The 92725-nt window shown below is 73.0% G+C and carries 81 protein-coding genes and 1 pseudogene; 54 read left to right on the top strand and 28 right to left on the bottom strand.

Annotation, left to right across the window (positions count from 1 at the left end; translation table 11 throughout):
• Positions 1–189 precede the first annotated feature (189 nt).
• Genes SCA03_RS24740 through SCA03_RS24720 form a run of 5 tightly spaced genes read right to left on the bottom strand, consistent with a single transcriptional unit; the run spans position 190 to position 5917 of the window.
• Positions 190–1323 (bottom strand): alpha/beta fold hydrolase, encoded by a 1134-nt coding sequence (locus SCA03_RS24740; RefSeq protein WP_268932856.1) that lies wholly within the window; start codon positions 1321–1323, stop codon positions 190–192.
• Positions 1320–1832 carry an SRPBCC family protein gene (locus SCA03_RS24735; RefSeq protein ID WP_086815962.1) on the bottom strand — a complete coding sequence of 171 codons (513 nt, stop codon included), beginning with the start codon at positions 1830–1832 and terminating at the stop codon, positions 1320–1322. The genes SCA03_RS24740 and SCA03_RS24735 overlap by 4 nt, the downstream gene beginning before the upstream one ends.
• Before the next feature lie 24 nt (positions 1833–1856).
• The gene (locus tag SCA03_RS24730) at positions 1857–3344 is read right to left on the bottom strand and encodes an FAD-binding protein (RefSeq protein ID WP_086815964.1); all 1488 of its coding nucleotides are present in this window, start codon (positions 3342–3344) and stop codon (positions 1857–1859) included.
• Positions 3345–3363: 19 nt separating this feature from the next.
• The gene (locus SCA03_RS24725; protein WP_230988891.1) at positions 3364–5028 is read right to left on the bottom strand and encodes a flavin-containing monooxygenase; all 1665 of its coding nucleotides are present in this window, start codon (positions 5026–5028) and stop codon (positions 3364–3366) included.
• A gap of 10 nt (positions 5029–5038) precedes the next feature.
• Entirely contained in the window at positions 5039–5917 is an 879-nt protein-coding gene (locus tag SCA03_RS24720) for a class I SAM-dependent methyltransferase (RefSeq protein ID WP_030874385.1), read from the bottom strand.
• Positions 5918–6220: 303 nt separating this feature from the next.
• Here SCA03_RS24720 and SCA03_RS24715 point away from each other — a divergent pair, with 303 nt between their 5' ends.
• The 3 genes from SCA03_RS24715 to SCA03_RS24705 all read left to right on the top strand — a co-directional run bounded on the left by SCA03_RS24715 (position 6221) and on the right by SCA03_RS24705 (position 8396).
• Entirely contained in the window at positions 6221–6475 is a 255-nt protein-coding gene (locus SCA03_RS24715) for a hypothetical protein (protein ID WP_030874382.1), read from the top strand.
• Between the two features lie 107 nt (positions 6476–6582).
• Complete coding sequence (locus tag SCA03_RS24710) at positions 6583–7590, top strand: 3-oxoacyl-ACP synthase III family protein (RefSeq protein ID WP_086815966.1); 1008 nt, start codon at positions 6583–6585, stop codon at positions 7588–7590.
• Positions 7587–8396 carry an SDR family NAD(P)-dependent oxidoreductase gene (locus tag SCA03_RS24705; RefSeq protein ID WP_051847089.1) on the top strand — a complete coding sequence of 270 codons (810 nt, stop codon included), beginning with the start codon at positions 7587–7589 and terminating at the stop codon, positions 8394–8396. Before SCA03_RS24710 ends, SCA03_RS24705 begins: the two co-directional genes overlap by 4 nt.
• 202 nt (positions 8397–8598) lie before the next feature.
• On the opposite strand, the gene SCA03_RS24700 is transcribed toward SCA03_RS24705, so the two are convergent.
• A complete protein-coding gene (locus tag SCA03_RS24700) occupies positions 8599–9267 on the bottom strand; it encodes a YdcF family protein (protein WP_030874374.1) in 669 nt (222 codons plus the stop codon).
• Positions 9268–9283: 16 nt separating this feature from the next.
• Positions 9284–10210, bottom strand: coding sequence for a tetratricopeptide repeat protein (locus tag SCA03_RS24695; protein WP_230988890.1), 927 nt, complete (start codon positions 10208–10210; stop codon positions 9284–9286).
• Between the two features lie 136 nt (positions 10211–10346).
• On the opposite strand from SCA03_RS24695, the gene SCA03_RS24690 reads away from it, so the two are divergent.
• The gene (locus SCA03_RS24690) at positions 10347–10742 is read left to right on the top strand and encodes an ATP-binding protein (RefSeq protein ID WP_086815118.1); all 396 of its coding nucleotides are present in this window, start codon (positions 10347–10349) and stop codon (positions 10740–10742) included.
• Positions 10743–10768: 26 nt separating this feature from the next.
• On the opposite strand, the gene SCA03_RS24685 is transcribed toward SCA03_RS24690, so the two are convergent.
• The 4 genes from SCA03_RS24685 to SCA03_RS24670 form a co-directional block, all read right to left on the bottom strand.
• Positions 10769–11293, bottom strand: a complete 525-nt coding sequence (locus SCA03_RS24685) for a DUF3291 domain-containing protein (protein ID WP_030895193.1) — start codon at positions 11291–11293, stop codon at positions 10769–10771.
• 244 nt (positions 11294–11537) lie between these two features.
• Complete coding sequence (locus tag SCA03_RS24680) at positions 11538–12101, bottom strand: hypothetical protein (protein WP_086815117.1); 564 nt, start codon at positions 12099–12101, stop codon at positions 11538–11540.
• Between the two features lie 222 nt (positions 12102–12323).
• Positions 12324–13055, bottom strand: coding sequence for an FG-GAP repeat domain-containing protein (locus tag SCA03_RS24675; protein ID WP_086815116.1), 732 nt, complete (start codon positions 13053–13055; stop codon positions 12324–12326).
• A 237-nt stretch (positions 13056–13292) separates the two neighbouring features.
• Positions 13293–14105 carry an AfsR/SARP family transcriptional regulator gene (locus tag SCA03_RS24670; protein WP_086815115.1) on the bottom strand — a complete coding sequence of 271 codons (813 nt, stop codon included), beginning with the start codon at positions 14103–14105 and terminating at the stop codon, positions 13293–13295.
• A 545-nt stretch (positions 14106–14650) separates the two neighbouring features.
• On the opposite strand from SCA03_RS24670, the gene SCA03_RS24665 reads away from it, so the two are divergent.
• The 15 genes from SCA03_RS24665 to SCA03_RS24595 all read left to right on the top strand — a co-directional run bounded on the left by SCA03_RS24665 (position 14651) and on the right by SCA03_RS24595 (position 29590).
• Entirely contained in the window at positions 14651–15868 is a 1218-nt protein-coding gene (locus SCA03_RS24665; RefSeq protein ID WP_086815114.1) for an aminotransferase class I/II-fold pyridoxal phosphate-dependent enzyme, read from the top strand.
• A 21-nt stretch (positions 15869–15889) separates the two neighbouring features.
• Entirely contained in the window at positions 15890–17155 is a 1266-nt protein-coding gene (locus tag SCA03_RS24660; RefSeq protein WP_141275659.1) for a beta-ketoacyl-[acyl-carrier-protein] synthase family protein, read from the top strand.
• Positions 17152–18186 (top strand): MaoC/PaaZ C-terminal domain-containing protein, encoded by a 1035-nt coding sequence (locus tag SCA03_RS24655; protein WP_176602534.1) that lies wholly within the window; start codon positions 17152–17154, stop codon positions 18184–18186. The genes SCA03_RS24660 and SCA03_RS24655 overlap by 4 nt, the downstream gene beginning before the upstream one ends.
• Positions 18179–19789, top strand: coding sequence for an AMP-binding protein (locus tag SCA03_RS24650; RefSeq protein WP_141275658.1), 1611 nt, complete (start codon positions 18179–18181; stop codon positions 19787–19789). Before SCA03_RS24655 ends, SCA03_RS24650 begins: the two co-directional genes overlap by 8 nt.
• Complete coding sequence (locus tag SCA03_RS24645; RefSeq protein WP_086816020.1) at positions 19786–20058, top strand: acyl carrier protein; 273 nt, start codon at positions 19786–19788, stop codon at positions 20056–20058. The genes SCA03_RS24650 and SCA03_RS24645 overlap by 4 nt, the downstream gene beginning before the upstream one ends.
• Positions 20046–21191, top strand: coding sequence for a hypothetical protein (locus tag SCA03_RS24640; protein ID WP_086816022.1), 1146 nt, complete (start codon positions 20046–20048; stop codon positions 21189–21191). The genes SCA03_RS24645 and SCA03_RS24640 overlap by 13 nt, the downstream gene beginning before the upstream one ends.
• A complete protein-coding gene (gene trpA / locus SCA03_RS24635; RefSeq protein ID WP_086816024.1) occupies positions 21184–22005 on the top strand; it encodes a tryptophan synthase subunit alpha in 822 nt (273 codons plus the stop codon). Before SCA03_RS24640 ends, trpA begins: the two co-directional genes overlap by 8 nt.
• A gap of 3 nt (positions 22006–22008) precedes the next feature.
• A complete protein-coding gene (locus SCA03_RS24630; RefSeq protein ID WP_030874341.1) occupies positions 22009–22383 on the top strand; it encodes an ectoine synthase in 375 nt (124 codons plus the stop codon).
• 242 nt (positions 22384–22625) lie between these two features.
• The gene (locus SCA03_RS24625; protein WP_030874339.1) at positions 22626–23777 is read left to right on the top strand and encodes an acyl-CoA dehydrogenase family protein; all 1152 of its coding nucleotides are present in this window, start codon (positions 22626–22628) and stop codon (positions 23775–23777) included.
• Positions 23774–24508, top strand: coding sequence for a phosphoribosylanthranilate isomerase (locus SCA03_RS24620; RefSeq protein ID WP_030895168.1), 735 nt, complete (start codon positions 23774–23776; stop codon positions 24506–24508). Before SCA03_RS24625 ends, SCA03_RS24620 begins: the two co-directional genes overlap by 4 nt.
• A gap of 213 nt (positions 24509–24721) precedes the next feature.
• On the top strand, positions 24722–25447 hold the full coding sequence (locus SCA03_RS24615) for a beta/alpha barrel domain-containing protein (protein ID WP_030874334.1): 726 nt from the start codon (positions 24722–24724) through the stop codon (positions 25445–25447).
• 151 nt (positions 25448–25598) lie between these two features.
• A complete protein-coding gene (locus SCA03_RS24610) occupies positions 25599–26189 on the top strand; it encodes an anthrone oxygenase family protein (RefSeq protein ID WP_086816026.1) in 591 nt (196 codons plus the stop codon).
• A gap of 132 nt (positions 26190–26321) precedes the next feature.
• Positions 26322–26795 (top strand): hypothetical protein, encoded by a 474-nt coding sequence (locus SCA03_RS24605; RefSeq protein ID WP_371863982.1) that lies wholly within the window; start codon positions 26322–26324, stop codon positions 26793–26795.
• Positions 26796–26866: 71 nt separating this feature from the next.
• Entirely contained in the window at positions 26867–28999 is a 2133-nt protein-coding gene (locus SCA03_RS24600; RefSeq protein ID WP_230988889.1) for a DUF6571 family protein, read from the top strand.
• A 129-nt stretch (positions 29000–29128) separates the two neighbouring features.
• On the top strand, positions 29129–29590 hold the full coding sequence (locus tag SCA03_RS24595; RefSeq protein WP_141275657.1) for a hypothetical protein: 462 nt from the start codon (positions 29129–29131) through the stop codon (positions 29588–29590).
• A gap of 97 nt (positions 29591–29687) precedes the next feature.
• Here SCA03_RS24595 and SCA03_RS24590 read toward each other — a convergent pair whose 3' ends face one another.
• Entirely contained in the window at positions 29688–30320 is a 633-nt protein-coding gene (locus tag SCA03_RS24590; RefSeq protein ID WP_030874319.1) for a TetR/AcrR family transcriptional regulator, read from the bottom strand.
• A gap of 220 nt (positions 30321–30540) precedes the next feature.
• Here SCA03_RS24590 and SCA03_RS24585 point away from each other — a divergent pair, with 220 nt between their 5' ends.
• A complete protein-coding gene (locus SCA03_RS24585; protein ID WP_170223852.1) occupies positions 30541–31683 on the top strand; it encodes an MFS transporter in 1143 nt (380 codons plus the stop codon).
• Between the two features lie 45 nt (positions 31684–31728).
• Here SCA03_RS24585 and SCA03_RS24580 read toward each other — a convergent pair whose 3' ends face one another.
• Entirely contained in the window at positions 31729–31962 is a 234-nt protein-coding gene (locus tag SCA03_RS24580; protein ID WP_170223851.1) for a hypothetical protein, read from the bottom strand.
• A 334-nt stretch (positions 31963–32296) separates the two neighbouring features.
• On the opposite strand from SCA03_RS24580, the gene SCA03_RS24575 reads away from it, so the two are divergent.
• The 3 genes from SCA03_RS24575 (at position 32297) to SCA03_RS24565 (ending at position 34436) form a co-directional block, all read left to right on the top strand.
• Positions 32297–33100, top strand: a complete 804-nt coding sequence (locus SCA03_RS24575) for a helix-turn-helix domain-containing protein (RefSeq protein ID WP_037865373.1) — start codon at positions 32297–32299, stop codon at positions 33098–33100.
• Positions 33097–33306, top strand: a complete 210-nt coding sequence (locus tag SCA03_RS24570) for a DUF397 domain-containing protein (protein ID WP_086815970.1) — start codon at positions 33097–33099, stop codon at positions 33304–33306. The genes SCA03_RS24575 and SCA03_RS24570 overlap by 4 nt, the downstream gene beginning before the upstream one ends.
• Positions 33307–33473: 167 nt before the next feature.
• Positions 33474–34436, top strand: a complete 963-nt coding sequence (locus SCA03_RS24565) for a class I SAM-dependent methyltransferase (protein WP_086815972.1) — start codon at positions 33474–33476, stop codon at positions 34434–34436.
• A gap of 73 nt (positions 34437–34509) precedes the next feature.
• Here SCA03_RS24565 and SCA03_RS24560 read toward each other — a convergent pair whose 3' ends face one another.
• Positions 34510–35004, bottom strand: a complete 495-nt coding sequence (locus tag SCA03_RS24560; protein WP_230988888.1) for an anthrone oxygenase family protein — start codon at positions 35002–35004, stop codon at positions 34510–34512.
• A gap of 163 nt (positions 35005–35167) precedes the next feature.
• Here SCA03_RS24560 and SCA03_RS24555 point away from each other — a divergent pair, with 163 nt between their 5' ends.
• Complete coding sequence (locus SCA03_RS24555; protein ID WP_086818479.1) at positions 35168–35782, top strand: GNAT family N-acetyltransferase; 615 nt, start codon at positions 35168–35170, stop codon at positions 35780–35782.
• 61 nt (positions 35783–35843) lie between these two features.
• On the opposite strand, the gene rocD is transcribed toward SCA03_RS24555, so the two are convergent.
• Positions 35844–37094 (bottom strand): ornithine--oxo-acid transaminase, encoded by a 1251-nt coding sequence (gene rocD, locus SCA03_RS24550; protein WP_141275654.1) that lies wholly within the window; start codon positions 37092–37094, stop codon positions 35844–35846.
• Positions 37095–37382: 288 nt separating this feature from the next.
• On the opposite strand from rocD, the gene trpS reads away from it, so the two are divergent.
• The 3 genes from trpS (at position 37383) to SCA03_RS24535 (ending at position 40344) form a co-directional block, all read left to right on the top strand.
• Positions 37383–38396: a tryptophan--tRNA ligase gene (gene trpS, locus SCA03_RS24545; RefSeq protein ID WP_030874296.1), complete on the top strand. Its 1014-nt coding sequence runs from the start codon at positions 37383–37385 to the stop codon at positions 38394–38396.
• A 232-nt stretch (positions 38397–38628) separates the two neighbouring features.
• Positions 38629–39306, top strand: a complete 678-nt coding sequence (locus tag SCA03_RS24540; RefSeq protein ID WP_086817182.1) for a 2'-5' RNA ligase family protein — start codon at positions 38629–38631, stop codon at positions 39304–39306.
• A gap of 60 nt (positions 39307–39366) precedes the next feature.
• Positions 39367–40344, top strand: coding sequence for a YihY/virulence factor BrkB family protein (locus SCA03_RS24535; RefSeq protein WP_030874292.1), 978 nt, complete (start codon positions 39367–39369; stop codon positions 40342–40344).
• On the opposite strand, the gene SCA03_RS24530 is transcribed toward SCA03_RS24535, so the two are convergent.
• Positions 40250–41671: a D-alanyl-D-alanine carboxypeptidase family protein gene (locus SCA03_RS24530; protein WP_249400620.1), complete on the bottom strand. Its 1422-nt coding sequence runs from the start codon at positions 41669–41671 to the stop codon at positions 40250–40252. The genes SCA03_RS24535 and SCA03_RS24530 overlap by 95 nt on opposite strands.
• Before the next feature lie 277 nt (positions 41672–41948).
• Here SCA03_RS24530 and SCA03_RS24525 point away from each other — a divergent pair, with 277 nt between their 5' ends.
• The 3 genes from SCA03_RS24525 (at position 41949) to SCA03_RS24515 (ending at position 45921) form a co-directional block, all read left to right on the top strand.
• Entirely contained in the window at positions 41949–42188 is a 240-nt protein-coding gene (locus SCA03_RS24525) for an SCO4848 family membrane protein (RefSeq protein WP_030874288.1), read from the top strand.
• Positions 42189–42236: 48 nt separating this feature from the next.
• On the top strand, positions 42237–43625 hold the full coding sequence (locus SCA03_RS24520) for a metallophosphoesterase (RefSeq protein ID WP_086817186.1): 1389 nt from the start codon (positions 42237–42239) through the stop codon (positions 43623–43625).
• A gap of 184 nt (positions 43626–43809) precedes the next feature.
• Positions 43810–45921 carry a GTP-binding protein gene (locus SCA03_RS24515; protein ID WP_086817188.1) on the top strand — a complete coding sequence of 704 codons (2112 nt, stop codon included), beginning with the start codon at positions 43810–43812 and terminating at the stop codon, positions 45919–45921.
• Positions 45922–46004: 83 nt separating this feature from the next.
• On the opposite strand, the gene SCA03_RS24510 is transcribed toward SCA03_RS24515, so the two are convergent.
• Positions 46005–47372: an acyl-CoA thioesterase/BAAT N-terminal domain-containing protein gene (locus SCA03_RS24510; RefSeq protein WP_086814929.1), complete on the bottom strand. Its 1368-nt coding sequence runs from the start codon at positions 47370–47372 to the stop codon at positions 46005–46007.
• A 182-nt stretch (positions 47373–47554) separates the two neighbouring features.
• Here SCA03_RS24510 and SCA03_RS24505 point away from each other — a divergent pair, with 182 nt between their 5' ends.
• Complete coding sequence (locus SCA03_RS24505) at positions 47555–48316, top strand: FadR/GntR family transcriptional regulator (RefSeq protein ID WP_030874276.1); 762 nt, start codon at positions 47555–47557, stop codon at positions 48314–48316.
• A gap of 498 nt (positions 48317–48814) precedes the next feature.
• Positions 48815–50278, top strand: a complete 1464-nt coding sequence (locus SCA03_RS24500; RefSeq protein ID WP_051847081.1) for an exo-alpha-sialidase — start codon at positions 48815–48817, stop codon at positions 50276–50278.
• A gap of 147 nt (positions 50279–50425) precedes the next feature.
• Here SCA03_RS24500 and SCA03_RS24495 read toward each other — a convergent pair whose 3' ends face one another.
• The 5 genes from SCA03_RS24495 to SCA03_RS24475 all read right to left on the bottom strand — a co-directional run bounded on the left by SCA03_RS24495 (position 50426) and on the right by SCA03_RS24475 (position 54828).
• On the bottom strand, positions 50426–51205 hold the full coding sequence (locus tag SCA03_RS24495) for a succinate dehydrogenase iron-sulfur subunit (RefSeq protein ID WP_030874271.1): 780 nt from the start codon (positions 51203–51205) through the stop codon (positions 50426–50428).
• A 115-nt stretch (positions 51206–51320) separates the two neighbouring features.
• Positions 51321–53084 carry a succinate dehydrogenase flavoprotein subunit gene (sdhA, locus tag SCA03_RS24490; RefSeq protein WP_030895132.1) on the bottom strand — a complete coding sequence of 588 codons (1764 nt, stop codon included), beginning with the start codon at positions 53082–53084 and terminating at the stop codon, positions 51321–51323.
• Between the two features lie 31 nt (positions 53085–53115).
• Complete coding sequence (locus SCA03_RS24485) at positions 53116–53595, bottom strand: succinate dehydrogenase hydrophobic membrane anchor subunit (protein WP_030874267.1); 480 nt, start codon at positions 53593–53595, stop codon at positions 53116–53118.
• A gap of 6 nt (positions 53596–53601) precedes the next feature.
• Entirely contained in the window at positions 53602–53982 is a 381-nt protein-coding gene (gene sdhC / locus SCA03_RS24480; protein WP_037852904.1) for a succinate dehydrogenase, cytochrome b556 subunit, read from the bottom strand.
• Between the two features lie 153 nt (positions 53983–54135).
• Complete coding sequence (locus tag SCA03_RS24475; protein ID WP_086814928.1) at positions 54136–54828, bottom strand: 2-oxo-4-hydroxy-4-carboxy-5-ureidoimidazoline decarboxylase; 693 nt, start codon at positions 54826–54828, stop codon at positions 54136–54138.
• 211 nt (positions 54829–55039) lie between these two features.
• Between SCA03_RS24475 and SCA03_RS24470 the strand changes: the two genes are divergently transcribed.
• The 3 genes from SCA03_RS24470 (at position 55040) to SCA03_RS24460 (ending at position 60101) form a co-directional block, all read left to right on the top strand.
• Positions 55040–56779, top strand: coding sequence for a beta-N-acetylhexosaminidase (locus tag SCA03_RS24470; RefSeq protein ID WP_086814927.1), 1740 nt, complete (start codon positions 55040–55042; stop codon positions 56777–56779).
• Between the two features lie 962 nt (positions 56780–57741).
• A complete protein-coding gene (locus SCA03_RS24465) occupies positions 57742–58653 on the top strand; it encodes an RNA polymerase sigma factor (RefSeq protein WP_086814926.1) in 912 nt (303 codons plus the stop codon).
• Positions 58653–60101 carry a hypothetical protein gene (locus tag SCA03_RS24460; protein WP_086814925.1) on the top strand — a complete coding sequence of 483 codons (1449 nt, stop codon included), beginning with the start codon at positions 58653–58655 and terminating at the stop codon, positions 60099–60101. The genes SCA03_RS24465 and SCA03_RS24460 overlap by 1 nt, the downstream gene beginning before the upstream one ends.
• 454 nt (positions 60102–60555) lie before the next feature.
• On the opposite strand, the gene SCA03_RS24455 is transcribed toward SCA03_RS24460, so the two are convergent.
• Positions 60556–61416 (bottom strand): L,D-transpeptidase family protein, encoded by an 861-nt coding sequence (locus SCA03_RS24455; RefSeq protein ID WP_030874243.1) that lies wholly within the window; start codon positions 61414–61416, stop codon positions 60556–60558.
• Between the two features lie 570 nt (positions 61417–61986).
• On the opposite strand from SCA03_RS24455, the gene SCA03_RS24450 reads away from it, so the two are divergent.
• Together SCA03_RS24450 and SCA03_RS24445 are read left to right on the top strand one after the other, a co-directional pair.
• Positions 61987–63525, top strand: a complete 1539-nt coding sequence (locus SCA03_RS24450; protein WP_086814507.1) for an amidase — start codon at positions 61987–61989, stop codon at positions 63523–63525.
• A 186-nt stretch (positions 63526–63711) separates the two neighbouring features.
• Positions 63712–64191: a VOC family protein gene (locus SCA03_RS24445; RefSeq protein ID WP_169729607.1), complete on the top strand. Its 480-nt coding sequence runs from the start codon at positions 63712–63714 to the stop codon at positions 64189–64191.
• A gap of 30 nt (positions 64192–64221) precedes the next feature.
• Here SCA03_RS24445 and SCA03_RS24440 read toward each other — a convergent pair whose 3' ends face one another.
• A complete protein-coding gene (locus SCA03_RS24440) occupies positions 64222–65781 on the bottom strand; it encodes an FAD-dependent monooxygenase (RefSeq protein ID WP_086814508.1) in 1560 nt (519 codons plus the stop codon).
• 70 nt (positions 65782–65851) lie between these two features.
• On the opposite strand from SCA03_RS24440, the gene SCA03_RS24435 reads away from it, so the two are divergent.
• Both SCA03_RS24435 and SCA03_RS24430 read left to right on the top strand, forming a co-directional pair.
• Complete coding sequence (locus SCA03_RS24435; RefSeq protein ID WP_230988886.1) at positions 65852–66556, top strand: TetR/AcrR family transcriptional regulator C-terminal domain-containing protein; 705 nt, start codon at positions 65852–65854, stop codon at positions 66554–66556.
• Positions 66478–67488: an NAD(P)-dependent oxidoreductase gene (locus SCA03_RS24430; protein ID WP_308698226.1), complete on the top strand. Its 1011-nt coding sequence runs from the start codon at positions 66478–66480 to the stop codon at positions 67486–67488. The genes SCA03_RS24435 and SCA03_RS24430 overlap by 79 nt, the downstream gene beginning before the upstream one ends.
• Before the next feature lie 99 nt (positions 67489–67587).
• Here SCA03_RS24430 and SCA03_RS24425 read toward each other — a convergent pair whose 3' ends face one another.
• Together SCA03_RS24425 and SCA03_RS24420 are read right to left on the bottom strand one after the other, a co-directional pair.
• Positions 67588–68997, bottom strand: a complete 1410-nt coding sequence (locus SCA03_RS24425) for a polysialyltransferase family glycosyltransferase (RefSeq protein ID WP_086814511.1) — start codon at positions 68995–68997, stop codon at positions 67588–67590.
• Between the two features lie 173 nt (positions 68998–69170).
• Positions 69171–70139: pseudogene (locus tag SCA03_RS24420) on the bottom strand (glycosyltransferase family 2 protein); the annotation flags it as partial.
• Between the two features lie 292 nt (positions 70140–70431).
• On the opposite strand from SCA03_RS24420, the gene SCA03_RS24415 reads away from it, so the two are divergent.
• The 11 genes from SCA03_RS24415 (at position 70432) to SCA03_RS24365 (ending at position 86493) form a co-directional block, all read left to right on the top strand.
• On the top strand, positions 70432–72036 hold the full coding sequence (locus SCA03_RS24415) for a DUF6716 putative glycosyltransferase (protein ID WP_230988893.1): 1605 nt from the start codon (positions 70432–70434) through the stop codon (positions 72034–72036).
• A 305-nt stretch (positions 72037–72341) separates the two neighbouring features.
• A complete protein-coding gene (locus SCA03_RS24410) occupies positions 72342–73676 on the top strand; it encodes an acylneuraminate cytidylyltransferase (RefSeq protein ID WP_078872685.1) in 1335 nt (444 codons plus the stop codon).
• A 182-nt stretch (positions 73677–73858) separates the two neighbouring features.
• Positions 73859–74764, top strand: coding sequence for an N-acetylneuraminate synthase family protein (locus SCA03_RS24405; protein ID WP_030874211.1), 906 nt, complete (start codon positions 73859–73861; stop codon positions 74762–74764).
• Between the two features lie 194 nt (positions 74765–74958).
• Positions 74959–76359 (top strand): hypothetical protein, encoded by a 1401-nt coding sequence (locus SCA03_RS24400; RefSeq protein ID WP_308698203.1) that lies wholly within the window; start codon positions 74959–74961, stop codon positions 76357–76359.
• 118 nt (positions 76360–76477) lie between these two features.
• Positions 76478–77761, top strand: coding sequence for an amidohydrolase (locus SCA03_RS24395; protein ID WP_030895100.1), 1284 nt, complete (start codon positions 76478–76480; stop codon positions 77759–77761).
• Between the two features lie 392 nt (positions 77762–78153).
• Positions 78154–79188, top strand: a complete 1035-nt coding sequence (locus SCA03_RS24390; RefSeq protein ID WP_030874204.1) for a BMP family lipoprotein — start codon at positions 78154–78156, stop codon at positions 79186–79188.
• A 159-nt stretch (positions 79189–79347) separates the two neighbouring features.
• Complete coding sequence (locus SCA03_RS24385) at positions 79348–81327, top strand: ABC transporter ATP-binding protein (RefSeq protein ID WP_169729609.1); 1980 nt, start codon at positions 79348–79350, stop codon at positions 81325–81327.
• Positions 81324–82442, top strand: coding sequence for an ABC transporter permease (locus SCA03_RS24380; protein ID WP_086814621.1), 1119 nt, complete (start codon positions 81324–81326; stop codon positions 82440–82442). Before SCA03_RS24385 ends, SCA03_RS24380 begins: the two co-directional genes overlap by 4 nt.
• A complete protein-coding gene (locus tag SCA03_RS24375) occupies positions 82439–83731 on the top strand; it encodes an ABC transporter permease (RefSeq protein WP_086814622.1) in 1293 nt (430 codons plus the stop codon). The genes SCA03_RS24380 and SCA03_RS24375 overlap by 4 nt, the downstream gene beginning before the upstream one ends.
• A gap of 399 nt (positions 83732–84130) precedes the next feature.
• Positions 84131–84598: a cytidine deaminase gene (locus tag SCA03_RS24370; RefSeq protein ID WP_107428943.1), complete on the top strand. Its 468-nt coding sequence runs from the start codon at positions 84131–84133 to the stop codon at positions 84596–84598.
• 617 nt (positions 84599–85215) lie between these two features.
• Positions 85216–86493, top strand: coding sequence for a thymidine phosphorylase (locus SCA03_RS24365; RefSeq protein WP_086817555.1), 1278 nt, complete (start codon positions 85216–85218; stop codon positions 86491–86493).
• A 55-nt stretch (positions 86494–86548) separates the two neighbouring features.
• On the opposite strand, the gene SCA03_RS24360 is transcribed toward SCA03_RS24365, so the two are convergent.
• Positions 86549–87826, bottom strand: coding sequence for an MFS transporter (locus SCA03_RS24360; protein ID WP_030888774.1), 1278 nt, complete (start codon positions 87824–87826; stop codon positions 86549–86551).
• 197 nt (positions 87827–88023) lie between these two features.
• Between SCA03_RS24360 and SCA03_RS24355 the strand changes: the two genes are divergently transcribed.
• The gene (locus SCA03_RS24355) at positions 88024–88947 is read left to right on the top strand and encodes a LysR family transcriptional regulator (protein WP_030896320.1); all 924 of its coding nucleotides are present in this window, start codon (positions 88024–88026) and stop codon (positions 88945–88947) included.
• Positions 88944–89954 carry a class I SAM-dependent methyltransferase gene (locus SCA03_RS24350; RefSeq protein ID WP_141275653.1) on the top strand — a complete coding sequence of 337 codons (1011 nt, stop codon included), beginning with the start codon at positions 88944–88946 and terminating at the stop codon, positions 89952–89954. Before SCA03_RS24355 ends, SCA03_RS24350 begins: the two co-directional genes overlap by 4 nt.
• A 42-nt stretch (positions 89955–89996) precedes the next feature.
• On the opposite strand, the gene SCA03_RS24345 is transcribed toward SCA03_RS24350, so the two are convergent.
• A complete protein-coding gene (locus tag SCA03_RS24345; protein ID WP_141275652.1) occupies positions 89997–90761 on the bottom strand; it encodes an alpha/beta hydrolase in 765 nt (254 codons plus the stop codon).
• 218 nt (positions 90762–90979) lie between these two features.
• On the opposite strand from SCA03_RS24345, the gene SCA03_RS24340 reads away from it, so the two are divergent.
• Together SCA03_RS24340 and SCA03_RS24335 are read left to right on the top strand one after the other, a co-directional pair.
• Positions 90980–92110, top strand: a complete 1131-nt coding sequence (locus SCA03_RS24340) for an adenosine deaminase (RefSeq protein WP_030888764.1) — start codon at positions 90980–90982, stop codon at positions 92108–92110.
• A 180-nt stretch (positions 92111–92290) separates the two neighbouring features.
• The gene (locus SCA03_RS24335; protein WP_037853392.1) at positions 92291–92632 is read left to right on the top strand and encodes a hypothetical protein; all 342 of its coding nucleotides are present in this window, start codon (positions 92291–92293) and stop codon (positions 92630–92632) included.
• The last annotated feature ends 93 nt before the right edge of the window (positions 92633–92725 follow it).

Below are 92725 nucleotides of genomic sequence, written 5' to 3'. Positions count from 1 at the left end.
ACAGCCGGTCCGTGCAACGGGCACCAGCCTCGGACGGCCGGTTCGTGCAACGGGCATCGGTCCCGGACGGCCGGACCGTACAACGGCAGCACCGGCGCCGGGGCAGCCGGTCCGCATACGGAGGCCGGCCCCGGACGGGCGTCCGGGGCCGGGTGAGCGGGGCTGTGCAGCCGGGTGAGTCGGGGGCGGTCAGCCGGAGGCCGAGGAGGTCGAGGAGGCCACGGTGGTGACGGTCGCTGGGTGCGCATCGGACACCGCGGACGCAGCGGGCGCTGTGGACCCCGCGGGCCGGGCGTCCTCGTCGGCGGCGACGGTCCCGTCGCCGAGGACGCTCTCGACGGCGGAGACGATCTCGTCCGGGCGTTCCAGGGGCAGCATGTGTCCGGCCCCGGGCAGCCGGGTGAAGCGTGCCCGGGGCAGCGCCTCGGCCACGGCGTGCCCCAGGTGCGGGGCGATGACGCGGTCGCCGTCGCCGGCCAGGACGACGGCGGGGGTGTGCACGGCGGCCAGGGCCGCGCGCAGGTCCATGCCGCGCGAGGAGCGGAACGCGTCGGCCCGTACCCGTGGCGAAGTGGCGGCGAACATCTGCCGGTTGACCTCCAGGGCGCGCCGGTCGACGCCCTTGCCCATCGTCTGCGCCAGCAGCCTGCGGCCCAGCGCGGGGCGGGCCAGCGCCCGGGAGAACAGGGCGCTGCCCATCATGCGGACCTCGCTGTCCGGGGTGTCCTGGTCGTGCGCCGCCGTGCCGAGCAGCACCAGGCCGCGCAGCGCGCGGGCGGCCGGGGCGCTCGCCTCGTCCGTCGCGTACGAGAGTGCGGCGAAGCCGCCGCCGGAGTGACCGACGAGGACGGCGTCCCGGGCCCCGGTGTGTTCCAGTACGGCGGCCAGGTCGGCGCCCAGCCGCGGCACGCTGAACGGCGCGCCGCCCGGGGTGGAGGCGCCGTGGCCGCGCAGGTCGGCGGCCACGACACGGTGGCCGCGGCGGATCAGCCGGTCGGCGACGCCGCCCCACACCCGGCGGGCCGCGGCCCAGCCGTGTGCGAGGACGACCGTCGTGCCGGACGCGGGGGCCAGCGGGGCGAGCACGGAGACGGCCAGCCGTGCGCCGTCGTCCGTGCACACCGTCGTCTCCGCCGCCCGGGGCGCGGACCCCCCGGGCGTCCCGGCACCGGCCACCGCGGAGGGGTCCGGCACCGCGCCCGCGGGGTGCCCGGGGCGGGCGGAGTGTGCGGAGTGTGCGGTGTCGGCGTCGGCTCCGGTGGCGCCGGGGGCTTCGGTGAAGTCCCGGGCGCCCGCGGAGTGTTCGGTGAGCATGCCGGTCATGACCGCCCCCCGGTGCCCGCGGCGGCGCTGCCGGCCGGCCGGTCCTGCGCGAGCAGGTCGCCCAGGGCGACGAAGGCCGCGCTGGTGGCCTTCGAGTGCTCCAGGCCCACGTCGGTCACCTTGGCGAGCGCTTTCAGCCAGCCGTGCGGCCGGCCCTGGAAGCGCATACCGATCCGGGTCCTGCTGCCGTCGCCGACCGGGTCGAGCCGGAAGCTGCTCGGCCCGCGGAAGACGCCGTCGACGTACTCGACGTCCAGCCGCCGGCCGGGCTCGACACCGGTCGTCCGCGCGGTGAACCGCAGCTTGGGGCCGCCGCCCTCGACGCCCTTGGTGTGCACCGTCACCCGCACCTCGCCGCCGACCCGGTCGGGCGAACCCGAGGCCGGGGCGAAGGTGTTGGACGGTACCCACCAGCGGGCCGCGCCGCGGAACTCCGCCAGCAGCGCCTCCCAGACGGCGTCGCAGGGCGCGTCGACGACTGCCTCGTCGACGAGGTCGTAACCGTTCATGCCGCTACTCCTGTGTCGGTCGGGTCAGGAGAAGAACCCCTGACCGGGGGTGAGGACGCCATCGGGGTCCCAGCGGCGCTTCGCGGCCTCGAACGCCTTCCACTGGTCCCCGAAGTGCTTGCGCCAGTCGTCCCGCGTCATCCCCGGCACGGCGCCGACCAGGTAGCGCTTGGCGCCGAGCGCCACGGCCTCGTCGTACAGCTTCCGGTTGTTCGCGAGCATCTTGTCGATGTCGGGGTTGCCGGGCGCGGGGAAGTTCAGCAGGTCGAAGAGGTAGGTGACCGGCTCGCCGGGCTGCACCGTCAGCGGCCGGGTCACCTTCGCCGTGGGGTACGGGTAGAAGAGCAGGAAGCCGCCGCCGAGCGTCTCGGGAGTGAGCTGGGAGGCCACCAGCTCCATGAACTCCCCGGCCTTCGACGCGGGCAGGAACAGGCTCAGCCACGGCTTGGGCTGATCCCAGAAGCCCTCCTCCTTCAGATACGCCTCGAACAGGTCGAGCCGGAACATGTAGTCGAGGTAGGTGCCGTCCTCGATGCCGGCGGCCGGCCGGTCGTCGCGCAGCCCGGCCAGCAGCTTCTCCCGGTCGGGCGCCGTGCCGCCCGACCAGTACGCGGCGGCCTCCAGCTTGTAGTGCCAGCCGGAGTCGTCCGGCTTGCGCAGGAGTTCACCGGCCTGCGCGTGGAAGCGGCCGTCGGCCATCACCTTCTCGGCGTCGGCGAGATAGGTGTCGAGGTCGTCGTAGTAGAGGCTGAAGACCAGGGCGCGCTCCGGCGCCTTGATCAGTTTCAGGACGGCGCGCACGATGATGCCGCACTGGCCCCCGCCGCCCAGTACCGCGTCGAACAGTGCCCGGTTCTGCGTCCGGGAGGCGGTCACCAGCCGGCCGGTGCCGGTCACGACATCGACCGAGAGGACGTTGTCCGTCTGGAGTCCGTACTTCTGGACGGTGCCGCCGACGCCGCCCAGGCTGAGCGTGCCGCCCACCGACAGGTGCAGATAGTCGGTGAGCGCGGGCGGCGTCAGCCCCTTCTCCGCTGCCGCGCGGGTCAGTTGGGCCCAGCTGGCTCCGGCCTCGACCACGGCGCGGTCGGAGCCGATGCGCACGATCTTCGACAGGCCGCGCGCGTCGACGGATATCCCGCCGGGCGCCTCGGCCTGGCCGTAGCAGGAGTGCGACTCGATGTCGTCGCCGGTGCCGCTGCGGCCGTTCATCGCGAGCGTCAGCTTGTTCTTCCGCGCGAAGGTGACCATCGTGCAGATGTCCCGCACGGAGCCGGGCCGCAGCACCGCCCACGGCGCCCCGCTCACCAGCTTGCCGAAGTCCTCCCCGAACGGACGGACCGCGTCCGGGGAGGTCTCCAGGGTGCCGTCCAGGTCCGGGACGGACACCGTGTCGGCGGGTGCGTGCCCCTGGGCGGCGGCCGTCCAGCCCTGGGTGGCGCTCCAGCCGGTCACCGTCACGGCGGCCAGCCCGCCCAGGACGCCACGGCGGGACAGTCTCTTGCTCGTCATCGTCGTCGTCTCCCGTTCGTCATGGCAGACGCACGGCCGGTCTCCCCGCTCCGACGCTCGTGGCGAGCTGGTATTCGTGCGGATCGAATCGCCGGGTCTGCCGGCGGAAACGCCACGTGTAGGTAGGCCAGATGGAGGGGTTGCGCCCGTGCTCGTCGAGATACCAGCTGCGGCAGTTTCCTGCGTTCCAGACGGTTCCGTCGAGCTTTGCGGACAATTTCTTGTTCCACTCCGACTGGGCTTTCGACCGGACCTCGACGCTGGCGAGATTCCGCTTGGACATCTCCTCCAGCGCGCCGAGCACATAGCGGATCTGCGCCTCGATCATCACCACCTGCGAGGAGTGCCCCAGCGTGGTGTTCGGGCCCAGCAGCATGAACAGATTGGGGAATCCGGAAATCGTCGTTCCGCGGTGTGCCGCCATGCCCTGCCGCTTCCACATGTCGCGCAGCAGGACGCCGTCCCGGCCCCGGATCCGGCCGGCGACGGGCCGGTCGGTGGCCTGGAACCCGGTGCCCAGGATGATCGTGTCGACCTCCCGCTCGGTGCCGTCCGCGGTGATCACCGAGCGCGGGCCGATCCGCTCGATGGAATCCGTGACGAGTTCGACATTGGGCTGCTGGACGGCCGGGTAGTACGCGTCGGAGAACAGCAGCCGCTTGCACGCCAGTACGTAGTCGGGCGTGAGCTTCGCCCGCAGCGCGGGATCCGGAACGCTCTTCTTCAGATGGTCGCTCGCCATCTTCTGCATCTTCGCCGCGACCTTCGGCCGGGACATCACGAAGGCCAGGATCTCCCGGCCCCACATGTTGAAGTTCCGCCGGAACCGCTGGTATCCGGGCACCTTGTGCAGCAGCCAGGACTGGAGAGCGGTGGTCGCCTTGTCGTTCTTCGGGCCGATCCACGGCGGGGTGCGCTGGTAGAGGTCCAGCCGGCCGACCTCCGGCTGGATCTTCGGCACGAACTGGATCGCGGAGGCGCCGGTGCCGATGACGGCGACGCGGCGGCCGGCCAGGTCGTGCTCGTGGTCCCAGCGCGAGGAGTGGAAGACCGTGCCCTCGAAGGAGTCCAGGCCCTCGATGTCCGGGACGGCCGGCTCGCTCAGATAGCCGGTGCCGGTCACCAGCACCTGGCAGGTGTACTCGCCGCCGGAGGTGACCAGATGCCAGCAGCGGGTGTCCTCGTCCCAGGTGGCCGACAGCAGCTCGTGGCGGAAGCGGATGTGCCCGCGCACCCCGAACCGGTCGGCGCACGCGCGCAGGTACGCCTGGAGTTCGGCCTGCTTGCCGAACGTCGACGACCAGCCGGGGTTGCGCGCGAACGAGAACGAGTACAGGTGCGACATCACATCGCACGCGCACCCCGGGTAGGAGTTGTCCCGCCAGGTGCCGCCCACCTCGTCGGCGCGCTCGAAGACGAGGAAGTCGTCGATGCCCTTGCGCAGCAGCTGGATCGCCATGCCCAGGCCGGAGAAGCCGCTGCCGACGACCGCCACCCGCAGATGCCGGGTCGGCCCGCCGCCCCGGGACGCGGGCGCGGACGCGGGCCGGCCGCCGGCGGGCCCGGGCGTGCCCGCCTTCTGCGCGAGGCCCGCCCCGGCGGGGCCGGCCGGCTGTGCGGCGTCCGGCGCGTCCGCGGTGCCCGTCGGATGTGTCGTGCTCGCCATGTGCGTCGTGCTCGTCATGCCGGCCTCCTCAGCGCCGCGCCACGGTGATGCGGAAGTTGTTGAAGAAGCGGTCCTCCAGCGTGTAGGCGAAGATGTCCAGATAGCGCTCGAAGCGGGCCACGACCTCCTCGCCCTCCAGCGCGACCGCCTCGTCCCTGCGGGCCGCCAGCAGCTCCAGCCACGCACGGCAGGCCACGGCGAACGACTCGCGCTCGTTGACGATCTCCACGACGTCGAACAGGCCCTCGGCGCCGCCCGTCAGCTCGTGCAGATGCGGGATGTGGCAGTTCTCGAACTCCGAACGCTGGAGGAACTTCAGATCGTCCAGCAGCCTGCGGTTCATCGGCAGCGCCTCGGCCGTCATCGTGTGCAGCACCAGCCGCGCACCCGGCCGCAGATTCGCCGCCACCTTCTGGAAGAACACCCGGAACTTCTTCGCCCGCTCCCGGGGCGGCAGCTCCGAACTGACGAAGTGCTCCAGCGCGTTGATGCAGAACGCCGCGTCGTACGGCTCGTCCGCGACGTGGTCCTCCCAGCTCTCCACCCGCGCCGTGATGCGCGGATTGTCCAGGGAGGCGACGAACCGCTCCTGGGTGCGGCTGAGCGTCAGCCCGACACCCTCGCGGACGCCGTGCACCGACGTCGCCCGGTTGAGCATCGTGCCCCAGCCGCAGCCGATGTCCAGCACCCGGCCCGCGCCCGCGGCGCCGGCCAGCTCCACGAAGCGGTCCAGCTTGCGCTCCTGGGCCTCGTCGAGCGCCTGGGTGAGGCCCTCGCCCTCCTCCCAGTAGCCGCCCGAGTACATCATCGTCGGGCCCAGCAGCAGACGGTAGAAGTCGTTGCTCACCTCGTAGTGGTGCCTGATCGCGTCGACCTCGGGGACCGACCTGTCCGCGACCGTCGTCATGGCCTCTCAACTCCCTCTGCGGGTACGGGTCCTGGCTCCTGCGCGGACCGGCTACGGGCCGCGTACGGATGGATGCCTGAAGCCAAGCGGTTCGCTGCAAGCCGCGCGCAACAAGCGCGCGTGACAGCCGTGTTGCGCCCCCCTTGCGTGCCGGGGGGTTCCATTCGAGGCGGGCCCGGTGAACGGCCGGGCCCCGACGGGCCCCGGGCACCGCCCGGACCCGTTCCACCCCGGTGCGAGCCGCCGGGCCCCTCCGACCGTGAGCGGGCACACCTCAGCACCCCGTCAGAGAGGACCGAGACCATGTCCCTGCCCACCATCGAAGAACTCGCCACCCAGCTGGAGGCCGTCTCCGGCGCCGAGAAGGTCGAGCCGGACCAGCCGCTCCAGCACATCGCGGACGTGGACTCCCTGGACCTGATGGAGTGGCTGTACGGCTTCCAGAACGCGTACCCGCACATCCCCGCCGACGAGTCGCTGTTCGCCGACATCGACGACACCACCACGCTGCGCGTCATCCACGAGCGGCTGCTGGCGCTCGCACCGGCCCAGGTCTGAGGGAGGCAGGGCGTGCCTGTCAACGACGCGTCCGCGGCTGCCGGGCCGCGGACGACAGCGAAAGGTGCGGGCTGCCGCGCACGCGCAGAAGTGAACGGAGAACCGCTGTGAACGGCTTCGAGATCACCGGGTGGGGCATGGCCGTACCCGAACGCGTGGTCACCAGCACCCAGCTCGCGGAGCGCTTCGGCGTCGACGAGCAGTGGGTCGTCAGCCGGTGCGGGATCCGGGAACGGCGGGCCGTCGGACCCGGGCAGACCACCGCCTCGCTGGCCGTCGAGGCCGGCCGGCGCGCCCTGGAGAGGGCCGGACGGGAGCCCGGCGAGATCGCCCACCTGATCGTCGCCACCGCCACCCCGGAACAGCCCTCTCCGGCCACCTCCGCGTTCGTCCACCACGACCTCGGCATCGCCGGCAGCGCACACGACGTCAACTCCGAGTGCGCGGGCTTCGTCTACGGCCTCGTCCAGGCGATGGGGCTGCTGCGGATGGACCCGCGCCCGGTGCTGCTGATCGGCTCCGACACCCACACCCTCACCGTCGACCCCGCCGACAAGGACCTGTCCATCCTCGTCGGGGACGGCGCCGGCGCGCTCGTGCTGGAGCCGTCCGCCGACGACCCGGTGCTCGGCTGGAACCTCGGCGCCGACGGACGGTGCACCGGCAGCCTCAAGGTGCTCGCCGGCGGCAGCCGGATGCCCACCACCGAGGACACCGTGCGCCAGGGCCTGCACTACGCCCGTATCAACGGCAACGAGATCTACCTCAACGCCGTGCGCTACACCGTGCGCACCGTCCGCGAGACGCTGGCCGCCGCCAAGGTCGAGGCGCCCGAGGTGTGCCACGTCGTGCCCCACCAGGCCAACATCCGCATCATCAACTCCATCGTCAGCCACACCGGGCTGCGGCCCGAGGCCCTCGTCACCAACCTCGACAAGTACGGCAACACCGCCTCCGCCTCGATACCCATCGCGCTGACCGAGGCGCTCGACGCGGGACGCATCCACGGCGGCGACACCGTGCTGCTCGCGGGCTTCGGCGCCGGCATGACCTGGGGGTCCGTGCTGCTGGAGTGGGGCGCGGGCTGGGGCGACAACAGGAAGGGGTCCGCATGAGCGCCACGCACACCACCGCACAGGACGGCACTCCTGCCGCCCCCGCCGGGCAGCCGGCCGGCGGAAAGGCGTCCGGGCGGCCCGAACAGCCCGTCGCCCTCGTCACCGGCGCCTCCGGCGGCCTCGGCCAGGCCCTCGCCCTGGAACTGGACGCCCTCGGCTGCCGGGTCGCCGTCCACTACAACCGTTCCGAGGCCGCGGCGCGGGCCGTCCGCGACAAGCTGCGCAACGACGCCACCGTCGTCACCGGCGACGTCGGCGACTACGACGCCGTCCGCGCCCTGTACGAGCGGATCGCGGACGACCTCGGGCCCGTCGACGTCCTCGTCAACAACGGCGCCATCCGCAAGGACGCGCTCATGGCCATGCAGTCGCCCGACGACTGGGCCGACGTCATCCGCACCAACCTCGTCGGCTCCTTCCACACCGCGCGGGTGGCCGTGGGCCACATGCTGCGCCAGCGGTGGGGACGCATCGTCAACATCGTCTCGCCGTCCGGCCTGATCGCCACCTCCGGCCAGACGGCCTACTCGGCCTCCAAGGCCGGGCTGATCGGCTTCACCCGGACCCTCGCCGCCGAGTGCGGGCGCCGCGGCGTCACCGTCAACGCGCTCTCGCCCGGGTTCATGATCACCGGGATGACGGAGGGGCTGTCCGACAAGGTCAAGGAGGGGATGGAGGCCAAGGCTCCCGTTCCCCGGTTCGTGACCGTCGAGGAAGTCGCCCGCAGCATGGGCCTGTTCCTCGACCAGGACTGCATGACAGGCCAGACCCTCAGCATCGACAGCGGCGTCACCCTCACCTGACCCCGCGGCTCCACCCCCCTCTGGCGGCCTGCCCACCCTCCCCGGGCAGGCCGCCATCCCTTCCACCCCCTGGGCCCGACGCCCCTGGGGTTCCTCGATTTCGACCCTTACCGCCGGGGTGCCCTGCGCGTACCGGGCCTCGTCCGGCGCTGATCGTCACGCCGTCGAGAGGGGCTACCGGGGCTGGGCGGGGGCGGACAGGTCACGAGGTGATGAGGCGGCGGGTGAAGCCGGCCCGGACAAGCGACTCGTATGCGGCGTGCACGTCGTCCGGGACCTCCTGCTCGATCGCGAATCCGAGCCGGGGGTACTCGATGACCCGTTGCAGGTCGCCGACGAGCATGTCCAGAACGAGCCTCCCGTCCCCGATGGTCTTGAGGTAGTCGTCGAACTCCAACGGCTCCGCGGCGCACAGCACTTCGACCTCCGGCCACAGCCTCCGGGCGGTCGCGAACGAGCGCCTTTCCATGTAGGGCTTGGAGATCAGCAGCACCGTGGCCGGGTGCATCCCCGCGTCGGCGAGAAGCGCACGCGAGAAGGCGATGTTCTGCCCGGTGTTGCTCGCGTGGGGCTCCACCAGGATCGCCTCGGCGGGAACGCCGAGTTCCACGGCGTGCTCGCGGAAGTGGACGGCCTCCCCACGGGGGAAACGAGCCTGCGTGGTGGGGCTGTTGCCGCCGGTGAACACGAGGGTGGGGAACAGTCCGGAGCGGTACAGCTCGGCGGAGCGGGCGGCGACGCCGAGGTCGTGGCTGCCCAGGCCGATCGCCACGTCGACCGGCCGCAGCCGGTGCCGCATCCGGTGGTAGTTCCAGATCACCGTGGCCTGGTGCCACTGGTCCTCGGTGAGGGCCTGCTGGTCGTCGCGCACGTGCTCTTCTCCCTGGTCACCGTTGCCGGGGGCCGGCCGGCCCCTCGCTCATGGCCTTGACGCTCCCGATACTGCGCAGCTGGTGCACGAGTCCGTACTGCGCGGCCACCTGGGCGGCCCGGTCGAGGACGAGAAGTCCATCCTCCCTGCTCGCCGCGTCGGACAGCAGGATGTGGCCGTGTGCTGTGTCCAGGCGTACGCGTTGCATCGGTGAGTCGGCCGGCCCGCTGGTCCGGGCGACGTCGATGAAGCGCAGCGCCTGGTCGAGGTCGCCGGCGCCGCGCCGGGCGAGGGCGAGCTTCTGGTGGGCCACGGACCAGTCGTCCGGCTCGGTGAGGTCTTCGAAGTCGCGGATCGCGCCCCGCATGACGCGGGTGGCGTACTCGTGCCGGCCGTCCTTGCTCAGGGCCGTCCCCACCCACAGCCGGGCCCTCGCCCGGTCGCGGTGGGCGAGTCGCTCGTCGTCGGCGAGGGATGCGTAACTGCGGGCGGCGATCTCCAGCTTCCCGGACATCTCGTCCACGACCGCGAGGGACAGGTCGAGCTGGGCGACACGGCGGGGGATGCCGAGCTGGGTGAAGACCGCCCGGGCGGCGGCATAGGAGTGCCGGGCCGACAGCGGGCCCCGCACGGCGCCCCGGTCGCGTCCGAGGTCGCCGAGCAGCGCGTGGGAGCGGGCCAGGAGGTACAGGCCCTTCTCGTCCGGCGCGGCGGCCCGGAACCGCACCAGCCACCGGGTCAGGAGAGCGTCGGCGAACGCGAAGTGCTGCCGGGACAGAGCGACGACGACGCGGTCGAGGTCGTCGGCCCACGACTCGTACTCACAGCCCTTCCGCCTGTCATCGAAGCAGATCCGGGGCAGTCGGCGGTACAGAAGTGGAACGGAAGTGGAACGGTGGGTGATGGGCGCCGACTTGGCCGGACGGCACGCTCGGAGTGTCACTGCTTCCCGAACCCTGGGGGACGGTCCCGAGCATGGAACCTCTCACGGAGCGTCGCCGGACCGGCGGCCCGCGCGCGGACGGCATCCGTCGGTCCGGTGCCACGTGCGTGCCGGGCGTCGAACTGTGCGGGCCGCGATGACCCGGACGATCCGACGGTTCTTCGAGGCCCGCCCCGAGTCGGTCGGTCGGGCACGGGCCTTCGTCACCGAGATCCTGGCCGAGTGGGGCGTGTCGGGCCGTGCCGAGGACATTCGGCTCTGTGTCTCCGAGCTCGCCACGAACGCGGTCGTCCACGGCACCGCTCCCGGCCACGGGTTCCTGGTCGGGCTCGTTGTCGAGGGGGACGTGGTGCGGACGGAAGTGCACGACGGCCGCGCCCGGCGCCCGAAGGCCCGCCGGGCCACCGCCGTGGACACCACCGGACGCGGGCTGGCCCTGGTCGACGCGCTGGCCGACGGCTGGGGCGTCGAGGAGCGCATCCCCTGCGGAAAGCTCGTCTGGGCGTGCTTCAAGACCGCCGGGGAGACCTGAGCGGCCCCCGGTTCCCGGGAGCTTCCCTAGGCACCCCCCACGCTCCCGTCCGGCGCGTACGCATGCCGGAACGTGAAGGCGTGGGGGGTGGGGCCGTGGGTGTGGAGGTGGTGGAGGTGGGTCACGCCGTGTTGCCAGGTGGGGGTGGTGGTGTCGGGGGTCCACCAGAGGACGTGGCCGGGGTGTCCGGTTCTCTCGAACCAGTCGTGGCGTCTGCGCAGCGCCTCGCGGTGCAGGCCGGTGTGGACGGCGTCGAAGGCGGGGCGCAGGCCGGTCCAGAGGGAGAGGGTCGCGGCGAGGGCGGTGGTCTGCGCTGTGCGGCCCTTGTCGTACCAGGACGGTACGGCGAACTCTCCCCAGGCGCCCCAGTCCGCCTCGAAGTGCGAGCCCCGGTCGCCGTGTTCCGCTTCGGCGTGTGCGAGATATCCGGGGTGGCGGGCGATCTCCCGGTAGACGGTCTCTCCGATGTCGTAGAACTCCTGCGTGAGGGGTGCGGGGTCGGCGAGAGGCGCTTTCAGGACGCCGAATGTGTACAGCGCAAGACGGGGCATACGTCTCTCCCTGGTCCGGGGCGGGTGCCGGGTGCGGTCCCGAAGGAATCCCTGTGCGGCCGTTCCCGGCCGCCGAGGGCCCGGTGAAGGTAGCTGTCTCGGCGAGCCCTGTCGAAGTTGCGTTTTTCCTCTTCGAGTGGCCTTCCGTACGGGCTTTTTCGGGGTGCGGCACGATGCCGCCCGGCCTGCTTCGGGAGCGGGCCGGGCGGGCGTCAGGGAGAGGGGAAAGGCCGGGAGCGTGCCGTTACTTGGCCGGGGGCGGGCAGGTGCCGGTCTCTTCGCCGATGGAGTTGATTTCCGCGTTGGGGCGCGGGTCACCGGCGTAGTTGACCTGGTCGGTGCACTTGACGCCGTCCTTCTTCGGCGTGCCGGGCTTCACATCGTCCTTCTGCGGGGCCGGGCACTTTCCGGTGTCGGCGCCGATGGAGTTGATTTCCGCGTTGGAGCGCGGGTCGCCCGCGTAGTTGAACTTGTCGGTGCAGCGGGCGTCCTTCTCGTTGGGGGTGTCGGGTGCCGCGCTGCTGCTCTTCTGCGGGGCCGGGCACTTTCCGGTGTCGGCGCCGATGGAGTTGATCTCGGCGTTGGAGCGCGGGTCGCCCGCGTAGTCGATCTTGTTGGTGCAGCGCTCCCCGTCCCGCTGGGAGGCGTCGGCCGCGGAGCCGTCCGAGGACGTGGAGGCGCTCGCGGAGGCCGACGGGCCGGGCTCGCCGGACGAGTCGTTGCTCGCGCCGGTGTTGTCGCAGGCTGTGAGCGCCAGGCCGGCGGCGACGGCGGCGAGGGCGAATACCGAGAACTTCCGGGCGGGCATCGAGGTCTCCTCAACGGGTCTGCGGGGTCTGCGGGTCTGCCTACGGCGGGCAGGGCCGGTGGTTTCGGGTGTCGGCGGGCGGATGGCACTGCCTGCCACCGGTGGAGCGGTGCCGGACGCCGCGCCGGAGTACCGGGCCGGTACTCCGGCGCGGCCGTCCTGCCGCGCTACCGGGCGGTGCGCGGCCGGGAGGGCCGGCCGCTGCGCCCGGTGCGGGTCAGCTCAGGAGCAGCCCTTGTAGAACGAGGCCCAGCCGTCGGTGGGCATGGCGGGCGGCTCGGCCCAGGTGCCCGTCTCGCCGTACTTGTTGTTCTGCTCGCGGTCGAAGCCGGCGAGGCCGCCGTCCGGCTTCGACAGGCGCACGTCGCGGTCGGTGACGCCGTCGCCGGCGTTGTTCAGCACGGCGAGGTCGGGGTACGCGTCGTCGTTGTAGCGGGCGACGCTCAGCCCCTGCACCTCGCCCATGTCACCGATGTCGGAGTGCGTGGCGTCGGGGGAGGACAGGTCCGCGCGGTTCAGCGGGCCCGGACGGTATTCCGCGAGGCGGGCCGTCGAGGGGTCGTCGCCGCCGCTCGGCTCGACGATGTTGACGACCAGGTCCAGGGTGCCGTCGTTGTCGAAGTCGGCGACGGCCGCGGTCGCCTCCTCGCCCTTCTTGGTGCCGAGGAGGTCCTTGACGGCGACCTTCTCGCCGAACGTGCCGTCCTTCTTGCCCCACTCGACGGTCATCTTGGTGCCGTCGTGCCCGGGGTTGCTGATGCGGTCCTGTATGCCGTCACCGTCGAGGTCGCCGAGCAGCGTGGTGGCGTCGGCCAGGCAGGGGGCCGAGGCGCCGGCGGCGGCCTTGCCCGAGTCGGCCGGTTCGGCGGCGCCGGCCTGGTAGCCGGCGTAGCACAGGCTCAGGGCGGCGGCCGCGAGCGGTGCGGCGATCCAGCGGGAACGGGTGCGAAGCATGGGCAAGCTCCATTCTGTCGTTGTCGCGGTGTCTGATGCGGGCCCCGCCACGGGAGTTCACGACGGACCCGCCGCGTGACGCGCCTGTGACAAACGACTTTCCGGCGCTCCTCGACCGGGGCCTTCCGGGCCGGCGCCGCACCCGCCCCGGACCCGCGCGCGACGGCTGCCGCGCACACACGTCGGCCCCCGCGCCGCACGGGCGCGGGGGCCGGACCACCGCTCGACGGCGGGGAGTCAGCGGTGGGCGGCGCGGCCACGCGGAGAGGCCGGTGCGGGCGCGGCGCCGGGTGCCGGGTCCGGGGTGCGCAGCAGCCGCAGATAGGTGTGCTGGGTCTCGGCCGAGGGGTCGATGCCCAGTTCCTCGACGAGGAGTTCGCGCAGGTCCTGGTAGGCGCGCAGGGCTTCGGCGCGGTTGCCGGCGGCGGTGTGCGCGGTCATCCGGCAGCGGTGGGCGCTCTCGCGGAGCGGGGCGCGGCGCACGGCCTCGTCGGCGTAGCGCAGGGCGTGGTGCTCGTCGTGCAGCGCCGAGGCGGACAGGCTCGCCAACTCCAGGGCGCGCAGCCGCAGTTCGTCGACCCATTCGCGGACGGCGCACACCCATTCGCCGTCGTGCGCGGGCAGGAAGGAGCCGCGCAGATTGCTGACGGCGCCGGCGGTGAGCTGGTGGGCGACGGCGTGGGCGCCGGCCGCGTAGGCGTCCTGCGCCTCGGTGACGGCGACGTCGGCGGCCTCGATGTCGACGGCCGCGTCGTCGGGCAGGCGCAGCAGATACCGGCCGCCCTGCGAGACCAGGGGCGTCTCGCCCGGCTTCTGGTGCGGGCAGGTGAGGTGGGAGCGGACCCGGCTGACGACGCTGCGCAGCGCGGACGCCCAGGTGTTGGGCAGGCCCTCGGGCCAGATGGTGTCCGCGAGCTGGTCGCGCCCGGTTCCCGAGGAGCGCTCCAGGATGAGCCGGGCGAAGGCCACCTGGGCCTGGGCGCTGGAGAGGTGCTGGGGCGGGAAGCCCTCGTGTTCGATGGTGACCAGGCCGGACAGTCGGATCAGCATTACGGTCCCCCATGACATCGGCGCGCCCGTGGGAAAGGGCGCCGGAGCGTGTGCGGTTCCTTGCCGTGCGGTCGTGCCGGCCGCCGCGGTGTTCCTCGGCGCCGCCCGGCGGAATTCCGCCGCGTCCACGGGCGGTGCCGAGTTCTCCGGTCCGGCACCTGCCGGCCTCTTCGGCCCCTCCCGGCCGCTTCGGCGGATGCGGCGGATGCGGCGGGTTCGCGGGTTCAGTGGGTTCGGCGCGTTCGGCGCGTTCGGCGCGTTTCGGCGCGTTCGGCGGGTTCGGGTGACTTCGGCGTCTTCCGGCGTTCCCGGCAAGGGGGTTGCCGCCCGTTCCGGGCGTCGACGTGCTGCCTTTCCGCCGGGCGCCGGAATGTGTGCGGCGGCACGCCCGGCAGCCTCCTCCCCGGACGTCGTACGCCGATTGATTCCGGCTAAAGCCGCCGGGAACCCGCTGGTCGCGCCGGTGTTGCGCCCGTCTTGCGGTGCCCGGCGAAGAATTCTCGACGCGAGGGACAAAGCCGAAAGCGCGGACCGAGGAGACGCAGGTGAACACTTCCGGAGGCTGGAAACGGCTCGAATCCAAGTTGGCCGCCACTCAAGAACGCGTGCAGTCGCTGGAATGGGAGCCCGCGCGGCGCAACAGTTTCGTCGCCTACACCGTGGAACGCGACAGCGCGTACGCCGAACTCGACGGGCGCAGGCTGCTGATGATGTCCGGGTACAGCTATCTGGGGCTGGCCGGTGACGAGCGGGTGGTGGCCGCGGCGAAGGCCGCCCTCGACCTGTACGGCACCGGCAACCACGGGGTGCGGGCCCTCGCGGGCAGCATTCCGCTGCACGAGGAACTGGAGGCCGAGGTCGCCCGGTTCGCCGGCCGCGAGCGTGCGATGGTCTTCGGCTCCGGCTACGCGGCGAACGTCGGCACCGTGGCGGGCATCGTCGGCCCCGGCGACACCGTGTTCATCGACAAGTACGACCACGCGAGCATCGTCGACGGCTGCCGGCTGTCCGGCGCCACCGTCACCCGCTTCCGGCACAACGACGTCGACCACCTGGCCCGCCGGCTGCGCGCCGCGGACCCGGGCGGTGTCCGGCTCGTCATCGTCGACAGCGTCTACTCGATGGACGGCGACATCGCGCCGCTGCCCGAGCTGCGCAAGGTGTGCGACGAGCACGACGCGCTGCTGATGGTCGACGAGGCGCACGCGCTCGGCGTCATCGGCCCCGTCGGGGGCGGTATCGAGGACCACTTCGGCCCCGGCTGCGAGGTCGACATCAAGCTCGGCACCCTCTCCAAGGCCATCCCCTCGATGGGCGGCTGGGTCGCCGGGCCGGCCGCGCTCATCGCCCATCTGCGGTACGCGGCACGCCCGTTCCTCTTCTCCGCCGCGCTCGGCCCGGCGCAGGCCGCCGCCGCGCTGGAGGCACTGCGGATCCTGCGGCGCGAACCGGAGCGGGTCGCGCACGTCCAGCACCAGGCCGAGCGGCTGCGCACCCGGCTGAACGCCGCGGGGCTGCGCACCCAGAACAGCGAGACGGCGGTGCTGCCGCTGATCGCCGGATCCGACGAGGCCGCCTACGACCTGGCCACCACCTGCCGGGAGAACGGGGTGATCGGCCTGCCGGTCGTCAGCCCGGCCGTGCCCAACGACCTGGCCCGGCTGCGGATCGCCGTCACCGCACGGCACACCGCCGACGACATCGACGCGGCGGCCGAGGCGTTCGTGGCCTCCGCCCGGGCCTGCCGCATCCTGCCCGCCTGACGAGACGCACGGGATTCCACCATGACCACTGAACGGACCACTGAACGCCGGCCGGGCCGCAGTGCCGTCTCGGTCACCGGGATCGGGGTCGTCACCCCGGCGGGGTGCACGCCCGAGGACCTCTGGGCCGCGCTGCGCGCCGGCCGCTCCACCGCCACCGCCCTGGACCGCCCCGAACTGGCGCGGCACCGGGTGCGCATCGGCTGCCCGGTGCGCGGTCTCGACGCCGCGAGCGCCGCCGTCGGCGTCACCGGCAAGGAGGCCCGGCGCATGGACCCGTTCGCGGTCTACGGCACCACCGCGGCCCTCTCCGCGCACCGGGACGCGGGCGCGCCCGCCCCCGACCCGGCCCGTACAGCGCTCGTCGTCGGCAACGCGGTCGGCGGGCGGACGGTCAGCGACCGCGAGTCGGCGCTGTTCACCGAGGGCGGCCCGCACCGGGTCAACCCGCTGATGCCGCTGCTGACCATGCCGAACGCCGCCGCCGCGCACCTGGCGATGCGGCTGGGCTGGACGGGCCCCGCGCTGACCGTCGCCACGACCTGCGCGAGCGGCGCCGACGCCGTCGGCCACGCCCTCGCGCTGCTGCGTGCCGACCGCGCCGACGTGGTGATCGCCGGGGGCTGCGAGGCGACGCTGACACCGGTCACGCTCGCCGGATTCGGCAACCTGGGCGCCGTCTCGCTGCGCAACGACGAACCCGCCCGCGCCTGCCGCCCGTTCGACGCCGACCGGGACGGCTTCGTGATGGGGGAGGGCTCCGCCTTCGTCGTCCTGGAACGCACCCGGGACGCGGTGGCCCGCGGCGCCCGCCGCTACGCGGAGGTGGCCGGGTACGCCTCCGGTACCGACGCCTACCACCTGTCCATGCCGCAGCCGGACGGCGCCTGCGCGGCCGAGGTGATGAGCGCCGCGCTCGCCGACGCGGGGCTCGCGCCGGCGGACGTCGCGCACATCAACGCGCACGGCACCGCGACCGAGCACAACGACCGGGCCGAGGCCGAGGCCCTGCACAAGGTGTTCGGCTCCCGCACCCCGCCGGTCACCGCGACCAAGAGCGTCGTCGGCCACCTCATCGGCGCCGCGGGCGCCGTCGAACTCGTCGCCGCCGTGCAGGCGATGCGTGCCGGTGAGGTGCCGCCCACCGCCAACCACGAACGCCAGGAGCCAGGAATGGACATCGACGTGGTCCACGGCACGCCACGCACCGTCGCACCCGGGCCCGCCCTGTCGAACTCCTTCGGCTTCGGCGGTCACAACGCGGCCCTGGTGGTGGTGCCGTCATGACCGCCCCCGCCCGCACCGGGTCCGGCCCCGCCACCGGGGCCACCGCTCCCGCCGCTGCCGCCTCCGCCGGTGGTGTCGGCCCTGCCGCCGCTCCGGCCCCGACCGGTGGAGTCGGCCCCGCTGCCGGTGCCGCTGGCCCCGCGCCCGCCCCTGCCGCCGGTCCCGTCACCGGAACCCCGCACCCCCTCGACGCCGCGGCGGTGACCGCCTACCGGGCCGCCGTCCGCGCCGGGGCGCCCGCCGCGCGGACGGCCGACGCCTCGCCCGTGCACGCCTTCGTGCTGGCACACGCGCTCGCCGACGAGACGGTGCGCGCCCTGGCCGCCGTCGAGCCCGAGCCGCCGACCGTCGTCCACCTCGCCCAGGAGATCCGGCTGGCCCGGCCCGTGCGGCCCGGGGAGACGCTCGTCCCCACGCTGGAGGTGGCCGGCGCGCGGCGGGAGCCGCAGGGCACCCGCGTCGCCGTCCGCACCCGGCTGACCGGGGACGACGGCCGGGACACCGCCCCCGTCGGCGACGCCGCCACCGCCGCCGTCGCCGAGCTGACCACCACCGCGCTGCTCCAGGGAGCCACCGGCGTCGCCCCCTTCGGCTCGCTGCCGCCGGCCGCACCCCCGCCCGCGTCCGGGGAGAACGGCGAACCGTCCGTCGTCACACGGGAGTTGACCGCCGAGCAGGTGCGCGCGTACGCCCACGCCGCAGGGGACCTCAACCCGATCCATCTGGATCCGGCCGCGGCACGCGCCGCCGGGTTCGAGACCGTCCTCGTGCACGGCATGCATGTGATCGCCCTCGCCTGCGAGGAGATCGCCGACCGGTACGCGGACGGCGACATCGCCCGCATCACCGCCGTCGGCGGCCGGTTCTCCGCACCCGTCCACCCGGGGGTTCCGGTGGAGCTGACCCTCCAGCCGGACGGCGGCCCGGGCGCACCCCGCGCCGTGCGCTACTCCTGCCGCACCCCCGCGGGCCCGGCCGTCAAGAGCGGCTGGGTGGAGCTGGCACCGGAGGGCGGTGGCCGCGATGCGTGAACACCTCGGTCTCGCGGGCGGCTTCCTCGGTCAGGTGCGGGCCCGGCCCGACGCGCCCGCCCTCGTGTGGCAGGGCGAGGAGGTGAGCTACCGCGCCCTGTACGAGGCCGCGGGCCGTGAGCGGGAGCGGCTGGCGCTGCTCGGGCTCGCCCCCGCTGAGCCGGTCGGTGTGCTGGCCCCCAAGTCCCCGGCGACGATCGCGCTGGTGCTGGCCTGTGTGCTGACCGGGCGGCCCTTCCTGCTGCCCTCGCCCGCGCTCGCGGACGCCCAGCTCGCCGACCTGTTCGCGCAGGCGGGCTGCCGCGCCGTCCTGGCGCCGCAGGGCACGGCGGAGCGGGTGCTGCCGGACTCCGGCGTCGCCTCGCAGCCCGTGCCGGACGGCACCACGTTCATGCTGACCACCTCCGGCTCCACCGGGCTGCCGAAGATCGTGCCGCTGGGTGCCGCGGCCGTGGACCGGTTCACCGCCTGGGCCGGGCCGGCCTTCGGCATCGGCCCCGGCACCGGCGTCCTCAACCACGCGCCGCTCAACTTCGATCTGTGCCTGCTGGATGTGTGGACGACGCTGGCGCACGGCGGTCACGTCGTCCTCGTCGACCCCGACCGCGGGGTGCGCGGCGGCCATCTGCTGGGGCTGCTGGAGAGCGGGACGGTGCACGTCGTGCAGGCCGTGCCGATGGTGCACGCGCTGGTGGCGGACGCGGCCCGGCGGGCCGGTGTGCGGCGGCTGCCGGCGGTGCGCCACCTCATGGTCACGGGGGACGCCGTGCCGCAGCGCGTCCTCGTCCAGCTGCCGGGCCTGTTCCCGAACGCGCGGCTGCACAACATCTACGGCTGCACCGAGACCAACGACAGCTTCGTCCACGAGATCGACCGCGATGCGGTGCACCGCCCGGTGCCCATCGGCCGGCCCGTGCCCGGTGCGGCGGCGCTCGTCGTCGACGCGGACGGCGCCGTCGTCGAGGGCCCGGGCGCGGGGGAGTTGTACGTCTCCACGCCCTTCCAGTCGCCCGGCTATCTGGACCGCACCCGCCACAGGGGCGCCTTCACCGGGCATCCGGCGGCGCTCCGGCCCGCCGGTGAGGCCCCGGCCGACGGCGCGGACAGCGGCGCGGACGGCGGGTCGGACGCCGGGTCGGACCCCGAGCAGGCCGACGGCGCGCACGTCGGCGCGGACGGCGGTGCGGACGCTGCCCGCGCCTGGTTCCGCACCGGCGATCTGGTCCGCAGGGACGCCGAGGGACGGCTGCATCTGACCGGGCGCCGCGACCACCAGGTCAAGGTGCGCGGTGTCGCGGTCAACACCGCCGAGGTCGAGCGGGTGCTGCTCGGGCACCCCGCCGTGCTGGAGGCGGGTGTCACGGCCCGGCCGGACCCGCTGACCGGGCGCAGCCTCGTCGCCCGGGTCCGCCGCAGGCCCGGCGCCGCGCTCAACAGCCTCCAGCTCAAGCAGCACTGCGCCCTCGGCCTGCCCAAGGCGGCCGTCCCGTCGGCCCTCACGGTCGTCGACGGGCCGCTGCCCAAGACCTCCACAGGAAAGGTCGACCGCACCGCGCTCGGCCGGCTCAGCGAGTTGCCCACAGCCGAAGGAAGGACGTCATGAGTCACATCGAGACCATCAAGCAGTTCATCGTCGAGGAGTTCCTGCCCGACGTCACCCCCCAGCAGCTCGCCGACGACCACGACCTCCTCTCCGACGGCGTCATCGACAGCCTGGGCGTGCTCAAGCTGATCGCCTGGGTCGAGGAACGGTTCGGGCTCGCCGTCGACGACACCGACCTGGACCCGGACAACTTCCGCAGCGCGGCGTCCATCGACGCGTTCGTCGCCGCCGCGCCCCAGCGGGTGGGCAGCCAGCCATGCACGAGGTGATCACCGGACTGCTCGCGGGACGTCCGGTGGCCGAGCGCGAGACCTGGCGCTCGCTGTGGGACCGGCTCGGCGACGGCACGCTCGGAAAGGAGCAGGCCGTCGCCCTGCTGGCCTCGCTGACGACCAGGCTCCCCGGCTCCGACACCCTGCGCGCCCTGATCGAGTCCCTGCACGAGCGGCGCCCGGCCCCGGGTACCGCGGGCGCCGCCGAGGCCCTGGGGACCGGCGGTGCCGCCGACGCCCTGGGCAGCGCCGGTGCCGTCGACACCTCGGGCGCCGTCAACATCGTCGGCACCGGCGGCGGCCCCGCCACCTTCAACATCTCGACGGCGGCGGCCTTCACCGCCGCTGCCTGCGGTGTCCGGGTCGTCAAGACCGGCTCGCGGGCCTACACCTCCCAGCTGGGCTCCGTGGATCTGCTCCAGCGGCTCGGGGTGCGGCTGACCTCCTCGTACGCGGAGACGGCCGCGGCCCTCGGGCGGGACGGCATCGCCTTCGCCGGGCCGTTCGTCTACCCGGCGGAGCTGACCCGGCTGGCCCGCACCGTACTGCCGCTCGGTATGCGGCCGTTCGGCCGGTTCCTCAACGCACTCGGGCCGTTCCTCGCCGAACTGCCGGTCGCGGCGCAGGTCACCGGCGTCTCGCACGCCGTGCCCCTGGACACGCTGCGCGCGCTGGCCGCGGCGCAGGCGGCCGGTACGGGCCGCCGGATCTGGCTGACCGGCAACGCGCACGGCGCCGACGAACTGCTCGGCTTCAGCGACAACACCGTGCACACCCAGGAAGGGCGACTCGACCTGAAGGCGGGCGCGTTGACCCGGGGCGACGGCGGCTTCGCCCAGCTGCGCCCCGTCGAACCGGAGGAGGCGCCCGCGCACTTCCTCGCCGTGCTGTCCGGTGCGGCCCACCCCGTCGCCGTCGACACCGTCTGCCTCAACGCCGCGGCGCTCGCCGTGGCCGCCGGGCACCGGGCCGACTGGGCCGCCGCGGTCGCGGACGCGCGCGAGGCGATCGCCTCCGGCGCCGTGCGCGCCCTCGTGGAGCGGGTCAGCGGCACGGCGGCGGAAGCGGCCGGTCGGCGGGCGGCGGGCGGTCCCGGGAGAGCACCCGAGCCGGAGGTGGCCCGTGGCTGACTTCTTCACCCGGAGCGGGCCGGGGCGCCCCGGCCTCGCCCTCTTCGTCAACGCCGGCGATCCGCCCCTCGACGCCCTGCCGGACCTCGCCCTCGCGCTCGACGAGCAGGGCACCGACTGCCTCGAACTGGCCGTCCCCTTCCCGGACTCCGTCACCGACGGCCCCGTCATCCGGCGCTCGGCCCGCCGCGCCCTGGAGCGCGGCACCGGGCTCGACGAGGTGCTGGAGTGCCTGGCTGGGTTCCGGCCCCGGCTGCGCCGGCTGCGGGTCGCGCTGCTCGTCGACTGGAGCCACTCCCTCAAGCGGCGCGACCACGCGGCGGCGCTCGGCGAGATCGCGGCGGCCGGGGCCGACGGCGTGCTGGTGCACGCGCTGCCGCCGCGGCTGCGCGAGACCCATCTGGCCGCCGCCGGGCACGCCGGGCTGCCGGTCGTCTCCACCTGCTACCAGAACAGCCCCGACCGGGTGCGGGCGCGGGCCGCCGCCGACGCCTCCGGCTATCTGTATCTCGTGGCCCACTACGGCCGCAGCGGCACCGCGCCCGCCGCCGGACACGGCGCGCTCGCCGGCACGGTCGCCGGGCTGCGGTCGCTCACCAGCTCCCCGATAGCCGTCGGCTTCGGGGTCAGGACCCGGCAGGACGTGCAGGCCGTCGCGGCCTGCGGGGCCGATGCCGCGGTCATCGGCTCCGCCGGGGTCGCCCGGATCGAGAGCGCCCTCGAAGAGGGGCGCGACCCGGTCCGTGCGCTCGGCGCGTTCGTCCGGTCCGTCCAGCCGGTGCGTTCCCTCGCACCCACGCCGAACAGGAGTTGAGAAATGATCATCCGTGACCTGGATTCCGTGAAGACCGTCGAGTGGGGCAACGGCCTCAGCCGCCGTTTCCTGCTGGCCTCCGACGGTGTCGGCTACTCCCTGACCGACACCCTGGTCCGGGCCGGCACCAAGTCCCGCCTGGAGTACCGCAACCACATCGAGGCGTGCTACTGCATCGAGGGCTCCGGCGAGGTCATCGAGCTGGACGGCACCGCGCACCCCATCGAGCAGGGCCGCATGTACGCGCTGGACAACCACGACCCGCACTATCTGGTCGCGAGCCCGCACGAGGACATGCGGCTGGTCTGTGTGTTCATCCCGGCCCTGGGCGGCGACGAGGCGCACAGCCTCGATGAACACCGCTCGTCCGCCTACTGAAACAGGCCCGGCGGCAGCTGCCTAACGGAAGCTGCCCTACGGCAGGCGTCCTACCGCAACAGCCGTACGCCACCGGCCCGTTCGGCAGATCCCGTACGGCACCAGCCCTACGGCACCAGCCTTACGGCACCAGCCTTACGGCACCAGCCTTACGGCACCGGCCCTACGGCCACGGCCCGATGCGACAGCCCCACAGCAACAGCCCCATGGCGACAGCCCGAACAGCACAAGGGAGGATCCCGGTGATCCGCTGGAACAGTGACCAGAACGAGCTGCGGCAGGGCCTGGCGCAGTGGGGCGAGGCGCTCAGCGCCGGCCACATCGAGGCCGACGAACGCGCCGCCTTCTCCCCGGACAAATGGCGGCTGGTCGGCAAGACCGGCCTGCTGGCGCTGCCCTTCCCCGAGGAGTACGGCGGCCTCGGCCAGTCCCTCCTGACGACCATGTACGTCCTGGAGGGACTGGGCGAGCACTGCCGGGACGCCGGATTGAACTTCACCGCCACGACGAGCATCGCCAGCACGGGGGTGCCCCTCGCCCGGTTCGGCACGGCCGCGCAGAAGGAGCGCTACCTGCCCGGCATCTGCACGGGCGAGACCATCGGCGCGCACGCCGTCACCGAGCCGGAGGGCGGCTCCGACGCGATGGCCATGGCCACCCGCGCCGAACGGGACGCCGACGGCGGCCACTTCACCCTGACGGGCAGCAAGGCGTTCGTCAGCAACGGCCCCGTGGCCGACGTGCTCGTCGTCTACGCGCGCACCCGGCCCGAGGGCGGCCCGCTGGGGATCACCGCGTTCCTGGTGGACCGCGACACCCCCGGCCTGACGGTGGGCAACCCCGTCAAGAAGATGGGGCTGCGCACCGCACCGCTCGCCGAGCTGTACCTGGACGAATGCCGTGTCCCCCGCGAGGCGGTGCTCGGCCGGGTCGGCGGCGGCTACCTCGTGCTCGACCATGTGATGAAGCGGGAGGTCCTCTACTCGTTCATCGTCAACGCCGGCGAGATGCGGCACCGGCTGGAGCGGTGCGTCGCGTACGCACGCGAGCGGCACGCCTTCGGCAGCCCCATCGGCGCCTACCAGTCGGTCGCCAACAAGATCGTCGACATGAAGACCGGCCTGGAGACGGCCCGCCGCTGGCTGTACGACACCGGCGAACGGCTGGCGGCCGGCGAGGACGTGACGATGGACGTCGCCATCGCCAAGCTCCTCACCAGCCGGGCCAATGTCGCCGGGGCGCTGGCCGCCGTGCAGATCTTCGGCGGCCACGGCTACATGTCCGAGTACGGCCTCGAACAGGAGCTGCGCAACGCCGTCGGCGGCACCATCTACTCCGGCACCAACGAGATCCAGTACACCCGTATCGCCTCGCTGCTCGGGCTCGGCGCATGAGCAGGACCGGCCGCACACCGCGGGCTCCCGTGCTGAAGGTGTGCGGGGCCACCACACCCTCCGACCTCGCGACGCTGGCCGCCGCCGGGGCCGACCACGCCGGGCTGTGGCACGGCGTACCCGGCGGGCCCGCCGAGCTGACCGCGGACGAACTGACGGCGCTCGCGGCGGCGGCCCACGCCACCGGCGTCCTGCGGCCCGTCCTGGTCACCTTCCTCGGCGACGCCGCCGAACTGGCCGCGCTCGCCCGCGGCGCCCGCATCGACCACCTCCAACTGCACGCCTACCAGCCGCCGTCCACCGTCGCCGCGCTCCGCCGCGCCCTGCCGGGCGCCGTCCTGATCAAGGTGCTGCATCTGCGGGACGGCCGCTGCCAGGAACGGCCCCTCATCCGGGCCTACGAGCGCGCCGGCACCGATCTGTTCCTGCTGGACACCGCCACCGACGACGGCCGCATCGGCTCGACGGGCACCCCGCTCGCCGCACCCGAGGCCCTCGACGTCGTCGCCCGCACCACCCTGCCGTTCTGGCTGGCCGGCGGCGTACGCGCGGGCAGCCGCGCCCGGCTGGCCACCGTCGCCGCGCACCCGCGCTTTCGCGGCATCGACGTCGACACCGGCGCCCGCGACCCGCACGGCCGCCTGCACGCACCCGCCGTCCGTGCCCTCGCCCGCACCTGGGGGACGGCCCGGGCGCCCGGCACGGCCCCCACCGGCCGAAGCCGCGGGTGAGCCCGGACCCCGGCGCGAGCCCGGACCCCCGCCGCGCACCCCGACGCACGACGGACCCCGGCACCCGGGACGGCCCCGCCGGAGCGAAGGACCACGCGACGACGACCACCACGCGACGACGATCACCACCCGACGGTGATCAGCGCGCGACGACGACCACCACCGCACACCGCGGTGCCCACCACCACATCCACGACGCCCGAAGGAGGAGCCGTGAGTTCCCGTTTCATCGAGGCCCTGCTGACGGCCGAACGCCCGCTGATCACCGAGGTCAAACGGCGCGACGCCCACGGCCTCGAACTCCTCGCCGGCCGCACCCCGGCCGACATCGTCGCCGCCTACGAGGCGGCCGGCGCGCCCTGCATCTCCGTCGTCACCGGACGCTGGTTCGGCGGCACACCGTCGCTGCTGCGCGACGTCGCCCGCATCACCCGGCTCCCGCTGCTCCAGAAGGACTTCATCACCCGCCGCGAACAGCTGCACACCGCCCGCGAGTTGGGCGCCTCGGCCGTGCTGCTGACCGCCGCGCTGCTGCCCGGCACGGCCATGCGCACCCTGGTCACCGAGGCCCTGCGCACCGGCCTCACCCCGTTCGTGGAGATCACCGGGGAGAGCGAACTGGCCGACATCCCGCACGCCGACGAGTGCGTGATCGCCGTCAACAACAAGGACATCACCGCCCGGGAGCGCGACGCCGGCGACATCGAGCGCAGCATCGCGCTGCTGCCCGCCGTCCTGGCCACCGGCACCCCCTGCCCGGTCAGCGCCAGCGCCATCGACGCACCCGGCACCGCGGCCCGGCTCCTGGACGAGGGATACGCCGGGCTCCTCGTCGCCACCGCGCTGCTGCGCGCCCGCGACCCGCACGCCTGGCTGGCCCGGCTGGACGGCGCCCGCCGCGCCCCGGCCCGGCTCGTCACCGCCGGCGGCACCCGGTGAACCTGCCGGCCGCCGCTGGGGAAGCGGTCGAGGCCCGCTGGAGAGCGGGTCGCGAACCGTCGCCACGGGCCTCGGCCCGCTCTAGGCTCACCGGGTTCGCGTGCTGGGGGCGCGCCCGTGAGCACGCAGTCCCAACGGGAGGGTGTTCTCGATGACCTACGGTTCCTACGGTTCGAGCCCGACAGGCGTGACGGGCCCCGCGCCCGGCGCGCACAGCCCGACGCCCGCCCCACGCCCCGGCGGCCCGGCCGGCGTCCTGTTACTCCTCGGCGTCCTGGCGCTCGGCCTGCTGGCCGGCCTCTTCTTCACGTTCGACCTGTCGATCATGCCGGGCCTGAAGCGCCTCGACGACGTCGCGTATCTGACGGCCATGCGCGACTTCAACGATCTGATCGACAACAGCGGCCCGTTCGGCCTGCTGTTCTGCGCCGCCTTCGCCGTCCTCGCCTGGGGCGCCGTCTCCGAGTACCGCAGGGGCCGCCGCAACGTGGCCGCCTGGGCAGCGGCCGCCGCCGTCCTGTACGTGCTGGTGCTCGGCATCACCTTCACGGTGAACATCCCGCTGAACACCGAACTCGCCGACCTGGGCGACCCGTCCAAGGCCAAGGACCTCTCCCTGGTCCACGACTTCCAGGGCACCTGGGAGACCGCCAACATCATCCGCACCGTCCTCACCACGGCGGCCCTGGCCTGCGTCGCCCACTCCCTACGCCTGTACGGCCGCTGGTCCCGCACGGCCTGACCACGCGGGCCGCGCTGCTCCCGGCGCGGCCCGGAACAGCCACCTGGTCGGGACGTTCGGCGGTTGACCAGGTGGCGCTCGGGGTAGAAGCGGCCCGCTGCCCAGACGAGGCCACCGAGCGAAGAAGGAAGTATGTCCGCGACACCACCGGATGCCGACGGCACAGGTGAGCGCCTCTCCGGGAAGGGAGAGGTCGGCATGAGATTGAACCAGGTGCTGCCCCCCGATATGGCTACCGGGAGGGGGAAGCATGGCGAAAAGAGCGACTTGGTCGTCCACGACGACGAACTGGGTGCCCTGGGACATATGGCTTTCGAACTGCGCGCGAGGCTGTCGACCATCGGCAACCACGCCAGCCAAACCACTGCTTCGGCAGCGGGTGAAATGTCGAGCGATGGTCTCGACGCCGGCTCCGCGCTGCGGGAGCTGCACGACGCATGGGGCACCAAGCTCGCAACCGTCAAGGAGGCATGTGCCCATATTTCCAACCATCTCGACTACTCCCGAGCGCAGCACCGCTCGGACGACCGCAAGATTGCCACGAATATGCGCAACGCCAAGGGCGAAGCGATGACTGTGTCCCGTATTTACAACTATATAAAATAGTCCACTTTCGGGAGCAGGAACGCTTACTTGTGATTTCATACCGACAACTCCTGGATCTCCGTCTGGGTAAGGTGAAGGAAGCCGTCGATGATTGGCGGGAAATGGTTGATGCCCTGGAAGCATTGGCGGGCGAGAAGGGGAAAGGTGGTGGTGGTGATGCCAATGCTAGTGACCTGGCGAAAAAGGCTGAGGGCTCCGACTGGAGGGGGAATAATGCGACTGTCACAAAGAAATTTGTGGTAAAGACGGCGCGCGAATTCGGTGATGTACTTGCCACAGCGAAGAGCGTTCATGTGATCCTCAGTGGTTTGCACCGAAGAATGGATACTTGCAAGGAAGACCTGAAAAGGGTCGTAGCGCAAGCGCCGAAGAGTGTCCATGTTACAGGGCATGGCACAGTCGAAGCGCGGGACGGAGCCCACCCTAAGCCGACGCAAGAAGAGATTGATGCGGTTGCTGGCGACATCAAGGATATTCTGAAGGCGGCGTCACTTGCCGACGAGGCTGCTGTTGATGCGCTTCAACACGAGGCAAAGGGCAAGTACAATTTTCTGTCGACGCGCATAGAGAGTTTTGAGAGCGTGCAGCGGGCGGTGCGTGATTCCGAATCCTTTCTTAAGCTTGCCAAGAAAGACCCGCGTGTGCTGAGCAACACTCAGTTGGACAGTCTCAACGAGTGGGTGAACCGGAACGAAGGCAATCCGCTTTTTGCTGAGCGTATCGCCACCGAGATGGGGCCAAAGCGGACGCTGGAATTCTTTGCGGGTGCGATGGATTTTGAGAAGTGGAAGAACCGAAATGACGGGGATTCGCGGGAAGCCGTGAAGGTCCGAAAAAAGTTGCTGGGGGAGCTCGAGACCGGTCTCGGTACGACGCTGGCAACGGCGTCCAGGTCGGAAACTCCTGCAATGGAAAGCTGGAAAAAAGGGATTGTTGCTCTCGGGGACCAGCCTGTTGCGGGAACCTCCCAGCACAAGCCGGTCTATGGGTTTCAGGCTATGAGTAACCTGTTGAGGCACGGAAAGTATGACTCCGGGTTCCTGAACACCTACGGTGATGCACTGGTCCGGTACGAGAGGGCACACACCGGCGACGTAACCGACCCTGGTCCTGGCGGTAGGAAGAGAAAGAATGTCCTGCCGTGGGACAGCCTTCCTTCTTACGCAAAATCGAATCAAATTCACTTCGGGCCAGGAAGTGGCAAGGACGCCGGATTGGACCCGATGACTGGTTTCATGAAGGCGCTTGCACATAACCCTGATGCCTCATCACAGTTCTTCGGTTCCAAGGGAGGGCAAGACAACGCCGAGTGGGTACTGAAAGAACGTAAACCGTTCAATGACATCGTTGCCGATGGCTCTGGTGAATCTCCTGAACGCTATACCGGGCCCAAAGCCTCTTGGAATGCAACCGGGGATGCTTTGGTAGCTGGCGCTACCGGCATTGACCCAGATGATCCGAAGAGTGCTTCTCCCGGACACACGGCCGAACAGAAATCTGTACTAGAAAGGTCTTTGCACAACTTGGCGGCCCGTAAGGACAGTTTCCCAGTTGAGCTCCGGGATGATATGGCCAAGGTGCTCGTTAATCATGGTGATCAAGTGCACAGTGCGGCCTCTGCTCACTCCGACGAAAATGTACTAAACCGTCGGGAACTCCTTGAGGTGTCCAAGCAGGTATCTCGGGACCAGAATTCTTATGGGATTCTCAATGACGGGATGAATCGCGAAATAATTCGAGATATACATGCCAGTCATGCGAAGGATCCACACGAGACCCTTCAAAGGGCGGGACGCACTGTCGGCTTCCTTGAGGAGGCTCGCTATCAAGCACTCGCAGACAAGGATGCGGCCGACAAGAAAGACATCGCTTGGAGTCAGACTTTTGCCTACCACGGCTTGGGTGCAGCGGCCGGGTTCATCCCTGAGGGGCACGTGGCCGGGATTGTGGACCGAGAGGCCTACCTGCTGAGCTTCAAGTGGCGGCAAGACGAGGAAGGACGGGTGACGGAAGCTACTCATCAGCAGAATGGCGCGACCTTTGACGTGCGGGAGAGGCAGCTCGATGAAATCGGAAGGTCGTGGAAGAAGGCGAACCCGGAAACTCCTGAGAGTGCCTATACTGCCACCGAGGAAGCCACGACATCGGCCGCGAACGGCAACAAGGTGGCTCAGGGGCTCCCGGGTCGACAGTCACCCCACTGAGGTACGGAAATGACGATGGGGACGAGCCTTTCCGTTGGTCGCGCTGATCGGTGGTCCGGGTGGGCGCTCGGTGCCGCGCTCCTAGTCGGCCTCGCGGGCTGTGGCCACAGCCAGGACAGGGATTACGCCGTGCCGGATGATCTGTGCGGCACGAAAGTGGATGCAGAACTCCTGGGTCCTTTGATGCCTTCGGGTGTGAAGGCACGGACGCGGAGTACCCGGAGTGGCGCGGTCGGCGGCACCTGCACCGTGGACGTGCAGCGAAAGGAAGGGGCTCGGTACGACCAGGTGCTGCAGGTCAAATGGGACGTTGTTCCGCACGGTACGGAGCCGCTGAAGGTGAAGAGGGGCCGGCTCGAAGCCTACGGAAATCCACGTGAGGCGGCGATCGGTGACGGCGCGAGGGTTGCGGATCGCGGGGGGATCGCGGTGCGCTCGTGCCCGGCGCGAGGCGAGGGGAAGACCTTGGCTGTCGAGGTGTACGCGAGCATCCCGGCGCCGAGTGACGTTTCCGAACGCCGTGCTGCCTTCAAGCGGTTGCTGCAGGATCGCTTGGAGCGGGCGGCCCACAAGCGGGGATGCGCTGATTAATCCGTCCCGTCTCCGCTCCGGAGTGGGATTCCGCAACTCGCCTTGTGGCGTGGTGCCGTTGGGCTCACCGCGGGCCGATGCTCGAAATCCGCATCCGTCAATCGGCTTCCGGCGTACTCCGCCGTCGGCCGGTGTTCTCCGACGCCGGCCGGTCGAGCGTGTCCGCCACTTTCGCGCAGGCGATCCGGGCGATGGACCGCAGTTCGGCGTCGGGGGTGCCGGCGCGGCTCAGTACGGCCAGCGACTGGTTGACGGCGACGACGAACGAGGCGAGTTCGTCGAGGGTGCGGGCGTCGGCCGAGGAGCCCGCGAGGGCCGCCCGTACCCGCTGGTGCTGTGCGTCGAGCAGGGCGCGCACCCGGGCGCTGTTCTCCTCCTTCAACGTCAGCGCCTGGGCGGCGGACTGGGCGATGAGGCAGCCTGTGGGGACCGACGGGTCGGCGATGCGGTCCAGGACGACCTCGAAGAAGTCCTCGATCGCGCGCACCGGGTCGTCGGGGTGCGCGGCGAGGGCCTGCTCGTACCGCGCGCCGTAGAGCGACGCGTAGCGGTCCAGGCACTGGCGGAACAGGGCGTCCTTGTTGCCGAAGGCGCCGTAGAGGGAGCCGCGGCCGAGCCCCGTCGCGGAGCCGAGGGCGTCGAGTGAGGCGTCGGCGTAGCCGCGCTGCCAGAACACCCGCATCGCCTGGTCCAGGGCCGTGTCGGTGTCGAACTGCTTCCGTCCGGCCATGGCGTCCACCTCCCGTTGTCGTGTGTCTTCTGTGACCCTACCCACATCTTGGATCGTTTGGTCAAAACATCTTTGATCGATCGATCCAGGATAGCTAACGTGACGGCCGATGGCTTCCGCGCTCGAAAGGCCGCACGATGATCGACGACGCCGCGTCCCCCGTCCGCCCGCAGCCCGCCCCGGCCCCGCCGGACGCCGGGCACGCGCCGGATTCCCGCTGGTGGCCGCGGTGTACACGCTGGTCATGCTGGGCGGCACACTGCCCGTACCGCTCTACGCGTTCTGGGCGCCACGGATGGGCTTCGGGCCCTTCACCACGACGCTGATCTTCGCCGTCTACGCCGTCGGGACGGTGCTCGCGCTGATGGTCTTCGCCGCGCTCTCCGACCGCGCGGGCCGCCGCCCGCCCCTGGCCGCCGCCGTCCTGGCCGCCGCAGCGAGCACGGCGCTGTTCCTGGTCGCCGACGATGTGCCGACGCTGCTGGCGGCACGCTTCCTGTGCGGCCTGAGCACCGGCGTCTGCACCGCCACCGCGACCGCCGCGCTCGGTGAGCTGGCCGGACCCGGGCGGGCCCGGCGCGCGTCGACCGTCTCGGCCGTGGCCAACATGGGCGGGCTGGGCCTGGGCACCGTCGCCGCCGGCCTGTTCGCGCAGTACGGCGCCGACCCCACCCATCTCGTGTTCCGGATCCACCTCGCCGCTCTCGTCCCGGCGCTCCTGGCCGTCGCCGTCACCCCCGAGACCGTCGCCGACCGGCGGTGGCCCGGGCTGTCCGTCCGCCGCCCGGCCCTGCCCCGACAGCGCGCGGCGCGTGCCGAGTTCCTGTGGGCCGCCACCGCCGTCCTCGCCGCGTTCGCGGTCAGCGGCCTCTTCTCCTCGCTGGTGCCGTCCTTCCTCGGCGAGCAGCTGCACGTCCACAACGTCGCGGCCGTCGGCGCGCAGGTCGGGCTGCTGTTCCTCGCCGCGCTGGCCGCCCAGGTCGCGGCGCCGGAACGGTGGGCCGCCGGGCGCCGGCCGGCACCGGCGTTCCTCATGGCGGGCGTCGCGGTGTTCGAGACCGGCCTGTGGACGCGGTCCCTGCCCACGTTCGCCGTCGGGACGCTGCTGGCCGGAGCCGGCATCGGCCTCGCCTTCCGCCGCGGCATCGCGGTCACCCAGCGGCTCGCCGACCCGTCGCGCAGGGCGGACCTGCTGTCCACGTACTTCCTGGCCGTCTACACCGGCACGACCGTGCCCACGCTCGCGCTCGGCCTGCTCGCCGGGCCCCTCGGCCGGAACACGGCGACCCTGGTCCTCGCCGTCGCCGTCGTGGCGACCACCCTCACCACCGCACTGCACCGCCCCACCACCCCCACCGCCTGACCGCCGGTGTCCCTCCCCGCCCCCGACGCCACCACCCCGCGAGCGTCACGCCTCACCCATCCCCTCGTCCTCCACTCCGTGCTCCACCGCGTGCTCCCGCCACAGCCCCAGTGCGAACCCCATCAACTGGCCCCGCCTGCGGGCCCCTTGCGGCATACGCCGGTACCCGACGTAGAGCCGTGAGAGATACGCGCACTGGCAGCACCCGCCCACCACCTCCGGCAGCAGGAACTCTTCCGGCAGCGCGGCGCTCACGACATGGAACCCGCGCGCCCTCATGGGACGGCCGGGTAGATCAGGGCCCCGCAGGCAGCACAGTGCTTGCCGTCCGGCCGCACCTCCAATGCGCCCACGTGCTCACACGCCGACCGCACATCCTCCACCGGCCCCGTGGGCCCGGCCTCCCCGTGCACAGTGACCCCGTCTTGGAGATCCATAGGCGTCGCCTCCCACTCACGCTCTGTGGCGAGGTCAACACGGCGAGCGGTAGCCTGACACTACTTAACCGGGAGTGCTCAAGTCGCCCACGGGCGTGGGTACTTGGCGACGAGGACGCAAAGGCTGGTCAGACATGGCACGGAGGCGAACACGGCGGCCGGCCTTTAGCGGCGGTATGCCCACCACGTTCGGGGCGGACGTGCGCCGGGTACGGCAGGCCCGGAACATGACCCAGAAGGGCCTCGGCGGCGCCACGGGCTACAGCGAGGCGTACGTGAGCCGCGTCGAGTCCGGCTCGCTCACTCCCTCGGAGAAGTTCGCCGAGGGGTGTGACCGCGCGTTCGGCACGGGAGACCTGTTCACCGAGTCGTTGCGACGGCTCCGCGTGGAACACCCCGACTGGTTCGCGCCGTTCGTGGAGTTGGAGGCACAGGCGTCCGTGATCTGCGACTACTCCACGAACCTGGTGTTCGGTGGGGCGCAGACGCGGGAGTACGCGTGGGCGTTGCTGCGTGCGGGCCAGCCGCTCGACACCCCGGAACAGACAGCGGCGAAGGTCGAGCTGAGGTTGCAGCGCGGAAAGCTGCACGAACGCGGTGAGGGCGAGGAGTCGCCGCTGCTGTGGCTGATCCTGGACGAGGCGTGCCTGCGACGGAAGGTGGGCGGCGCCGAGGTCATGCGCGCACAGCTTCGCCACCTGGCGACCATGGCGGAATACCCGGCCGTCACCTTGCAAGTGCTGACATTCGCCTCCGGTGCGCCTCCGGCCTCTTCGCCCTACACGCTTCTGGACTTCCCCCAGGCCATAGAGCAGCCTCAAGTTCTGTACTCCGAGGGCCAAGGTGTCGGGCAGGTGATTGACTCTCCAGGACAAGTGAAGGACGCCCACACCAGGTTTGACCGGCTTCGCGCGGAAGCGCTATCACCGGGGCAATCACTGGCCATGATTCGCAGCGTGATGGGAGAGCACACCCCATGAGCATCATCCCCAACAGCCGCGCCGTCTGGTTCAAGAGCAGCTACAGCGGTGGTGAAGGCGGTAACTGTCTGGAGTGGGCGCCGGGTTCGATCGGGTTCGGTGTGGTGCCTGTTCGGGACAGCAAGGATGTGCGGCGTGTGCCGCTGAGGTTTTCGGCGGGGGCGTGGGGCGCGTTCGTCGGTGGGCTGAAGAACACGGAGCGCTGAACCGGCGCCTGGAAACACTCACGAACCCCCGTGCGCTTCTCCACCGGCCGCACGGGGGTTCTCACATGCGCGGACGGGCCGAAGGCCGTACGGCGCCCCCGCTGAGGGCGGATCGGCGAGGGCGGGATGATGACCTGGCAAGCCCCGCAGGCAGGAAAGGTCCGCGCATGTCCGAGCCCACTCCGTCCTCCGTCCCCGCGCCGAGCCCGGACGACGACCCGTCCGGCAGCCTGGAGGCGGCGACCTGGGCGCTGGCGGCCCTGATCGCCACCCTGGAGGACGCCGCCACGAAGGCCCCGGCCGACGTCCTCGCGGCGAACCCGCAGCGCACCGCCGTACTTGAGGCCGCAGGGCTGATACAGCGGGACGGGGATACACCGGCCCTGCACCCGGCGTACCGGTACCCGGACGGCGCGACGCACCACGGCGCGGCGCAGGCGCGTCTCAGCTCGCTGCGTCAGGCGCTGGCGGTGGCCGCGGGCGACCAGGGCGGGACCGGCGGCTGGGTGGACCTGGACGACGAGGTGCTGCTCAACCAGGGCCGCGCGTCCGCCGGCACGGGCCGCGCCATCGCGGGCAGGCTCGTCCCCGTGCTGCCCGGCCTCGCGGACCGGCTGGCCGCGCAGGGCAGCCGCATCCTGGACGTCGGCACCGGCACGGCCGCGCTGGCGCTGGCCCTCGCGGAGGCGTTCCCCCGCGCCGAGGTCGTCGGCGTCGACGTCATGGAGCGCGTGCTGGAACTGGCGCGCAACGAGCTGGCCGACGCCGGTACCGAGGCCGCCGGACGTGTCACCCTGCGCCGTACCGACGCCGCTGACCTGACGGAGCAGGCCGCCTACGACATGATCTGGCTGCCCGCGCCCTTCCTGGCGGAGGAGGCACTGGCGCAGGCACTGCCCCGGCTGACCGAGGCGCTCAAACCGGGCGCCTGGATCGTCGTCGGCACCAACCCGCCGGCCCCGGACCCGCTGCGCCGGGCCGTCGCGGGCTGGCAGGCCGTACGCAACGGCGGCAACGCCTACGACACGGACCGCATGACCAGGACCCTCACCGCGCACGGCCTGCGCGACGAACGGCAGTTCCCGACGATGCCGGGCGGCCCCGTACTGGTCGTGGCACGCCGCGACTGAGAACGCGACGCCCGGCATCCCACGCGGCCCCGTACGGTCATCGCTCCGAAGACCGTACGGGGGAGGGGCCACCTCACCCCCCGTGCACCACGAGCGCCCAGCACAGCAGGAGTACGGCGCCTACGCACAGGAGGGTGCGTACGGTGTTCCAGCGGACCCAGGCGGGTTCGAACGCGGCTCGGACGCGGGCGGGGTCGGGGATGCGGGCGGGCGGGCCCGCGGCGTCCAGGGCCTTGTTGAGGGGGATGTTGAAGCGGCCGGTGATCAGCATGGAGGCCGCGTAGCAGAAGAGTGCGCCGGCGGCCGGGTAGAGGGCGTCGTGGCGGTCCGGGCCGAGCAGGGCGACGGCTGCGCCGGTGAACAGGAGGGCGCCGATGTAGCCGAGGACGAACCAGCCGTTGAGGATGGCGGTGTTGATGCGCTGCATGACCTCGATGAAGGTGCGGTCGTCGGTGCCGCGCAGCGCCCGCATGACCGAGATGGAGAAGCCGTAGAACAGTCCGCCGACCAGCCCTGTGGTCACCGTCGCGGCGACGAGCGCGAGCAGTTGGAGCGTCTCCAAGGTCATCATCCTTCCGGGCGGAGCAGGATCGAGGGTGCGCCCAGCACAGCGTGCGGGGTGCAAGCGGAGCGCAACAGCGGGCGGGCCGGGGCCCGTTGGTGGTGCCGGGCGGGCCGGCGGGGCGGAAAGCCGGTGACGCGGCCACGGCCCGCGGGGCAGCATGCGGCACATGACCCTACGCGAACTCCCCCAGGAAAAGGCCGACTTCGGCCGGAAACCGACGCTGGACGGGGACCGGGTCGTGCTGCGTCCGGTCACCGCCGACGACGTGCCCGCGCTGCTGCCGCTGTTCCGCGACCCGGAGACGGCCCGGCTCACCGGCGGTCACGGGCTGCACCGGTACGACGAGGCGCGGCTGCGGGAGTGGTACGGCAGCCGCGCGGACCGGGACGACCGGCTCGATCTCGCCGTGGTGGAGCGGGCGAGCGGCGCCGTCGTCGGCGAAGTGGTGCTGCACGAGTGGGATCCGCCCAACGAGAGCAGCTCGTTCCGTATCGCGCTGGTGCCCGCCGCCACCGGCCGTGGCCTGGGTACCGAGGCGACGCGGTTGCTGTTGCGGTACGGCTTCGAGGTGCTGGGGCTGCACCGCATCGCCCTGGAGGTCTTCACGACCAACCCGCGCGCCCGGCGGGCCTACGAGAAGGCCGGGTTCGTCGTGGAGGGCGTCCTGCGGGAGGCGCTGCTGTGGGAGGGCGAGCGCGTGGACGCCGTCGTGATGGCGGCGCTCGCGCCCGGCTCCGGGTGCTCGCGTCCCGCGGAGTGGGAGGCGCCCGGCGGCGGCTGACCGGGACGCCGCCGGCGGGAGCCGGGGCCGACGGGGTACGGGCCCCGGCTCACGGGTGCGGTCAGGCGTCGAGGGCCTTGCTGAGGGCTTCGAGGCCGGTGTCGAGGTCCGCGTCGCCGATGGTCAGCGGGGGTGCGAGCCGGATCGTCGAGCCGTGGGTGTCCTTCACCAGTACGCCGTGGGCCAGCAGCTTCTCGCAGATCTCGCGGCCCGTGCCCCGCGCGGGGTCGATGTCGACGCCCGCCCACAGCCCCCTGCCGCGTACGGTGCGCACCGCGCCGCCCTGCAACAGGCCCAGCTCCCGGTGCAGTCGGGCGCCCAGCTCGCGGGCGCGCTCCTGGTACTCGCCGGTCGCGAGCATGTCGACGACCTCCAGCGCGACGGCGCAGGCGAGCGGGTTGCCGCCGAAGGTGGAGCCGTGCTCGCCGGGGCGGTGCACGCCCAGCACCTCGGCGGAGGAGACCACGGCCGAGACGGGCACGATGCCGCCGCCGAGGGCCTTGCCCAGGAGATACATGTCCGGCACGACGTCCTCGTGCTCGCAGGCGAAGGTGGCGCCGGTGCGGCCGAGCCCCGACTGCACCTCGTCGGCGAGGAACAGCACGTTCCGCGAGCGGGTCAGCTCCCGTACGCCCGGCAGATAGCCCGCGGGCGGCACGATCACTCCGGCCTCGCCCTGGATGGGCTCCAGCAGTACCGCGACGGTGTTGTCCGGGTCCTCGTCGACGGCCGCCTCCAGCGCGGCCAGATCGCCGTACGGCACGGAGACGAAGCCGGGGGTGAACGGACCGTGGTCGGCGCGGGCCTCCTCGTCGCTGGAGAAGCTGATCACCGTCGTCGTCCGGCCGTGGAAGTTGTCGTCGGCGACGACGATCCTGGCCTTGTCCTTCGGGACGCCCTTGACCCGGTAGCCCCACTTCCGGGCCGTCTTCACCGCCGTCTCCACGGCCTCGGCGCCGGTGTTCATCGGCAGCACCATCTCCATGCCGCACAGCTCGGCGAGCCGGGTGCAGAACGCGGCGAAGCGGTCGTGGTGGAAGGCGCGGGAGGTGAGGGTGACCCGGTCGAGCTGGGCCTTCGCCGCCTCGATCAGCCGGGGATTGCGGTGGCCGAAGTTGAGCGCCGAGTAGCCGGCCAGCATGTCGAGATAGCGCCGCCCCTCGGTGTCGGTGACCCACGCGCCCTCGCCGGAGGCGATGACGACGGGGAGCGGATGGTAGTTGTGCGCTCCGTGCTCCTCGGCGAGCGCGATCAGCTCACCGGCGGAGCCGGCGGACGCCTCGTGGGCCTGCGGTGCGGTGGGGATGGACATCACGGGATCTCCGTTCCTCTGCGTGCCGGGCGGTGCCCTCTTTCTATCGTCCGCCCGTCGGTATGCGCAGGATGTACGGGAAGGCCACCGGGACGCGGTCCGACGCTCGGGACGCGAGGGAGACAGGTGCGGGGAGAGGGGGCGCGAAGGGCCGGAAGGGCGGGCGCGGTGGGGGCGCGGCGGGGCGCGGGCCGGCGCGGTGGGGGCGTGACGGGTGTCACCTCCCGTGCCGCAGCTCACCCGATATCGGGTCCCTGGCGGTCCGTGGGACCTGAGACAATGGTCGGCATGGCAACAGATCGTGCTCGCGTGCTGTCCGGGATCCAGCCCACCGCCGGTTCGTTCCACCTCGGCAACTATCTCGGTGCCGTACGCCAGTGGGTGGCGCTCCAGGAGAGCCACGACGCCTACTACATGGTCGTCGACCTGCACGCGATCACGGTCCCCCAGGACCCCGCCGAGCTGCGCGCCAACTCCCGCGTCGCGGCGGCCCAGTTGCTGGCCGCCGGCCTGGACCCCGAGCGGTGCACGCTCTTCCTCCAGAGCCATGTGCCCGAGCACACCCAGCTGTCGTGGGTCGTCGAGTGCCTCACGGGTTTCGGCGAGGCCGCGCGCATGACGCAGTTCAAGGACAAGTCGGCCAAGCAGGGCACGGACCACACCACCGTCGGCCTGTTCACCTACCCGGCGCTGATGGTCGCCGACATCCTCATCTACCGCGCCCACCAGGTCCCCGTCGGCGAGGACCAGCGGCAGCACCTGGAGCTGACCCGCACCATCGCCGAGCGCTTCAACAGCCGCTTCTCGCACACCTTCCCGGTCCCGGACGCCTACATCCTCAAGGAGACGGCGAAGATCTACGACCTCCAGGACCCGGAGGTCAAGATGAGCAAGTCGGCCTCCACGCCGAAGGGCATCATCGATCTGCTGGACGAGCCGAAGACGACCGCCAAGAAGATCAAGAGCGCGGTGACCGACACCGACACGGTCATCCGCTTCGACCGGGACAAGAAGCCCGGCATCAGCAATCTGCTGACGATCCACTCCACCCTCACCGGCACCACCGTCGAGGAGCTGGAGGAGCGGTACGCGGGCAAGGGCTACGGCGCGCTGAAGACGGACCTCGCAGAGATCGTCACGGACTGGGTGACCCCGTTCCGGCAGCGGACCCAGGAGTTCCTGGACGACCCCGCCACCTTGGACACCCTCCTCGCCCGGGGCGCGGAGAAGGCCAGGGCGGTCGCGGCCGAGACGCTCGCCGACGTCTACGAGAAGGTGGGCTTCCTGCCCGCCAAGCACTGACGGCCCGGCCGTGCCGTGCCCGCCGCGGGCGGCGGGCACGGAGGCCGGAACGCGGCACGCCCCCGCCCGGGCAGAGCACAGCAGCCCGGACTCCCGGCACCGGCCACGGCACCGGTACGGCAACACCCAGGGCACGAGCACCACACGAGCACCGCACGACACAGGACACGACGGCAGGACCACGGCGCCCCCGGCGGCGGCGGACGGCAGGCGACAGGTGAGAGGAGTGCACATGGGCACGGGAGCGACCGTCACGCTCGGCGTATCGCTCGCCGTCCCGGAGCCGTACGGCACAGTGCTCCAGGAGCGGCGGGCCTCCTTCGGTGACACCGCGGCCCACGGCATCCCCACCCACATCACGCTGCTGCCGCCGACCGAGGTACGGGCCGCAGCCCGGCCCGCGATCGAGGCGCATCTGGCCCGGGTGGCGCTGGGCGGGCGGCCCTTCACCGTGCGGCTGTCCGGCACGGGCACCTTCCGGCCGCTGTCGCCGGTCGTCTTCGTCCAGGTCGTCGAGGGCGTCCTGGAGTGCTCCCGGCTCCAGGAGCAGGTGCGCGACCCGCAGGGCCCGCTCGCGCGGGAGCTCGCGTTCCCGTACCACCCGCACGTCACCGTCGCGCACGGTATCGACGACGCGGCCATGGACCGGGCCGACGCCGAACTGTCCGGCTTCGAGGCGTCCTGGACGGCCACCGGGTTCGCCCTCTACCTCCAGGGCGAGGACTGCGTCTGGCGGCTCCAGCGGGAGTTCGCCTTCGGCCGCTCCGAGGGCGTGCCGTCGGTACCGCCCGCCGCGGGCACCGGCACCGGCCCGGCGACCCTCGGCGGCACCCCGCACACCTCCGCGCCGGCCTCCGCCGCCGGCCCCGCCTCCGTCCCGCACACCTGCCGGCCGCCCGCCACCCTGTGATCCCGCTCCGGCTCCGTCCCCGCTGGTACTGCGAGGGTGCCGGTGGGGAAGGGGGTACGCATGGAGTGGCTGAAAGGACTGCCGGTCGTGGGGCCGGCGGTGACGTGGTTCCTCACGACCCGCGTCTGGCGCGTCTATGAACACCTGACCGAGAGGAAGTGGTCGAGGCTCGCGGCGAGCCTGACGTTCACCAGCTTCCTCGCGCTCTTCCCGATGATCGCGGTGGGCGCCGCGGCCGGTGCCGCACTGCTGTCGGCGGACCAGATGCGCCGCCTCCAGGACACCCTCGCCGAGCAGGTCCCGGGCATCTCCGACCAGCTGGAGCTGCGCTCCCTGGTCGAGCACGCCGGGACCGTGGGCCTCGTCGCCGGTGCGCTGCTGCTGTTCACCGGCGTCGGCTGGGTCGGCACCCTGCGCGAGACGCTGCGCGCCGTGTGGGACCTGGAGGAGGACCCGGGCAACGTCTTCCTGCGCATGGCCACCGACCTGGTGATCCTGCTCGGCCTCGGCCTGGCGGGCCTGGTCTCCTTCGGCGGCTCGGCCTTCGCGCTGACGGCCGTGCGGTGGACGGCCGAGCACCTGGGCCTGGTGGAGGGCGGCATCGGCACCGTCCTGCTGCGGGTCGCCGGGTACGCGGCCGGAGCCGCCGCCGACTTCCTGCTGCTGTGGTACGTCCTGACGCTGCTGCCGCGGGTGCGCCCGCCGCACCGGGCGACCCTCGCCGCCGCCCTCCAGGGCGCGATCGGGTTCGAGGCGCTGAAGCTGCTGCTCGGCGGCTACCTCCAGGGCGTCGCCGCCAAGAACGTCTACGGCGCCTTCGGTGTGCCCATCGCCCTGCTGATCTGGATCAGCTTCATGGCCAAGCTGCTGCTGTGGTGCGCGGCCTGGACCGCCACGGCCCCCGCACCCGGCGGGGGCCAGGACGAACGTCCCGTCAAGGAACTCATCGGCGACGACGCCGGGCCAGCTCCGGAAGCGGCCAGCGGCGGTGCACCCCGTACGCCACCAGGGCCAGCAGCACCAGAACACCGGCGGTGATGCCCAGCGCGGTGCCGGCGCCGCCGGACGGCTTGTCGGACTGTGCCGCGGCCCGTGCGTCCGCCGCGCCGCCCGCCTGCGCCGTCTTGCCGTGCGGCGCGCCCGTGCCGCTGTCGGTGCCCTGGCCGGGCGCGGCCAGCGCACCCACCGGGGTCACCTTGTCGGCAGCGGAGAAGCCCCAGTCGAGGAGCCGTGCCGTCTCCCGGTAGACCGCGTGCGGCTCCTCGGCGCCCGGGTGCATGACCGTCACCAGCAGCACCCGGTCACCGCGCTGGGCGACGCCGGTGAACGTCGTGCCCGCGTTCGTCGTCGACCCGTTCTTCACCCCCGCGATGCCCGGATAGGGGTCCACACCGTCGGCGCCGGTCAGCAGCCGGTTGGTGTTCTGGATCTCGAAGCTCTCCCGCCGGGTGCCCTTGCCGTCCTTCTTCTTCTCGGTGGCGCCGGGGAACTTGGCGGTGGCCGTTGCCGCGTAGTCGCGGAAGTCGGGGTTCTGCATCCCGGCGCGGGCGAACAGCGACAGGTCGTAGGCCGAGGAGACCTGGCCCTTGTGGTCGTAGCCGTCCGGGCTGACGACCTTGGTGTCCCGGGCGTGCAGCGTGCGTGCCTTCTTGTTCATCTCGGCGACGGTCTTGTCCACGCCGCCGTTGAGCGCCGAGAGCACGTGCACCGCGTCGTTGCCCGACCGCAGGAAGACCCCGAGCCACAGATCGTGCACGGAGTACGTCTCGCCCTCCTTGACCCCGACGAGGCTGCTGCCCTCGCCGATGCCCGCCAGGTCGGACGGCTCCACCTTGTGCTTGCGCTCCTTGGGCAGCTTGGGCAGCACCGTGTCGGCGAACAGCATCTTCAACGTGCTGGCGGGGGCGAGCTTCCAGTGCGCGTTGTGCGAGGCCAGCACCTCGCCGGTCTCCGCGTCGGAGACGATCCAGGAGCGGGCGCTGACCTTCTTGGGCAGCTTCGGCGCCCCGGCCTTCGGCTGCACCTGGGTACCGGGGCGGCCCAGCCGGGTGCCGCCCACCGTGGACATCTGCGCCGGCGGCCTGGGCTCCCCGGCGGCTTCCTTGCGGTCGCTGTTCTGCGCGGAACCCGGGCTGTCCCGGCTGTCCTGGCCGTCCTGGCCTGTCCGGCGGTCCTGGCCGCTGCTGTGGTCCCCCTGGTCCCCGGGGGCCTCATCGGCGTGCGCGCCGGGTGCGACGATCAGTGAAAGGGCGAGCGCGGCCGAGCAGAGGCCGCCGAGAACACCGGCGCGACGGGATCGCCGGCTGCGGTCTGAACAATACGAAGAATTGGGCACCCTGCGAACGTACAGGCCCCGCCCGGACAGTTGGACGCCGAGTCCGTCCACTCGTGGCCCCTCTCACGCCCACCCAGGGGACACGCGCCCCACCTGGGGGAGGCCGGGTGGCGGGCCCGTGTCCACTCGTGCACGCACCGTACCCGTCCCCGTGCCACCGGCCGCGCCTCCCTCCTGCCTCCGGCCCGTGCGACGGGTACCCGGCGCCGGGTCCGCCGGGGCGAGGAGCGACACTGAGGGCATGCACGACACCGACACCTCCGGACCGGACTCCGCCCCGGCCGCGGCACCGGCCCGGCCCCGGGGCATGGTGCTCTCGAAGCCCCTCTCCTGGTTCCTGCTGGCCTTCGGCGTGTGGTCCTGGTTCATCTGGATCACCTTCGTCAAGAACCTCTGGAAGGACGGCAGCGGGCTGGCGTTCGACGACGCGGGCAGCCCCACCGCGTACTTCTGGGTCCATCTGCTGCTCGCCATCGCCTCGTTCCTGCTGGGCACGGCCATCGGCGTGATCGGACTGCGCGGCCTGCGGGCCCTGCGGCGCGGCTAGGCCCCCCCGGGGGGGCGGAAGAGCGGGGAAGGCGAGGGGGAGGAACGGATGACAGCCGTGGTGGTCGCGCTGGCCGGGGTGCTCGCGCTGGCGGCGCTGGCGGTGGTGCACCGGTATCTGTGGCGGAGGCTCGTCCGCGACGTCTCGGCACCCGGCGGTTGGTGGCGGCGCCTGGGCACGGCGCTCACCGTCCTGCTGCCGCTGACGACCGTCGCGACGCTGGTCACCAGCCGCTCCGGCGCGCCCTTCACCCTCCAGCGGATCGTGGCCTGGCCCGGCTATCTGTGGCTGGCCTGCCTGCTCTATCTGACGCTGGCGCTGCTCGCGGGGGAGGCCCTGCGGTTCGTGCTGCGGCGCACGCCGTGGGGAGCGGCCCGGACGGCCGGGCCCGGCAGCGGGACGCCGACGGCGGGCACGGTGACGGCGGGCACGGTGACGGCAGCGGCCACGGCGGCGACGGCGGCCACGGCGGGGACAGCGGCGGCGAGCGGGGCTTCCGAGCCGACGGCCGGGGCTTCCGAAGCGGCTGCCGGGGCGTCCGGGCCGACGGCCGGGGCGTCCGAGGCGGCGGCCGGTGAGGCGGTGCCGGGGGGACGGGTGGCGGAGGCGGTGCCCAGTCGGCGGGTGTTCCTGGCCCGGACGCTGGCCGTCTCCACCGCCGTGGCCGGGCTGGGGACGACGGCGGTGGGAGCGTACGGCGTCCTCGACGGACCCACCCTCAAACGGGTGACGGTGCCGCTGGCCAAGCTCGGGCGGCGGGCGCACGGATACCGCATCGCCGTCGTCAGCGACATCCACCTCGGGCCCGTGCTGGGCCGGGCGCACACCCGGCGGATCGTGGACACGGTCAACAGCGCGCAGCCCGATCTCGTCGCGATCGTCGGCGACCTCGTGGACGGCACCGTCGCCGATCTCGGCCCGGCCGCCGAACCGCTGCGTGAACTCCGCGCCAGGGACGGCGCGTTCTTCGTCACCGGCAACCACGAGTACTTCGGCGACGCGCACGCCTGGGTCGACCACGTGCGCGAACTCGGTGTGCACCCGCTGGAGAACGCCCGGCGGGAGCTGCCCGGCTTCGATCTCGCCGGGGTCAACGACATCCAGGGCGAGGAGCAGGGCGAGGGCCCCGACTACGGCAAGGCGCTCGCGGGCCGGGACCCGGCGCGCGCAGCGGTGCTGCTGGCGCACCAGCCGGTGATGGTGCACGAGGCCGTCGACCACGGCGTCGACCTCCAGCTGTCCGGGCACACCCACGGCGGCCAGCTGTGGCCCGGCCCCTATCTGGCCGCGCTGGCGAACCCCACCGTGGCCGGTCTGGAGCGGTACGGGGACACCCAGCTGTACGTCAGCCGGGGCGCGGGGGCGTGGGGCCCGCCCGTCCGGGTCGGCGCGGAGTCCGACGTCACCGTCGTCCAGCTCGCCTCGAAGCAGACCTGACCACCGGCCCCGGGCCCCTCCCGGCCCCGCGCCCGGTCCGGAAAAATCCGGTTGCGCAACGGCGGTCGCCCGGTGTGAGGATGGCGGCGACCTGTCGGAAGCGCGGAAGGACCAGTGATGCGGCGAGTTCTCGAAAACCCCCAGTTCCCTTACCGGACAACGGCTTTCGAGGACGACCGCACCCATGCGCACCCCGCACCGCGCCACCACCGAGCACACCGAACACACTGAGCACGCCGATCACGCCGAACACACCGATCACGCCGCACACACCGCACACACTGAGTGCACCGCCACCACCGGCCCCGCCACCTGTGACGGCCCCGGGCCCGCTCCCGCACCGCCCCGCACCCTCAACTTCGGTGTCCTCGCACACGTCGACGCGGGCAAGACCAGCCTGACCGAACGGCTCCTGTACGAGGCGGGCGCGATCGCCGCGCCCGGCCGTGTCGACGCGGGCAGCACCCGCACCGACAGCGGCGCCATCGAACGCCGGCGCGGCATCACCGTGCGCACCGGCGTCGCCTCGTTCGCCGTGGGCGGGCGGCAGTTCAACCTGATCGACACCCCCGGCCACGCCGACTTCCTCGCCGAGGTCGAACGCGCCCTCGCCGTGCTCGACGGCGCCGTGCTCGTGCTCTCCGCCGTGGAGGGCGTGCAGCCGCAGACACGGCTGCTGATGCGGACGCTGCGCGACATGCGGCTGCCCACGCTGGTGTTCGTCAACAAGGCCGACCGGCCCGGCGCCCGGTACGAGGGGCTGCTCGCCGACATCCGCCGCAGGCTCGCCCCGTGCCCGGTGCCCCTCAGCCGTACCGAGGGCCTCGGGGGCCGGGGCGTGCGGGTGCTGCCGGAACGGCTGGACGAGCCCGAGGCCGCCGCCCGGGTCGCGGAGGCGCTCGCCGGGGCGGACGACGAGCTGCTCGCCCGCGTCCTGGACGGGCCGCCGCCGACACCCGGCGAACTGGCCGCGGCGCTGGCCGCGCACACCGCCGACGGCAGCGCCCACCCCGTCTACGCCGGGTCGGCCCTGAGCGGCGCCGGCGTCGACGCGCTGCTCGACGGCGTCACGACCCTGCTGCCCGGCGCGGCGCCGCCGCCCGACGGCACCGGGCCGCACGGCGTCGTCTTCGCGCTCGACCGGGACGCCGACGGCCGCAAGACCGCCCAACTGCGCCTGTACGAGGGCGAGGTACGGGCCCGCGCCGCGCTGACCCTGCACCGCACGCTGCCCGACGGCACCCGGGAGACCCACTCCGGGCGGCTGACGGCCCTCGACGTCGTCGCACCGCCCGGCACGCCGCCCGCCGGCCGGCTCACGGCCGGCGGCATCGCCCGTGTCCGGGGGCTGCGCGAGGTCCGGGTCGGTGACGAACTCGGCGACCCGTACGGCGTCCGACGGTCCGGCGCCCCGGCGCGTGCCCGGCCCCGGCTGGCGGCGCCGACGCTCCGCACGGTCGTCCGGCCGAACGACCCGCGCGACGCGGGCCGGCTGCACGCCGCGCTGCGTGCCCTCGCCGAGCAGGATCCGCTGCTCGGGACCGGCGTCGAACCGGACGGCTCCACCTCCGTCCTGCTCAACGGCGAGGTGCACGGCGAGGTCGTCGCCGAGACGCTCGCCGCCGAGTTCGGCGTCGAGGCGGTGTTCGAGCCCGGCCGGACCGTCTGTGTGGAGCGGCCCGCCGGAACCGGCGAGGCGGCCGAGGCGATGGGCGCCACCGGCCGCAACACCCCCTGCGCCGCCGGGTACTGGGCCACCGTCGGGCTGCGGGTCGAGCCGGGGGAGCGGGACAGCGGCGTCACGTTCCGGGCCGAGACCGAACGGGGCGCGCTGCCGAGGGCGTTCCACCAGGCCGTCGAGGACGGCGTGCGCGCGGGGCTGCGCCGCGGGCCGCACGGCTGGGCCGTCACCGACTGCGTCGTCACCCTGACCCGCTCCGGGTTCGGCGGGCCCGTCAGCACGGCCGGGGACTTCCGCGCCGTGTCGGCCCTGGTGCTCGCCCGCGCGCTGGAGCAGGCCGGCACGGTGGTGCACGAGCCGTACGACGCCTTCGAGTTGGAGATCCCCGAGGACACCCTGCCCGCGGTCCTGGCCTGTCTGGGTGCGCTGGAGGCCGAGCCCGAGGAGATCACCGAGCCGCCCGCCGGCCCGGACGCCGGCCCGCTGCGGCTGCTGACCGGCACGCTCCCGGCCCGCAACACCCGCACCGCCGGACGCCGACTGCCCGGCCTCACCCGGGGCGAGGCCGTCTGGTGGACCCGACGGCACGGGGACCGGCCCCGGCGGGACGGCTGACCGGGGCGGGGCGGGGCTGTCGGCGGTGGGGCGGCCCGGCCGGTCGGTACCGGCGCGGTCGGTCGGTACCGGCGCGGCCCGGGTCAGCGGTCCAGGAGCTTCAGGATGCGGGGCCAGGAGTCGGCGCGGGCACGCTGGTCGGCGACCGAGGTGCGGACGCGGTTCCCGTCCCGGCCGGTCTCCTGGGCGGGCTGGCCGTAGGGGAACCAGTTCACATGGTGGCCCGCGTCCGGGTAGACCCGCCGCTGTGCGCCGCGGGACGCCATCGAGGACGCGGAGTCCGCCGAGCCCCACATCCGGTCGTTGCCGCCGGCCACGGTGAAGACCTCGCCGCGTACCCGGTTCAGCGGGATCGTCCCCGTCGGCACCGGCCTGCCGTGGTCCGACCAGGCGTGGGTGCCGGTCGGGTACGGGCCGATCACCTTCGACGAGGGCGCGTAGGCGATCACGTCGCGGACCACCGACGGGCGCCGCTGGCCCAGCAGTTGGGCGATCTCGCTGCCGCGCGAGTTGCCCATGACGGCCAGCTTGCGCGGGTCGGCGCCCGGCTGTTTCGCCAGCAGCCGGGCGGCCCGGGTGAAGTAGTCCAGGTCGATGCCGTCGATGGCGTCCGGGCGGCCGGAGTCCGGGCCGCACCGGAAGTAGCACAGGGACATCGCGGGATGGCCGTGCGCGGCCAGCAGCGCCGCCGTGTACGTTCCGGCGTTGCCGCCCTCGGAGCCGCCGAACACCAGCACGGGCGCCTTGCCCGCCGCGCTCCCGCTCTTTCCGCCGCTCGGGCTGCTCTCGCCGCTCTCGCCGCCCCTGCTCTTCCCGCTGTCCCGCGGCGGCAGATACAGATCGCCCGCCAGTCCGTCGTGGCCGACGGTGAGCTTGCGGTGGGTGGCGCCGCGCGGCAGCCACTGCCGGGCGATGGTGCGGCTTGCGAGCCGGTCGCCCTTGTGCGCGCCGGAGCGCGCCGTCACCCCCAGGCGCACCTCGTAGGAGCGTTCCCTGCCCGGCGGCAGCGGATGGAACGAGACCGTACGGCCCGCCTTCGCGCGCTTGAGCGTGTGCGGATCGTCCGGCGTCATGTCCGACAGCAGCCGGCCGCCCGCCGCACCGTCCAGCCGGACCGTGCCGTGTGCGTCGGTCCTGGCGTCCTGCCGCGCCGTCCACGGGCGCCCGTTCCGGTCCCGGGTGCGGGCGTCGAGCCGGACGGTGGTGTGCGCGGGGAGCCCCGTGACGCGGAGGGCGAGCGGCTCGTCGGCGCGGGTCGTGGTGGAGTGCGCGACCTGGATGCGCGCGCCGTCGCCCGCCGTCCCGCCGTCGTGTGCGGTGCCGCCGCCGTCCGGTCCGCAGCCCGCCAGGGGAGCCCCGGCCAGCACGGCCAGTGCCGCCGTCGCCGCCGCCGTGCGCCGTGCCGTCGCGGGTGTCCGCCGTGCCTGTGCGTCTGTCCGCGTGCGTGCCATGTGCCGCACCATACGGCCCGTGCCGTCGGCCCTGCGGCGTCGGGCCCGCGCCGGTCATACGATGTCCGACGCCGGGGTCGGGAGAACCGGGCGGGGCCGGCACAGGCCGGCACGGGCCGAAGCGGGTCGGGATCCCCGGCCCGGCGCGGAAGTGAGGTCACCAGGTGGGGAGTTCGAGGACGGTGGACGGGCGTACCGGCCGGCAGCTGCTGCGGCAGGAGGTCACCGAGGGGATAAAGCACTACATACTGGAGAACCGGCTGCGGCCAGGCGATCCACTGCCCACCGAGGCGGCGCTGTGCGAGGCGCTCGGCGCCAGCCGCTCCAGCGTGCGCGAGGCCGTCAAGACGCTGCACGCCCTCGACATCGTCGAGGTCCGGCACGGGCACGGCACCTATGTCGGCGGCCTCAGTCTGGCGGCGCTCGTCGAGTCGCTGACGTTCCGGGGCATGCTCGGCGCCGACGACGACATGCGGGTCATGGCCGATCTGCTGGAGGCGCGCGAGCTGTTCGAGCGCGGCCTCGCGGAGCGGATCGCCGCCGGCGCCTCGGCGGAGTACCTGGACACCCTCGACGTGCTCGTCGCGCGGATGCGGGAGCAGGCCGCGGCGGACGGCGCCGACGGCGCCGGCTTCGTCGAGGCCGACCGCGCCTTCCACGCGCACTTCGTCAGCGCCTCCGGCAACGCCCTGATCGGGCAGCTCTCGGTGGCGTTCTGGGACGTGTACGCGCTGGTCGCGCCGTATCTCAACGTCGTCGGACCCGGGGACGGGCAGGACACCGTCGCCGCCCATCAGCGCATCGTGGACGCGGCCAGGGCCGGTGACGCCGACGGGCTGTCCGCCGCCCTCGCCGACCACTACGCCCCGCTGCGCCGCCGGCTCGCCGAGTCCCGCGCCCGCGCCGCGGCCGAGGCGAACACCGGGGAATCCGCGGCCGGTTGAGTCCGCCGGGCCGCAGCCCGGCCCGGCGCACGATCCCTTGACGCCTGTCATGCACGTCCCTAGGGTCCCTCACGCATAAGACGTCTGACGTCATGCGTGTCGGACCGCCTTCCGCCCGGCCGCCACGCGGAGAGGACCGCTCCGCCCATGCCGCCCCCACCTCGCGTCCGCGTCCGCACTCCGGCCCTCGCGTCCGCCGACACCTCACCCCTTTCCGCGAGTTGCGCCCCTTTTGTTCACCTTTGATGTCCAGGCTTCGGCACAGCCCCGGTCCCGCCCGGCCCCGGTCGGCGCACCGGGGCACGGCGTGCGACCCCCGCCCGGTGGATCGGCGGCTCCCCGGCCCGCCGCCGGAGCCCGCAACACCCCGCCACCGGACCGGACACCACGCCCGGAACGGACACCCACACCCACATCCACCCACACCCACATCCACCCACACCCAGGTCCACCCAGATCCACATCCACCCAGACGCACACCCACACGAGAGGAACCCCATGCACGCACCCCGGAGAAGAGCCCTCGCCGTCTGCACCGTGTTGGCGGCCGCCGCGACGGCCCTCGCGCCGGCGGCGGTCGCGGCGGACGGCGGGGCGGGTGCCGCCGCGGCGCCGCAGCTCGCCGCGCGCACCGCCGTGCACTGTTCGGACGGCCGGCTCCAGCTCATCCTGGAGAACCGCTCGGACAGCGCGCGCACCTTCACCGTCACCGGACCCGACGGCGACCACCGCTACACCCGGGAGGTACCGGCGGGCGGCAGCGGCCAGTTGGAGTGGACCCGCCCGGCCGGTGCGCACTACACACTGGAGACCACCGCGCCCGGCGGCTTCCGGCGCACCGAGAGCGGCACCGTCGACTGCGGCCTGGCCCAGGGCACCCCGCAGCTGAACACCACCCGGCTGTTCGGCACCGACACCGTCTTCCGGGGCCTGCTCGGCGCCGACGGCAAGGAGTACGACGGCACGGCCAAGTCGGTCCGCATCCCGGCGATGGCCGTCACCAACGACGGCACGATCCTGGCCGCTGCGGACGCCCGCGTCGACGGCAGCTCCGATCTGCCCGCCAACATCCAGGTGGGGCTGCGCCGCAGCACCGACAACGGCGCCACCTGGAGCGAGCCGCGCATCGTCGCGCACGCCGGGAGCACCGACTCCGGCACCGGCGACAGCAGCCTGCTCGTGGACCGCGAGACCGGCCGCGTCTTCCTCTTCTACAACCACGGCCGGCCCGGCACGGGCTTCTTCGAGGAGAACCCCGCCGACGGCGGCCAGCGGCTGATGTACATGACCAGCGACGACGACGGTGCCACCTGGTCCGAGCCGGTGGACGTCACCCCGCAGGTCCGGCAGCCGGACTGGAAGAACCAGTTCGCCTCGTCCGGGCACGGCATCCAGACCGACACGGGACGGCTGCTCCAGCCCGTCGTCCACCGCGACACCAAGGGCACCACCCGCACCGGCAACCTCGTCAGCGACGACCACGGGAAGACCTGGCGGGCCGGTGCCGCCGCCGGAACCGACGTCAACGAGAGCAAGGCCGTGCAGCGCTCCACCGGCGAGATCGTCCAGAACATGCGGCACAACAGCGGCGGCGCCCGCTACTACGCCACCTCGCCGGACGGTGAGGGCCCGTTCACCGCCATGACCCGCGCCGCCGCGCTGCCCGACCCGGGCAACAACGGCGACGAGATCTCCTTCCTCGAACCGGCCGCCGGCACCCCGGGCCGGACGCGGACGGCGCTGTTCAGCAACACGGCCACCACCTCGGGCCGCAACGAACTGACCCTGCGGCTGAGCGAGGACGACGGCGCGAGCTGGCCCCGGCAGGCCGTCGTCAAGTCCGGCCCGGCCGGGTACTCCACCCTCGCCGTGCTGCGGGACGGCACCATCGGCGATCTGTACGAGGTGGGCGACACCGGCGGCATCCACTTCGCCCGGCTCAGCCGCGACCATCTGGACTGAGCGTCCCCACCGGCCGGGCGCCCGGCGCGGCAACGGCACCCGGAACGGCGACCGCGCCGGGCACCGCAACCGCTCCGGCACGACGACGGCGCCGGGCCCGCCCCGGAAAAGAGGCGGGCCCGGCGCCGTCGGGCGGACGCGGCGGTGTCAGAACCGGCGCGTGATCAGCGCCCGCTTGACCTCCTGGATGGCCTTGGTGACCTCGATACCGCGCGGGCAGGCGTCCGTGCAGTTGAACGTGGTGCGGCAGCGCCACACGCCGTCCCGGTCGTTGAGGATCTCCAGGCGCTGCTCACCGGCCTCGTCGCGCGAGTCGAAGATGAACCGGTGCGCGTTGACGATGGCGGCCGGGCCGAAGTACTGCCCGTCGTTCCAGAAGACGGGGCAGGACGAGGTGCAGGCCGCGCACAGGATGCACTTGGTGGTGTCGTCGAAGCGCTCGCGGTCCTCGGGGGACTGGTAGCGCTCACGGGTCGGCTCGTTGCCGCTCGTCACGAGGAACGGCATGACGTCCCGGTACGCCTGGAAGAACGGCTCCATGTCGACCACCAGGTCCTTGAGGACGGTGAGCCCCTTGATCGGCTCCACGGTGATCGGCTTGTCCGGGCCGATGTCCTTCAGCAGCGTCTTGCACGCCAGCCGGTTGCGCCCGTTGATGCGCATGGCGTCCGAGCCGCAGATGCCGTGGGCGCAGGACCGGCGGAAGGTGAGCGTGCCGTCCTGCTCCCACTTGATCTTGTGCAGCGCGTCGAGCACCCGCTCCTTGGGGTCGATCTCCAGCGTGAAGTCCTGCCAGTCCGAGTCGGCGGAGACCTCGGGGTTGAAGCGGCGGATCCGCAGCGTGACCGTGATCAGGTGCGTGGCGCTGTTCTCCGCCGAGTCCACCGGCCCGGCGGCGTCGTTCTTGTCCAGCGTTGCGGTGCTCACGCGTTCCTCCTGACGCCGTGCGGGTGAGCGAGGATGCCGATCGGTGCGCGCCGGGAGACGGACGGTGCCGCCTCCGGCCGGGGGTTCGGGGAGTGCGCCCCGGAAGAATGCAGCATCAGTACTTACGCTCCATCGGCTGGTAGCGGGTCTGGACGACCGGCTTGTAGTCGAGCCGGATCGACTCGGCACCGTCGTCGCCCACCTCGCGGTACGCCATCGTGTGGCGCATGAAGTTGACGTCGTCGCGGTTGGGGAAGTCCTCGCGGTAGTGACCGCCGCGCGACTCCTTGCGGGCGAGCGCGGACACGGCCGTCACCTCGGCCAGGTCGAGCAGGTTGCCCAGCTCGATGGCCTCCAGCAGGTCGGTGTTGAACCGCTTGCCCTTGTCCTGGACGCTGATGTTCCGGTACCGCTTGCGCAGTTGGCCGATCTCCTCGACGGCCTCCTTCAGCGTCTGCTCCGTACGGAAGACCATGACGTTCTTGTCCATGGTCTCCTGGAGCGCCTTGCGGATCTCCACCACGCGCTCGTTGCCGGTGGCGTCCCGCAGGTTCTCGATCTCGTCGAGCACGAACTTGGCCGGCTCGTCCGGCAGTTCGACGTACTCGGCGGTGGCGGAGTACTCGGCGGCCGCGATACCGGCGCGCTTGCCGAAGACGTTGATGTCCAGCAGCGAGTTGGTGCCCAGCCGGTTGGCGCCGTGCACGGACACACAGGCGACCTCGCCGGCCGCGTACAGGCCCGGCACCGGGGTGTCGTTGTCGAGGAGCACCTCGCCGCGCACGTTGGTCGGCATGCCGCCCATCGCGTAGTGCGCGGTCGGCTGGATCGGCACCGGGTCGGTGTACGGCTCGATGCCCAGGTAGGTGCGGGCGAACTCGGTGATGTCGGGCAGCTTGGCGTCCAGCTGCTCCGGCGGCAGGTGCGTGAGGTCCAGGTAGACGTGGTCCTTGTCGGCACCGCAGCCGCGGCCCTCGCGGATCTCGGTGTAGATCGCGCGGGAGACGACGTCACGCGAGGCGAGGTCCTTCATGACGGGCGCGTACTTCTCCATGAAGCGCTCGCCGTCCTTGTTGCGCAGGATGCCGCCCTCGCCGCGGGCGCCCTCGGTGAGCAGGATGCCCATCTTCCAGATGCCGGTCGGGTGGAACTGGAAGAACTCCATGTCCTCCAGCGGCAGTCCGCGCCGGAACGCGGCGGCCTGCCCGTCGCCGGTCAGCGTGTGCGCGTTGGAGGTGACCTTGAAGAACTTGCCGTTGCCGCCCGACGCGAAGACGACGGCCTTGGCGCGGAAGACGTGCACGTCGCCGGTGGCCAGCTCGTAGGCGACGACACCGGCGGTCTTCTTGACGCCCTCCTCCTCGTTGAGGAGCAGGTCGAGGACGTAGAACTCGTTGAAGAACTCCACGCCCTCCTTGACGCAGTTCTGGTACAGCGTCTGGAGGATCATGTGGCCCGTGCGGTCCGCCGCGTAGCAGGACCGGCGCACCGGCGCCTCACCGTGGTTGCGGGAGTGCCCGCCGAACCGCCGCTGGTCGATCTTGCCCTGCGGGGTGCGGTTGAAGGGCAGACCCATCTTCTCCAGGTCGAGGACGGAGTCGATGGCCTCCTTCGCCAGGATCTCCGCGGCGTCCTGGTCGACCAGGTAGTCGCCGCCCTTGATCGTGTCGAAGGTGTGCCACTCCCAGTTGTCCTCCTCGACGTTCGCGAGGGCCGCGGCCATGCCGCCCTGGGCGGCACCGGTGTGGGAGCGGGTCGGGTACAGCTTCGTCAGCACCGCGGTGCGGCTGCGCTTCGTGGACTCGATGGCCGCGCGCATGCCCGCGCCGCCCGCACCGACGATGACGGTGTCGTACTTGTGGATCTTGACGTTGTTCATCGGGAAAACCTCAGCCTTCAGCCCCGGGACGTCAGCGGATGTTCGGGTCGAAGGTGAAGATCACCAGCGTGCCCAGCAGGACGGTGAAGACGGTCGCGGCGTACAGCAGCCACTTCAGCCAGAAGCGGGTGTTGTCGCGCTCCGCGTAGTCGTTGATGACGGTGCGCAGCCCGTTGGCGCCGTGCAGCATCGCCAGCCACAGCATCGCCAGATCCCACACCTGCCAGAACGGGGAGGCCCAGCGGCCGGCGACGAAGGCGAAGCCGACCTTGCTGACACCGCCGTCCAGCACCAGCTGGATCAGCAGGTGGCCGAGCACCAGCACCACGAGCACGATGCCGGACAGCCGCATGAACAGCCAGCCGTACATCTCGAAGTTCCCGCGGGTGGACTTCGGCGTCTTCGCGGTCCGCGCCCGCGGCGGCTCGATCACCGGGGCCGGGTGGTCCACGTCGAACAGCGCCACGTCGTCCGTGGGCTCGCTCGTTCCCGTCGTCTCGGTCGTCGACATCACGCATCAGCTCCCGAACAGCGTGCGCAGGGTGTGCTGCAACACCGGGTAGAAGGCACCGGCCATGAGGACGATCCACACGCCCATCACGGTCCACAGCATCTGCTTCTGGTACTTCGCGCCCTTCGACCAGAAGTCCACGGCGATGACCCGCAGGCCGTTGAGCGCGTGGAACAGGATGGCGGCCACCAGGCCGTACTCCATCAGGTTGACGAGCGGAGTCTTGTAGATCGCGACAGTGTCGTCGTACGCCTCGGGCGAGACGCGCACGAGCGCGGTGTCGAGGACGTGCACGAACAGGAAGAAGAAGATGAGGACGCCGGTGACTCGGTGAGCCACCCAGGACCACATTCCTTCCCGGCCGCGGTACAGCGTTCCAGCCGGCACGGAAAAACCCTCCGGGAGCGGATGTTGGGGACTGCCGGCATCTCCTGGTTGGTTACGCAGATGTCGGTCGGGCCCGGCCGGGTACGGTCCACCGGCCATCCGTCATCGTAACGACGGCCTGTCGGGACCTTCGCCCGGGGTGTGCAGGTGTGATCAATCAGGCACGGACGGCCCAGCCGGGCCCCGGGGCGGCCGTGCCCCCGGGGTGTACGCAGCCGCACATGTGCGACCGGCGGGCACCGCTGCGGGGGCGTGACCGGCGGCCCCGGCCGGGTGGCCGGCGGGGGCATGGACGGTGCCGGTGGAGTCGGTGGTGCCGGTGGAGTCGGTGGCGTCGGCGGTGAGGCGGGCCAGCCGGGAGCGGGCGAGCCGGCGCAGTTCGTCGGCGGTGACGGCCCACTCCTCGTGCGGTTCGTTCTCCAGCCGGGCCCGGATCCCGGCCAGGGCGTGATCCAGCCGGTGCTCCGGCGGATGCCCGTCCAGGCAGATCAGAAAGGCGTGGCCGAACTGCTGCTCGTAGGCGTCCTGTGCCGCGCGCAGTGCGGTGTGCGCGGCCAGGGTGCTGGGGCCGGGCTCGCCGTCGAGCGGATGGGAGGCCGTCTCCCGGGCGAGCGCCTCGGCGAGGTCGTCCGCCGACAGGTCGTAGCTGGCCTCGTCCGCCGCGGCGAGGAGGGTGTCCACATCCGGGTACGGCCGGTGGGCGACGATCCGGCGGGCCCATCCGGCGCTGCCGCAGCACTCCAGGAGCAGGGCGTACGCCGTGGCCGGATCCGCGGCGTTGAGCCTGTCCAGCGGGGCGTGCCCGGGGGCGGCGAGTGCGGTGCTGTGCGGGGTGGACGGGCTCATGTGCTCCGGGGGTCGGCCGGGTTCCGGCGGGGCCGGTCCCCTGGACAGGTGGCCGAAGAAGGCCGTGGGGCGGAAGGGGTGTGGGAGTCTCGTCACCGTAGCCGCGCGGCCCCGGCGCCGTCGTGCCCGGTCCCGATTTTCACCCGGAAGGGACTTCGCTGCGGCGCATTACCGACGGGGGTGAATTCGAAAGGGGAAATACCTTATTCGTATGGGACGAACCCGAAAAAACAGGTCACCACTGCCCGTTCTCCCCTTCCGTTCCCGGGGCCGGCACCCGGGCACGCCCTCCGCGTCCGGCCGCGCGGCCCACCGCCCCGCGGCCCGCCTCGCCGTCGCCCTCACCGCGCTCGCCCTGCTGGCCACCGCCGGCTGCGGCTCCGGCGACGACGACGGCGGTGCGGGCGGGAACGCCTCGAAGACGCCCGAGGCGAGCAAGGTGCCCGGACCGAAGGGGCCCGACCGCACGGGCCCGGCGCCGTCCGCCGTGCCCGCCGTCCGGCACTGGAAGGCGGAACGCGGCCCCGGCTGGCAGCGCACCAAGTACACCCGGGTCGTCACCGACGACCGCGCACTGCGGGACGAGGCCGAGCTGCTCGCCGAGGAACTGAAGGTCCCGGTGGCCAAGGGGCCCGCGCACGCCTGGGACATCGAGCTGAAGCGCGACGCGGGGAACTCGGGGAACGGGGACGGCAAGAACGGCAAGGGGGGCAAGGAGAGCTACGAGCTGACCAGCCGGAAGGGCCGGATCACCATCACCGGCGGCGGCGACGCCGGCGTCTTCTACGGCACCCGCACCCTGTTGCAGACCTACCGCGACCAGGGCCGGTTCGCCGACGGCACCGTCCGCGACGAGCCGGACCGGCCGCAGCGCGGTTTCATGCTGGACATCGCGCGCAAGCACTACCCGGCCGAGTGGATCGAGGCGCGCATCCGCGAGATGGGCGACCTCAAGCTCAACCAGCTCCAGCTGCACCTCTCCGACGACCAGGCGTTCCGTATCGAGTCCAGCACCCATCCGGAGGTCGTCTCCGACCCGCATCTGACGAAGAAGCAGGTGCGTCGCATCATCGAGCTGGCCGAGTCCCGGCACATCACCGTCGTCCCGGAGATCGACTCGCCCGGGCACCTCGGCGCCGTCATCAAGGCGCACCCCGATCTCCAGCTGACCAGCGCTTCGGGCAAGCCCGCGCAGGGCGCCGTCGACATCTCCGACCCGAAGGCCGCGAAGATCGTCGACGATCTGCTCGGCGAGTACGCCGACCTCTTCCCCGGCAGGTACGCACACGCCGGCGGCGACGAGTACCAGGCGCTGATGGCCGACGACCCGGAGGCCACCTACCCCGGCCTGGCCAAGAAGGCCCGCGACAAGTACGGCAAGGACGCCGGTATCCAGGACCTGGCGACCGACTGGCTCAACGACCGTGCCGCCACCCTGCGCAAGCACGGCAAGATGCCGCAGGTGTGGAACGACGGCATGCACCGCAAGGGCGTCGTGAAGCCGTCCCGGCACCGTGAGGTCGCCTACTGGACGGGCACCGAGTACGGCGAGCGCGAGCCGCAGGAGTATCTGAAGGAGGGCTGGAAGATGCTCAACATGAACGACGAGTACCTGTACTACGTGCTCGGCCAGCCCAACCAGTTCGAGTACCCGACCGGCGAGCGGATCTACAAGGAGTGGACGCCGGCCGTGGTGCGCGGCAAGAAGCCCGTGCCGGCCAAGGATGCCGGGCCCGACCGGATCCTGGGCGGCCGGTTCGCCGTCTGGGGCGACATCGCGAACGCGCAGACGCCCGAGCAGGTGGCCGACGGCATCCGGCTGCCGCTGGCGGCCACCGCACAGAAGCTGTGGTACCCGGGCCGGCCGAAGCCGTCGTGGCCCGCGTTCCGCAAGCTGGTGGACGGCGTCGGCACCTCGCAGAAGGCAGAGCCGACACAGTCGGGCGGCTGACGCCCCTCCGTCCGCGGTCCTTCTTCTCCCCTCGTCCGCCGGGCCCGGCCTGCCGCGCCGGGCCCGGCCTGCCGCGCCGGGCCCGGCCTGCCGCGCCGGGCCCGGCGGAACGCCGCGGGCGCTTCCGGGCCCGGGCCCGCGCCGGGAGCGCCGCGGACGGCCGCAACTCCCGTCCCCGCTGCTGCTCCTGCTCCGGTCCGGCGCCCTGCCCGGCCTCGCGCCGGACCGGATCCGGCGCCCGTTCTCCGCCGTACGGAGGCGTCGGCTGCCGTGCGAGGGGCTCCCGCCGGGGTGTGCTTCTGGCCCGGGCGTGCTCCCGGCCGGGGTCCGACGGGGAAGCGGCCGGGTGCCGGCCGGGAAGCGGCCGGGTTCCGGCGGGGAAAGCGAGGACGACCGGGGTCGCCACCCCCCACAGGAGAGACCCCGGTCGTCGTCGGTCACGGGCCGTCGCGCCAGCGGCTCTTCGTCCCGTACTCCCCTCAGCGTTGCGCCCGCGAAAACTGTTACGCCGCATGTCCGGCCCGTGTCCCGCGGGTTTCCCGGCCCATCTCCCGCGGAGGGAACGGGCGTTGTGCACACCGGGCCGGGAACGGTCGACGGCGGACCGGTGCTGACCCCTGGCGACCGCCTCCTCACCCACCGCTCACGCCCCCACCCCGGTGCTGCGTCCGACATGGACGAGTGAGCACACTTGGCCTTAGCGTGCTGCTGCTTCGCATCGGCCCGGGGTCCGCTCCGAGCGGTGCGCACCGGCGGTACCGGGCGGCGCGACCAGGGACGATCGGCGGCGCGGTGCGGCGAGCACCAGCAGGACGACGGCACGGCCGTACGCCAGTACGGCACCGACAGGCAGCACAGCAAGACCAGCGCGGGGGTGCGGCACACGGCACAGGGCGCACCCCCGGGGCGTGCCCGGTGCCACCGGGCCGCCGCGGATTCGCGGAGTGGGGCGAGACACGGGCGTGCAGGGGGACGAGGCGGAACTGACCGCTGCGGTACGCGCGGCGCAGGAGGGGGACGAGTCCGCCTTCCGTACCGTCTACCGCTCCGTCCATCCGCGCCTGCTCGGCTATGTGCGTACGCTCGTGCCCGACCCGGACGCCGAGGACGTCGCCTCGGAGGCGTGGCTCCAGATCGCCCGTGACCTCTCCCGGTTCGAGGGCGACGCCGACCGGTTCCGCGGCTGGGCCGCCCGTATCGCCCGCAACCGGGCGCTCGACCATCTGCGGATGCGCGGCCGCCGGCCGGCCGTCGGCGGCGACGAGAGCGAACTGGCGGGCATGCCCGCCGGCGCCGACACGGCCGACGAGGCGCTGGAGGCGCTCGGCACCGGGCGCACCATGGCGCTGATCTCCCGGCTGCCCCGCGACCAGGCCGAGGCCGTCGTGCTGCGGGTCGTCGTCGGGCTGGACGCCAAGAGCGCGGCCGAGGTGCTCGGCAAGCGCTCCGGCGCCGTCCGTACCGCCGCACATCGCGGACTGCGCAAGCTCGCCGAGATGCTGGAGCCGCCCGCGACGGACGGCGCGCACAGCTCCGGGCTGCCGTGCGATCCCGGCGCGGGCGGCCCCGCGGGCACCGGCGGGCGGCCGGGCACCGGCCCGCGGGGAAGCAATGGTCCGCGGGGAAGCACCGGCCCGCGGGGGAGCAACGGTCCGCGCGGTGGCTCCGGCGCCGCGGACGCGGTGGAGGCGCCCGGTGGGACGGGCGGCTCCGGAACGGCCGGGAACCCGCCCGGCCCGACACAGGATTCCGGTCAGGGTTCCACCGCGGGCGCGGAGCGCCCCCGGCCCGGCGGGACGGCGCGAGAAGGCAGGACCAGAGGCATGGCGCGCGGTGTGACGCATCACGGCACGCGAACGCTGAGGGAAACGTGATGGCGGACGACCGGTACAACTGGCTGGACGAGGAGACCGCGGAGCGTCTGCTGCGCGGACTGCCGGTCGATGGCCTGGACGCCGCGGTGTCGCATCCCGGCGGACAACACGGAACGCAGCAGGACGCTCCGGACGTACATCCCGAGCGAAATCCCGTGGATCCGGGCGAAAGCCCTGTACAGGGGCGCGAATCGGCGGCATCGGCCGCTGCCCGGGACCGTGCGGCGGCCGAGCGGCTCGCCGCCGCGCTCCACCGTCTCGCGTGGGAACACGGCGCGCGGCACGGCACCGGGCACGGCACGGCACCCGGCGGGCTCCGCGCGGCACGGTCCGGCGGACGGCCCGGGGAGATCCCCGGCGAACTCCCGGGCGAGGCCGCCGCCGTGGACGCCTTTCGGGCCGCGCGCACCGCGGCCGCGGACGGGGGCGCACCGGCTGCCGTGCCCGCCCCCGGTGATTCCGCTTCGGATTCCGCAACCGCTCCCGCCCCGGCTTCGGCATCCGCCACCGCAGTGGCTCCCGCCTCCGCCTCCGCTCCCGCGGCGTCGCCGGAGGCGCTCGGCGCGGGCGGCGGCCCCGATCCGCGGCAGCGCCCCGGCCGCACGCGGACCCGGAACGGGGGGAGAGGGCGCCGCGGCCGGCAGGGCGCGCGCACCGTCCTCGGTGGCAGATCCGTGCGCGCCGGTTTCGCGATGGCCGTCGCGGGCTGTGCGCTCGGCGGTGTGGCGGTGGCCGCCGGAACGGGCGTGCTGCCCACACCGTTCGGCAGCTCGGGCAAGCCCGCGGTCGATGTCTCCCCGTACGCCAGCCCCGGTGCCGACGGCCCCGCCGGCAGCGCCGGCCCCACCACCGGCAGCGGAGCGGGGGACCAGGACGCGGCGGGCGCGGCCGGCCGGCGCGACCGCCCCTCCGCCGACGACGACCGCGACCGCGACGACTCCGAGGACGCGAAGAAGGACCTCGCCAACTCCGGTGGCGGCGGGGACGACAAGAAGGGCAAGGGCGGCGGCTCGGGCCATGAGACGGGCAAGCCCGACCACCCCTCGCACGGCTCCGCCGGCAAGCCCGGCGGATCGCACGGCGACGACACGTCCAAGAAGGCCATAGCGGAGGCACTGTGCCGCGCCTATGTCGAGGGCCGGATCGACGGCGACGACCGCAAGAAGCTGGAGCGTGCGGCCGGTGGCGCCTCCGTGGTGCGCAAGTTCTGCGCGTCGCACGGCTACGCGGGTAGCGGAGGCGGCTCCGGCGGCGGCCATGTCCCCGGGCCCGGCGGCGAGTCCGGCGGCGGCCCGGGCGAGCCCGGCCACGGCGACAGCGGCGGCGACTCCGGCGACCCCGGCGAGGACGGCGGCCCGGGCGAGGGCGGCTCCGGCGGCCTGCCGTCCGCACCGGCCGACCCGGACGGCGACGGCATGACGGGCGCGGGCGGCTCAAACACGTTGTGACCAGCGTCACCGGAAAGTGTGGGGCGCGGGGTGTGACACATCCACAGTGCACGGCGCAGTAACAAGTGAGCCGACTGGTCATCGGCGGCGCGGATAAGCCCGAGGTTCCCCCCGTACCTCAGGGTTCGCGCGATCGGCGCGGGCGGGACACGTTCCCCCGGTCCCGCCCGCGCCCCTGAATTTTCCTGTGTGGCGTGGGTTTTCGGCCGGGGGTCCGGGGGTTGTCCCCCGGGGGGTTGCAGTCCCCGGTCCCGCCCGCGCCCCTGAATCTGCCTGCCCGGCGTGGGTTTTCGGCCGGGGTCCGGAGGTTGCCCCGGGGCGTTGCAGCCCCCGGTCCTTCCCGCGCTCCTGAACTCTCCTGCCCGGCGTGGGTTTTCGGGCCCGCCCGAACTCCGCGTCCGCCGTCGTCGGAGTCTCGGCCCGTGCGGGCGCGACGGCCGGGGGACGGGACGAGTCACTTGTAGACGATGACCTTGTCCCCGGGGCGTACCTCGGCGAACAGGGCGGCGATCTTCTTCTTGTCGCGGACGTTGACGCAGCCGTGCGAGGCGCCGGTGTAGCCGCGGGCCGCGAAGTCCGACGAGTAGTGCACGGCTTGGCCCCCGCTGAAGAACATCGCGTACGGCATGGGGGTGTCGTACAGCGTCGAGTGGTGGTGGCGGCTCTTGAAGTCGACCTTGAACGCGCCCTCGCGGGTGGGCGTGTAGGCCGAGCCGAACCGCACATCCATGGCCGAGCGGACCTTCCCGTTCACCATCCACGTCAGCGTCCGGCTCTTCTTGCTGATGCACAGCGCCCGGCCGGTGGTGCAGCGCGGGTCCGGCTTCGACGGCGGGCGCGTGGTGGGCGGGTACAGCTCGTTGCGGCTCGGCTCGTGGGTGCGGGCGTGCAGTGCCGTCAGGAACCGGTCGGTGACGGTGCCGGTCTGCGGCATGCCCTGCTGCTTCTGGAAGGCGCGCACCGAGCCGGCCGTCACCGTCCCGTAGAAGCCGGTGGGGTTCTGCCCGAAGTGTCCCAACTGGCGCAGCCGCGCCTGGAGTTCGCGGACGTGGGAGCCCTTGGAGCCCTGCGACATCCGGACCGGCTGCGGCGCGGGGCGGGTGGGCCGCGGCGTCCAGGTGGGCTTGGGGGGCGCGGAGTGCGTCGGCCGGCTCGACGGTGTCGACGTCGAGGGGGACGGCGCCGGCGCCGAGGGGCGGTCCTGCACCTGCTGCGGTGCCTGGGAGATCCGTACGGGCTTCCCGTCGACGCCCGGCTGCACCTGGCAGCCCGCGACGGTGGCGACCGCCAACAGCGCGGCACCGCCCGCCGTCACGGCCGCGCGGCGTCTTCCGCCCGGGTGCCGCGGCGCGGGTACGGGCCCGCCCGTGCCCGCGCGCGGGGCGTGCCCGAGGTGCCCCGAGTGCGGTGCGTGCTGCTCTTGTTGGTCCTGTTGGTCCTGCTGGTCCTGTTGGACGTGTTGGGCCTGTTGGACCTGCCGGCCGTGCCGCGCGTCATGTGCGGGCGGTGTGTGCGGGGCCGTGGGCTCCCCCTGCTGTGTCACCCTGCGCATCCCGATCCCCCCGGAGCGTCCGACGGATGTACCCGTCCATCACTTCCCACTGCTCCGCCCGCGCGAACCTGTGCCAGGCCCCGCACTCCTGTCCCGGCGGGCACCGTCGCCTCCGCGCCGCGCCGCCGTGGGCGGGGGCCGGTGGCGGGCGGCCTGTTCAGCACGGGGTTACCGACGGGTTTCGAAGAGCGCGGGGATCGGGGACAGTGGGCGCACCGGATGCCCCGCCGGCCGGGTCACGGTGTGGCGGTACGCCGGAACGCCAGGTTTCGGCGGGGCACGGCGACCAGGAGGGCGCGCTCCGGCGCGCGGAGACGACGGTGCGAGGTGCCCATGACGACCGGAACCGGGTCCGCCGAAGAACCGCGTGCCGGGGACGGCGCGGCCGACGCGGGCACCGCGGGGCGACGGCCCGCCCCGCGGGAGGCGCGCGAGGCCGCCGGGGCGCCGCTGCCCGGCCCGGCGGAAGCCGTCGAGGCCCTGGCCGAGGGCCGCGTCACCTCGCGGGCGCTCACCGAACAGGCCCTGGCCAGGATCGAGTTCACCCGCGGCACGCTGAACGCCTTCCGCTGGGTGCGGGCCGAGGAGGCGCTCGCCGAGGCGGACGCCGCCGACGCGGCCCGCGACGCCGGGGAGGGCGCGTCGCGCCCGCTGCTGGGGGTGCCGGTCGCGGTCAAGGACGACACGGACGTGGCGGGCTGTCCGACGGCGTTCGGCTGCGCCGGGCACTTCGCGCCGCAGCGGACGGACGCGGAGGTCGTGCGCAGGCTGCGGGCGGCGGGCGCGGTGATCGTCGGGAAGACCAACAGCCCGGAGCTGGGGCAGTGGCCGTTCACCGAGGGCGGCGCGTTCGGCGACACCCGCAACCCGTGGAACACCGGGTACACGCCGGGCGGTTCGTCGGGCGGGGCGGCCGCTGCGGTCGCCGCGGGCCTGGTGCCGGCCGCGCTCGGTTCGGACGGGGCGGGCTCGGTGCGGATCCCGGCCGCGTGGACGCACCTCGTCGGCATCAAGCCGCAGCGCGGCCGCATCTCCACCTGGCCGGACCCGGAGTCGTTCAACGGCATCACCGTGCACGGTCCGCTGGCCCGGACGGTGCGGGACGCGGCGCTGCTGCTGGAGGCCGCCGCCGGCAACCACGCGGGCGATCTGCACGCGCCGCCGCCCGTCGGGATGCTCTCCGCCGTCGGCCGGGACCCGGGCCGGCTGCGGATCGCGCTGTCCACCCGGTGGGCGTTCACCGCGACCCCGAAGGTGCTCGATCCGCTGGTCGAGGCGGCCGTACGGGACGTCGCCGAGCGGCTCGCCGCCCTCGGGCACGACGTCACCGAGGCCGATCCGCACTACGGGCCGATCGGGCTGACGTTCGTCCCCCGCGCCACCGCCGGGGTACGGGCCTGGTCCCGGCGGATGCCCGACCGGCGGCTGCTGGACCCGCGCACCCGGACCGCCGCACGCACCGGACTGCTCCTCGGCGGGCCGGTGCTGCGGGCCGCCCGGGCCGCCGAGGCACCGCTGCGGCGGCTGGTGGGCCGTGTCTTCCGGGACCACGACGTCGTCCTCGCGCCGACCACGGCCACCCCGCCGCCCCGCGTCGGCGCCCTCGCGCAGCTGAGCGGCTGGCAGACCGACCGCAGGATGATTGCCCACTGCCCGTACGCCTGGCCCTGGAACGTGCTGGGCTGGCCCGCCGTCAACGTGCCGGCCGGGGTGACGCCGGGCAATCTCCCGGTCGGCGCCCAGCTCCTCGGCCCGGCTTCCAGCGAACCCCTGCTGATCGCGCTCGCCGCCCAGCTGGAGACGGAGATGCGCTGGCACGAACGGCGTCCCCCGGCCCCGGACGGCCCTCCGGCGGGGGAGGCGGCGGCGTGAGGCGACCCGCGCGGGGGGAGCCGTCCACCGGCTGCCCGCGGCGCCCGTCCGATGCGCCCGTCCGATGCGCCCGTCGGGGAAGGCGGCCGACACGACCCGGACGCCTTCCCGGTCGTCCGGGACGCGGTCCCCGGCCCCTCGTAGCTTCGGCGGCGGAGGACGTCACCGCGCGCGAGGAGGAACACCGTGGTCGAGAACCCCGGCAGTGCCGGCAACGCCGCGAACCCGGCTGACCCGGCTGACCCGGCTGACCCGGCGAACCGGGCCAACCCGGTGAACCCGGTGAACCCGGTGAACAGGGCCTACCCGGCGCTCACCTACCGGGACCCGCGGGTCGCCGTCGACTTCCTGGAGAAGGCGTTCGGCTTCGAGCAGCGCCATGTCTACGAGGGGGAGGACGGCGGCATCGTCCACGCCGAACTGCGGCTCGGCGACGCCTGGATCCTGCTCGGCCCGGCCGCGGAGTCCGGGCCGATGGGCGGACTGGGGCCCGCCGCCGTCTATGTCGTCGTGGCGGACCCGGACGCGCACCACACCCGCGCGGTGGAGACGGGCGCGGAGATCGTGATGCCGCTCTCGGACATGGACTACGGCTCCCGTGAGTACGCCGCGAAGGACCCCGAGGGCAATCTGTGGTCCTTCGGCACGTACCGGCCGGGCGTCTGACGGCCGGGGCGGCGGCGCCCGCGCGCCCCGTCAGCCGTGCAGCTCGTCCACGTAGCGCAGGACGTCGGCCGGGTCGCGGGTGGTGAGGGCCAGATGACCGTCCGGGCGGATCAGGTGGAGGGCCTCGGCGTAGGGGCCGGCGGGTGTGCCGACGCGGTGGGTGCGGATCCAGGCGGGCAGGCCGTCCGGTGCGGGGGTGTCGCCGACGGCGAGGAGGGTGGCGTGCGGCCCGCGCAGCAGCTCGAAGAGGCGGACCGGGGCGTCGGTGCCGGCCTGCCGCAGCGGCGCGTCGGGTGCGCGGTCGCCGGGCGCGGGGGCGTCCTCGGGCAGGGCCTCGCTCGGGGGCGCCGAGGGGGCGTGCCGGGAGAGCGGGCTGTCGCAGTAGGCGATGTCGAGCTGGTGGGTCTCGGCGCCGCGGCGGGTGGAGCGGGTGCGGTGCAGGCGGGTGCTGAGGCCGAGGACGTCGGCGGCCAGCGGGGCGCGTTCGGCCTCGTAGGTGTCCAGGAGGGCGGGGTGCGCTCCGTGGCGCAGGACGAGCCCGAGCTTCCAGCCGAGGTTGTAGGCGTCCTGGACGCTGGTGTTGAGGCCCTGGCCGCCGGCGGGCGAGTGGATGTGCGCGGCGTCCCCGGCGAGGAAGACGCGGCCGGAGCGGAAGCGTGCGGCGAGGGCCGCGCTGGCGCGGAAGGTGGAGGCGTGGACGACCTCCTTGAGCTGGTCGGCGGCGAGGCTCGTCCGGGTGGTGAGCAGCGTGCGCAGGAGGTCCGCCACGCGCTCGGCCTCGGTGCCGCCGGCCGCGCCCCGCGGCTGCGCGGCCCCGTCCGGTTCCGCCGCCGTCTCCTCCGGCTCCAACGTGGCGTTCGGCGCGATGAGTTGGAAGGTGTCGGTGCCGGCGAGGGGGCACAGGGCGAAGCCGGGCGCGTCCTCGTGCTGGTCGCGCCAGACGTGCCAGTGCTCCCGGCCCAGCCCGGCGATCCGGACGTCGGCGACGACGATCGGCGCGGGGTCGACGGTCTCGCCGTGCATCGGGATGCCCAGCGCCCGGCGGACGGTGCTGCGCCCGCCGTCGCAGCCGACCACGTAGGTGGCGCGGACGGTGCTGCCGTCGTCGAGCCGTACGGTGACGCCGTCCGCGTCCTGGTCGAGGCCGTCGACGCCGGTGCGGAAGTCGACGCCGCCGCCGAGGGCGCCGAGCCGCTCGTGGAGCAGCTGCTGGGTGCGCCACTGGGGCAGCATCCAGGGGCCGCCGTAGGGGACGGCGGGGTCGGGCGCGAGGGGCTCGATCATGTCGAACTCGCGCAGCGGGGCGCCGCCGGGGCCGCTCTCCCACAGCAGCACCGGCGGGTACGGGCCGCCCGCGGCCCGGACGGCGTCGAGCACCCCGAGATCGTCGAGGACCTCCAGGGAGCGCGGTTGCAGGCCCTTGCCGCGTGAGCCCGGGAACAGGGCCGTGCCGCGCTCGACGAGACGGCAGCGCACTCCCCGGCGTCGCAGATCGCAGGCGAGGGCCAGGCCCGTGGGCCCGGCTCCGACGACGAGGACGTCGGTCGTGGCGCTCGCCTCGGCGGCTCCCGTGGCACCTGTGGCACCCATGGCATCTCCTTAACGTTGTTAAATCCCTCCGTGTCGTCAGCGTGCGCTTAACGGCGTTAAGCTGTCAAGCGTGTCCCCGGAGAAGAAGACCCAGCAGCGCAAGCGGCCCGCACCGAAGCAGAACCGGACGGCGGCCCGGCTCGACCGGGAACAGGTCGCCGCCGCCGGGCTGCGGCTGCTGAACGAGACCGGACTCGAAGGGCTCACGCTGCGCCGGATCGCCACCGAACTGAACGTCCAGGCCCCCGCCCTGTACTGGCACTTCGCCAACAAGCAGGCCCTGCTGGACGAGATGGCCACCCGGATGACGGCCGAGCTGTACGACGACACCCCCGACTGGCCCGAGGACGCCGGCTGGGAAGAGGGCCTCACCACACACCTGCGGGCACTGCGCCGGACCCTGCTGCGCTACCGCGACGGCGCCAAGGTCTACAGCGGTACCCGGCTGACCAACACCCGGCACGGCGAGGGCCAGGAGCGGTATCTGCGCAGGATGGTGGACGCCGGGTTCGCACCGTCGGCCGCGGCACGGGCCTTCTTCGTCGGCTACAGCTACACCGTCGGCTTCGTCGTCGAGGAACAGGGCGTCCACCCGATGCCCGGAGAGCAGACCCCCGGTTTCGATCTCGCCGAGCGTGCCGAGAGGATGGCGGCGTACCCGCTCGCCGCGCAGATCGGCGCCGACCTCTTCGCCGACTGGGACACCCGCTTCGAGGAGGGGCTGACCGTGCTCGTCGCCGGACTGCGGCAGACGGTGCTCGCGGACGGCTCCTGACGCCCGGCGCGCGACGGGTACGGGCGGGGCCGCCGCAGGGCGGTCCGGCCACCTGGTGCCGGACGTACGGAAGGAGCGAGCAGATGGCGAAGGTCGCCGTGGTGGGACTCGGGATCATCGGCCGGGGCATGGCCCAGAGCCTGTTGAGGGCCGGGCACGAACTGGTGGTGTGGAACCGGACGGCCTCCCGCGCCGACGACCTCGTGCGGGAAGGCGCGGCCGCCGCAGCCACCCCCGCACAGGCCGCCGCAGCCGCCGATGTCGTCTTCGAGGTGACGGCCGACGACGCCTCCTCGCGCCACGTGTGGACCGCCGAGGACGGCATCCTCGCCGGCGCCCGCACCGGCGCGACGCTGATCACCTCCGCCACACTGTCCGCGGAATGGGTCGAGGAACTCGCCGGGCTGTGCGCCTCACGCGGCTTCCCCTTCTACGACATGCCCGTGACCGGCGGCAGCCCCGCCGCCTACACCGGCGAACTGGTGCTGCTCGCGGGCGGCGACGCGGCCGGCCTGGAACAGCTCGCCCCGGTGCTGGACGCCGTGTCCCGGCTGGTACGCCACTTCGGACCCGCCGGCGCCGGCACCCGCTTCAAGCTGGTGCTCAACAGCCTCCAGGCCGTCCACCTCGCGGGCTTCGGCGAGGCCATGCGGATGGCCACCGCGGCCGGGCTCGACCCCGAGCAGGTCGGGGCCGCGCTGGTGGACCGGCCGGGCGGCGCCGTCACCGAGATGGCCTGGCAGTGCTACCGCACACCCCCGCAGAGCCCCAACTTCTCCGTCGCCTGGGCCCACAAGGACCTCACCTACGCCTCCGCCATGGCCGACGGGGCACCGCACCCGCTGACCGACGCGGCACGCGAAGCCCTCGGCGAAGCCGAGAAGCAGGGCCTCGGCGAGGACGACTGGAGCGTCATCAACCGCCGCTCCTGACCGGCGGATCGCCGGGGCGCGCCGTGCGTACGCCGTGCCCCGGCAGGCCGTCGCCGTGTGCCGTGCACGGCACACACCGACGGCCGGTGCGGCGCGGGCTCAGCCCAGCGCGGCGCGCTTGAGGGCGCGGGCCCGGCGGGCGACCCGGCGGACCGTCGGGCTGCGCCGTACGAAGGCGAACTGCTGCGGCACCGCGCCGGGCAGTGCCAGGGACGTCAGCCGGCGGCGCTTGAAGTAGCGGCGGGTCCGCGGCGTCAGATGCGCGGCCAGATAGCGCTCGGCCTCCTGGCGCAGCTCCGGATGGATGCGCGGCTGCATACAGAAGCCCACCGCGCGTGTCAGCGCCGTCAGTTCGGGCACGGACGGCGCGACGAAGCCGTCCGGGGAGTCGGAACCCCCCTGTCCGTTCCGCCCGTTCCGCCCGTCGGACGCGTCCGGCCCGTTCGGGGCGTCCGGGGCGCCGAGATCGGGCAGGGCGGCGTCGACCAGCGTCACCGGGATGCGGTTGCTGTTCTCGTACGGCGTGACCCGCTCCAGCAGCAGCTCCGTCCCCGTGCGGGCGACCGGCAGCCCGTACAGCGCGGACGCCGTCAGCAGCGCCGTGGAGAAGCAGCCGACGACCAGCGCGGGCCGCATCCGCTCGTACAGCACCTCGGCCAGGACGGGCGCGGCCAGCACCGTCAGCTCCACCCCCAACTCCCCGGCCTCCTTCTCCAGCGCACGCGAGAAACGGGCCGGGGCCACCGGATGCGGCTTGAAGACGATCTCGCGGTGGCCGCGCGCCGCCGCACCGCGCAGCATCCGCAGATGCAGACGCTCCTCCTCCTCGGTGTCGAGGATGCCCAGCGCGGACAGGTACTGGCCCAGCAGCAGCGCACCGCCGCGGGGCGCCGCCGCCACCGACGCGGGCACGTCCTCGGCCAGTTCGGACAGCACGGCCAGGAACGCCTCGTCGGGCACCACCTCCGGCGGGACGCCGAACTCCGACAGCAGCAGCGGCGTCAGCCCGGGCACCAGATCGAGGTGCAGCAGCCGCACCACCCGGGAACCGACCAGCGGATCCAGCTTGTTGCGGGTCGGCCCGTAGCTCATCAGACCGTCGGCGTAGACCGTGAGGGGCGCGTCCGGGAACAGCCGGGCCAGCGCCAGCGCCGGGTCGACCTGGAGGGACTCCACGACCAGCTCGACCTCGTCCTCCGGGCCGTCCCCCAGATCCCACAGCAGCCGCAGATGGCGCTCCCACAACGGCACGTCGTCCGCGCGGGGCGACCAGCCGCCCGGATGGAAGGGGCGGATCGTCTCGTTCCAGGACAGCACCCCGTCGAACCGGGTGCGCAGCCGCGCGAAACCGGGCATCGCGTCCAGCGACGGCGACGTCTCCGGGTTCGCCGCGTTGTTGCTGACCAGCAGCAGCCTGCGCTCCGCCGGAGCGAACCGGTCGGCGTCCAGGGCGGCGGCCAGCGTGGCCGCGCCGTACAGCGTGGACGCGAAGAAGATCTGGGTGCGCATCAGGCGGCCACCTCGCCGTTCCGTCCCCGAGCGCCGTGTCCGCCGCTCCCGCCGTCGTCTCCGCCGCTTCCGCCGTCGTCCCCGCCGCCGGTGTGCGGGCCGGTGCCGGTGCCTGCGCCTCTGTCCGTGCCCGTGGCCGTGGTCGTGGTCGTGCCCCTGTCCGTGCCGCGGGCTGCCGGGACCGGGCGCCGGCGCAGCCGCCGCAGCCGGGTGGCGCGCTCGGTGTCCATCGCGTCCAGGGCCTGCGCCAGCAGCTCCGGGGGCAGCCGGCGCAGCGCCGCCGCACTGCGCGTCCGCAGCTCCCGCAGCACCTGCGGCTCGAACCTGCCGCTCGTCAGATGGTGCGAGATGATCGCGCAGTAGGTGCGGACGGCCTTCGGCAGCAGCAGCTCGGCGTCCCGGTCCGCAGCGGTCTCCTCGACCACCTGGTCGAAGGCGCGGATGAAGTCCAGCTGCCGCACATCCCCGATCTGGGTCAGCGAGGACGCCACCCCCCGCCGGTAGAAGACCCCCAGCAGCCCGACGGCCGCGAACGAGCGCGCCTCGCGGTGCAGCCGCCAGATCCACGGCCGGTCCTCGGCGGTCCGCAGCCCGTCGGTGAAGTGCAGCAGCCCCGCGTCCAGCAGCCGGCGGTGGTAGATGCCGGCCCACGCGTAGGCGTAGTCGACGGACGTCGTGCGGTCCGCCGGGAGAATCGCGTCGCGCGGATCGGTCACCACCCCGCGCCGCCCGTGCGGCACCCGCGAGAGCGTCCGGGCCCGGGCCGTGCACTGCACATGGTCGGTCCGCACGAAGTCGCAGCCCAGCCGCTCGATACAGGCGACCAGCTCCGGGTAGTAGCCGCGGGCCAGCCAGTCGTCACCGTCCAGGAAGGTGACGAACTCGCCGCGCGCCTTCTCCAGCCCGGTGTTGCGCGCCGTGGCGAGGCCGCCGTTGCGCGCGTGCCGGAGGCGGACCACCTGCGCGGAATCCCCGAGATCCTTCTCGGCGCGTTCCAGAATCTCCGGCGTCTCATCGGTCGAGGCATCGTCGACGAGAATGAATTCGAAATCGCCACGCGCGTTCGCGCGGAGACTCCGGAGTGTTTCCGGGGCGTAGGACTGCACGTTGAAAAACGGCACGATGACGGAGAGCTTGACCACCCGAGGGACCCTAGGTGCCCCGGCCCGCCCGGTCTTGACCTGCGGCAGACGGGGGAGTGAACGGCGCATGGCGGAACGGTGAACGCACCGGCGCCCCGGACCTGTTGGCCATTCGTCGGCACGCTGTTAACCGTCTGTTGCCTTTACGTTGGGCCGCCTTCCGGAATGCCTTCCTAACGTCGGTGACGTGCCCTCACACGAATCCGCAATTCCGGCCCACGGTGCCTCACCGGATGCCGCACCGGATGTCCCACAGGATGCCTTCCAGGACGCCGGACCGGCCCGGGTCGCCGTGCTCGCCGATTCCGACACCCGGTGGAAATGGGGCGCGCTCACCGCGCGCCGCCTCGCACCCGGCGCCCGCCTCGACGGGCTCCTGCTGCGCGGCCGGGCCACCCCGACACCCCGGCAGCTGGCCGAAGTCGGCGTCCCGGCGGACTCGTTGCGCGAGGTCACCACGGCCGAGTTCCTCCAGGCGGCCTCGGCGTCCGGCCCCGCAGCGTACGACATGATCGTCCTCGCCTGCGTCGGCGGCGCCGTCCAGGCCATGCTGCACGGGCTGCGCCACGCGGTCGGCGCGGCCACCGCACAGCCGGGCCGGAAACCGGGCCCCGGGACGGGCGGGAAGGCGCACGGGGAGACGCACGGACAGCCGGAGCGGGCGCTGCCGGGCCGACGTCCGGTGCTGGTCACCGGCTACGTCGGCGTCGTCTACGAGAAACTCACCGACGGGCTGCTGCTGCGGCACGGCGCCGACGTCGTCCTCGCCAACTCCCCCTACGACGCGGAACGTTTCCGCGCCGTCTACGAAGGCGTCGGCGCGGACAGCGCCTCCGTCGTCACCTGCGCCCTGCCGTTCCTGGACACGGAGCGCGACCCCCGGGACGGGCCGCTCCCCGACTCCGGGGACGGGCCGGACGGCGCCGACCCGCTGGAGGGCGCCGGGGGGCCGGGCGGCCCCGACGGGCCCGAGGGCGGGGACCGGTCGATGGCGGACCGCTCGGTGGCGGACCGGCCGGTGGCGGACCGGTCGGTGGCGGACCGGGAGGTGGCGGACCGGGCGGTGGCGGAGCGGTCGGCGGTCGGGGGAGACGCGCCGTTCACCGTCGTCTTCGCCGTCCAGCCGTCCGTGCCCGCCGGCCGGGCCGACCGCGCCTACCTGCTGCGCCGCGCCGTCGCCCACGCCCGCCGCCACCCCGGACGCCAGGTACTCATCAAGCTGCGCAGCAAACCCGGCGAACACACCACCCACATCGAGGAAGAGCCCTACCAGAAACTCCTGCGCACCCTCCCCGGCGACGGCGGCCGACCCGGCGCACTGCCGCCCAACTGCCGCCTCGTGTACGGCAACATGGGCCGCATCCTCGACCGGGCACAGCGCACCGGCGGCCTCCTCGTGACCGTCAGCTCGACCGCCGCACTGGAATCCCTGCACCGGGGCGTGCCCACCGCCGTCCTCACCGACCTCGGCGTACGCGAAGCCCTCGGCAACCACTACTTCACCGGCTCCGGCTGCCTCGCCTCCTGGGACCAGCTCGACGACGGGCTGCTGCCCGAGGCCGACGAGAAATGGGCCCTCGCCCAAGGAGTACGCGGCGCACACGGCTTCGCCGCCGCCCGCGAGCGGATCGCCCGGCTCACCGCGCAGGCCCGCGGCCCCGGCCTGCCCCCGCTCACGCCCTACTACACCGTCCGCACCGCGCCCGGCTACCTCCCCGCCGTCCTGCGCCGCTACGGGCTCGGACCCGACGGCTCCCTGCTCGCCGGTGCCGGACGGAACACCGAGAGCGGCGGGCGGCGCGTCGTCCGCCGGGTGGTCCGCGACGCCGCACGCGGCGCCTACCGGCACGGGGTGCAGCGGGTCGCCCCCCTGATCCGCAGGGCGGGCGAGCTGTGAGCGCTCCTCCGTCCCCGAGGGCGGGCGGGGCTGCTTCCGCCTCGGCTGCTGCTTCGGCTTCGGCATCGGCTGCTGTTCGTGCTGCTTCTGCTGCCGACTCCGTTTGTGCTGCTGCTTCTGCTGTTGCTGCTGCCTCCGCTTGTGGTTCCGCCGCTGCTTCCGCCTCGGCTTGTGGTTCCGCTGCTGCTGCCGCCGCCCCCTCTGCCGCTTCCGCTTTCCCTGCGGCTTCTGCCGCCGCTGCTGTGCCCGCCCCGCCGTCCGGAAGGCCGGCAGCCCGTTCCGTTCCGTCCCAGACAGGAGCCAGCATGTCGCCCAGGCCGTCCACGCTGCCGACGCCACCGGACTCGTCAACTCCCCGTGTGCTCGCGGTGATCCCCGCACGCGGCGGGTCGAAGGGCGTGGCCGCCAAGAACCTCGCGCCCGTCGCCGGGGTGCCGCTCGTGGCACGCGCCGCGCGGGAGTGCCTCGCGGCGCGGAACGTCACCGACGTGGTGGTCTCCACGGACGACTCCGCCATCGCCGAGGCGGCCCGCACCGCCGGCGCGGAAATCGTCGAGCGCCCCGCCGCGCTGGCCGGAGACCTCGCCAGCAGCGAAGACGCCGTCCTGCACGCCATGGACACCTACGAGGAACGCCACCGGCTGCCCCTGCACACGGTCCTCCTCGTCCAGTGCACCAGCCCGTTCCTCACGAGCGACGACGTGGAACGCGTCGCGGCGGCCGTACTGGAGGACGGCGCCGACACGGCGCTGACCGTCGCCCCGTTCCACGGATTCGTCTGGCGCGACGCGGCAGCCGGCACACCGGACGGCGCCCACGGCGTCAACCACGACCGGTCCGTCCGGCAGCTGAGGCAGCAGCGCCCCGAGGACCTGCTGGAGACCGGCGCCGCCTACGCCATGGACGCCATGGGCTTCCGCGAAGCCGGACACCGGTTCTTCGGCCGCACCGCGCTGGTCCGCACCGACCCCGCTCGCGTCCTGGAAGTCGACGACCCGCACGACCTCGCCCGCGCCCGCGCCCTCGCCCCGCTCCTCGACGCCAGCGGGGACCGGCCCGGCACGCTGCCCACCCGGGCCGACATCGACGCCGTCGTCCTCGACTTCGACGGCACACAGACCGACGACCGGGTGTACATCGACTCCGAAGGGCGGGAGACCGTCTCCGTGCACCGGGGGGACGGCCTCGGGGTGGCCGCGCTGCGCCGGGCCGGGCTCCAGGTGCTCATCCTGTCCACGGAGAAGAACCCCGTCGTGGCGGCCCGCGCCGCCAAATTGCAGGTGCCCGTCCTGCACGGCATCGACCGCAAGGACCTCGCGCTCAAGCAGTGGTGCGAGGAGCACGGCATCGCGCCCGAACGCGTGCTCTACGCCGGGAACGACGCCAACGACCTGCCCTGCTTCGCACTCGCCGGCTGGCCCGTCGCCGTCGCCGACGCACACGAAGCCGTACGCGCCGCGGCGCGCGCGGTGACGGAGAAGGGCGGCGGAGCCGGGGCCGTGCGGGAGATCGCGGGGTGGTTGGTGGGGGGTGGGTTGGGGGGTGTGGGCAGCCGGGAGGGGGGTGCGGGGCCCACCCAAAAGGGGCTCGCGGGGCCCACCCATCAAGGAGCCGCGCCCACCCAGCCCGCCACCCCCTGACCTGCGAAAACCCTACTTGTTCGCTGTCCCGGTCCGCCGGGCTCGTGCCACAGACCGCAGTCCGTCCGCATCCACCTGGAAAGAAACTCCCGGAAATGATGAACAACACCAGTTCCCACACCAGTTCCCACACCGGCTCCTTCGACAGCTCCCGCACCGCCCCGGCCAGTCCCCGCCGCCGTATGCTCGGCACCCGGCCCGTCGGCCCGGGCCACCCGGTGTATGTCACCGGCGAGATCGGCATCAACCACAACGGCGATCTGAACAACGCGTTCGCGCTGATCGACGCCGCGGCCGAGGCCGGCTGTGACGCCGTCAAGTTCCAGAAGCGCACCCCGGAGATCTGCACTCCGCGCGACCAGTGGGACGTCGAGCGCGACACTCCCTGGGGCCGGATGACGTACATCGACTACCGGCACCGCGTCGAGTTCGGCGAGGACGACTACCGCGCCATCGGCGAGCACTGTGCGAAGCGCGGTATCGACTGGTTCGCCTCCCCGTGGGATGTGGAGTCGATCGCGTTCCTGGAGAAGTTCGACGTCCCGGCGCACAAGGTGGCCTCCGCCTCCCTCACGGATGACGAGCTGCTGCGCGCGCTCCGCGCGACGGGCCGTACCGTCATCCTCTCCACGGGCATGTCGACCCCGAAGCAGATCCGGCACGCCGTGGAGGTGCTGGGCAGCGAGAACATCGTGCTCTGCCACGCCACGTCCACCTACCCGGCGAAGGCGGAGGAGCTGAACCTGCGCGTGATCAACACGCTGCGGGAGGAGTTCCCGAACGTCCCGATCGGCTACAGCGGCCATGAGACGGGGTTGCAGACGACGCTCGCCGCCGTCGCTCTCGGCGCGGTCTTCGTCGAGCGGCACATCACGCTGGACCGGGCCATGTGGGGCTCGGACCAGGCGGCTTCCGTGGAGCCGCAGGGCCTTCAGCGGCTGGTCCGCGACATCCGCACCATCGAGGAGTCGCTGGGCGACGGCGTCAAGCAGGTCTACGACAGCGAGCTGGCACCGATGCGCAAGCTGCGCCGCGTCAAGGGCGTGGTCGCGGAGGAAGCCGAGTCGCGTGAGCCGGTGGCGGTCTGACCGGGTTCGTGCAACGGGCCGCCCCCGCCCCGGTGTTCCCGCGGGCGGGGCCCGGCCCGGCCGCTTCCCTGCTCGTCCGGGGTACCGGCGGAACGCCCCGGCCCGGTACCCGGCAGCCCGACGCCCCGCCGACGCCCCACCGGCGACCCGCAACCGAACGCACGCAGAACGGAGAAGCAGGAGCGTGTACGCCCATGTCCCGTAGACGCTCCGCCCCCGGAGCGGACGACGGACCGACGCCGACGACCGGTCGGACCCCCACGGCGAACGGCCAGCCCCCACCGCCCACCGACGCGAACACGGCCACAGGCACAAACACAGCCACAGGCACAAACACAGCCCCAGCCACAGCCCCAGCCACAGACACGAGCACGGACGCCGCCACGGACACGCGCACAGGCAACGACACCGCTCCCGACACCGGCGCGCTCGCGTTCGTCGAGAGTCCCGTCCAGCTCCTCAACGTCCTGGAGTGGCTGCACAACCACCCCGACCCGGCGGGCTGCCGTCCGCTGACGCTCGTCGTCCTGCCGCCGCACGACGCGATGACGCGGGGTCAGCTGCGCCGCATGGTGGAGCTGGCGAGGGACGAGGGGGTCGCGGTGCGCTGGCAGGAGGCGCGCGGCGGGTTGCTGAAGGTGCTGGGCACGGTGCTGTCGCTGGCGCGGGCCTTGCGCCGGGCGCGCACGCTCGTCATCGGCGACCCGTTCTCCCGCTATGTGCAGTTGCTGCTGGCGCTCGCCCCGGCGGGCCGTGCGTCGCGCTCGCGTCAGCACCTCACGGTGGTGGACGACGGGACGGCGACGATGGAGTTCGTCGCGCAGCTGGCCAAGGGGGAGCGGCTGGTGCGCTGGCACCGGCGGGGCGCCGGGGGAGCGCGGGGTCTGTTGTTCGCGCCGGTGTCGCGGCGTGCGCGGCGGCGGCTGACGCCTCCGGCGGACGGGGCGCGGCCGGTGGAGGTCTTCAGTTCGATGCCGGTCGAGCCGCCGCGGAACGTCACGGTGACGGCGAACGAGTTCGCCTGGACGCGGGCCCGGTTCGGCCCGCCGCGGCTGACCCGGGGTGCGGATCTCGTCGGTACGTCGCTGGTGGAGACGGGCGTGGTGGACATGGACCGCTATCTGGAGGCGGTGGCGGCGCTGGCGCGTGAGCACGGCGCCACCCGCTACTTCGCGCACCGCAGGGAGAGCGGCGACAAGCTGGCGCGGGTGACGGCGGCGACCGGCCTGGAGGTGGTGCGTCCGGATCTGCCGCTGGAACTGGTGGCCCGGCGCGGCCCGGTGGGCCACACGGTGCTGAGCTTCCCGTCGACCGTGGTGCACACGCTGCCGCTGGCGTTGGCGGGGACGGCGGTGACGGTCGCGGTGTGCGACGTCGACCCGGACTGGCTGACCCGTACGGCGTCGCCGCGTGCCCAGGGGTTCCTCGCCGGGGTCACCGGCACGGCCCGCGGCGTGCGCCGGCTTCCCGCCTCCGGGCCGCCGGACGTGCGGCCGGAGCAGCCCGCTCCGCCCGCCGGACCGGACGCGGGGTCCGCGCCGGATGCGCGGCCGTCCCCGCCGGCTGCGCCGGGGCCCGGCGCAGCGAGCGCGTAGGTATACCCAGGCGCATGGGGACATAACCGCCGACCAGAGGGATTTTTCTTCCCCTGGCAGGCTGAAGTTTGGTCGAACCCGGGTGAGTTGCTGCTCAGGTGTGCCTACTCTTCGGACCATGAACGAACTCCTGTCCCCTGCACCATCCGCACCGGAGGTGGCCGCACACCGTGTACCGGAGTCGGGCGCAGGCGGGACCGCCGCTGTCCTTCCCGAACTGCCCGGCCGGCTGACCGAGCCGCTCCGGCGAGAACTGACCGCCTTCCGTCGTGACCTCCATATGCATCCCGAACTGGGCCATCAGGAGTTCCGTACGACGAGCGCGCTGCGGGCCCGGCTGGAGCAGGCGGGTCTGCACCCCCGGGTCCTGCCGCACGGCACCGGCCTGATCTGCGACATCCGTCCCGGGCTGGCCGAGGAGAGCCCGGACGGGCCGCCGCTGCTGGCGCTGCGTGCCGACATCGACGCGCTGCCCATCCCCGACACCAAGGACGTCCCCTACCGCTCGACGGTCGCGGGCCGCGCCCACGCCTGCGGGCACGATGTGCACACCGCCGTGGTGCTGGGCGCCGGGCTGGTGCTGGCGGAGCTGGCGCGTGCCGGGGCGCTGCCGCGGCCGGTGCGGCTGCTGTTCCAGCCGGCGGAGGAGGTGCTGCCCGGCGGCGCGACCGACACCATCGAGGCGGGCGTCCTCGACGGGGTGGGGTCCATCCTGGCCGTGCACTGCGATCCGCGGGTGGACGCCGGGCGGCTCGGGCTGCGGGCCGGTCCGATCACCTCGGCCTGCGACCGGGTGGAGGTGGCGCTCAGCGGCGCCGGCGGTCACACGGCCCGCCCGCATCTGACGACGGACCTGGTCACGGCGGCGGCGAAGCTGGTGACGGAGGCGCCGGCGCTGCTGGCCCGCCGGGTCGACACCCGGGGCGGGCTGGCGCTCACCTGGGGGCGGATCGAGTCGGGCCACGCGTGCAACGTCATTCCGCAGCGTGCCGAGCTCTCCGGCACGCTGCGCTGCCTGGACCTGGCCACCTGGCGTGCGGCGCCGGATCTGGTGCACGCGGCGATCGACGAGCTGGCGACGCTGCACCGCGCGAAGTGCGAGCTGAACTATGTGCGGGGCGTGCCGCCCGTCGTCAACGAGCCGGCGATGACGGCGCTGCTGCGTGAGGCGATGACGGCACGCTGCGGCGCGGACTCCGTCGAGAGCACCGAACAGAGCCTGGGCGGCGAGGACTTCTCCTGGTACCTGGAGCATGTGCCCGGCGCGATGGCGCGGCTCGGGGTGCGTCCGCCGGGCGAGCTCCGGGCCCGTGATCTGCACCAGGGGGACTTCGACGCCGACGAGTCGGCCATCACCACCGGCGTCGAACTCTTCACGGCGGCCGCCCTGTTGGACCACTGACCGGCTGACACCGGTCCGCGGGCTCGCCGCCCGCCGGGCTCCTCCTTCATTTCAACTCTTCAACACGACCTGCTGCCCCGCCCGTTCGGGGCGGCGCCCCGGTTGCGGCGGGGACTGCTCCTCCGCCGCACCCGCCGCACCCGCCGCACCCGCCGCACCGCGACCTCCGGGGCCGGGCGTCGGCAGCATCCGGAACGGTCTCCGGCACCCCTTCGGCCGGTCTCCGGCAGCCCCCCCGGACGGGCGTCAACAGCCCCCGGGCCGGGGCCCGATCGCGACGATCCGATAACGTCGCGCGAACCATCTTCTGCGGGAATTCTACGCGCGTTAATGTGTGCCTCCGATCCAGCGCCCTCAAGAGGCGCTTCCAACTGCTCGGAGGGGACGTCCTCTTGCGTCGGGTAACCCAGCTCGTTGCCGCGGTCTCCGCCGCCGCGGCGCTCGCAGTGACCGCCACCGCGTGCGGTGAGAGTTCGACCGAGTCCGCCGGTAACAAGAACAAGAAGGGCGTCGGCCTGGCCTTCGACGTCGGCGGCCGGGACGACCATTCCTTCAACGAGGCCGCCGCGCGCGGCACCGACCGGGCCGAGAAGAAGCTCGGTACGAACACGAAGGAGATGACCGCAGGCAACAACGAGACGGAGGCCACCCGCGAACAGCGGCTCACGTCCCTCGCGGAGGCCGGCTACAACCCCGTCATCGGCGTCGGCTTCAACTACGGCAAGTCGATCAACAAGGTCGCCAAGGACTTCCCCGACACCACGTTCGGCGTCGTCGACTCCGGCTCGACGCAGAAGAACGTCTCCGGGATGACCTTCGCCGAGCACGAGGCGTCCTACCTGGTGGGCGTGGCCGCCGCGAAGAAGACCAAGAACAAGAAGGTCGCGTTCATCGGCGGCGTGAACAACGCGCTCATCCAGAAGTTCGAGGCCGGGTACGTCAAGGGCGTCAAGGACACCGACCCCAAGATCAAGATCGAGACCGACTACCTCTACAAGGAGTCCGACAAGGGCTTCAACGACCCCGCGCGCGCCAAGAGCATGGCCAAGGGCATGCTCTCGCGCGGCAACGACGTGATCTACAGCGCGGCGGGGCAGTCCGGTGCGGGCTCCATCGAAGAGGTCAGCAAGGTCAAGGGCGCCTGGGCGATCGGTGTGGACTCCGACCAGTACCGCCAGAAGGGCCTGGAGAAGTACCGCGACGCGATCATGACGTCCGCGGTGAAGAACGTGGACGTGGCGGTCTTCGAGCTGATCAAGAGCGTGCAGGACGGCAAGCCGCTCACCGGCAACCAGACCTTCTCCCTCAAGGAGGACGGCGTCTCCGTCGCCACCTCCGGCGGCCACATCGACGATGTGAAGGACGACATCGACAAGGCCGCCAAGGACATCGTCGACGGCAAGGTCAAGGTGCCGTCCAAGCCGTAGGTGCGCACCGGGCGCCGGGTGCACCCCGGCGTCCGGGTCCGAGCCGTTCCCGTGCCGTTCCGTGTCCGCCCCCGTGCCCGCGCTGCCGGTGCGCGGGGGCCGCGGGCGCGGGCGGGGCGTGCCCGGGCAGCAGGCAGGAGCCAGTGAGGGAGCAGCGTCATCGAAGCGAGCGAGCACAGCAGTCGGCCACCGGACGCGGGTGAACAGCCCGGCGCGGCGGTCGAACTCCACGGCATCACCAAACGGTTCCCCGGCGTCGTCGCCAACCGCGACATCGACATCCGGGTGGACCGGGGCACCGTGCACGCCCTGGTGGGCGAGAACGGTGCGGGCAAGTCCACCTTGATGAAGATCCTCTACGGCATGCAGCGGCCGGACGAGGGCACGATCCGCATCGACGGGCAGCAGGTCGCCCTGCACAGCCCGGCGGACGCGATCGCACGCGGCATCGGCATGGTCCACCAGCACTTCATGCTGGCCGACAACCTCACGGTGCTGGAGAACACCGTGCTGGGCGCCGAGCGGCTGCACGGCATCGGCGGGCGGGCACGCCGGCGGATCGCCGAGCTGTCCGACGCCTACGGGCTCGGCATCCGCGCCGACGCGCTCGTCGAGGATCTGGGCGTGGCCGACCGGCAGCGCGTCGAGATCCTCAAGGCCCTCTACCGGGGCGCTCGCACGCTCATCCTGGACGAGCCGACCGCGGTCCTCGTCCCGCAGGAGGTCGACACGCTCTTCGACAATCTGCGGGAGCTGAAGTCCGAGGGTCTGACGGTCGTGTTCATCTCGCACAAGCTCGGCGAGGTGCTCTCCGTCGCGGACGCCATCACCGTCATCCGGCGGGGGACGACCGTCGCGTCGCTGCTGCCGCACGAGACGTCGCCGCGGGAGCTGGCCGAGCTGATGGTGGGCTCCGAACTGCCGTCCGCCGAGACGCGTGAGTCGACGGTCACCGAGGAGCCCATGCTGCGTGTGGCCGGCCTGCGGCTGTCGGCGACCGACCCGGACGGCGCCGTGCGCGACGTCCTGGACGGCATATCCTTCACGATCCACAAGGGCGAGGTCCTCGGTATCGCCGGGGTGGAGGGCAACGGCCAGGCCGAACTGGTCGAGGCCGTCATGGGCATGAGCGCGCCCTCGGGCGGGACGCTCACCCTGGACGGCGAGGACATCACCCACACCCCCACCCGGCGCCGCCGGGAGGCCGGCATCGGGCACATCCCCGAGGACCGGCACCGGCACGGACTGCTGCTGGACGCGCCGCTGTGGGAGAACCGCATACTCGGGCACGTGACCGAACGGCCCAACACCAAGGGCCGGTTCCTCGGCGTCCGCGGCGCTCCGGAACTGCTCGACCTGGGCGGCGCACGCCGTGACGCCGACCGGGTCGTCGCCGAGTACGACGTGCGCACGCCCGGCATCGAGGTGACCGCGGCGAGCCTGTCCGGCGGCAACCAGCAGAAGTTCATCGTCGGCCGCGAGATGAGCCACCACCCCAAGCTGCTCATCGCCGCCCACCCCACGCGCGGCGTCGACGTCGGCGCCCAGGCGCAGATCTGGGACCAGATACGCGCGGCCCGCCGCGAGGGGCTCGCCGTCCTGCTGATCTCGGCGGACCTCGACGAGCTGATCGGACTGTCCGACACCCTGCGGGTGATGTACCGGGGCCGGCTCGTCGCGGACGCCGACCCGGCCACCGTCACCCCCGAGGAACTGGGCTCCGCCATGACCGGCGCGGCCGACGGCCATCTCGCCGCCGACCCCTCGCCGCACGGCACACCGCCGGACGGCGACCCCGCGGACGACGACCCTCCGGACGACGCGCCGTCGGACGAAGTCACCGTGGAGGACGTGCCGTTGGACGAGGTGCCGCTGGACGGAACGTCGTCGGACGGCGGCTCGTCCGACGCCGGTCCCTCGGACGCTGGTCCGGCGAACGGTGCGTCCTCGGACGGTGGGCCCTCGGACGGCGGGGCGGGCAGCGGGACGGCCGGGGCCGGGGAGCAGGGGTCCGGAGCATCGGATTCCGGAACGTCGGGATCCGGGGCGTCGGACTCCGGAGCGTCAGGGTCCGGAGCTTCGGGGCCCGGGACATCGGATTCCGGGGCGTCGGATTCCGGGGACGGGGGTGCCGCATGAGCCGGCTCGGTGAGAAGTTCACCAAGGAGAAGGTCCTGCTCGCGCTGGCCGCGCCGCTGCTGGCGCTGGTCGCCGCGTTCCTCCTGTCGTCCGTCGTGATCGCCGCGACCGGCAAGGACCCGCTGCACGCCTTCGTCGTGATGATCGACTTCGGTTCGAAGAGCGACAGCCAGGTCTGGATCATCAACAAGGCGATTCCGTACTACCTTTCGGCGGCGGCCGTCGCGATCGGTTTCCGGATGAACCTGTTCAACATCGGCGTCGACGGGCAGTACCGGGTCGCCGCGTTCTTCGCCGCCGTCGTCGGCGGGGCGCTGTCGCTGCCCGGAGTGCTCCAGATCCCGGTCATCATCCTGACGGCCATGGCGGTGGGCGCCGTCTGGGCCGGCATCGCGGGCGTTCTGAAGACGACCCGCGGCGTCAGCGAGGTCATCACGACGATCATGCTGAACTCCATCGCGGGCTCGCTGATCGGCTACTTCCTGTCCGAGGACCGGCTGGCCGTCAAGGACGGCAACCTCTTCCACACGCCGAACCTGCCGGCGTCCGGCCACTTCTTCACCATCCCCACCGACCCCAAGCCGGTCTACGGCACGGTGCTCATCGCCGTCGTGATCGGGCTGGCCTACTGGTTCGTGCTGGGCCGCACCCGCTTCGGCTTCGACCTGCGGGCCGTCGGACGCAGCGAACCGGCCGCGGCGGCCAGCGGGGTCAGCGTGCGCCGGATGGTGGTCACCAGCATGCTGCTGTCCGGCGCCGTCGCCGGACTCGTCGGCATGCCGACCCTGCTGAACGAATCGTTCAACTACGGCACGGACTTCCCCGCGGGCGTCGGCTTCACCGGCATCGCCATCGCGCTGCTCGGCCGTAACCACCCCCTCGGCATGGCGTTCAGCGCCCTGCTGTGGGGCTTCCTCGAACGCACCGGCATCCAGCTGGAGTTCGAGGAGTACGCACAGGAGATCGTCGGCGTGATGCAGGGCGTCATCGTGCTGTCCGTCGTCATCGCCTACGAGATCGTGCGCCGCTACGGGCTGCGCATCCAGCAGCGCCGGGTCGGTGCCGAACTGGCCGCCGAGGCGCGCACCGGCGAGAAGGCGGAGGTGGGTGCGTGAGTACCGACGTGAACACCACACCGAAGACCAGGCGCGGCACCGCGGGCACCGCCCGCCGTCGGCTCACCTACCCGGTCGTCCTCCTGCTGCTGGCGGGCGGGCTGGTCCTCTTCTCCCTCATCCGGGTGCTGACCGGCGCCAACGACCTCACCAGCAGCAACCAGTTCTCCTCCGCGCTCAGCGCCGCCGTCCCCATCGGACTGGCCGGACTGGGCGGCCTGTGGGCGGAGCGGGCCGGCGTCGTCAACATCGGCCTCGAAGGCATGATGATGCTCGGCACGTTCGCCGCCGGCTGGGCGGGCTGGCAGTACGGGCCGTGGGCCGCCGTGCTCGCCGGCGTCGTCGGCGGGGCGCTCGGCGGGCTGCTGCACGCCCTCGCCACGGTGACCTTCGGCGTCGACCACATCGTCTCCGGCGTGGCCATCAACATCCTCGCCCTCGGCCTCGTCCGCTACCTGGCGAAGATCTGGTTCGGCGCGGACGGCAGCGAGGCGGCGAAGGCCGGCGGCAACGACAAGCAGTCGCCGCCCATGGACGACATGCCGACCTTCACGGTGCCCGGGCTCTCCGACGGCCTCCACACGATCGAGAAACACCACTGGTTCGTCGTCTCCGACCTCGCCGGCATCCTGCGCGCCGCCGTCCACGAGGTCTCCTGGGTGACGCTGCTGACCGTCGTCCTGTTCGCCGGCAGCTTCTTCGTCCTGTGGCGCTCCTCCTTCGGGCTGCGGCTGCGCTCCTGCGGCGAGAACCCGACCGCCGCCGAATCCCTCGGCGTGAACGTCTACCGGTACAAGTACGCGGCGCTGGCCGTCTCCGGCGCGCTCGCCGGCCTCGGCGGGGCCTTCCTCGCCATCGGCGTGCACATCTACCAGGAACAGCAGACCGGCGGGCGCGGCTACATCGGCCTCGCCACCATGATCTTCGGCAACTGGCGCCCCGGCGGAGTCGCCATGGGCGCCGGGCTGTTCGGCTTCATGGACGCGCTGCGCGTCGTCGGCGGCGGCGCGACCGTGCACGGCCTGCTGCTGCTCGCCGCGGTACTGCTGCTGGCCCTCGCCGCCTGGAAGGTCCGCGCCGGGCTGCGCAGCGGACGTGTCCAGGCCGCCGTCAGCGTCGTCATCGCCGCGCTGCTCGTGATCTGGTACGCGCTGACCGAGACCGTGGCACTGGAATTCGTCGAGATGACCCCCTACGTCACGACCCTGCTGGTGCTGTCCCTGGCGGCCCAACGCCTGCGACCACCCCGCGCGGTCGGCAAGTCCTACCGCAAGGGCGAGGGCGTGTGAGACCGGGCGCCCATTCGCCTCACCGGGGCCCGGGCGCCGATTCGGCCCGCCTGCGCCCTGGTGCCGATTCGCCTCACCTGAGTCCGGGCGTCCATTCGCCCCATCTGTGCCCGGGGGTGCGCCTGACGTACCCGGGGTCGGGCGTCCATTCGACCCACCCGGGGCCGGGCGTGCGCCTGTCGTACCCGGGCGCGGGTACTCGCCTGTCGATCCCGGGCTCGGGTGCGCGCCTGTCGTACCTGGGCCCGGGTGCGCGCCTGTTACTTCTTGGGGCGGGCGTGCCGCCGTTGCGTCTCGCGGCGGGCGCAGGGGGCCGGTGCATCTCGCGGAAGGAAACCTGGGGTGAGTGACGTGGCGGAGGAGAAGCGGAGCCCGGACGGTGCGGCGGGCCCGGCGGGTGTGGCCGGTACGGGTCCCGTCGGTGAGACCGGTGAGACCGGTGAGACCGGGCAGGGCGGTGCGGGGGCGGCACCCGCGTCCGTCGACTGGGAGGAGTTGCGCGCGCTGGCTCGCGCTGCCATGGCCCGCGCCTACGCGCCCTACTCCGGCTTCCCCGTCGGCGCTGCCGCACTGGTCGCCGACGGACGGACCGTCACCGGCTGCAACGTCGAGAACGCGTCCTACGGGGTGGGCCTGTGCGCGGAGTGCGGGCTCGTCTCCGACCTCGCCGCCACGGGCGGGGGCCGGCTGACCGCCTTCACCTGCGTCGGCGGCGGGGGAGAGGGGCGGATCGTCGCGCCCTGCGGACGGTGCCGGCAGCTGCTGTGGGAACACGGCGGAGCGGGGCTGCTCGTCGAAGCGCCGTCCGGGGTGAGGCCGTTGAGCGAGTTGCTGCCGGACGCGTTCGGGGCGGGGGAGTTGGGGTGAGGGGGCGGTGGGCGCCGGGGTGGGTGCGGTGGGGGTGAAGGTGGGAGTGGGGGTGTGGGGGTGTGAGGGTGGGGTGTGGGTGGGGGAGTGGGGGCGTGCGGGCGCGTTCGGGCTCGTGGGACCCACCCTTCAAGGAAGCCACGCCCACCCAGTCCCGCCACCTCCTGACCTGCGAAAACCCTACCTCCCCAGCTCCCCGCCCCGCCGCTGGCAACGCCCCCCCGCCTTCTGCGCCAGCCACGCATCAAACCCCACAAAGGCATGAACCGCACCCCCAAGGCATGGACCACAGCCAAGGCATGAACCACAGCCAAGGCACGAACGGCACGGACCGCACCCCAGGCACGGACCGCACCCCCCAAGGCACGCACGCACCGCCACCCCAAGGCAGAACCACCACCCCAGGCATGAACCACCCCCAAGGCATGAACCACCCCCCAGGCATGAAGCCGCCCCATAGGCCAAGGCACGAATAGGCCAAGGCACGAATAGGCCAAGGCACGAATAGGCCAAGGCACGAATAAACCAAGGCACGAAGCAGCCCCTGACGCTGAAGCAGCCGCCCCCCCCAAGCAAGACGAGCACCACCGCTCCGTTGAAAGGACCTGCCCGACACCATGGACGCCATTTCCGTCATCCGCGACAAGCGGGACCGTCGCGAGCTGTCCGGCGCGCAGATCGACTGGATCATCGATGCCTACACCCGTGGCGTGGTGGCCGACGAGCAGATGTCGGCGCTCGCCATGGCGATCTTCCTCAACGGGATGAACCGCGCGGAGATCTCCCGCTGGACCGCCGCGATGATTGCGTCGGGTGAGCGGATGGATTTCGGCGGCTTGTCCCGTCCGACGGCCGACAAGCATTCGACGGGCGGCGTCGGGGACAAGATCACGCTGCCGCTCGCGCCGCTCGTCGCGGCCTGTGGTGCCGCGGTGCCGCAGTTGTCCGGGCGGGGGCTCGGGCACACCGGCGGCACGCTCGACAAGCTGGAGTCCATTCCGGGCTGGCGGGCTTCGCTCGGCAACGCCGAGTTGATGGAGGTGCTCGGCAGCGTCGGCTCGGTCATCTGCGCGGCCGGTGACGGGCTCGCGCCGGCCGACAAGCGGCTGTACGCGCTGCGCGATGTGACGGGCACCGTCGAGTCCCTGCCGCTGATCGCCTCCTCGATCATGTCGAAGAAGATCGCCGAGGGCACCGGCTCGCTCGTCCTGGACGTCAAGACGGGCTCGGGCGCCTTCATGAAGAACGCGGAGGACGCGCGGGAACTGGCCGCCACCATGGTCGAGTTGGGCCAGGACCACGGCGTCCGCACCGTCGCGCTGCTCACCGACATGTCGACGCCGCTGGGCCGGACGGCGGGGAACGCGCTGGAGGTGCGGGAGGCGGTGGATGTGCTGTCCGGCGGCGGGCCCGCCGATGTGGTGGAGCTGACCGTCGCGCTGGCCCGGGAGATGCTCGCCGCGGCCGGGCTGTCCGGCGCCGATCCGGAGCGGGCGCTCGCGGACGGTTCGGCGATGGACGTGTGGCGGCGCATGATCGCCGCGCAGGGCGGCGACCCGTCGGCTCCGCTGCCCCGCGCGCACGAGCAGCACATCGTGACCGCGCCCGTCTCCGGGGTGCTCACCCGGCTCGACGCCTACGCCGTGGGGCTGTGTGCCTGGCGGCTGGGTGCCGGCCGGGCGCGCAAGGAGGACCCGGTGCAGGCCGGCGCCGGGGTCGAGCTGCACGCCAAGCCGGGCGACCGCATCCTGGAGGGCGCGCCGCTGTTCACCCTGCACACCGATACGCCGGACGCGCTGCCCTACGCGCAGGAGGCGCTCACCGACGCCTACGACATCGGCCCGTCGGAGGCGTTCGCCCCGTCCCCGTTGATCCTGGACCGGGTCACGGCCTGAGCGTCCCGCCCGCCGCGCCCCCGTGTCACGGCGGGGCGCGGCACGGGCGAGGGGTTCAGGCCCCGGCCGCGGTGGCCGTGCGGGCCTGCCGGGTGGCGTAGAGGGTGACGCCGGCGGCGAGCGCCATGGAGCCGAGGCCCAGGCCGACGAGTGCGCTCCAGCCGCCGGTGGCGAAGGCGACGGCGCCGAGGGCACCGCCGGCGGAGCTGCCGATGTAGTAGGCCATCTGGTACAGCGCGGACGCCTGTGCGGAGCCGTGGGTGGCGGTGCGGCTGACGGAGCCGGAGGCGACGGCGTGCCCGGCGAAGAAGCCGGCGGTGATGAGGACGAGCCCGGCGACGACGGCGACGAGGTTGTCCGCGAGGCTGACGAGCAGCCCGGCGGAGGTGGTGCCGATGCCCAGGTACAGCGTGCCGCGGCGGCCGAAGCGGGAATTGAGGCGTCCGGCGGTCGCCGAGGCGACGGTGCCGACGAGGTAGATGACGAAGATGGACCCGACGAGGCCCTGGGAGAGCCCGAACGGCGCGTCGACGAGCCGGTAGCCGATGACGGTGTAGACGGAGCCGAAGACGGACATGAACAGCAGGCCCATGGCGTAGAGCCGCAGCAGCAGCGGGTTGCCCAGGTGAGAGCGCACGGTGGCGGCGAAGTGCCGGGGCCGCAGCGGGACGGGGCGGAAGTGCCGGGCGGGCGGCACCAGCAGCTGGAAGGCGACGGCGCACAGCAGCGAGGTGACGGCGACGGCGCCGAGTCCGGCGCGCCAGCCCCAGGCTTCGGTGATCCAGCCGGTGAGGATCCGCCCGCTCATTCCGCCGACACTGTTCCCCGCGACGAACAGTCCGACGGCGCCGACGAGATGCCGGGCGCGTACCTCGTCGGACAGGAACGCCATCGCGGAGGCGGGCACGCCGGCGACGGCGGCTCCCTGGAGGACGCGCAGCGCGATGAGGACGCCCAGGTTCGGTGCGAACGGCACGAGCAGGGCGAGGACGACGGCCACGGTCATCGACAGGGTGAGCATCCGGCGGCGGCCGAAGCGTTCGGAGAGCGCGGCCAGCGGGAGCACGGCGACGGCGAGCCCGATGGTGGCGCCGGAGACGGTCCAGCTGGCCTGGTCGGGGGCCGCGTGCAGGTCGTGCGAGATCTCCGGCAGCAGTGCCTGCGTGGAGTAGAGGAGGGCGAAGGTCGACAGTCCGGCGGCGAACAGCGCCAGCCGCATCCTGCCGTGCCCGGGGTCGCCGGGGCTGAGCTTCGTCCCGTCGTTCCTGTCGTCGGACACGTCGCGTGAGGCGTCCTCCACGTCGGAGGACGCCTTGGTATCAAGAGCAGGCATGCTCAGAAGGTAGGGCGACCGGTTTCATCCGTCCAATGCATGGAAGTGCCAGAATCGTTCCGTTCATGCATCAGTGCAGTTGAGGGCGTCCCTTGTCACCGTCACGCAACGAGAAAGACAGCCACATCACATCCGGCGCCGGCCGGCTGCCGGGCCGGGCCCCGGGCGGCGCGGCGGACGCCGCCCCGTTCGACCCGGTGACGCTCGCGCTGACGCCACGGCTGGCGCAGTTCGCCGCCGTCGCCCGGCACGAGCACGTCACCCGCGCCGCGCACGAACTGGGCATCCCGCAGTCCTCGCTGAGCCGCGCGCTGGCCCGGCTGGAGGAGGACCTCGGGGTGGCGCTGTTCGCGCGGCACGGGCGCAGCCTCACCCTCACCACGGCCGGCCACACCTTCCTCGCATCCGCCGAACGGGCCCTCGCCGCCGTCGGGCAGGCAGCGGAGACGGTGCGCTCGGACGCCGACCCGGCCACCGGCAAGGTGGCGTTCGGTTTTCTGCACACCCTCGGCTGGGAGACGGTGCCCAGTCTGCTGCGGGCCTTCCGCGCCGACCATCCCCGGGTCCGGTTCTCCCTGGTGCAGAACTACGGGGAGGCGATGCTCGACCGGCTGCGCGCGGGAGAGCTGGATCTGTGTCTGACCTCGCCCGTGCCGGACTCCGCCGATCTGGTCGGCCGCCGGCTGGACGAGCAGCGGCTGCGGCTCGTCGTCCCCGACGACCACCGGCTGGCACGCCGCAAGCGGGTGCGGCTCGCCGAGGCCGCCGAGGAGTCGTTCGTCACGCTGGAGAAGGGGTACGGCATGCGGCGGATCCTCGACTCCCTGTGTGCGCAGGCCGGTTTCCGGCCCCGGATCGCCTTCGAGGGCGAGGAGGCGGAGACGATCCGGGGGCTGGTCGCGGCGGGCCTCGGGGTCGCGCTGCTGCCGCCGCCGGCCATTCCGCGGCCCGGTGTGCGCGAACTGACGGTGACGGCGCCGCGTGCCGTCCGGGAGATCGGTCTGGCCTGGCTCGCGGGCCGGCCGGACACGCCGCCGGTCGCCGCGTTCAAGAAGTTCCTGCTCGGCCGCCGGGGCCGTCTCCTGCGCGCCGAACCCCAACCACCCCTGGAGGAACGATGATTCCGCAGCACGACGACGACCACCGCGACGCCTCCGGCTCCGCCGCGGCCGAGACCGTCACCGCACCGGACGGCCAGGGCGCCCACCCGCACGCCCACCACCACCGGCACCACCACGGACACGGCCACGGGCACGGGCACAGCCACGGCGCCGGGGAGCACGGCACCGAGCCCGACTGGGAGGCCCTCGCCGACCATCTCGAACGCCAAGCCGAACTCGATCTGCCGGTGCTGGAGAGCGCCGCGGCCTGGCTGCGCGACATCACCGGCGGGCACGAGGTGACCCGGCTCCTCGACCTGGGCGCCGGGCCCGGCGTGGCCACGGTGGCCCTCGCGCACGCCTTCCCGGCGGCGGAAGCCGTCGCCGTCGACAGCGCCGACGGGCTGCTGGCCCGCGCCCGCGACCGCGCCGCCGCCGCCGGCCTCGGCGGCCGGCTGACCACCCGGAGCGCGGAACTGCCCGACGGTGTGCCCGCGCTCGGCACCGCCGACCTGGTGTGGACGAGCAACGTCGTCCACCACATCGGCGATCAGCACGCGGCGCTGGACACCTTCGCCGGTGTGCTGCGCCCCGGCGGGGTCCTCGCCGTCCGCGAACGCGGCCTGCCGACGCGCAATCTGCCCCGCGACATCGGCCTGGGCCGCCCCGGCCTCCAGGCCCGTATCGACGCCGCCCAGGAGGACGCCTTCGACGCCATGCGCGCCGAACTGCCCGGCTCCGTACGCGCGGTGGAGGACTGGCCGGGCATGCTCGCCGCCGCCGGGCTGACCCCCACCGGCAGCCGCACCTTCCTCACCGACCTGCCGGCACCCCTCGACCCGCCGGCCCGCGCCTATGTCCGCACCCGCCTGGAACGCGCCCGCGAGGCCCTGTCCGACACCCTGTCCACCGAGGACCTCACCACCCTCGACACCCTCCTCGACGACGCCTCCCCGGAGGGCGTCACCCGCCGCGCCGACGTCTTCCATCTGACGGCCTTCACGGTCCACACGGCGGTCCGCACCTGACCCGGGCGTCCGCCGTGTCCGCCCGCTCCGGCCCGCGCGCGGTCAGCTCCGCAGGGTGCGTCCGAAGCCGGCGGCCAGGGGCATGCGCAGACCGAGGGGCGGGGGCGCGGCGAGGGCGTCGGTGAGGGGGCGGCACAGGTCGCGGCCGCACAGGGTGCCGAGGACGAAGTCCTGGGCGAGCGCGGCCACTTCGAAGGAGTGCTGGCGCAGCCCGTGCCCGGCGGTGTGCACCTCGAAGCGGCACACGTCGGCGTTCACCTTCTTCGCCCGCTCGGCGAAGCGGAAGGACAACTCCGGGTCGCAGCGGGCGTCGTCGGTGCCGTGCACGATCAGCACGTGCCGGCCGAGGAGCTGGCGCACCGGGTCGCCGTCGTCCTCCAGCATCGGCCCGAGCGCGATGACGGAGGAGACGGCCTCGTGCCCGGCGGCGCGCAGCGCGGCCCGGCCGCCGATGTCGGCACCGGCCAGGCAGACGGGGACGTCGCCGTAGCGGCGCACGGCCTCGCCGACGGCCCATTCGGCGTCGTGGGCCAGGGCTTCGGCCGGGTCCTCGGGCGGGCTCTCGGACGGTGCGGTGTCCGTCGCGGCGGAGCGGTAGCGCACCACGTGGGCGACGAGGGGCTCGTCGCGGGCGGCTCGGGCCAGCCGCCGTGCCAGCGGTACGGCCGCCGCTGCCGCCGTCGCGCCGCGCCGCCCGCCGGGACCGCCACCGGGCAGCACCAGGACGACGGCGTGCGGTGCGGTGCCCACGGCCCCGCGGGGCCGCCCCAGCCGTGCTTCCCTCTCGCGCATCGCTCGCTGAGCCATGGCAGAAACAATCCCACGGCCGGGCCGCCACGGCAGGGGGTCGGACGAGATCCGCCCGGCGGACCGTGCCGGCGGGCACCGAGCAGGCACCGAGCAGGCACCGGGCAGGCACCGAAGGGGCGTCCGAGCGGGCGCCGCGCGGGCGCGGTACGGGGGCCGCAGGGGCCGGAATCCGGGAACCCCATGCGTTCTACGCGCGTAGGCGCTACAGTGCCGAAATGGTAAGCGAATCCCTCAGCACCGTCCCCACCAAGGAGCAGATCCGCCGCGCACCCAAGGTCCTGCTGCACGACCACCTCGACGGCGGCCCGCGCCCCGCGACCCTCGTCGAGCTGGCGCGCGAGACCGGATACGACCAGCTCCCCGAGAACGAAGCGGACCGGCTCGCCGACTGGTTCCGCGAGGCCGCCGACTCCGGCTCGCTGGAGCGGTACCTGGAGACGTTCTCGCACACCGTCGGCGTCATGCAGACCCGGGACGCGCTCTTCCGGGTCGCCGCCGAGTGCGCCGAGGACCTCGCCGCCGACGGCGTCGTCTACGCCGAGATCCGCTACGCGCCCGAGCAGCACCTGGAAGGCGGGCTCGGCCTGGAGGAGGTCGTCGAGGCCGTCGACGCCGGCTTCCGGGAGGGCGAGCGGCGCGCCCGTGCCGCCGGGCACCGCATCCGCGTCGGCGCCCTGCTGACCGCGATGCGGCACGCGGCCCGCGCGCTGGAGATCGCCGAACTCGCCAACCGGTACCGCGATCTGGGCGTCGTCGGCTTCGACATCGCCGGCGCCGAGGCCGGCCACCCGCCGACCCGGCACCTGGACGCCTTCGAGTACCTCAAGCGCGAGAACAACCACTTCACCATCCACGCCGGCGAGGCGTTCGGACTGCCCTCGATCTGGCAGGCGCTCCAGTGGTGCGGCGCCGACCGGCTCGGCCACGGCGTGCGCATCATCGACGACATCCAGGAGGCCGACGACGGCACCGTCAAGCTCGGCCGGCTCGCCAGCTATGTGCGCGACAAGCGGATCCCGCTGGAGCTGTGCCCCAGCTCCAACCTCCAGACCGGGGCCGCCCCCTCGTACGCCGAGCACCCCATCGGACTGCTGCGCCGGCTGCACTTCCGCGCGACGGTCAACACCGACAACCGGCTGATGAGCGGGACGAGCATGAGCCGCGAGTTCGAGCACCTCGTCGACACGTTCCAGTACACGCTCGACGACATGCAGTGGTTCACCGTCAATGCCATGAAGTCCGCGTTCATTCCTTTCGATGAACGTCTCGCCATGATCAACGATGTGATCAAGCCCGGCTATTCGACCCTGAAGTCCGAATGGCTGTTCAAGGACGCCGCGCACTGACCCGGCATGACCAGCGGTTCCGCACCCGGCGCCGGGCCGGCGGGCGGGCGCGGACCGGGGCACGGCACGGCGGCCGGGAGCCCGACTCCCGGCCGCCGTCGCGTGTTTGCCACCGCTTCGTCTTCGTGGCTACGTTCACCGGGCTGCCCAACCCCCCACATCACGAGGACGTACGCACAGATGAAGCAGGTAGCCAAGAAGACCCTGGGTGTCGCCGTCATGAGTGCCGCCGCCGTCGCCGCCGGCGCGGGTGCCGCCTCCGCGCTCGGCACCGACGCGCTCGGCCCGCTCGCCGAGACGGCCACCGGCGCCGTGGGCAAGCTGCCCGTGGAGAACGCCACCAAGGGTCTTCCCTCCGGTGTCTCGAACGCGCTCGGCGCCACCACGCAGACCGCGCAGGACACCCTCGACGGCAAGTCCGGTGCCGCCACCAACCAGCTGGCCTCCGGTCTGACCGACGGCTCGAACCCCGGTGGCAACATGCTCGGCGGCCTGCCGGTCGGCAAGGGCCTCCTCGGCTGACGGTTCCACCTCCGGGAACCGGCACACCTCCCCGGGAATCCCCGGGAAAAACCCACGGCGGGCGCTCCTCCCGGGAGCGCCCGCCGTCGCGTG

This window comes from Streptomyces cacaoi (genome assembly GCF_006539165.1).
GTDB classification, from domain to species: Bacteria; Actinomycetota; Actinomycetes; order Streptomycetales; family Streptomycetaceae; genus Streptomyces; species Streptomyces cacaoi.
Note: the sequence above shows the minus strand (reverse complement) of the source record. Positions and strands in the feature narration are given on the sequence as shown.

Excerpts from the sequence above, each read along its gene's own strand:
- SCA03_RS24740 (WP_268932856.1), bottom strand. The coding sequence starts at position 1,323 with ATGACCGGCATGCTCACCGAACACTCCGCGGGCGCCCGGGACTTCACC.
- SCA03_RS24735 (WP_086815962.1), bottom strand. The coding sequence starts at position 1,832 with ATGAACGGTTACGACCTCGTCGACGAGGCAGTCGTCGACGCGCCCTGC.
- SCA03_RS24730 (WP_086815964.1), bottom strand. The coding sequence starts at position 3,344 with ATGACGAGCAAGAGACTGTCCCGCCGTGGCGTCCTGGGCGGGCTGGCC.
- SCA03_RS24725 (WP_230988891.1), bottom strand. The coding sequence starts at position 5,028 with ATGACGAGCACGACGCACATGGCGAGCACGACACATCCGACGGGCACC.
- SCA03_RS24720 (WP_030874385.1), bottom strand. The coding sequence starts at position 5,917 with ATGACGACGGTCGCGGACAGGTCGGTCCCCGAGGTCGACGCGATCAGG.
- SCA03_RS24715 (WP_030874382.1), top strand. The coding sequence starts at position 6,221 with ATGTCCCTGCCCACCATCGAAGAACTCGCCACCCAGCTGGAGGCCGTC.
- SCA03_RS24705 (WP_051847089.1), top strand. The coding sequence starts at position 7,587 with ATGAGCGCCACGCACACCACCGCACAGGACGGCACTCCTGCCGCCCCC.
- SCA03_RS24690 (WP_086815118.1), top strand. The coding sequence starts at position 10,347 with ATGACCCGGACGATCCGACGGTTCTTCGAGGCCCGCCCCGAGTCGGTC.
- SCA03_RS24685 (WP_030895193.1), bottom strand. The coding sequence starts at position 11,293 with ATGCCCCGTCTTGCGCTGTACACATTCGGCGTCCTGAAAGCGCCTCTC.
- SCA03_RS24680 (WP_086815117.1), bottom strand. The coding sequence starts at position 12,101 with ATGCCCGCCCGGAAGTTCTCGGTATTCGCCCTCGCCGCCGTCGCCGCC.
- SCA03_RS24675 (WP_086815116.1), bottom strand. The coding sequence starts at position 13,055 with ATGCTTCGCACCCGTTCCCGCTGGATCGCCGCACCGCTCGCGGCCGCC.
- SCA03_RS24670 (WP_086815115.1), bottom strand. The coding sequence starts at position 14,105 with ATGCTGATCCGACTGTCCGGCCTGGTCACCATCGAACACGAGGGCTTC.
- SCA03_RS24660 (WP_141275659.1), top strand. The coding sequence starts at position 15,890 with ATGACCACTGAACGGACCACTGAACGCCGGCCGGGCCGCAGTGCCGTC.
- SCA03_RS24655 (WP_176602534.1), top strand. The coding sequence starts at position 17,152 with ATGACCGCCCCCGCCCGCACCGGGTCCGGCCCCGCCACCGGGGCCACC.
- SCA03_RS24650 (WP_141275658.1), top strand. The coding sequence starts at position 18,179 with ATGCGTGAACACCTCGGTCTCGCGGGCGGCTTCCTCGGTCAGGTGCGG.
- SCA03_RS24645 (WP_086816020.1), top strand. The coding sequence starts at position 19,786 with ATGAGTCACATCGAGACCATCAAGCAGTTCATCGTCGAGGAGTTCCTG.
- SCA03_RS24640 (WP_086816022.1), top strand. The coding sequence starts at position 20,046 with ATGCACGAGGTGATCACCGGACTGCTCGCGGGACGTCCGGTGGCCGAG.
- SCA03_RS24630 (WP_030874341.1), top strand. The coding sequence starts at position 22,009 with ATGATCATCCGTGACCTGGATTCCGTGAAGACCGTCGAGTGGGGCAAC.
- SCA03_RS24620 (WP_030895168.1), top strand. The coding sequence starts at position 23,774 with ATGAGCAGGACCGGCCGCACACCGCGGGCTCCCGTGCTGAAGGTGTGC.
- SCA03_RS24610 (WP_086816026.1), top strand. The coding sequence starts at position 25,599 with ATGACCTACGGTTCCTACGGTTCGAGCCCGACAGGCGTGACGGGCCCC.
- SCA03_RS24605 (WP_371863982.1), top strand. The coding sequence starts at position 26,322 with ATGTCCGCGACACCACCGGATGCCGACGGCACAGGTGAGCGCCTCTCC.
- SCA03_RS24590 (WP_030874319.1), bottom strand. The coding sequence starts at position 30,320 with ATGGCCGGACGGAAGCAGTTCGACACCGACACGGCCCTGGACCAGGCG.
- SCA03_RS24580 (WP_170223851.1), bottom strand. The coding sequence starts at position 31,962 with ATGAGGGCGCGCGGGTTCCATGTCGTGAGCGCCGCGCTGCCGGAAGAG.
- SCA03_RS24575 (WP_037865373.1), top strand. The coding sequence starts at position 32,297 with ATGCCCACCACGTTCGGGGCGGACGTGCGCCGGGTACGGCAGGCCCGG.
- SCA03_RS24570 (WP_086815970.1), top strand. The coding sequence starts at position 33,097 with ATGAGCATCATCCCCAACAGCCGCGCCGTCTGGTTCAAGAGCAGCTAC.
- SCA03_RS24565 (WP_086815972.1), top strand. The coding sequence starts at position 33,474 with ATGTCCGAGCCCACTCCGTCCTCCGTCCCCGCGCCGAGCCCGGACGAC.
- SCA03_RS24560 (WP_230988888.1), bottom strand. The coding sequence starts at position 35,004 with ATGACCTTGGAGACGCTCCAACTGCTCGCGCTCGTCGCCGCGACGGTG.
- SCA03_RS24555 (WP_086818479.1), top strand. The coding sequence starts at position 35,168 with ATGACCCTACGCGAACTCCCCCAGGAAAAGGCCGACTTCGGCCGGAAA.
- rocD (WP_141275654.1), bottom strand. The coding sequence starts at position 37,094 with ATGTCCATCCCCACCGCACCGCAGGCCCACGAGGCGTCCGCCGGCTCC.
- trpS (WP_030874296.1), top strand. The coding sequence starts at position 37,383 with ATGGCAACAGATCGTGCTCGCGTGCTGTCCGGGATCCAGCCCACCGCC.
- SCA03_RS24540 (WP_086817182.1), top strand. The coding sequence starts at position 38,629 with ATGGGCACGGGAGCGACCGTCACGCTCGGCGTATCGCTCGCCGTCCCG.
- SCA03_RS24535 (WP_030874292.1), top strand. The coding sequence starts at position 39,367 with ATGGAGTGGCTGAAAGGACTGCCGGTCGTGGGGCCGGCGGTGACGTGG.
- SCA03_RS24525 (WP_030874288.1), top strand. The coding sequence starts at position 41,949 with ATGGTGCTCTCGAAGCCCCTCTCCTGGTTCCTGCTGGCCTTCGGCGTG.
- SCA03_RS24520 (WP_086817186.1), top strand. The coding sequence starts at position 42,237 with ATGACAGCCGTGGTGGTCGCGCTGGCCGGGGTGCTCGCGCTGGCGGCG.
- SCA03_RS24515 (WP_086817188.1), top strand. The coding sequence starts at position 43,810 with ATGCGCACCCCGCACCGCGCCACCACCGAGCACACCGAACACACTGAG.
- SCA03_RS24510 (WP_086814929.1), bottom strand. The coding sequence starts at position 47,372 with ATGGCACGCACGCGGACAGACGCACAGGCACGGCGGACACCCGCGACG.
- SCA03_RS24500 (WP_051847081.1), top strand. The coding sequence starts at position 48,815 with ATGCACGCACCCCGGAGAAGAGCCCTCGCCGTCTGCACCGTGTTGGCG.
- sdhA (WP_030895132.1), bottom strand. The coding sequence starts at position 53,084 with ATGAACAACGTCAAGATCCACAAGTACGACACCGTCATCGTCGGTGCG.
- SCA03_RS24485 (WP_030874267.1), bottom strand. The coding sequence starts at position 53,595 with ATGTCGACGACCGAGACGACGGGAACGAGCGAGCCCACGGACGACGTG.
- SCA03_RS24475 (WP_086814928.1), bottom strand. The coding sequence starts at position 54,828 with ATGAGCCCGTCCACCCCGCACAGCACCGCACTCGCCGCCCCCGGGCAC.
- SCA03_RS24470 (WP_086814927.1), top strand. The coding sequence starts at position 55,040 with ATGGGACGAACCCGAAAAAACAGGTCACCACTGCCCGTTCTCCCCTTC.
- SCA03_RS24460 (WP_086814925.1), top strand. The coding sequence starts at position 58,653 with ATGGCGGACGACCGGTACAACTGGCTGGACGAGGAGACCGCGGAGCGT.
- SCA03_RS24450 (WP_086814507.1), top strand. The coding sequence starts at position 61,987 with ATGACGACCGGAACCGGGTCCGCCGAAGAACCGCGTGCCGGGGACGGC.
- SCA03_RS24440 (WP_086814508.1), bottom strand. The coding sequence starts at position 65,781 with ATGGGTGCCACAGGTGCCACGGGAGCCGCCGAGGCGAGCGCCACGACC.
- SCA03_RS24425 (WP_086814511.1), bottom strand. The coding sequence starts at position 68,997 with ATGCGCACCCAGATCTTCTTCGCGTCCACGCTGTACGGCGCGGCCACG.
- SCA03_RS24410 (WP_078872685.1), top strand. The coding sequence starts at position 72,342 with ATGTCGCCCAGGCCGTCCACGCTGCCGACGCCACCGGACTCGTCAACT.
- SCA03_RS24405 (WP_030874211.1), top strand. The coding sequence starts at position 73,859 with ATGCTCGGCACCCGGCCCGTCGGCCCGGGCCACCCGGTGTATGTCACC.
- SCA03_RS24400 (WP_308698203.1), top strand. The coding sequence starts at position 74,959 with ATGTCCCGTAGACGCTCCGCCCCCGGAGCGGACGACGGACCGACGCCG.
- SCA03_RS24395 (WP_030895100.1), top strand. The coding sequence starts at position 76,478 with ATGAACGAACTCCTGTCCCCTGCACCATCCGCACCGGAGGTGGCCGCA.
- SCA03_RS24380 (WP_086814621.1), top strand. The coding sequence starts at position 81,324 with ATGAGCCGGCTCGGTGAGAAGTTCACCAAGGAGAAGGTCCTGCTCGCG.
- SCA03_RS24365 (WP_086817555.1), top strand. The coding sequence starts at position 85,216 with ATGGACGCCATTTCCGTCATCCGCGACAAGCGGGACCGTCGCGAGCTG.
- SCA03_RS24360 (WP_030888774.1), bottom strand. The coding sequence starts at position 87,826 with ATGCCTGCTCTTGATACCAAGGCGTCCTCCGACGTGGAGGACGCCTCA.
- SCA03_RS24350 (WP_141275653.1), top strand. The coding sequence starts at position 88,944 with ATGATTCCGCAGCACGACGACGACCACCGCGACGCCTCCGGCTCCGCC.
- SCA03_RS24345 (WP_141275652.1), bottom strand. The coding sequence starts at position 90,761 with ATGGCTCAGCGAGCGATGCGCGAGAGGGAAGCACGGCTGGGGCGGCCC.
- SCA03_RS24340 (WP_030888764.1), top strand. The coding sequence starts at position 90,980 with ATGGTAAGCGAATCCCTCAGCACCGTCCCCACCAAGGAGCAGATCCGC.
- SCA03_RS24335 (WP_037853392.1), top strand. The coding sequence starts at position 92,291 with ATGAAGCAGGTAGCCAAGAAGACCCTGGGTGTCGCCGTCATGAGTGCC.